This window comes from uncultured Parolsenella sp., from assembly GCF_958346945.1.
Taxonomy (GTDB): Bacteria; Actinomycetota; Coriobacteriia; order Coriobacteriales; family Atopobiaceae; genus Parolsenella.
Window position 1 is genome coordinate 57672 of the sequence record NZ_CATVTL010000002.1, and the last position, 115343, is coordinate 173014.

Consider the following 115343-nt stretch of genomic DNA (forward strand, 5'->3'; position numbering starts at 1 on the left):
ACACGCGTCCCGCCAACTACGAGGGGCGCCCCGTGCCCGACGTGCTGCTCTCCGGCGACCACGCAGCGGTCGACGCCTGGCGCCGCAGGAACGCCATCGAGCGCACGGCGCGCCTGCGCCCCGACCTGCTCGACGACGCCGACCTCACGACCGACGAGCGCGCCTTCGCCCGCCAGGTCATGGCAGGCGGGTTCGATGAGGCAGCCGAAGGTGAGGCATAGGTGGCGCGCGCAGAACACGGTAAGCACAGCATGCTGATGGACGCGCTCGAGGTCATCTGCCTGGGCGCGATCGCCCTCGTGGTGGCACTGCTCGTACGCGCCTTCGTGGCCGAGCCGTTCATCATCCCCTCGGCCTCGATGAGCGACACGCTCAAGGTGGGCGACCGCCTTGTGGGCGAGAAGATCACGTACCGCACGAACGAACCGGTCGTGGGCGACATCGTGACCTTCACGGACCCCGAGCGCGCGGACGTCACCCTCATCAAGCGCGTCATCGCCGTGGGCGGCCAGACGGTCGACCTTCACGACGGCGTCGTCTACGTCGACGGCGTGGCACTTGACGAGCCCTACACCGACGGCAAGCCCAGCTACGAGTTGCCCACCCACTCGTCTCTTCTGGCCGATGGGGTACAGTACCCATTTACGGTGCCCGAGGGCTACCTGTGGGTCATGGGCGACAACCGCACCAACTCGCAGGACTCGCGCTACTTCGGAGCCATCCCCGTCTCGAGCGTGACCTCGAAGGCGCTCTTCGTCTTCTGGCCGCTCGAGGACGTCGGCTCCATCTAGGCACCTTGGCACCAATTTGCATTGCACGCAGGGGTTTCGCCCCTTGGAAGGAAGGTAGGAGAGCATGAAGGAAAACGCCCTCACGTTCCAAGACATGATTCTTGCCCTCGAGCACTACTGGGCATCCCATGGCTGCACCGTCATGCAGCCGTATGACTCCGAGGTTGGCGCCGGCACGTTCCACACCGCCACGCTCCTTCGCTCGCTTGGCCCCAAGCCCTGGCGCACCTGCTACCCGCAGCCCTGCCGCCGCCCGGCCGACGGCCGCTATGGCGAGAACCCCAACCGCCTGCAGCACTACTACCAGTTCCAGGTCCTCATCAAGCCGAGCCCCGAGAACTCCCAGGAGCTCTACCTGGGCTCGCTTGCCGCCATCGGACTCGATCCCGCCGAGCACGACGTACGCTTCGTCGAGGACGACTGGGAGAGCCCCACACTGGGCGCCTGGGGCCTTGGCTGGGAGGTCTGGCTCGACGGCATGGAGGTCACGCAGTTCACCTACTTCCAGCAGGTGGGCGGCATCGAGGTCGACCCGGTGCCCGTCGAGATTACCTACGGACTCGAGCGCATCGCCATGTACGCGCAGGGCGTCACGAGCGTCTATGACCTCGTGTGGAGCTACCTGCCCGACGGCACGCCCATGACCTATGGCGACGTCTTCCTCGAGAACGAGCGCGAGTTCTCCGCCTACAACTTCGAGGTAGCCAACGTTGAGATGATGCGCCAGAAGTTCGACGACTACGAGGCCGAGTGCCACTCCTGCCTCGAGCGCAACCTACCGCTGCCCGCCTACGACTGCGTCATGAAGTGCAGCCACGCGTTCAACCTGCTCGACTCGCGCGGAGCCCTCTCCGCCACCGAGCGCGCCCACTACATCCTGCGCGTCCGCACGGTCGCCAAGGCCGCCTGCGAGAGCTACCTCGCAAACGTTGCCGGTGATGCCGACGCCAACGCCAACGCCAACGACAAGAAGGGGGAGGTGGCCTAGATGGCTTCTGCCAAGGACTTCCTGTTCGAGATCGGCACCGAGGAGATGCCCTCAGCGCCGCTCAACAACGCCGTCTCTCAGCTCGGCAAGCTCGTCGAGGCCGGCCTCAAGGACGCTGGCCTCGCCCACGGCCCCGTCGAGGTCATCAGCTCGCCGAGGCGCCTTGCCGTCCTCGTGAGCGACGTCGCGACCGCCACCGAGGAGGTCAACGACGTCAAGCGCGGCCCCGCCGCCAACATCGCCTTCGACGCCGACGGCAACCCCACCAAGGCCGCCCAGGGCTTTGCCCGCAAGTGCGGCGTCGATGCCGCCTCGCTCGTGCGCCGTGTTGACACCGACGGCCGCGAGTACGTCTTCGCCGAGCAGCACATCCCCTCGACCGACGCCATGCCGCTGCTCTCGAGCCTGTGCGAGTCGATCATCGGCAACCTCCAGTGGCCCAACTACCGCAGCCAGCGCTGGGGCTCCGAGCACGCCACCTTCGTGCGCCCCGTGCGCTGGATCTGCTGCCTGCTCGGCTCCGACGTCGTGCCGGTGACCTACGCTGACGTCACGAGCGGCAACACCACCCGCGGCCATCGCGTGCTGGGTGCCGGCGAGCACATCGTCGACGAGCCCGCCCACTATCTGCAGGTCCTCGAGGCCGCCTACGTGCTCGACGCCAAGCGCCGCGAGCAGGTCATCCGCGAGGGCATCGCTAAGGTCGAGGCCGAGCTGGGTGTCAGCGTCGACACCCCCAAGAAGGTCTTCGACGAGGTCGTGAACCTCTGCGAGTGGCCCACGGTGCTCATCGGCCACTTCGACGAGGAGTTCCTCGCCGTGCCTCACGAGATCATCTGCGAGTCGATGCTCTCCAACCAGCGCTACTTCCCGACCTACGACAAGGATGGCAAGCTCACGCGCGCCTTCGTCGTGGTCTCCAACGCCGACCCCGCCGCGAGCGCCACGGTCGTCGACGGCAACGAGCGCGTCGTTCGCGCCCGCCTCGACGACGCCAAGTTCTTCTACGAGGAGGACCTCAAGGTCTCGCTCGACACCTTCCGCGAGCGCCTCGTGAGCGTCGGCTTCCAGCAGAAGCTTGGCAACGTGCTGCAGAAGTCTGAGCGCATCGAGAGCCTGGCCCTCGCGATCACCCACGAGGCCCGCATCGGCGCCAAGCTCGCCGCCGCCTCGGCGCGTGCCGCGCACCTCTGCAAGACCGATCTCGTCTCGAGCGCCGTCGTCGAGTTCACCAACCAGCAGGGCGTCATGGGCGGCTACTACGCCCTGGCCGCCGGCGAGGGAGAGGACGTGGCCGAGGGCATCCGCGACCACTACCGCCCGCGCTTTGCCGGAGACGAGCTGCCCGAGGGCACCTGCGGCTGCGTCGTGGCCGTCGCCGACAAGCTCGACACGATCGCTGGCATGTTCGCCATCGGCGAGCCTCCCACCGGCTCCAAGGACCCCTACGCGCTGCGCCGCGCCGCCATCGGCGTCGTGACGATTCTGCGCGACCGCCTGCACGTTGGCTACGAGTCGCTCGTGGCAGAGGCCCTGAGCTCGCTTGCCGACCAGGGCATCGAGTTCGACGCTGAGAAGGTCGCCGCAGACGTCAACGCCTTCATCCTCGGCCGCATGCAGCAGATGGCCCGCGAGGACGGCATCTCGGCCGACACCGTGGCCGCCGTGAGCGCCGGCTCCGTGACCGCCCCCGACGACTTCTTTGCCCTGGCCCACGCTCTCGAGGACGCGCGCGCCAATGACCCCGAGACGTTCGAGAACCTCGCGATCGCCTATGCCCGCGCCGCCCATCTCGCCGACGCGACGCTCGGCTGCGAGCTCGACGACGCGCTCATGGGCGACGCCGAGCGCACGCTCGCCCGCGCTGTCGAGGCTGCCCGCGGCGACATCGCGAGCTCGCTCGAGGACAAGGACCTCGCGGCCGTCATCGCGGCGCTGGCCGCCCTGCGCGAGCCTATCGACGCCTTCTTCGCCGACGTCATGGTCATGGACGAAGACGAGGCCCTGCGCGTGAACCGCCTGCGCCTGCTCAACAACCTCGTGGAGGTCTTCTCGGGCGTCGCCAACATCGGCGAGCTTGCCCGCAAGAAGTAGCCGCAGGTCGGCTACGATGTCTGCAAGGGACTTGGATTCTCGCGTCTGGAGGTTCTCATGAAGGTTACGTTCGATCAGCTGGGCGACGGCGCGCGCGAGGACGCAGCGCTCGTCTACGTCGTCTCCGACTCGCTGGGCGACTCCGCCCACAACGTCGTGCTCTCCGCCGCCGCCCAGTTCAGCGACGGCGCCGTGCGCGTCGTGCGCCTCTCCCAGATCGAGAGCGCCGAGGAGGTCGCGGCCTACTTCGACGAGCACGAGGAGGACTTCGTCTCCACGGCCGTGTTCCACTCGATCGTCGACCCCACGCTGCGCAAGAAGGTTCGTAGCGACCTCAACAACCGCGGCATCCTGTCGGTCGATATCCTCGGCCCGGTCGTGCAGCTGCTCGCCGGCCTCACGGGCGAGCGCCCCAAGAACCAGGCGCGCGCCCACCACATGGTCGACTCGCGCTACATGCGCCGCGTGAGCTCGATGGAGTTCTTCGCGGATCACGACGACGGCAAGAACCCGCAGGACCTGCCCGGCGCAGACGTCGTGCTCGTGGGCCTCTCCGGCTCCGCCAAGACGCCGCTTGCCATGTACCTGTCGTTCCTCGGCTATAAGGTCGCGAGCGTCTCGCTCGACCCGGGCTGCGAGGTTCCCGAGCAGCTTGCCCAGGTCGACAAGGGCCGCCTCTTCGCCCTCGAGAACAAGACGCGCGCCCTGTCGAACGTGACGATGCTCGCGGGCGACGCCGGCGCCACGTCCGTCGAGATGCTCGCCCAGGCCGAGGACGCCATCGACCACGCCTCCAAGGTCATCGACGAGCTGGGCTGCACCAGGCTCTCGACCGACGAGAAGACGGTCGAGGAGCTTTCGGCCGACGTCATCGCCCAGATCGAGCAGGCCTAGCCCATGGGCGCCTCGCTGCCCATCATGAGAAGGACAGACGTCGAGCGGCGGGAGCACGAGTTGCTCTCGCCGCTCGCGGCGTTTTCCGACGCCTCCTCGGGCCGTCTCGTTCCCGAGGAGCCCGACGAGCTACGCACCTGCTACCAGCGCGACCGCGACCGCATCGTGCACTGCAAGGCCTTCAGGCGCCTCTCGCACAAGACGCAGGTGTTTCTCGCCCCCGAGGGGGACCACTACCGCACCCGCCTCACGCACACGCTCGAAGTGTCGCAGATCGCCCGCAGCGTCGCGCGGCCGCTGCGCCTGAACGAGGACCTCACCGAGGCCATCGCCCTCGGGCATGACCTGGGCCACACGCCCTTTGGCCACACGGGCGAGGGCGCCCTCTCCCGGGCCATCGCCCGCTGGCGCGGCATCGACCCGGCCTCGGAAGAGGGCAGACGGCTCTTTCGACACAACGAGCAGAGCGCCCGCGTCGTCGACCTGCTCGAGAAGGGCGGCCGCGGCCTCAACCTGTCGCGCGAGGTGGTCGACGGAATCGTCTGCCACACGGGCACCCAGCGAGCCGCCACGCTCGAGGGCCGCATCGTGGCCGTCGCCGACCGCGTGGCCTACGTGACCCACGACATCCAGGATGCCGAGCGCGCGGGCATCATCTGCGAGGACGACCTGCCGCGCGTCGTGGTCGAGCGCCTGGGTGCGTCGTCTGCTGACCGCATCGCCACGATGGCGTCCGACCTCGTCTCGACCAGCTCCGAGCGCGGCGACATCGCGATGAGTGAGCCCATCTGGGAGGCCATGATGGACTTGCGCTCCTGGCTCTTCCACAACGTCTACACCCAAAGCGACGCCAAGGTCGAGGAGCCCAAGGCAAACCAGCTGGTCGAGAGTCTGTTCATGCACTACATGGGACATCTCGACGAGGTGCCGGGGGAGTATCGCGTCCACGACTGCGACGCCCCCGAGGTCCAGGTGGCAGACTACATATCGGGCATGACCGACCGCTACGCCATCCGTGACTACGAGCGCCTGTATTTGCCGCGCGCGTGGAGACGCTGAGGTGGAGGAGGGCATTTTGCCTTCTCGTTGCGCCGACCGGGTTGCTTAGGTATACTTCTCGCTTGTGTGTAAACCCCACGTACCGCTGATGCGTCAGACGGTACCTCTGGGCAAGAGAGACAAGGAAAGAACATGGACTACATTCGCGCCATCGAGCGTCAGCAGATTCGCGAGGACATCCCCACGGTCATCCCTGGCGATCACGTCAAGGTTCACTACCGCATCAAGGAGGGTGACCGCGAGCGCATCCAGGTGTTCGAGGGCGACGTCATCCGCATGAGCGGTGGCTCCTCCCGTGAGACCTTCACCGTCCGCAAGATCTCCTTCGGTGTTGGCGTCGAGCGCACCTTCCCGCTTCACTCGCCCAAGATCGGCAAGCTCGAGGTTGTCCGTCACGGTGACGTGCACCGCGCCAAGCTGTTCTACATCCGCGAGCGCGTGGGCAAGGCTGCTCGCATTCGCGAGAAGCGCTAGTCGCAGATCTTTGCATTGTCTGGGAGCCGTCCTGCTCGCGCGGGGCGGCTCCCTTTTGTATCGAGGAGATCGCATGCCCAACCGTCCCCATCCCGCAACCGCCGCAGAGATTGCGGCAACGCTTGCCGAGGCACTGCCCGAGGAGCTTGACGCCCTGCTCGCGCGCTACGCGGATGACCCGCGAGCGCAGGTGCGCCGCGCCTGCGCGAGTGCCGTGAGGCGTGCCCAGAAGCAGCAGGCCGAGCGCGAGCGCGTCGAGGGCATGTACTCGCTCATGCGCGAGCTGGGCGGCGAGGGCATCGTCCTGGGCCTCGATGAGGTGGGGCGTGGCTCGGTCGCGGGCCCCGTCACGGTGTGTGCCGTGGCCCTGCCCGACGACCCCAAGGTATGGGGCGTCAACGACTCCAAGCAGCTCACCCCGCGCCGCCGCGAGGAGCTGGCGGCAAAGATCCGCGAGGTGGCTACGGCGATTGGCATCTGCCACATTCCGCCCGCGCGCATCGACGAGGCGGGCATGGCACGCGCGCTGCGCGAGGCCATGCTCGGCGCCATTGCGGACGCCGCGGTCGAGCCCGACTGCGTGCTCATCGACGGCAACCCGCTACACATACACCCCAAGGAGAAGACACTCGTCAAGGGCGACGCCCGCGTCGCCTGCATCGCCGCTGCGAGCATCGTCGCGAAGGTGACTCGTGATGAACTTATGGTGGAACTCGGCGATCAGTACCCGGGCTACCACCTCGCCGAGTCCAAGGGCTACGCATCGCCCGAGCATATCGCCGCAATTCGCGAGAGGGGCCTCACGCCCATCCATCGCGCGAGCTTCTGCCAAAACTTTCTTTCGACGGCGCGCCTCTTCTAGCTGCGGTGCCAGTTTTGTGTTAGACCGCTCACGGGTTTGTGTTAGACCCGTCTGCCACCCTCTTCGGCAAGGTCACCTGGTCGAGAGGAGCTGGCATGAACGCATGCGAGATGGGCGACAGGCCCATAGGGGAGCTGACTCCCCATGAGGTCGGGGCGATTGGCGAGCAGATTGCCGCCACGTTCGTCGAGAGGACCCTCGGGTTTAAAGTCATCGAGAGAAACTGGCATAGCGCCTACGGGGAGGCTGACGTCATCGCCACCGATGACTCGACGCTCTACTTCGTGGAGGTCAAGACGCGGGTCTGGTCGGGCGAGCGCGAGCTCATCTACCCCGAGATAGCGGTGGACGAGGCAAAGCTCAAGCGCTACGAGAACATCATTGCCGCCTACCTGCAGCGCTACGTCAATCCCCCGCGCGCGCAGTTCGACGTTGCGGCCGTCGTCATCGACCGGCCGCACCATGCCGCGCTCCACTACAAGCCAAACGTCTCGCTGCGAGATGAGCTGTAATGGGCTGCCAGGCAATACATGCGGCGACCCTGCGCGGGGTCGAGGCGACCCACGTGACGGTAGAGGTAGCGCTCTCCTCGGGCCTTCCCAGCATCACGATCGTGGGCATGCCGTCCACGGCGGTCCTCGAGTCGCGCAACCGCATTCGCTGCGCCATCGCGCAGTGCGGCTTCGAGGTTCCTCGCATGGGCGTCACGGTCAACCTCGCGCCCAGCGACGTCAAGAAGGCGGGCACGGGCCTCGACCTTCCCATGGCCATCGCCATCCTCGCGGCCAGCGGCCAGATTCCCACGACGGGCCTCGACGGCTGCCTCTTCGTGGGCGAGCTTGGGCTAGGAGGTGCGGTGAGCGAGGTGCGCGGGGCCATCGCCTACGCCCTGCTCGCACGCGACCTTGGGCTCTCGCTCGCGGGCGCCACACGGCTCGTGCGCGGCGCCGGTGGCGCCGGCGCCCTTCGCGAGCCCCTCGCCATCGACAACATCTCGTGGCTCAAGCGCGGAGTGGCATCTCTCTCTGGTGTCGGGGCCATAGGCCCCGAGCCTTCCGGCGCTGCCTCGGCTGGCCTCGACTTTGCCGACGTTGTCGACCAGGAGACGGCCAAGCGCGCCCTCGTGATCGCCGCCTGCGGCGGACACGGCGCCCTCATGTGCGGTCCTCCCGGCTCGGGCAAGACCATGCTCGCGAAGCGCATGCCTACGATTCTGCCGCCCCTGAGCGAGGCGGAGGTGCTCGAGGCCATGCTCGTCCATTCGGTCTGCGGCCTTCCCATCGATGACATCCGCGCCGGAAGGCGGCCCTTTCGCGCGCCGCATCACTCGGTGACGCGCGCGGGCCTCGTGGGCGGCGGCTCCCCGATCACGCCCGGCGAGGCTTCGCTCGCGCACCGAGGCGTGCTCTTCCTCGACGAGCTTCCCGAGTTCTCGCCCTCGGTGCTGCAGGCACTGCGCCAGCCCATGGAGGATGGCGAGATTCGCCTCGTCCGCGCCGACGGCGTCTGCACCTTTCCCTCGGTGTTCCAGCTCATCGCCGCGGCGAACCCCTGCCCCTGCGGGCATGCGGGCGACCGCGGGCACGTCTGCCGCTGCACGCCGGCGCAGATCGCGCGCTACCAGTCGCGCGTGGGAGGCGCGCTCATGGACCGCATCGACGTCTTCGTTGACGTCGCGCGCCCGGCCGCCGCGAGCGTCATCAAAGGTGGCGTGGGGCTGAGCTCCCAGGCCATGGCACACCAGGTGAGCGTTGGCCGCGACTTTGGCTCGTGGAGGCAGGCGCGCGGCAGCAACGGCATGCCGGGCTCAGTCGAGAGCTGCGACCTCTCGCCCAAGGCCCAGTCGCTGCTCGAGCTCATGGCTGAGCGCCTGAGCCTGGGTGGTAGGGCCATCGCACGCACAGCCCGCGTCGCGCGTACCATCGCGGACCTCGCCGAGCGAGAGCGCGTCGATACGGACGACGTCGCGGAGGCGTGTGCATTCAGAAGCCGCTATGCGTTGGGAGATGAGAGCAGTGGGGGAGCATGAGAGGGCTGGCGTCGCGCTCGGTGCCGGAAGCTATGCATGCACGGTGGCCGGGCTCGAGCGGTGGGAGCTTTGCCGAGGCGACCCCGGCTACCCGCCAGCCCTTCTCGACCTCGAAGGGGAGACGCCGGTGCTGCGCGGCTACGGGGACCCTACGGTGCTGCTCGAGGACTGCGTCTCCGTCATCGGCGCGCGCAGGGCAAACCCCTATGGGATCACCTGCGCGCGCATGGCGGGCAGGGTGGCCGCCGAGTGCGGGGTGGTCGTCGTGTCGGGCGGCGCCGTTGGCTGCGACCAGACCGCCGGCACCGCCGCGCTCGATGCGGGCGGAAAGACGGTCGTCATACCGGGCTGCGGGGCAGACGTCGTATACCCCGCCTCGAGCGAGGAGCTCTACTGTCGCGCTGTGCGCGAGGGAGGGTGCGTCCTGTCGATAGAGCGCTGGGGCACGCGCCCCGCCCGCTACACCTTCGTGCGGAGAAACCGCGTCATCGCCGCCCTTTCGGCCTCACTCATCGTATGCGAGGCGGGGCGCCCCTCGGGCACCTTCAGCACGGCCACGACGGCGGCGGAGCTGGGACGGCGCGTGTATGCGGTGCCGGGCTCGATCTTCTCGGCAAACTCGCAGGGCACCAACTGGCTCATCGAGAACGGCGCCTCCATCGTCACCGACGAGGCGGCGCTCGAGAGCCTCATCGCGCTCGACTACGGGAGGCTCCGCCTCGCGAGCGACGTTCGCAGCGAGTCGCGCGGCGAACTGCTCGACGCGCTCGTCGCGAGCCCCATGACGGTCGACGAGATAGCGCTCTTCCTTAGGGTCGAGCTGCCCCAGGCGCTGGTGCTGCTTGCCGAGCAGGAGGCGCTGGGACTTGTGTGCCGTCTGCCAGATGCGCGATTCGCACCCACCCAGCAGGCCCTGCTGGGGCAAAATGAAACACTAGGAAAACAAGCGCGAAGATAACAGACATGCAGATAGGGGAGACATGGCACAGCTCGATACGGTTACGGTCGTTGGCGCGGGCCTCGCGGGAAGCGAGTGCGCGCTTCAGCTCGCGAGGCGCGGCGTTCCCGTGAGGCTCGTCGAACAGCGCCCCACCAAGAGCTCGCCTGCCCACCACACCGACTGCTTCGCCGAGCTCGTCTGCTCCAACTCCCTCAAGTCGATGCGTCCCGACTCCGCGGCCGGCCTGCTCAAGGCCGAGCTCGAGCGCATGGGAAGCGAGCTCCTCGCCTGCGCGAGGCAGGCCGCGGTGCCCGCCGGCGGCGCCCTCGCGGTGGACCGAACGAGGTTCTCGCAGCTGGTGGGGGAGCGCATCGAGGCCAGCCCGCTCATTGAGGTCGTGAGGCGCGAGGCTACGCAGGTTCCCGAAGGCCGCTGCGTCATCGCCGCGGGGCCCCTGTGCTCGGACGCCCTCGCAAAGAGCGTGGGCGACCTTGTGGGCGCCGAGTCGCTGTCGTTCTTCGACGCGGCGGCTCCCATCGTCGACGCCGAGACCATCGACCGCAGCATCGTCTTCTCGCAGTCGCGCTACGAGGAGAACGGCGTGGGCGACTACCTCAACTGCCCCATGGACAAGCAGGAGTACGAGGCGTTCATGGAGGCCCTGCTCGGGGCCGAGAGGGTGGTGACCAAGGACTTTGAGCAAAGCGACCTGTTCTGCGCCTGCCAGCCGGTCGAGGAGGTAGCGCGCACGGGCATCGACGCCGCCCGCTACGGCGCCATGAAGCCCGTGGGCCTCACCGACCCCCGCACGGGCAGGCGTCCCTGGGCGGTCGTGCAGCTGCGTCCCGAGAACGCCGAGCTCACGTCCTATAACCTTGTGGGCTTCCAGACGAATCTCACCTGGCCAGAGCAGCGCCGTGTCTTCCGCATGATTCCCGGCCTCGAAAACGCCGAGTTCTTCCGCTATGGCGTCATGCACCGCAACTCGTTCGTCGATGCCCCGCGCGTGCTCGACCACACCTTCGCCGTTCCGGGCACAACAGTTCGCCTCGCAGGCCAGATCTGTGGCACCGAGGGGTACACCGAGGCCATCGCCTCGGGCCTGCTCGCCGCGCTCAACACCTATGCCGACCTGCACGGCCTGGCCCAGGTCGAGCTTCCGCGAACGGGTGCCTTGGGATCGCTCGTGGCCTACGCGACCAATCCCGCCACGAGCCCCTACCAGCCCATGCACGTGAACTTTGGCATCGTGCCCCCGCTTGAGGGGCCGCGTCTCAAGAAGCGCGATCGCTACGCGCGCTACTCCCAACGCGCCCTCGCTGACCTCGACGCCTACCTCGCGACGCGCCATGACCTGTTCGCCTAGCGAGCTCGTCGAGCGCGCCCAGGACGAGTTCGAGGTGCAGATGGCCGCCTTCTGCACCTATCTCAGGGACGTGCGCAACCTCTCGCCCAACACGACCCGCGCTTACGAGACGGACCTGCAGGCCTACGTCGACTGGTGCCGCCGCGAGGGCATCGACCCCCTGCGCATCACCCATCCCGAGGTTCGCTCCTGGCTCGCCGAGCTGCAGGACGCAGGCTACGCGACCACTACGCAGAACCGCCACCTTTCCGCCGTGCGCTCGCTCTACAACTGGCTCGTGAGCCGCGGCGTCACCACGCAGGACAACGTCGAGGCGGTGGCGAGCCCCAAGTTGTCACGCCGCCTGCCCAAGACGCTCTCGCCTGACGAGGTCGTTCGGCTCCTCGATGCCTGCGAGGAAGACACCTGCGGCATCCGCGACAGGGCCATGGTCGAGCTGCTCTACGCCTCGGGCGCGCGCATATCCGAGGTCTCGGGTCTCAACGTGGCTGACGTCGACCTGCGTGGGCGGCAGGTGCGCCTCTTCGGCAAGGGCAGCAAGGAGCGGCTCGTACCGCTCTACCCCAAGGCCTGCGAGGCATGTGGGCGCTACATCCGCGAGGCACGCCCCGAACTGGCGGCCGCGTCCCGCGCGGCCCAGAACGCCCTCTTCCTCTCGGTGCGGGGGCGACGAATGAGCGCGGCGGCGCTTCGCCTCGCGTTCGAGGCGCTCGTCGGCAAGGCGGGGCTCGACCCCTCGATTACGCCTCACGCCATGCGCCACACCTTCGCCACCCAGCTGCTCAACGGCGGGGCAGACCTGCGCAGCGTCCAGGAGCTTCTGGGCCACGAGAGCCTCTCGACCACGCAGATCTACACGCACGTCTCCATCGAGCGACTCAAGGCTGCCGCGCTCCAGGCACACCCCCGGTCGGAGGAGTAGCGTGGTCGCATGGGGCTCGTATCCCCGCTTATGTGCGGGTCGTGGATGCCTTTGTCGCCCGTGAGGGTAACCACTTGCGCGGGCGAGAGGCCGCTGTTAGACTATCAATTCGCTGTGCATACGCCAGCACCACATCACACGCGTCGCGACCCTGCGGCCACGGTGCCCGCTAATCGGGTGGCCAAGGGGGATGACCGGCGCGGAGGGCCAACCAAAGAAAGGTAGCACCATGGCAGTGAAGATTAACCTCAACACCCTGCTCGAGGCCGGTTGCCACTACGGCCACCAGACCCGTCGCTGGAACCCCAAGATGAAGCCGTACATCTTCGGCGAGCGCAACGGCATCTACATCCTCGACCTCAAGCAGACGATCCTCGACGCCGACCGCGCCTACACCTTCCTCAAGGAGACCGCGGCCAAGGGCGGCCAGATCCTGTTCGTCGGCACCAAGAAGCAGGCCCAGGAGCCCGTCGCTACGCAGGCTGCCCGCTGCGGCATGCCCTTCATCAACCAGCGTTGGCTTGGCGGCGTGCTCACCAACTTCGTGACCATGCGCTCCCGCATCAACCGCCTGGAGGAGCTCGAGACCATGGTCGAGGACGGCTCCATGGCCGCTCGCGGCAAGAAGGAGCAGTCCGTGCTCACCAAGGAGCTCGAGAAGCTCCAGCGCAACCTCGGTGGCGTCCGCGACATGCGCCAGCTCCCGGCTGCCCTGTTTGTCATCGACTCCAAGCGTGAGGAGCTCGCCATCCGCGAGGCCAACCGCCTGCACATCCCGGTCGTTGCCCTGCTCGACACTAACTCCGACCCCGACGTCGTCGACTACGGCATCCCCGCGAACGACGATGCCATCCGCTCCGTCGCCCTCATGACCGAGCTCGTCGCCGACGCCGTCCTGGCTGGCACCGGCAAGGAGCAGATCACCGCTGAGGAGATGGCCGCCGGCGAGACCACCCCGGCCGTCGAGGCGCCTGCTGCCGAGTAGACCCACGGGCCCTCGCAGCAAATTCATGACTGAGGGGCGCCGTCCAAACATGGGCGGCGCCCGCATGTAAAGGTATTGCGTGCGCACGCACGCACAGACACGAGAGAGAGGCACTCATGGCTCAGATCACCGCCGCGCTCGTCAAGCAGCTCCGCGAGATGACCGACTCCCCGATGATGGAGTGCAAGAAGGCGCTCGTCGAGGCCGATGGCGACATCGAGAAGGCCGTCGACGTCCTTCGCAAGATGGGCATGGCCAAGGCCGTCAAGAAGGCCGGCCGCGAGACCAACGAGGGCACCGTCGCCGCCTACGTCTGCGACTGCGGCAAGGCTGCCGCCCTCGTCGAGGTCACCTGTGAGACCGACTTCGTCGGTGGCAACCCCAAGTTCACCGGCTTCGCCAAGAATGTGGCCGCCGTCGTCGCCAAGGCCAATCCGGCCGACGTCGACGCCCTCAAGGCCGCCGAGTTCTCCGAGAACGAGACGGTTGACGCTGCCCTCACCGAGATGATTCACACCATGGGCGAGAACATGAAGATCGCCCGTTTCGCCCGTCGCGAGGTCGAGAACGGCGCCTTCGGCTCCTACGTCCACGCCAACGGCAAGCTCGGCACCATCGTCGAGTTCTCCTTCGCCAAGCCCGAGACCGCTGAGGCCGAGTCCTTCAAGACCTTCGCCCACGACGTCGCCATGCAGGCTGCCGCCGCCGGCGCCATCTCCGCTCGTCGCGAGGACGTTCCCGCCGAGATCGTCGAGCACGAGATGAGCATCTACAAGGCTCAGGCTGCCGAGTCCGGCAAGCCCGAGGCCATTCAGACCAAGATCGCCGAGGGTCGCCTCAACAAGTTCTTCGGCGAGTCCGTCCTCTCCGAGCAGGCCTTCATCAAGGATGGCAACATCACCATCCGCCAGTACGCCGAGAAGGTCGGCAAGGAGCTCGGCGACAACATCGAGATCGTCGCCTTCGACCGCTTCACCTTCGGCGAGTAGCCCAAGGCATCAGCGCAAACTGGTCGCATGAGGCCCGGCACCCTATGGTGTCGGGCCTTTTCTTATGCGCATCCAGTCCAATTCGCGAGCCCTGCCATGCCTTTTGCTAGAATTCTTCTGATACGGCAACGAGTGAAGGGAAGTCCCCCTTGTCGGACTACAAGTACAAGCGCGTCCTGCTCAAGCTCTCCGGTGAGGCCCTCATGGGCGAGGGCGGCTATGGCATCGATCCCAAGGTCGTCGACCACCTGGCCAAGGAGATTAAGGTCATACACGACGACGGCATCGAGGTTGGCGTGGTCGTCGGTGGCGGCAACATCTTCCGTGGCGTCGCCGGTGCCGCAGGTGGCATGGACCGCGCCCAGGCAGACTACATGGGCATGCTCGCCACGGTCATGAACGCCCTGGCTCTCCAGGACGGCTTCGAGCGCAACGGCATGACCGCCCGCGTCATGAGCGCCATCAAGATGGACGAGGTCTGCGAGCCCTACATCCGTCGTCGAGCCATCAAGCACCTTGAGAAGGGCTATGTCGCGATCTTCGCCGCCGGCTCGGGCAACCCCTACTTCACGACCGACACCGCCGCGGCCCTGCGCGCCTGCGAGATCGACGCCGACTGCCTTATGAAGGCCACCAAGGTCGACGGCATCTACGACGCAGACCCCATGAAGAACCCGGACGCCAAGCGCTTCGACACCATCACCTACCGCGAGGTCCTCACGCGCGACCTCAAGGTCATGGATGCCACGGCCACCGCGCTGTGCTCAGACAACAACATGTCCATGATCGTGTTCAACATCGACCAGCCGCACGTCTTCGCAGACGCGCTCAAGGGAATGCCGGTTGGCACCACCGTCGTTGGGGAGGAGACCCACTAATGAGTGAGATTACCGATACCGCCCGTTCGCGTATGGACAAGTGCCTCGAGGCGCTCAAGACCAACTTCGGCAAGGTCCGCACCGGCCGCGCCAACCCGCACGTGCTCGACTCGATCATGGTCGACTACTATGGCCAGTCCACGCCCATCACGCAGCTCGCCGGTGTCAAGGTTCCCGAGGCCAGTATGCTCGTCGTCGAGCCGTGGGACAAGACGAGCCTGAACGCCATCGAGAAGGCCATCTCTCAGTCCGACCTTGGCATCACGCCCTCCAACGACGGCCAGGTCATTCGCCTGCCGTTCCCCAAGCCCACCGGCGAGCGCCGCAAGGAGCTCGCGAAGGAGTGCCGCACGCTCGCCGAGGAGGCCCGCGTGGCCATCCGCAACGTCCGCCGCGAGGCCAACGCTAAGCTCGAGCGCGACGAGGAGCTCTCCGAGGACGACGTCCGTCGCGAGCAGACCAAGGTCCAGAAGCTCACCGACGAGTTCGTGAAGAAGATTGACGAGGCAACCAAGGCCAAAGAGGCCGAGGTCATGGAGATCTAGAAAGGTCGTGTGCCCGTGCAGCGTGACGAGCAGGAGCTGACAACCTACTTTGCTGACGCCCCCGAGGACGTGTCGCTTGCCGACGTAGACCTCGAGCGCCTGCCGTCTCACATCTCGGTGATCATGGACGGCAACGGCCGCTGGGCCACCCGCCAGGGCATGGAGCGCGGCCAGGGTCACATCGCCGGCATCGCGAGCCTGCGCGAGACCATCACTGCGTGCGTTCGCCTTGGCGTCGACGTGCTCAGCGCCTATGCCTTCTCCACCGAGAACTGGAAGCGCCCGCAGCAGGAAGTCGACCTGCTCATGCACCTGTTTGCCACGACGCTCGTCAAGGAGCTGCCGCTCTTCCACCAGGAGAACGTGCGTCTCGAGTTCCTCGGCGACATCGAGGCCCTGCCCCAAAAGACCCGCGAGGTCTTTGAGGAGGGCCTCTCCGAGACGGCCGACCACACGGGCATGACGCTTGCGCTCGCGGTGAACTACGGCGCCCGCGCCGAGCTCGCCCGCGCGGCGCGCCTGATCGCCTCCGAGGTAAAGGAGGGCACCCTGTCCGTCGACGACGTCGACGCCGCCTGCGTCTCCTCCCACCTCTACACGGCCGACCTGCCTGACCCCGAGCTGCTCATTCGCACCTCGGGCGAGCTGAGGCTCTCCAACTACCTGCTGTGGCAGCTTGCCTACAGCGAGTTCTACATCACCGACACGCTCTGGCCTGACTTCGACCGCTGGGAGCTGCTGCGCGCCATCCGCGCCTTCCAGGGCCGTGACCGTCGCTTTGGCGGGGTGAAGGCTTAGTGGCCAATTCCCCCAACACCGATGCGCGCTCCCGCAAGCCCACGCCCAAGACCATCGACGCCGCCTCCGACAGCATTGAGCGTCACCGCGAGGCCCACGAGGACGAGCGCGTGGCGGGCACGCTCAAGAGTCAGCGCGCCCGCAGTTGGACCGAGAAGCTCCTGACGAGAACCACCTCGGGCCTCGTCTACGCCCTCGTGATCCTCGCGTGCCTCTTCTGGGGCCGCATCCCTACCACGCTGCTCGTCTCCGCGATGGCATGGCTGTGTGGCTCCGAGTTCTTCCGCATGGTGAGGCTCGCCGGCCGCATGCCCAACGAGTTCATCGGCCTGTTCGCTATCATCCTGTACCCGCTGGGCGCCCTCGCCAGGCCCGAGGCCGAGACGGGTATCACGCTGCTGCTCATGCTCGCCGTGGGCGTCTGGTACGTGCTCACGCCGCGCGCGAGCGTCGCGGACGCCGCCATCACGGTCTTTGGCGCAGCCTACACGGGTCTGCTCTTCTCGTCCGTCGTGACGATTAGGGCCTGTGACCCCGGCCTCGAGGGCGCCCTGCTCACGCTGGGCACCATGGGCTCGGTCTGGGTCAACGACGCCTTCGCCTACCTCGTGGGCTCGCGCTTCGGTCGCCACAAGCTGGCACCGCGCATCTCACCCAACAAGAGCGTCGAGGGGCTCGTTGGTGGCCTCGTTGGCTCCTGCATCGTCTGGGCCATCGTGTGGGGCCTTGGCGTTCGGTTCATCCCGCTGCCGCTCGCTCTGCTCGCCGGAGTCGCGAGCGGCCTTGCGGGCGTCATCGGCGACCTGTTCGAGAGTCGTCTCAAGCGCTCGGTTGGCGTCAAGGACTCGGGCAACCTCATCCCGGGTCACGGCGGCTTGCTCGACCGCTCGGACTCCATGCTCTTTGCCTGCATGACCACCTACTTCATCTTGCACTTCGGGGGGATTCTGTGAACATCTTCGAGGACACCTCGAGCTCGACCGTGAGGGAGCGCCCGCTTCGCGTGGCGCTCCTTGGCTGTTCTGGCTCGATTGGCACCCAGACGCTCGACGTCATCCGCATGCACCCTGACAAGCTCGCGCTCACCGCCGTGGCCGTCAACTCGTTGGCTACCAAGCTCGTCTCCGTCGCGCGCGAGTTTGGCGTGGCCCATGCCGCTATTGCCGACGAGGCCCGTCGCAACGACCCCGCGCTCGCCGAGTTGCCGCAAGGCTGTGAGCTTGACTTTGGCGAGGATGCCGTGACGCGCCTCGCCACCTTGCCCGATGTCGACTGCGTGCTCGTTGCCGTGGTGGGGGAGGCCGGCATCTGGGCGAGCCACGCGGCACTTGCCGCCGGCAAGATCTGGGCCCCCGCCAACAAGGAGGCCCTCGTCATCGGCGGCGGGCTGCTCATGCCGCTCGCCAAGCCCGGACGAGTGCTGCCCGTCGACTCCGAGCACAACGCCATCTACCAGTGCCTCGTTGGCGAGCGCCGCCGTGACCTACGCAAGATATGGCTCACGTGCTCGGGAGGCCCGTTCTTTGGCCGAACCCGCGAGCAGCTCGAGGGCGTGACGGCCGCCGAGGCGCTGGCCCACCCCACCTGGAAGATGGGTGCCAAGATCACGATCGACTGTGCGACTCTCATGAACAAGGGCCTCGAGGTTATCGAGGCGCACCACCTGTTCGACGTCGCCATCGACGACGTCGAGGTGCTCGTGCACCGCCAGAGCAAGATCCACTCCGCCGTCGAGTTTGCAGACGGCTCGGTCAAGGCCCAGCTCGGCCCTTCCGACATGCGCGTCGCCATCCAGTACGCCCTCAGCTATCCCGAGCGTTGGGACTCGCCCGCGACGCATGTCGACTGGCGCTCGAGCGAGCCGCTCACCTTCGCCGCGCCCGACCGCGGCGCCTTCCGCTGCCTTGACCTCGCCCTCGAGGCCGGCCGCACCGGCGGTACCCTGCCGTGCGCGATGAACGCGGCCAACGAGGTCGCCAACGAGGCGTTCCGCCAGGACCGCTGCGGCTTCTGCGACATCGACCGCATCGTCGAGCGCGTCATGGACGCCACGAGCGTGGAGAGTCTCACGAGTCTCGAGCAGATCGCCGAGGTCGACGCGCTCGCCCGCGAGCGTGCCCGCGGGTTCGTCTCGGAGCTTGCATGAGCGCGCTCGTAGGGGCGCTGTCGGCCATCTTTTGGGGCGCCCTCATGCTGAGCGCCCTTGTCTTCCTGCACGAGGGCGGCCACTACGTCGCCGCACGCGCGTTTGGCATGCGCGTCACCGAGTTCTTCCTCGGCATGCCCTGCCGCTGGAGGCTATCCCACAAGAGCGCCGACCATGGCACCGAGGTGGGCGTCACGCCCATACTGCTAGGTGGCTACAACCGCATCTGCGGTATGGAGGGCGCAACCTCAGATCTCGCCACGCGCGCGCTGGCCGCGATCGCCGCGCACGGGCGCGTGCGGATTGACGACCTCGCCTCTGAGCTTGGCTGCAATGTCGAGGAGCTCTGCGCCCAGCTCCAGGTCCTGTGCGACTGGGCAAGCGTCGAGCCGTACTTCGATGAGGCGGCTGGGGAGCGTCCCAGCCAGAAGGACTGGCCCGCGTCCGTACAGACCGTCGAGCGCGACATCAACCTGCTCACGGCCTTCGACTCGGGGCACGACTTCTCCCTGCCCGGCTCAACCAAGGCGGGTGAGCCCCACGCGTTGCCCCAAGGTGGCGCCGAGGCGCTGCTCGAGGCCGAGCGCTCCCACACCTACCAGGGAAAGGGGTTTCTCGCGCGCGTGGTCACGCTCGTCGCGGGTCCCCTCGTGAACCTCATCGTGGGCATGGCGCTCATCGTGGGCGTCTTCTCCGTCGGCGGCATCGCGGTGGCTCAGAACGTCCCGATCATTGGTGGCGTCGAGCAGGGCTCGCTCGCCGAGGCCTCAGGCGTCCAGGAGCAAGACACGATCGTCTCGGTTGCGGGCAAGGAGGTCTCCACCTGGGAGGACATGGGAGACGAGCTGCACGCGCAGATGCAGGCCGGCGCGGCCTTTAACATCGTCGTCGAGCGTGGGGGAGAGCGCCTCGACCTCACCGTCGACCCTGCCGACGCCGCTGGCGCCCAGGCCTTTGGCGTCACCGCCAGCACCGAGGTTGTCCACCCCTCTCCCGTGCAGTCGCTCGGCATCGGGTGGAGTTATCTCACGCAGACCGTCGGCTTCGTGGCCCAACTCTTTCAGCCAGCGCACACCGCTGAGGTCGTCTCGCAGTCGACCTCTATCGTGGGCATCTCGGTCATGGCCTCGCAGGCCGCCGAGTCTGGCGCCCAGAGCTTCCTGTTCCTCATGGCGGGCATCTCGATGTCGCTCGGCATCATGAACCTCATCCCCATCCCCCCGCTCGACGGAGGAAAGCTCCTCATCGAGGTCATTGGCCTCGTCATTCGCAGGCCCGTTCCGCAGAGGGCCCAGAATTTCCTGTCCTACCTCGGGCTCGTTCTGGCGCTCATGCTCTTCGTGGCGGTTCTTCGCCAAGACATCGTTCGCTTTGTCATGGGAGGCTAGCGACACATGATCGACCTTCGTCCCAACTCGCGCAGCACGTCCGAGAAGCCCCTGCCGCGCGAGCTCACCCACCAGGTGCACGTGGGCAGCGTCGCCGTTGGTGGCGGCGCCCCCGTCTCGGTGCAGTCCATGTGCACCACCAAGACCACCGAACCCGCCTCGACGCTCGCCCAGATTCATGACCTCGAGGCCCTTGGCTGCGAGATCGTGCGCGTCGCGATTCCCCAAGCGGATGCCCTCGACGGCTTTGGCGAGATCTGCGCCAGCTCGCCCCTGCCCGTCGTGGCAGACATCCACTTCGACCACCGCCTTGCCATCGAGGCCGCCCGCCGCGGCGCCTCCGGGCTGCGCATCAATCCCGGCAACATCGGCTCGTTCGACAAGGTCGACGCCGTCATCGACGCCGCGGGCGAGGCGGGCATCCCCATACGCATCGGCGTGAACGCGGGCTCGCTCGACAAGGCGATTGACGTGCGCGAGGACCTTACGCAGCCACAGAAGCTGGTCCAGAGCGCCGTGTCGTTCGTGCGCCACTTCGAGGAGCGCGGCTTTGGCGACATCGTGCTTTCCGCCAAGGTCCACGACGTCCCGGCGACCATCCTCACCAACCGCGAGCTCTCGCGCGAGCTGCCGCACGTGCCGCTGCACCTGGGCGTCACCGAGGCGGGCACCGTGCGCCAGGGCACGGTCAAGAACGTGAGCGCCCTTGCGGTGCTGCTCTCCGAGGGCATCGGCGACACGATGCGCCTCTCGCTCACCGCGCCTCCCACCGAGGAGGTGCCCGTTGCATGGGAACTGCTCCAGTCTCTGGGGATGCGCCGCCGCACGCCGGAGCTCGTGAGCTGCCCCACCTGCGGACGCTGCCAGGTCAATCTCATCGAGATCGCGGGAGAGGTCGAGCGCAGGCTCCAGGCCGTGCGTGCCCCCATCTCCGTCGCCGTGATGGGCTGCGTCGTGAACGGCCCGGGCGAGGCGCGCGGCGCAGACATCGGTGTCGCCTGCGGCCAGGGGACGGGCCTGCTCATCGCGGGTGGCGAAACCCTTCGCAAGGTGCCCGAGGACCGCATCGTCGACGAGCTCTTCGCAGAGATCGAGGCACGCTTCGAGTAGCCCAGGCGGCAGGGAACGCCCAGCCGGGCACCCGATGCTTGGCCGGTGCGCATTCGCGCTAAGATGAATTAGTTGCATCGTGGCGGCCGCGCGGCCGCCCCTAAGGAAGGAACCACATGAAGCCCATGATGATGAGCCGCCTCTACGCCCCCACGCTCAAGGAGGACCCGGCGGAGGCCGAGCTCGCGAGCCACCGCCTGCTGCTTCGCGCCGGCATGATCCGCAAGGAGGCCGCGGGCCTCTACACCTACCTGCCGCTCGCCTGGCGCTCCATCCGCAAGATCGAGGATATCGTCCGCGACGAGATGGACGCCGCCGGCGCCCAGGAGCTCATGATGCCGATCATGGTCGACGCCGACCTCTGGCGCCAGAGCGGCCGCATCGACGCCTATGGCAAGGAACTCATCCGCTTCAACGACCGCCACGAGCGCGAGTTCGTCCTGGGCCCCACCCACGAGGAGACCATCACGGCCCTCGTGCGCAACGAGCTGCGCAGCTACAAGCAGCTGCCGGTCAACCTCTACCACATCCAGGACAAATTCCGCGACGAGTTCCGTCCCCGCTACGGCCTCATGCGCGGCCGCGAGTTCATCATGAAGGACGCCTACAGCTTCTCCGCCACGCAGGAGAGCCTGCAGGAGGAGTACGACAAGATGAAGGCCGCCTACGCCAACATCTGCGTGCGCTGCGGCCTCAAGGCCCTTCCTGTCGTCGCCGACTGCGGCGAGATTGGCGGCGACACCTCCGTCGAGTACATGGCCCTCGCCGACGCGGGCGAGGCCAGCCTCGTCTACTGCGACGACTGCGGCTTCGCGGCTGACGACGAGGCCGCCTCGACCACCGTCGCCGTCATCGACGGCCCGGGCGACGGCAGCCTCGTCAAGGTCGCCACGCCCGGCTGCGGCACCATCGATGAGGTCGCGGCCTTCTTTGGCGTTCCCGCGAAGGCCACCGTCAAGTCCCTGTGCCTCGTCGATGGGGAGGGCACCCCGACGCTCGTCCTCGTTCCCGGCGATCACGAGCTCAACGACGTTAAGGCCGAGCACGCCTTTGGCGAGTACCACCTCATGGACGAAGACGAGCTCATCAAGTTTGGCCTGCGCAAGGGCTTCATCGGCCCCGTCAACCTGCCCGAGGGCATCCGCGTGGTCTGCGACGAAAGCCTCAAGCAGGCTCACCGGTGGCTCTGCGGCGCCAACGAGGAGGGCTTCCACCTCACCGGCATCGAGGAGGGCCGCGACTTTGCGGCCGACGCCTGGGCCGACCTCGTGACCGTCGTCGCCGGCGACCCCTGCCCGCACTGCGGCAAGCCCCTCTCGGCCGCCCGCGGCATCGAGGTCTCGCAGGTCTTCCAGCTGGGCACGAAGTACTCCGAGGCCATGGGCGCCACCTTCATGGACGAGGACGGCAAGGAGAAGCCGCTCATCATGGGCTGCTACGGCGTGGGCGTCTCGCGCACGCTAGCCGCCATCGTCGAGCAGCACAATGACGAGAACGGCATCAGCTGGCCCGTCTCCGTGGCTCCCTACGAAGTCGCCGTCGTTCCGCTCGACGTCAACGACGAGCTCGTGTGGCCCGCCGCCCAGAAGGTCGCCGAGCAGCTTGCCGCCGAGGGCCTCGAGGTCGTCGTCGACGACCGTAAGGAGCGCGCCGGCGTCAAGTTTGCCGATGCCGACCTTATGGGCTTCCCCTACCAGCTGGTCTTTGGCAAGCGCGCCGTCAAGGGCGGCAACTGCGAACTCAAGGTCCGTGCCACGAGCGAGCGCACCGAGGTGTCGCTCGATGAGGTCGCCGCGCAGCTTGCCGCTCGCGTTTTCGCCGAGCGCGCCTAGGGCATGCGCATGGCGCTCGCAACCAACCAGGACCTGGCGGGTCTCGCGACGAGCGGGATCCGCCGGTTCACGGCCCTCGCCAACCAGACTCCCGGCTGTGTCAAGCTCACGCTGGGCGAGCCCGAATTCGACACGCCCGCTCCCATACGCGCGGCCGTGAGCGATTCGCTCGTGCGTGGCCTCACGCACTATCCGCCCAACAACGGCAGGCCAGAGCTGCTCTGCGCCCTCAGTGCCTACATGGGGCGTCAGGGCCTCTCCTACGAGCCTGGCGAGCTCATCGTCACATGTGGCGCCACCGAGGCGCTTGCAGCCACGCTCATGTCACTACTCGACCCGGGCGACGAGGTCATCGTGCCCACGCCGGCCTTTGGCCTCTACGAGACCATCGTCCGTGCCGCACATGGCACCGTTCGCTCGCTCGACACGAGTGCCAGCGGCTTTCAGATTGCGGCAGACGCCCTCGAGGCCGCCATCGGCCCGCGCACCAAGGCGATCGTCATCACCTCGCCCAACAACCCCACCGGCTGCGTCTACGACCGGTCGTCGCTCGACGCGGTTGCCGGGGCGCAGGCGCGCCACGGCCTCTTCGTGGTGTGCGACGACGTCTACAACCGCCTCGCCTACACCCGGGGCTACGAGCGGTTTGCGCAGGTGCACCCCGAGAGCCGCGACCACACCGTCGTGGTCGACTCGTTCTCCAAGCCCTGGGCCATGACCGGCTGGCGCCTCGGGTGGCTCGCCGCAGACACGCCGCTCAAGACCCAGATCGAGAAGATGCACCAGTACCTCGTCTCGAGCGTCCCCGCCTTCGTGCAGGACGCGGCGGTCGTGGCGCTTTCGTGCGACGTCGAGCCCATGCGGCAGACCTACGAGCGCAGGCGCGAGCAAGTTTGCGCGGCACTCGTCGACATGGGGCTTCCGCTCGTGAGGCCAGCGGGCGCCTTCTATGCGTTTCCCAGCATCGAGGGTCTTGGCGTTGGCAGCGAGGAGTTCTGCGAGCGGGCTATCCGCGAGGGGGGAGTGGCGCTCGTGCCGGGCACCTGCTTTGGCGCGGAGGGCTACGTGCGCCTCTCGTACTGCGTCTCCGACGAAGACCTCACGCTTGGCCTCGATCGGCTGGCGAGGTTCATTCGAGGCATTAGTGACCGATAACCGTTGATCTCGCGAAATAACGAGCGCGTTGCGTTTCCTCTGGTGTGGAATCGTGCAGGATTTGGGCTTCACGCAAAACGATTCAGATTTTTTCGAAAATCTCGGTTGACGGGGCGTGCGTCTTTGGTAATATTCTCTTCGCACCAATTCGGGGATATAGCTCAGTTGGGAGAGCGCGTGACTGGCAGTCACGAGGTCAGGGGTTCGAACCCCCTTATCTCCACCACATGTGATGGGCGGCGGCATTTGTCGCCGCCTTTTTTCATATCCGGGCCTATGGCGCAACGGTTAGCGCAGGGGACTCATAATCCCTGGGTTGCAGGTTCGAATCCTGCTGGGCCCACCAAAACTATGCGGGCCGGGGCTCACCTCGGCCCGCTTTCGTTTGCTTCTGCTTCAAAATGGGAACATGAAGTAATGTGAATGGGCACAAGCGAATCTAAGAGCGTAAGGAGCCGCATGGCACAGTCCCAAGACAAGAGGCCCGGGACGCTTCGCACGCTGGGCATCGCCTACCTCGTGTGGACCTGCGTGTCGGCCCTCGCCGTCATCGTCATCCTTCTGTTCACCACTCTTGCCTACTGTGGCGTCTATCCGGTCAAGGGAGAGCTCTCGCAGACCGTCACCGTTCTTGGCGTCTCCGTCTCTGTATGGGTCCTCCTCGCGCTTTCGTGGCTCTTCGTCGTTATGGGCTCGCTTGCCGCCCTGGGCTTTGGCGCCTCGTGCCTCGCCTGCGAGAAGAGGCCCTCTACGCTTCGTCCCGCGATCATCCTGGGCAGGGTCGCCTTCGTCCTTGCCCTCATCGATCTGCTCTTCTGCGTCGTCCAGGCAGACGGCGTCTCGTTCGTCTGCAGCCTGATCTCGCTCGTGCTCACCGGAGCGCTCGCGCTCGAGGTGCGCAAGGTCCCCGACGCCGGCGAGGCGCTGCCCCACAGGTCGTTCGTGGTCGAGAGCGCACAAAACTCGCAGGCGCGAGAGGAGCGCCTCGAGGGAGAGACGCGCGGTCTGCACGCCTCCTGTTCCGGATACGCCACGATCATGCTCGCCTGGGGAGGGCTTCGCATCCTCTACGGACTGGCGCTGCTGTTCTCGATGCCGCTCGGCCTTGCGCAGGACCACTCCGCTTTTGCCATCGCATCGTCGCTCGTGATCGTGGCCGTGGGCGCCTACCTCATCGCGACGGGCCGCTCTGGCAAGCGCGCCCTCGACAGCGACGGCAGGCTCGCCGCCTTCGTGAGGTTCTGCCAGCTTGGCGTCATCGTGAGCGGGGCCACCTGCGCCCTGTTCGCCGTGCTCATGCTCAATGACATCATGCCAACCTCAGGCGAGGTGTTCTGCGCTGTCGTTGACCTCGCGCTGTGCCTTGGCGGCTTCGTCAACGCGCGCAAGCTGTCCACGGTCATCGCCTAGTTAGGATTTCTCAACTTTCTCGGTTGACGGGGCGCGCGTCTTTGGTAATATTCTCTTCGCACCAATTCGGGGATATAGCTCAGTTGGGAGAGCGCGTGACTGGCAGTCACGAGGTCAGGGGTTCGAACCCCCTTATCTCCACCACATCTTAGGAGCGACGACTTCGGTCGTCGCTTTTTTGTTAGCCAAGCCATGTCCTGGACGCCGAAATCAAAACCAAGTCATGCCCTGGTCGTCAGAATCAATAATTCTCAAAAATGTTCTTGACGGCCTTTGAATCGCCATGCTATCTTAATCATCGCTGCGCACGACGGCAGCTCGAAGTGGGCGATTGGCTCAGGGGTAGAGCACATCCTTCACACGGATGGGGTCGCTGGTTCGAATCCAGCATCGCCCACCACTTCGGGGATATAGCTCAGTTGGGAGAGCGCGTGACTGGCAGTCACGAGGTCAGGGGTTCGAACCCCCTTATCTCCACCATAATCGAGGAGGCCGGGGCATTTGTCCCGGCCTTTTTTGTATCGCACGACGGCACGGAAGTACCAACAAGGTAACCAGGAGGGCGTCATGAGCGACACCATCACCAACCCCGTTGAGGCCTTTGGCCTGCACGTTGCCCATGTGGGCATCAACGCTGCGAGCGCCGAGGAGGCCTCTCAGATCGCCGGGCTCTTCCAGACCCTCATGGGCCTTGAGCCCAACCCCACGCCCGTCTCCGTCTTCGCCGACACGCTCGTCGAGGTCATGAGCGGATGCGGCAGGGGAGAGAAGGGCCACATCGGCTTTGGCGTCAACGACATCGTCGCCGCGGAAGAGTGGTTCGAAGGCCGTGGCTTCACCATCAACGAGTCCTCTCGCGCCCTCAACCCCGATGGTTCCACCAAGCTCGTCTATTTCAACGACCAGATCGCGGGATTCGCCATCCACCTCTGCCAGGACTAGCCACGCCACGCCCTTCTCGACCCAAAAGGGAGCTCCCTTGATTCTTCTTGCCGACAAGGTATCCAAATCATTCGGCGGCCGCACCCTTTACGAGGGCGCCACGCTGCAGCTCAACGCCGGCCAGCGCTGGGCCCTCGTGGGCCCCAACGGCGCTGGCAAGACCACGCTGCTCAAGATCATCATGGGCGTCGAGACCCCCGACGAGGGAACGGTGAGCTTCCAGAAGGGCACCTCGGTTGGTTACCTCGAGCAGGAGGCCAAGCTCGCCGGCCATGCCACCGCCCTCGAGGAGGTCATGGCCTCCGCCACCGAGATCCGCCATCTGGGAGAGCGCATCTCCGAGCTCGAGGCTGCCATCGCCAACGCCGGCGAGGGCGACGGCCTCGACGTACTTCTCGAGGAGTACGGCCACGCCCAGGATCGCTTCGAGCGCCTGGGCGGCTACGAGCTCGAGAGCCGCGCCCGCGCCATCCTGTGTGGCCTCGGATTCCCCGTCGACGACCTCGACAAACCCGCGGAGGACTTCTCGGGCGGCTGGCAGATGCGCATAGCCCTCTCCAAGCTCCTCCTGCGCCACCCCGACCTGCTGCTGCTCGACGAGCCCACGAACCACCTTGACCTCGAGAGCGTTAAGTGGCTCGAGCAGTTCCTCTCTGGCTACGACGGGGCCGTGCTGCTCGTGAGCCACGACCGCGCCTTCATGGACGCCTGCGTGAGCCACGTCGCAGCCCTTGAGAACCGCCGCCTCACCACCTACACGGGCAACTACTCCGCCTACCTGCGCCAGCGCGAGGACAACCTCGAGCAGCTCCGCGCCAAGCGCGCCGCCCAGGAGCGCGAGATCGCCCACATGCAGGTCTTCGTAGACAAGTTCCGCTACAAGCCCACCAAGGCCGCCCAGGCCCAGGAGCGCATGAAGCGCATCGAGCAGATCAAGAGCGAGCTCGTGGTGCTTCCCGAGAGCTCGCGCAAGGTGAGCTTCAGCTTCCCCGAGCCCCCGCGCACGGGCGACATGGTGGTCTCGCTCGAGCACATCCGCAAGGCCTTTGGCGACAACCTCGTCTACGCCGACGCAAACGCCACCTTCTACCGCGGCGACCACGTGGCCCTCGTGGGCCCCAACGGCGCCGGCAAATCGACCCTCATGAAGCTCGCCCTCGGCTTCGAGAAGCCCGACGCGGGCACGGTCGAGATGGGCCAGAACGTCACGAGCGCCTACTACGCCCAGCACCAGCTCGAGACCCTCACCGAGTCCAACACGGTCATGGCCGAGATGGACGAGGCGGCTCCCGGCTGGACGAGCTCCGAGGAGCGCCGCCTGCTCGGCGCCTTCCTCTTCTCGGGCGACGACGTCGAGAAGCGCGTGGGCGTGCTGTCGGGAGGCGAGCGGGCACGTCTGGCCCTCGCCAAGATGCTCGTGGCCCCCGACCCGCTCCTGTGCCTCGACGAGCCCACGAACCACCTCGACATCGACTCGGTCGACGTCCTCGAGAAGGCGCTCGTGGACTTCAAGGGCACCATCCTGCTCATCAGCCACGACGAGCACCTCGTGCGCGCGGTGGCGAACAAGGTCGTCGACGTGCGCGACGGGCAGGTCACGATCTATGACGGCGACTACGACTACTACCTGTTCAAGCGCGCCGAGCTCGAGGCTGCCGCCCAGGCGGGCGAGCAGGCCGGCTCCACCAAGGCCGCCCAGCCCGAGAAGACCCAGACAGCGGCTGCGCCCGCGCAGACCGGCCGCAACGTCAAGACCAAGGAGCAGCGCCGCGCCGAGGCCGAGGCGAGAAATGCCCTCTCCAAGTCGCTGCGCTCCACCAAGAAGCGCCTCAAGGAGGTCGAGGACGCCCTCGAGCCCGCCCACAAGCGCTATGACGAGCTGATGGAGCTCATGGCCTCAGAGGAGCTCTACGCCGACCAGAAGCGCTTTGACGAGTGCCTTGCCGAGTACAACGCGCTCAAGAAGAAGATTCCCGCGCTCGAGGAGGAGTGGCTGGAGCTCTCGACCAAGCTCGAGGAGGCCCAGAATGCCTAGCCGCATGGCCGAGAGGGTCTCCTTGGCCCTCAGGGTGTGCGCATGCGTCCTTCTTGGCCTCGCGGTCTTCATGCTTGTGCCGCTGCCCCAGCTCCGGGGCGCGCAGATCGACCTGGCGCTCGCCGTCACCTCGCTCGAGCCGGACGCCCTCGCGGGCCTTCTCGTGGTGGCAACGCCGCTCGGCACGGCATTTCGCGGCGACTTTGTGCTGTGCGCCGCTGCCCTTTATCTCATAGACTGGTGTGTTGGACGCGCCTGCACCCCAAGCCGCATGCGCTAGCTGCAAGAGGGAGGCGCCATTGCTGTCGCTCGAACACATCGCCCTGACCGCCTTGTCGGTCGTCCTGCTCGTCTTCTCGGCCATCGTCCACGAGGCCGCTCACGGCTACGTCGCGCACCTGTGCGGCGACGACACGGCCAAGGAGGCGGGTCGACTCACGCTCAACCCCGCCAGGCACCTCGACCCCTTTGGCTCAATCGTGCTGCCCATCGTCATGGGCATCATGGGCGGCTTCGTGTTCAGCTACGCAAAGCCGGTGCCCTACAACCCCTACCGCCTCAAGAATCGCAGGCGCGACGAGGTGCTCGTGGCGCTTGCCGGGCCTGCCTCGAACCTTCTGCAGGCACTCGTGGGTGCCGCGGCCTTCAACGGCCTGTGGGCGCTCGTCGAGGCAAACTCGCAGCTCTACTTCTTCGGCCCGCTGGTGCTGGGTATGAGTGCCATGGAGCTTTTGCTCACGGTCTTCTCGAGCTACGTGTGGGTAAACCTCATGCTCGCCTTCTTCAACCTCATCCCGCTGCCGCCACTCGATGGCTCCAAGGTCGTCTGCTACTTCCTCAAGGGCGAGGCCCTCGAGCGCTACTACCAGGTTCAGCGCTACGCCATGCCTATCCTCATTTTCGTCCTCTACATCTTGCCGCGCCTGGGATTTGACCCGCTGGGCGTCTACCTCAACGCCTGCGTGGGTAACCTCTACAACCTGCTGCTGGGGATGTGATCAGGTGAGCTATCGCGTACAGACCCAGGCCTACTCGGGACCGTTCGACCTGCTCCTGCAGCTCGTGAGCCGCCAGCGCGTCGACATCGGCGCCATATCGGTCTCTGAGGTCGCAGACCAGTACCTCGCCGAGGTGGAGCGCATGGGCGAGCTCGACCTCGACGTCGCGAGCGACTTTGTCCTCGTGGCCTCGACGCTGCTCGACATCAAGGCAGCCTCGCTCGTGCCCCAGGACGCGCCCGCGGCCGCAGACGATGACGAGGACGACGAGTTCTCCGACCTCTCGCCCGACGAGGCGCGCGAGGTGCTCATCGCCCGGCTCATCGCCTATAAGCAGTTCAGGAACGCCGCGGCAGCGCTGGGGGCCCGCATGGAGGCCCAGGCGCGCATGCACCCCAGGACGGCCGGCCCCGGCCCGGAGTTTCTCAACACCATGCCCGACTACCTCGAGGGCATCACGCTGCGAGGGCTTGCCGTCATCTGCGCCGACCTCGACAGCCGGCGCGAGGGATTCCTGCTCGAGGCCGAGCACATCGCGCCAAAGCGCCTGCCCGTGGCCCTCACCGTAGCGAGCGTAGACCGCGTGACGCGCGCGAAGCCCCACCTCACGTTCTCGGAGCTGCTCGACGGCGACTCGACGCCCGAGCAGGTTGTCGTGACCTTCCTCGCGATTCTGCAGCTTTACAAGCTGGGCAGCGTGAGGCTCACGCAGGACGAGAACTTCGCCGACATCGACATCGACCGCATCGAGGGGGCGCCGGCCTACGAGGTCGACGCGACCACGCTGGCCGAGCTGGAGGGAGGGTACTGATGAGAGAGCTCGACAAGCTCGAGTCGCAGGACATGAGGGGCGCACTCGAGGCGATGCTCCTCGCGTCGAGCGACCCGGTGAGCGCAACCGACCTCGCGAAGGTCTTGGGAGCCGCCCCCGGCGAGGTCTCCGCCCAGCTCGCCGACCTCGCCGCCGAGTACGCCGACGCAAACCGCGGCTTTCAGCTGCGCGAGGTGGCGGGCGGCTGGAGGCTGTTTACCCACCCCGCCTACCACGACCAGGTCGAGGCGCTCGTCATGAGCTGGGACACGAGGCGCCTGTCGCAGGCGGCCCTCGAAACGCTCGCCGTAATCGCCTACCACCAACCGGTCACGCGCGAGGGCGTCAAGGCCATCCGCGGCGTCAACTCCGACGGCGTCATCTCCTCGCTCGTCGACAAGGGGCTCGTGCGCGAGGCCGGCCGCGACCCTCAGCGCACTCAGGCCATCCGCTACGCAACCACGCAGGCCTTCCTCGAGCGCTTTGGCCTCAAGTCACTGCGCGAGCTGCCCGACCTGGAGCAGTTTGCCCCCGACGAGGAGTCGCGCAAGTTCATCCGCGAGCGCCTCTCGGGCCGCTCGATCGAGTCGACCCTCGAGGAGGCCGCAGCAGACTTTGACGAGGAGCGCGAGCTCATAGGCACTGACGGAGTGGAGGAGAGCGATGACGAATAGCGAGCAGACCTCGCAGGGGGAGCGGATCGTCCCCATGCGGCTGCAGAAGTTCCTCGCGCGCGCCGGCGTCGCGAGCCGCCGCGGCTCCGAGAACCTGATGACCGCCGGGCGCGTCCGCGTGAACGGCGCGGTCACGACCGAGCTCGGCAGCAAGGTCGACCCGCTCGTCGACGTGGTGACGGTCGACGGCCGCGAGGTGCGCCTGGCCGACGGCTCGGTCTACCTTATGCTCTACAAGCCCGCGGGATACGTCACCACGATGCGCGACCCCGGCGGCCGCCGCTGCGTGGCGAGCCTCGTTCCCAGCGACCGCTACCCCGGGCTCTTCCCCGTGGGCAGGCTCGACCGCGACACGACGGGCCTTCTGCTCTTCACGACCGACGGCGAGGCGGCCCAGGCGCTGCTCCACCCCTCGTTCGAAAAGAAGAAGCACTACCTGGCGCTCGTGCACGGCTGGCTCACCCACGCTGAGGCCAAGGCGCTCGAGGACGGCATCGAACTCGATGACGGCCCCTGCGCCCCGGCGCGCGTCGAGGCCTTGCGGATGGGAGACCCCCGCGCCGCCATCTTTGCCGACGCGCCCAAGGGCACCTCGGTCGTGGGCCTCACGATTCACGAGGGCAGAAAACACCAGGTGAAGCGTATGCTCGAGGCCGTCGGCCATGAGGTCGTGCGCCTGCACCGCGACACCTTTGGGCCGCTGCGCCTCACTGGCATCGAGCCTGGCCAGTGGCGTATGCTCACGGACGGCGAGCGGGCACGCCTGCTCGAGGCGACGAGGGGAGAGCGCTAGATGGCGGAGTTTGGACGCGTGCTGTTCATGCGACACCCGCAGACGGAGTTCAACAACACGGGGCGTCTCTCGGGGCGCATCGACGTCGGCCTGTCCGAGCACGGCCGCGAGCAGGCCTGCCGCGCCGCCGCGGCCCTCGTTGCCTGGCGGCCCGATCGCATCATCACCTCGCCGCTTGCCCGTTGCCACGCCATCGCAGACGCCGCCGCCCGTGAGTTGGACATCGAACCCATCGAGGACGAGCGCGTCATCGAGATCGACTTTGGTGTGGCGGAGGGCATCGTAAAGGACCACCTCGCCGACATGGGGCTCGCGTTTCCCTGGGACATCGTCGACGGTCACTCGGTCGCGGCCCCGCGCGCCGAGACCTTCGAGGCCCTCATCGAGCGCGCCCGCGGCTTCGTCGACTACGTCGCGACCCTGCGTGGCAAGACGGTCGTCGTGACGCACGGCGGCTTCTCGCGCGCCGTGTTCGCGGCGGTCTACCGCGAGCCGGTCGAGCTCTTCTGGGACCGCGTTATTCCCAACGTCTCGTCCCAGGTGTTCGTCTCGAACGGCGCGAGGCTCGCGCTGCAGACGGCGGGGCTCACGCCCGAGGAACTGCACCGCCGCGCAGACGCCGGCTACGTGCCGCACGACTCCGTGAGCGCCGCGGCCGAGTGCATCGAGCTCGACGACCTGTCAGACAACTAGGGACCACACCCTCCAAGCGAAAGGACCCACCATGATCGTTGCCATCGACGGCCCCGCCGGGTCGGGCAAGTCAACCGTCGCGCGTGCCATGGCCGCGCGCGAGCACCTCACCTACCTCGACACGGGCGCGATGTATCGCTCCGTGACCGACGCCGCCCTCACCCGCGGCCTCGACCTCGACGACGCGCGGGCCGTGAGCGAGCTTGCCCGCGACCTCGACATCGTGCTCGACAACGGCGAGCAGGGTCCCGTCGTCATCGTCGACGGCCGGGACCGCACGGACGCCATCCGCATGCCCGAGGTCGATGCCAACGTCTCGAAGGTTGCTGCCATCCCCGCCGTGCGCGAGGCCATGGTGGCGCTGCAGCGCAAGGCCGCCGAGAGCACGAGCGTCGTGGCCGAGGGTCGCGACATCGGAACCGTCGTGTTCCCCGCAGCCGAGGTCAAGGTCTTCCTCACCGCAGATCCCAGCGCCCGCGCCCGTCGCCGCGCGGTCCAGCGCCAGGGAGGCAACACCGCGACCGACGCAAACGCCCAAGCAAACGCCGAGGAGCAGGCTAAGATCGAGGCCGAACTCATCGAGCGCGACCGCAAGGACTCCACCCGCGCCACCGCCCCCCTCAAGCCCGCCGAGGACGCCGTCCACATCGACTCGACCGAGCTTACGGTCGACGAGGTCTGCGACAAGATCTGCGAGCTCATGGAAAGGGCGCGCGCATGAGCGAGGCCAACGGCAACAAGCCCGTAAAGAAGCCACGCGAGCCCAAGAGGGCCAAGGACGGCTTTGACTTCATTCGTAACGGCATGGACGAGTATCCCGCGCCCACCCGTGCACTCTACAGGTTCGTCGCCTTCGTGTTGGGCGTGTTCAGCCGTATCGTGTGGCCCACGAGCTTCGAGGGGCTCGACGACTTCGTCGACCACGTGAGGGACCATGGCTCGGTGCTCGTGATGAATCACACCTCGATGGTCGAGCCGGTCGTGCTCATCTGCGAGCTGTGGCGCCGCGGCGTCCACGTGCGCCCCATCTACAAGGCCGAGTTCGAGAAGATCGGCCCCGCCAAGTGGCTTTTCCGCAGGGTTGGCGGCATCCCCGTCGACCGTGGCACCGCAGACCTCAAGGCCCTCAAGGCCGCCCGCGACGCGCTCATGCGCGGCGAGTCCGTGCTGATCTATCCCGAGGGCACGCGCATCAAGAACGACGAGCAACCCGTCGAGATCCACGGCGGCTTCGCGATGATCGCCCAGATGGGGAAGAGCGATGTCGTGCCCTCCGCCGTCGTGGGCGCTGCAGACCCCTACAAGACGCGTCCCACGCGCAGGCGCAAGCCGTTCGTGCGCTTCGGTGCCCCGCTCACCTTCGACGAGGTCGGAGGCTCCATGCGCAAGGAGAAGGTTGCCAACATGGAGAAGGCCGCTATGGAGCAGGTCTACGCCCTGCGTGACGCCCTGCGCGAGGAGCATCCCGGCCTCTGGTAGGCCACCACGCCACGATCAGCCCAAGACTAAGGAGCACCGACACGATGGCTCGCCCAACCATCACCATCGCAGACCACGCGGGAGCCTGCTACGGCGTCCAGCGCGCCCTCGACCTCGTCGAGCAGGTCGCGGCAGACGCCACGGGGCCCGTCCACACGCTGGGGCCGCTCATCCACAACCCGCAGGTCGTGGCCGGCCTTGAGGCCAAGGGCGTCACCGTCGTGAGCGAAGTTCCCGAGCCCACCGAGGAGGGCGGCGTCACCCTCGTGCTGCGCACCCACGGCGTCGTGCCGCAGGTCGAGCGGCTCGCGGCCCAGCGCGGCCTTGCCGTCGTCGACGCCACCTGCCCCTACGTCAAGCGCGTCCATCATGCGGTCGAGCGCCTGCAGGGTCAGGGGTACCAGATCCTCGTGGTGGGGGAGTCGGGCCACCCCGAGGTCGAGGCGATTCTGGGCCACGCCCCTGGGGCCATCGCCGTGGCAGACGCCGCCGCGCTCGACGACGTCCACGTCGAGCCTCGCGTGGGCGTCGTCGTGCAGACCACGCAGGCCAAGGCCACACTCGACGCCGTCGTGTCGAGCCTCACCGGGGTCGCCCGCGAGGTATGCGTCGTGAACACCATCTGCGCCGCCACGAGCGAGCGCCAGAAGGCCGCCCGCGAGCTTGCCGCGCGCTCGGACGTCATGGTGGTCATCGGTGGCCGCAATTCCGCCAACACGACGCGCCTCGCCACGATCTGCTCGGCATCGTGCGCGGCGACGCACCACATCGAGACGTGCGACGAGCTCGACGCCTCGTGGTTCGAAGGGGCCGCCACGATCGGCGTCACCGCGGGGGCGAGCACGCCCACGGCACAGATTGACGAGCTCGTCGAGGCCATCGGCCGTCTTGTGTGATTGCGGCGGCTTTGGCGCCCACCCGCGAACGCTCCGCGAGCCCCATGCTAGAATTTCTCGTTTAGTACACCCGAGCAAGGAGCACTAAATGGCCAAGCCCATCGTCGCCATCGTCGGCCGCCCGAACGTCGGCAAGTCCACGCTGGTGAACCGCATAGCACAGAAGAAGGAAGCCATCGTCCACGAGAGCCGCGGTGTCACGCGCGACCGCAGCTACCACGAGGCCGACTGGAACGGCGTCGACTTCACGCTCGTCGACACGGGCGGCATCGAGACCGGCCGCTCCGACGACGCCTTCGCCGGCCACATCCGCGAGCAGGCCGAGGCTGCCTGCCAGGAGGCCGACGTCATCGTGTTCGTCGTCGACGCCACCACGGGCGTCACCGAGGAGGACGAGACGGTCGCGCGCATCCTGCGTCGCGCCGGCAAGCCCGTTTTCCTCGTCGCCAACAAGCTCGACAACCCCGCCGACGAGAAGACCCTCTGGGACTTCTACGCCCTGGGCCTCGGGGAGCCGCGCCCCATCTCGGCCACCCACGGCCACGGCACCGGCGACCTGCTCGACGAGGTCGTGGCGGCGCTGCCCGAGCCCGCCGAGGAGCCCGAGTACCCAGCCGACGCCCTGCGCGTCGCCATCATCGGACGCCCGAACGTGGGCAAGTCCTCGATCACCAACCGCTTCGCGGGCAAGAACCGTTCGATCGTCTCCGACGTCGCCGGCACCACGCGCGACGCGCTTGACGTCGTGGTCGAGCGCGAGGGCAAGCGTTACCGCCTCGTCGACACGGCTGGCATGCGCAAGCGCAACCTCGTCCACGAGGACGTCGAGTACTACAGCCTCGTGCGCGGGTTGCGCGCCATCGACGAGGCCGACGTGTGTCTGCTCGTGGTCGACGCCTCCGAGGGCGTCACCGAGCAGGACCAGAAGGTCGCGGGCCTTGCCATCGAACGCGGCTGCGCCCTCATTATCCTGCTTAACAAATGGGACCTCGTCCGTACCGAGGAGCAGCGCGAGGACGTCATGATGAGCGTCGCCCGCCGCATGACGTTTGCCCCCTGGGCTCCCGTCATCCGCGTCTCGGCCCTTACCGGCCGCTCGCTCGACAAGGTCTGGCCCGTCGTCGACCGCGTGGGAGAGGCCCACTCCGGCAAGGTCCCCACGGGCACGCTCAACAACCTGCTCGCCCAGATGCGCGAGAGCGGTCACACCGTCTCCAAGGGCGCCAAGCGTCTGCGCATCCAGTACGCCAACCAATCCGGCAACTGCCCGCCGGCCATCACGTTCTTCTGCAACTTCCCCGAGCTCGTCGACGACAACTTCAAGCGCTATCTCGAGAACCGCCTGCGTGAGCAGTTCAACCTCGAAGGTACGCCGGTGAGGCTGCGCTTCCGCAAGAAGCAGAGCTCGTAGGTTCGCGCACACCCGACCGGAGGTTTTCAGGACATGCAGGTCAACGTGGCGGCCCTCGTCGCCTATCTCGTCGCGACGTTCTTCGTCTGCGGCATTCCGTTTGGCAAGATCATCGCGCGCGCCAAGGGCGTGGACATCCAGCGTGTGGGCTCGGGAAACATCGGCACCACCAACGTCGCCCGCGAGATCGGCAAGGGCGCCGCTGTCCTCACGCTGCTCTTTGACGCCGGCAAGGGCGCGCTTGTCACGGGTCTTGCCGGCGCGCTCTTCCCGCAGTGGGTCACGGGCGCCGGCGCCTGGTGCGTGGGCCTCGTGATGATGGCGGCCGTCTGCGGCCACATCTTCTCGCCGTTCCTGGGGTTCCACGGTGGCAAGGGCATCGCCGTAGGCGTGGGGTCGCTGCTGGGCTTCGCCTGGCCCGTAGGGCTCATCGAGCTTGGCATCTTCATCGCGATCGCCTACCTCACCAAGCGCGTCTCGGCAGGCTCCATCACGGTGGCCGGCATCGTCGGCCTCGTGCTCGCACTCTTCTACGGGCCCAACCTGCCCCAGGACCTCATCGTCGAGGCCGCGGGCCTCGTTGTGGTGTGGGCACACCGCTCCAACATCAGAAAGCTCGCCCGCGGCGAGGAGAGGCCCTTCTCGTTCCACAAGAAGGGCGACCCCGTTGCGCCCGACGACCCGTCCGTGGGGGCAGGCAAGTGACGCGCGCGGCCGTCGTTGGCGCGGGCTCGTGGGGCATCGCCTTCTCCGGCCTGCTCGCGCACAACGTAGACGAGGTCGCGCTGTGGTGCCACTCGCAGGCATCCGCGCGCGAGCTTGACGAGAATCGCCGCAGCTCGCGCTACCTGAGGGACTACGAGCTCGGCCCCAACGTGAGCGCCACCGCAGACCTCGCCGAGGCCGTGCGCGGCGCCGACGCCGTGGTGCTCGCCACGCCCTCGTCGTTTCTGCGCGGCGTGGCCCACGAGCTGTCCTTCCACCTGGGGGCAGACACCGCCGTCCTCGTGCTCACGAAGGGCATCGAGCCCCACTCGGGCCTGCTCATGAGCGAGGTCGCGGCAGACGAGCTGGGTCACCCCGAGCGTGTGGCGGCGCTCAGCGGCCCCAACCACGCCGAGGAGGTGAGCCGCCAGATGTTCTCCGCGGCCGTCCTGGCAGCCCCCTCGACCGACCTCGCGCAGCGTCTGCGCGGCATCGTGGCCACGCCGGCCTTCCGCGTCTACGTCTCGCAGGACCTGCGCGGCGTCGAGACGTGCGGCGCCGTCAAGAACGTCATCGCTATCGCCTGCGGCGCCTGCGCGGGCCTGGGGCTTGGCGACAACACGCTCGCCGCTGTCATGACCCGTGGCATCGCAGAGATCGGAAGGCTCGTCGCAGCCCTCGGAGGGGAGCCCATGACCTGCATGGGCCTCGCCGGCATGGGCGACCTCGTCGCCACCTGCACCTCACGGCACTCGAGGAACCGTCGCTTTGGCGAGGCCTTCGTGCGCGGCACCACGCTCGAGGAGTTCGAGGGCCGCTCGCACATGGTGGTAGAGGGCGCCCGCGCGGCAGAGAGCGTGCGCGAGCTCGCTCACGCCAGAGGAGTCGAGGTGCCCCTCGTCGACAGCGTGTGGGACCTCATCCACGGCGGCGTGGGCATCGAGAGCATCAGCGCCCAGCTCACGGGCCGCGCCCCCAACACCGAGTTCTACGGCATGGACCACAGCTAGCCCAGGTCGTTCGCACCATAGTCCGCAGCCTACGAAAGGAAGCACATGCTCGAAGACGTCATGATCGCCCCGTCGATCCTCTCCGCCGACATCGCCCACCTCGCCGCAGACCTCGAGGCCATCTCCACGGCCGACTACGTCCACGTCGACGTCATGGATGGCCACTTCGTGCCCAACCTCACGTTTGGTCCCAACGTCGTCAAGGCCGTCAAGGCCTGCACCGACGTCCCCGCCGACGTGCACCTCATGATCTCGAACCCCGACGAGATGGCCGTCGAGTACGCCCGCGCCGGCGCCGACCTTGTCTCCTTCCACGTCGAGGCCGCCACGCACGCCCACCGCATCGTTTCGGCCATCCACGAGGCGGGCGCCAAGGCCGGCATGGTCATCAACCCCGCCACGCCCGTGAGCTCGCTCGAGGCCATCATCGCCGACCTCGACCTCGTGCTTGTCATGTCGGTGAACCCCGGCTTTGGCGGCCAGAAGTTCATCCCCGGCTCGCTGCGCAAGGTGGCCCAGGTGCGCGCCCTCGCCAACGAGCAGGGTGTGAGCCCCATCATCGAGGTCGACGGCGGCTGCAGCGCCGCCAACGCCGCCGAGCTCGTCGAGGCCGGCGCCACGATGCTCGTTGCCGGCAGCGCCGTCTACGGCAAGTCCGACCGCGGCGCCGCGATTGCCGAGATCCGCGAGGCAGGACGTGCCGGCCTCGCTAAGAGGGCGTAGGTACATGGCCGAGAAGCACTACACCTACCTCGACTACGCGGCCTCGGCGCCCCTGCGCGACGTCGCCCGCGACGCCTGGCTCGCCTACCACGACAAGCCCTGGGGCGTCGCCAACGCCAACTCGCTGCACACGCTGGGACGCAGCGCCGCCCGCGACCTCGAGGCCGCCCATCGCATGCTCGCGCGCTGCATCGGCTGCGGCTTCAGGCCCAACGAGGTCATCCTCACGAGCGGCGGAACCGAGTCGAACAACCTTGCCGTGCTCGGCATGGCCGAGGGCGCGCGCCGCAAGAGCGCCAACAGGCGCAACCTCGTGGTTCTCTCCGCGATCGAGCACGACTCGGTACTCGACGTCGCGAGCATCTTGCGCGGGCGCGGCTTCGAGGTGGTCCTCGCCAGGTCCGGCCGCGACGGCGTCGTGAGCGCCGAGGAGGTCGCGAGCGTCATGGGCGACTCGTGCGCCCTCGTGAGCGTCATGGCCGCGAACAACGAGACGGGCGTCATCCAGCCCACGGCCAATATCGTCGAAGCGGCGCACGCGGGCGGCGCGCTCGCACACGTCGACGCCGTGCAGGCCTTTGGCCGCATCGACCTCGACTGCGCCAAGGCAGACGCGGTCTCGGTGGCCGCCCACAAGATCGGCGGCCCTCTCGGCGTGGGTGCGGTGGCCATGCGCATGCGCTGCCCCTTCGACGCCCAGTCGCTCGGCGGCGGGCAGGAGTTGGGCCGCAGGCCCGGCACACAGGACGTCGCCGGCGCCGTCGCCTTCGCCGCGGCAGCCGAGCTCGTCTGCCGCGAGCTTCCCAGCGTCCGTCCCGCGGTCGAGGCGCTCGCCAACCATGTCTACGAGCGCCTCTGCGCGCCGGGGACTGGGATTATCCCCACGACGGTGGCGCATGTCGACCACACGAGGCTGCCCGGCATGGTGAGCGTCATGGTGCCTTCGATGGACTCCGAGTCGCTCGTGCTCAAGCTCGACGACATGGGCTTCGAGGTCTCGGCGGGCTCCGCCTGCTCGAGCGGGTCGCTCGACCCCAGCCACGTGCTCTCCGCCATGGGCATCGCCCGAGACGAGGCGCTGGGGTCGCTACGCGTGAGCTTCGACGAGCGCGTCACGCTCGAGGAGCTCGACGCCTTCTGCGACGCCCTGCTCGGCATCGTCTCCGCCAAATAACATCAATTCCTGGGCCCGGTTCGTCCGGGCCCTTTTTCAAAGGGAGGCATCGTGAACGTCTCGGAACTTGAACAGCTCCTGCTCGCACGCTTTCCGGCCGAAGACGCCGAGAGCTGGGACCGCCCCGGCCTTCTCGTGGGTAACCCACGCGACGAGGTCTTGGCAGTCGCCTGCGCCCTCGACCCCACACCGCAGGCTATCCGCCGGGCGGCAGCAGCCGGAGCCAACGTGCTCGTGACCCACCACCCAGCCTTTCTCGACGCGCCCGCGCGCATGACGCCCGAGGCCACCACGAGCTCGCAGGCAGGTGCTGCCGTCTTCGAAGCGGCACGCCTGGGCGTCTCGCTTATCGCGATGCACACGAACCTCGACAGAAACGAAGCGGCGCTCGACCTGCAGGCAAGTCTCCTTTACCTTGTGCGCATGGGCCGCCTCGTGGAGCCAGACGGATACGGCGCCCTGCTTGACGCGGGCGGCATGACGCTCGACGAGCTCGCAAAGCGCGTGGCTGCGGCCTACGGCTGCACGCCCACGGTCTGGGGCGAAGATTCCCGCAAGCTAGGCGTCGTCGCCGTCTGCTCCGGCTCGCTGGGGTCGCTAGGTGAGGTCGCGCGCATGCGAGGCGTCGATTGCGTGATTGCTGGGGAGGCGGGATATCATCGCCTCCTCGAGCTCGGTTGCGCCGGAGTTGCCGCTATACTCGTGGGGCACGATGCCTCGGAGCGGCCCTACGCGGGCCTGCTCGCGGACACGATCCGCGCTGGGGCACCTGATACACGCATACAAATCCTGGACGAGGGCCTGCGCTGGCACGCGTTTGGCACGGGGAGTGAGTGACATGTCTGAGGCATCCAACCTACTGAGACTTCAGGAGATCGACCTGGAGCTCATGAAGTCGAAGAAGACGGCCGCGGCGCTTCCGCAGCGCGCCCGCGTAGAGGCGGCCCGCGCGGCCTCCAAGAAGGTCGCCGGCGAGCTCACCAAGATCGTGGGCCAGCGCAAGGACATCGAGATTGAGATCAACGACCTCGCCGAGTCCAAGGAGTTCTTCTCGCAGAAGATGACCGAGATCCAGACCGGCACCTACAACCAGGACTTCCGCAACGCCCAGGAGATGGAGTACAACCTCTCCCTGCTCGCCAAGAAGATCGAGAAGTGCGGCTTCGACACCGACAAGCTGCTGCCCCAGCTCGAGACCGTTGAGCGCGCCGAGGCCAACGCCCGCGCCCTCACCGACAAGCTCGAGCGCGAGGAGGCCGCCCAGCTCGACTCGTTCAAGCAGGCCATGGCCCAGATCACCGACAAGGTGAAGGCTCTCGCCGCCGAGCGCGAGCGCATCGTGGCCGCGCTGCCCGCCAAGATGGTCGCCGACTACGAGGCGGCCCGCGCGCGCTTTGGCGGCCTCGCCGTCGAGACGCTCGTGGGCAACCGCCCGTCGGCCTGCCGCGTGACGCTTCAGCCGAGCTCGTTCACCGACATCCGCAGGAGCGGCGCTGAGGTCACGACCTGCCCCTACTGCAAGCGCATCCTCGTGGTTTCCACGGAAGGGGAGGAGTAGCACCATGGCTGTTACGCTCGTCGATAGTCACGCGGCGCGCGTGGCCCTGTTCGTCACCGGCGGCATCGCGGCCTACAAGGCCTGCGAGGTCCTGCGCGGCCTTCAGAAGGAGGGCTGCGAGGTCCGCGTGGCGATGACCAGGAGCGCCTGCGAGCTCGTGGGCCCGCGCACCTTCGAGGCGCTCTCGGGCCACCACGTCACCCTCGACCTCTTCGATGATGAGACGAGCCCCATCCCGCACATCGATCTCGCCGAGTGGGCAGACCTCGCCCTTGTGGCCCCCGCCACCGCCAACGTCATCGCCAAGATGGCCCACGGCATCGCGGACGACGCGGTGAGCACCACGCTGCTCGCCTGCCCCTGCCCGGTCGTCGTGGCCCCCGCGATGAACGTCCACATGTGGCAGAACCTCGCCACCGTGGCCAACGTCGAGACGCTCAAGGCGCGCAACTACCTCATCGTAGGTCCCGAGAGCGGACGGCTCGCCTGCGGCGAGACCGGTGCCGGCAAGCTTGCCTCGCCCGAGCAGATAGTCTCCGCCGCCCTCTACCGCCTGCGCGCCCGCGGCGACCTCGCCGGCCGCAGGATCGTCATCACCGCCGGCCCCACGCACGAACCGGTCGACCCGGTGCGCTACCTCTCCAACGCCTCGAGCGGCAAGATGGGCTACGCCATCGCCGCGGCCGCTGCCGCCCACGGCGCGCACGTGACGCTTATCTCGGGCCCGGTTTCGCTGCCCGAGCCCGCGGGCGTGGGCGTCATCCACGTCACGACGGCCTCCGAGATGCTCGACGCCACGCAGGACGCCTTCGCCACGGCGGACGCCGCGATCCTCGCCGCCGCCGTGTCGGACTACCGCCCCGACAAGGCCGCGGACCACAAGCTCAAGAAGGCCGCGGAGCCGCTCGACAAGATCGAACTTGCCGAGAACCCCGACATCCTCGCCACGATCTCTGCCGACCGCGGCGACCGCATCGTCGTGGGCTTTGCCGCCGAGACCGACAACCTGCTGCAGAACGCCCGCGAGAAGCTCGCGCGAAAGGGCTGCGACCTCATCGTCGCCAACGACGTCTCGCGCGAGGACTCCACCTTTGGCGCCGACACCAACTGCGTGACGATCGTCTCGCCCCATGACGAGGAGACCCTCGACTGCATGCCCAAGGAGCAGGTCGCCGAGGCCATCATCGAGCGTGTGCACGACCTGCTCGAGCCCGATGACGACTACCTCGCCCCGAGCTCGCCCGACGCCACGCTGCTCATGCCCAAGGCGGGCGCATAGCCGTGCTGAGCGTAGGCTGCCACATCTCGAGCGCGGGAGGCTTCGAGGCCATGGGCGAGCGCGCCCTTGACCTCGGTGCCACGACGTTTGCCTACTTCACGCGCAACCCGCGCGGGGGCTCCGCCAAGAAGGCCGACCTCGAAGACGCAGGCAGGCTCGTCTCGCTCATGGCGGAGCACGGCTTTGGCAGGATCGTGGCGCACGCACCGTACACGATGAACCTCTGCTCGGCCAAGCCAGACGTGCGCGCCTTCGCGCGCGAGGCCATGGCGGCAGACCTGCGGACGATGGAGCTCGTGCCGGGCAACTACTACAACTTCCACCCCGGCTCCCACGTGGGTCAGGGCGCAGACATCGGCATCGAGCTCATCGCGCAGGGCCTCAACGAGGCGCTTGAGCCCGGCCAGCACACCACCGTGCTGCTCGAGACCATGGCCGGCAAGGGCACCGAGGTGGGCCGCAGCTTCGAGGAGCTCGCGCAGGTCCTCGAGCTCGTCGACCACGACGAGCTCATGGGCGTGTGCCTCGACACCTGCCACGTGAGCGATGCGGGCTACGACATCTCCGCAGACCTCGACGCGGTGCTCGACGAGTTCGACCGCGTGCTGGGCATCGAGCGCCTGCGGGCCCTGCACCTCAACGACTCCAAGAATCCGGTGGGCGCGCACAAGGACCGCCACGAGCGCCTGGGCCTGGGCCACCTGGGGCTTGGCTGCTTTGCGGCCATCGTCACCAACGAGCGCACCCGCGACCTGCCGCTCGTCCTCGAGACCCCCAACGAGGCGCCTGGGTATGCGGCAGAGATCGAGGCCCTGCGCCGCCTGGCCGCGGGCGAGGACGTGGCCGAGGTCGAGGCTAGGCTCACCAGCACGAGAGACACTGACAGGTAGGGAAGTACTTCGTGGGAATTCTTATAGGATGCGAGCACCTCAGCCACGAGTGGCCCGGCAAGCCCGTGCTCGACGACGTCACGATCGGTGTCAACGAGGGCGACCGCATTGGCATCGTGGGCAAGAACGGCGACGGCAAGTCGACGCTGCTGCAGCTCATCGGCCACAGGCTCGAGGTCGAGCAGGGGAGCGTCACCTGGCGCAGCAACATCTCGGTGGGCATGCTCGGCCAGTCCGACGACCTCGACGACGACCGCCCCGTGAGTTATGCCGTTGTGGGCGACACGCCCGAGTACGAGTGGGCCTCGAACCCCGAGACCCGCCGCATCATCGCCGAGCTCATCGGAGACGTCGACTGGAACGCCAACGTGGGCACGCTCTCGGGCGGCCAGCGTCGTCGCGTCGACCTCGCCCGCCTGCTCATCGGCACCTACGACGTGCTGCTGCTCGATGAGCCCACCAACCACCTCGACATGGGTGCCATCACCTGGCTCGCCGCCCACCTGCGCCACCGCTGGGCGACAGGGACGGGCGCCATGCTCGTCATCACCCACGACCGCTGGTTCCTCGACGAGACGTGCGAGAGCATGTGGGAGGTCCACGACCGCGTGGTCGAGCCTTTCGAGGGCGGCTACTCGGCCTACATCCAGCAGCGCGCCGAGCGTGAGCGCATGGCGCAGGCAAGCGAGGAGCGCAGGCAGAACATCCTGCGCAAGGAGCTCGCATGGCTGTCCCGCGGCGCCCAGGCACGCAGCAGCAAGCCGAAGTTTCGCATCGAGGCGGCCCGCGCCCTCGTGGCCGACGTCCCGCCCATGAGAAACCCGCTCGAGCTCAAGCGCCTCGCCGTGAGCCGCCTGGGCAAGCAGGTCTTCGAGCTCAAGCAGGCCACTGTGGCCTATGAAGGGCGCGTCGTGCTCGACCACCTCGACTGGCTCATCGGGCCAGGGGACCGTTACGGCATCCTGGGCGAGAACGGCGCCGGCAAGACGACGTTGCTGCGCCTGCTCGACGGCAAGCTCGCCCCCACGAGCGGCCGCGTGAAGATTGGCAAGTCGGTGAAGCTCGGCACCCTGTCGCAGCACATCGACCTGCTCGCCGACAAGCTCGACTGGCGCGTCCGCGAGCTTCTGGGCACCTACAGGCGCAGCTACATCATCGGCGGCAAGGAGTACACGCCCACCAAGCTCCTCGAGAACCTCGGGTTCGACAAGAACGAGCTCGACACGCCCATCGCGGATCTCTCGGGCGGCCAGTCGAGGCGCCTCGCGCTCATGTGCGTGCTGCTCGATGAGCCCAACGTCCTCATCCTCGACGAGCCCGGCAACGACCTCGACACCGACATGCTCGCCGTCATGGAGGACCTGCTCGACACCTGGCCGGGAACCCTGCTGCTCGTGAGCCACGACCGCTACCTCATGGAGCGCGTGACCGACGACCAGTACGCCCTCATCGACGGCCAGCTGCGCCACTGCCCGGGTGGCGTCGACGAGTACCTGCGCCTCATTGGAAGAAACCACGGTGACGGCCGCGTCAAGGGCAAGGGGCCCGCGCCCAAGGCTCCCATCACGGCCCCCGCTCAGGCAGGTCGGGAGGCACCAGCCGTGCAGGCGGTGAGCGGCCTGTCGAGCGCCGAGGAATGGCGCCTCAAGAAGCAGCTCGCAAGCATCGAGCGCAAGATGGAGACCCAGCGCGGCCGCATCGCGGAGCTCGAGGAGGCCATGGGGCAGGTCGATCAGACCGACTACGTGGCGCTCGAGAAGGCCCAGGCCAACGTCGACGCGGCAAAGGCCCAGCTCGACGAGCTCGAGGGCGAGTGGCTGGAGCTCGAGGAGACGCTCGAGGGCTAGCGCCGCGCTGCATCGAGCCCTCGGTTTCGGTAGAATTATGTAAACCTACGCTCACGCGCGCGCCCGTCAGGGCGGGAATGGAGAGACCATGGCCGCAACGTGCCAGATCATGTGCGACTCGACCTGCGACTTCACCGCCGAACAGGCCGAGCGCGAGAACATCCGCATCCTGCCGTTCCACTACGTCGAGGCGGGCAAGCCCGACGGGGGACTCTCGGGCGACGACGACCTCTTCCAGAGCCGCAGCGCCCACGAGTTCTACGACGCCATCCGCCGTGGCGCCATGCCCATGACGTCGCAGCCCTCGCAGCTCGAGTACGACGAGGCCTTCCAGGCCGCCTACGAGAGCGGCATGCCCACGGTCATGTTCTGCATCTCGAGCGGCCTCTCGGGCGGCTACCAGGGCGCCTGCGCCTCGCTCGAGCGCCTCAAGGAGGCGCACCCTAACGAGGAGGTGCGCATCTACGTCATCGACTCGCTGATCGCCTCGACCTCGCTCACGCTTCTTCTCGAGGAGGCCTGTCGCCAGCGCGACGCCGGTCTCAACGCCGAGCAGCTCGTGATGTGGGCCGAGGAGGCGCGCTACCACGTGCACACGATCTTCATGGTCGACAACCTTGACGCGCTGCATCGCGGCGGCAGGCTCCCCAAGGGCGTGGCCGTCATCGGAGACGCGCTCGACGTCAAGGCACTGCTGCACTTCAACCTCGACGGCACGCTGGGCATCCGCGGCGTGGCGCGCGGACGCAAGAAGGGCATTCGCAAGATCGTCGACTTCTTCGAGAAGACCCGCGAGCTCGAGCCCTATGGCCACGTCGTCGCCGTGGGCGACGCCGACGCGCCCGACGACGGCTATGCCGTAGCCTCCGTGCTGCGCGAGTTCGACTCCGAGCTCGCCGTCTCGCGCCCCACGATCGGCCCGACCATCGGCTCGCACGTGGGTCCCGGCATGGTCAGCTGCTGCTTCTGGGGCCACGACCGCAGGAGCGACAAGCAGATCTCGAAGGTGAAGGGTGTAACGCGGGGCTAGACTCGTCCTCTATGTCATGCGACCGCACGGTTTTCTTGCCTTCTAGCTCGCGTTTTGCACGCAATGCGAGATCAGGGGAGAAATTGATTCAAATTTCTTCTTGCACGAGCAGCTGAGAGCTGTTATTCTCTTCCTTGCTGCAAGCGAGCAGCACAGACGGGTGGTGGCGCAGTTTGGTAGCGCACTTGACTGGGGGTCAAGGGGTCGCTGGTTCGAATCCAGTCCACCCGACCAGAACTTGAGAGGCCAGGACTTCTGTCCTGGCCTTTTTTCGTAACTATGCACCTATGCTATTCTCGGGTGCGAAAATTACGATACGAGGGGCGAGCACATGCTCAAGCTCATCAGATACCTGCGCGGCTACGAGAGGCATTGCGTCCTCGCACCGCTCTTCAAGTGCCTCGAGGCGCTCTTCCAGATTCTCGTTCCCCTCGTCATGGCGAGCGTCGTCGACGAGGGCATAGCCAACCGAGACACCAACCACGTGCTCGTCTGCGCCGCCGTGCTGGTGGGCATGGGCGTCGTCGGCTGGGTCTGCGCCGTCGCGGCCCAGTACTTCTCGGCCCAGCTGGGGGCGGGCTTTGGCACCGCCCTGCGAGACGACCTGTTCGCCCACGTCTTGGGCCTGTCGCGCGCAGACGTCGACGAGCTCGGTGCCTCCACGCTCATCACGCGCCTCACCAACGACACGAACCAGGTCCAGGACGGCATGAACCTGTTCTTCCGCCTCGTGCTCCGCTGTCCCATCGCCATCTTTGGCTCCATCGGGTGTGCCTTCGTGGTCGACGGCCTCGAGGGCGTGCTCTTCTGCGGCATCTCGGCCCTCGTGTTTATCTTCGTATGGCTCGTCATGCGCGTCGCCGTGCGGGGCTACCGCGCGGTCCAGCAGAGCCTCGACGCCGTGACGCTCTCGACCACCGAGCAGCTCGAGGGCGTCCGCGTCCTGCGCGCCTTTGGCCGCGAGCGCGCCGAGGTCGCCGAGTTTGGTGACAAGCTCCAGCGCCTGTGGCGCGCGCAGGTGCGCGTGGGCGACGTCGCCGGCCTCATGAACCCGCTCACCTACGCCGCCGTGAATCTCGGCCTCGTCGTCGTGCTCTATGCTGGCGGCGTGAACATCGACGCCGGCACGCTCTCCCAAGGCGCTCTGGTGGCCCTCGTGAACTACATGAGCCAGATACTCGTCGAGTTGCTCAAGCTCGCGAACCTCGTGAACACCCTCTCCAAGTCCGAGGCCTGTGCCCGCCGCCTGAACGAGGTCTTCGCCCGCAGGCCCTCGATGGCAGACGGCGCGCTCGACGCCTCGGGTCTTCCCGGCTCCGTCGAGCTGCGCGACGTCACGTTCTCCTATCCCGGCGCCGCGGCGCCCGCGCTCTCCCACGTGAGCCTTGCGCTTGAGCCCGGCCAGGTCCTGGGCGTCATTGGCGGCACGGGTTCGGGCAAGTCGACGCTGGCGTCGCTGCTCATGCGCTTCTACGACCCCGACGAGGGCGCGGTGCTCGTGGGTGGCCACGACGTGCGCGAGCTCACCCTCACGAGCCTCCACCACCTTGTGTCGCTCGTCGACCAGCAGCCCCGCCTCTTCACGGGCACGATCGAGACCAACCTCAGGCTCGCCAACGAGCAGGCGGGCGAAAAGCAGCTGGCAGGCGCCATTAAGGCCGCCCAGGCCGCGGACGTCGTCGAGGCCAAGGGAGGCACCGACGGGGCCGTCGAGCAGCTGGGCCGTAACCTCTCGGGAGGCCAGCGCCAGCGCCTCTCGATCGCGCGCACCCTCACGCGCGCGCCCAAGGTGCTCGTGCTTGACGACGCGAGCTCGGCCCTCGACCTCGCCTGCGACGCCCGTCTGCGCCATGCGCTCGCCAGCGACTTCGTGGGCGTCACACAGGTCGTCATCTCGCAGCGCGTCTCGGCCATACGCCACGCGAGTCTCATCCTCGTGCTCGACAGGGGATGCCCCGTTGGGCTGGGCACGCATGAGGAGCTCCTGAGAACCTGTGAGGTCTACCAGCAGATCTGCGAGTCACAAAACGCCGGGGAGGTGGCACGATGAGCACAGGCGAGAAGAGTACTAGCACGGACGGTACCATCCGGCGCACCATCGCGCAGCTGCGCCCCCACATCCCCGGGCTCGTGGGCTCGCTCGCCCTGGCCGCCGCGGTCGTGGTCTCGACGCTGCTCGTGCCCGTGTACTCGGGCGACGCCGTCGACTGCGTGATGGGGGAGGGCTCCGTCGACATGACGGGGCTCGTCTCGGCCCTGCGCGGCCTTGCCGCGGCCGTCGTCGTGACGATGGCCTCCCAGTGGCTGCTCACCGCGCTCACGAACCGCATCGCGGCCTCGATCGTGCGCGACATGCGCCGCGACGCCTTCGCCAAGCTGCAGGTTCTGCCGCTCTCCTACATCGACTCGCACCGCCACGGCGACATCGTGAACCGCGTCGTCACCGATATCGACCAGTTCTCGAACGGCCTCACGCTCACCTTCCAGCAGCTCTTCTCGGGCGTGCTCACGATCGTGCTCACGCTCGTGTTTATGTTCAAGTTGAACCCGGCCGTTACCCTCGTGGTCATCTGCGTGACGCCGGTGTCGATCTTCACCGCAAAGTTCATCGCCACCCGCGGCTACGCCCACTTTCACGAGCAGTCGGTTCGTCGCGGTGAGCTCACGGGCGCGGTCGAGGAGTACGTAGGCGGCATCCCCGTGCTCGAGACCTTCGACGCCCAGGACGTCGCCTGCGGGCACTTCCGCGAGGTCGACGCGCGCCTCTCGCAGGCGAGCTTCAAGGCCGTCTTCTACTCCTCGCTCGTGAACCCCACCACGCGCTTCGTGAACGCCCTCGTTTACGCGGGCGTGGGCATCTTCGGCGCCTTCGCGGCCATCGCGGGGAGCCTCACCGTGGGCGGCCTCACGGCCTTCCTCAGCTACGCCAACCAATACACCAAGCCCTTCAACGACATCTCGGACGTCGTGACCGAGTTGCAGAACTCGTTTGCCTGCGCAGCGCGCCTCTACGCGCTGCTCGACGAACCCGAGCAGGCCCCCGACGCGCCAGGCGCCGTCGAGCTCTCGAACGTGCGCGGGCAGGTCGAGCTGCGCGACGTGGCCTTCTCCTACACGCCAGACCGTCCGCTCATCGAGCACTTCTCGCTCAGCGTGCGCCCCGGCATGCGCGTCGCCATCGTGGGTCCCACGGGCTGCGGCAAGTCGACGATGATCAACCTGCTCATGCGCTTCTACGACGTCGACGCGGGCCAGATCCTCGTCGACGGCCGCGACGTCCGCGACATCACGAGGGCAAGCCTGAGGGCGGCCTATGGCATGGTGCTGCAGGAGACCTGGGTCAAGAGCGCCACCGTGGCCGACAACCTGCGCCTGGGCGCGTCGGATGCCACCGACGAGGAGGTGCGCCAGGCCGCCAAGGCAGCCTTTGCCCACGACTTCATCATGCGGCTGCCGCACGGCTACGACACGGTCCTTGGCGGCGACCAGTCCTCGATCTCTGCGGGGCAGCGCCAGCTGCTGTGCATCGCGCGCGCCATGCTCGCGAACGCGCCGATGCTCATCCTCGACGAGGCCACGAGCAACATCGACACGCGCACCGAGATCCTCGTGCAGCGCGCCTTCGAGCGGCTTATGGAGGGTCGCACGAGCTTTGTGGTGGCCCACCGCCTCTCGACCATCGTGGGCGCCGACCTCATCGTCACCATGAGGGATGGCCGCATCGTCGAGACGGGCACCCACGAGCAGCTGCTCGCCGCCCACGGATTCTACGCAAGCCTCTACGAGAGCCAGTTCAGCTGACATAAATCGTGGAGGCCCGCCGAACGTTTTCGTCACTTCTTTGGCTACCAAGGGGCGGAGGGGTTGGGCCGGCCACGCGATGGGGTATCATCCCTTAAGCGCCGCACGGGGACGCGGCATCAGGACTACGAGGAGCAGCATTGACGTTCAACGAGTGGCTAGAGAAAAAGGTCAGTCAGGGTTTCGAGACTGACAACGAGGCGCCGCTGGGCAGCTCCGACAATCCCTCGAGCAAGATCCTCACGTGGGCCAACGCCTTCACCGTGATGAGGATGGTCCTCACCTGCGTGTTTCTCGGCCTGTTCGTGAACGACGTCAACCGCCCGGTCGCCGTCGCCATCTACGCCATCGCCGCCTGCACCGACTGGGCTGATGGCAAGATTGCCCGCGCCACGCAGACCGTAAGCTGGTTTGGCAAGCTGCTCGACCCCTTGTGCGACCGCTTCCTGCTGTTCACGGGCGTCCTTGGCCTCGTGATTCGCGAGGAGCTGCCTGCATGGGTGGCCGTGCTGGTCATTTGTCGTGACCTCTACCTCGGCGGGGGCGCCCTCATCGTGCGCCGCTTCCGCGAGCGCCCCGTCGACGTCGTCTACATCGGCAAGATCACGACGGCCCTGCTCATGTTCGGTTTCTGCGACCTGCTGCTGGGGCTTCCCGTCATCGACGGCCTGGGCCTCACGAGCGCCTCGTGGCTGCCCGGCCTCAACTCCGTCGCGGGGCCCGTTGGGCTGCTCTTCGTCTACGCGGGCTGCGTGTTCTCGATCATCACGGCCATCGTCTACACCACCGAGGGCGTGGCCATCGTCCGCGAGTCCATCAGGAGGGGGAGGAGCAAGTAGCATGAGTCACACGCACGCCTCAACGCTGCTCGTCCTCGCAACGCTCCTGCTCGCCCTCATCGCGCATCCCACCCTTGCCCATGCTGACACCTCCGAGCCCGGCCTCTCCGAGGCACAGGCCGCCATCGTCGTCGACCAAACGGGCAGGGTGCTCTACGAGAAGAACCCAGACGCTCAGATAAACATGGCCTCGATCACGAAGATCATGACGGCCGTGGTCGCGCTCGAGAGCGGCACGCCGCTTGACACCGTCTGCACCCTGAGCACCCCCGAGCTCGCAGAGAACGCCATGGTAGCGGGCTACACAGCGGGCAGTACCTCCACGCTCTACGACCTTATGCGCGTCATGCTCGTCTACTCGGCAAACGACGCCGCCTACGAGGTTGCCCAGTGCGTGGGTGGCTCCCAGGAGGCCTTCGTCGCGAAGATGAACGACAAGGCCAAGGAGCTGGGCATGGACGACACCCACTTCGAGAACCCCCACGGCCTCGACGCGGACGGCCACCACTCAACGGTGCACGACCTCGCGATCCTTGCCCGCTACGCCATGACGACACAGCCCTTCATCGCAGACACGGTGCGCCTGCCCGAGGTCACGGTCGAGGTGAACGGCGTGCAGCGCGAGTACCCGACGGTCGACCACCTGCTGGGCAGCTACCACGGCCTCATTGGCATCAAGACCGGCGCCGGCAACACCGTCACGGCCTTCATGGGCTGCGCCCGCAGGGGCGCCACCACGCTCTACACCGTCGTCTTGGGCTGTGCCACGGTGGACGGCCGCTTTGCCGACACGGAGTCGCTGCTTGACTGGGCCTATGGCACCTACCAGGGCCACGTGCTCGCAAACGCCTCCCTGACGCTCGGGGCGCGCCCCTTTGCCTACGACCTCGCCTACAGCCTGCCGGTGAGCGCCTCGGCCACCACGCTCGGCCTCGTCTGGCCGGGCGGAGGCGACACGACCTACGCGCGCAACGCCTGCCACACCGACAAGCTCTGCGTGCCCGGGCAGACCGTTGGCGTCTGCAGCTGGAGCCAGGACGGGCGCAACGTTGGAAACGCCACGTATGCGTGCCACAATGAGCTTGAGCCCGCCCGCAGCGGCCTTGGGCTCGTGGGGTACGTCTGCCCCGCCGTCTCGCCCGCAGCCTAGGCACGAAAGGCAGCCCATGTACGCCATCTCAACCGACAAGGCGCCGCGTACCTCACTTCCCTTCTCCGAGGGAACGAGCGCGGCACGCTTCGCGTTCGTCTCCGCCCAGCCGCCCGTTGACCCCGCCACCGGCAGGCTCGTCGAGGAAGGCCTCGGCGCCCAGGCCAACCAGTGCCTCGACAACGTCGAGGGCGTGCTCTCCGAGCTCGAGCTCACGTTTGCCGAGGTCACGAAGCTCACGATCTACCTTGCGGGAACGAGCGATTTCGCCTGCGTCGACCGCGTCTGCGCCCGTCGCCTCACGAAGCCGCTGCCCGCGGTGACCCGCCTCGAGGTTTGCTCGCTTCCCGGCGGCGTGCCCATCGCCATCGAGGCCATCGCCTGCCGCTAGGAGCGGCGCGGAGCGGTACAATCATGTTTCACGAACTCGCTATCAAGAGGAGCTAGCCATGCAGAACGACACCACCAAGAACGCAGCGGACGCAACCGCGATCTTCTGCATGCCCTCGGCAGACGCCACCGTACCCGACCTCATGGGAGGCTCGCGTCCCGAGTACCCCACGCTCTCGATCCTCAAGGGCCCGCAGACCGGCTCGACCTTCGTGCTTGACACGCCCGACATAACGATTGGCCGCGACCCCTCGTCCTCGGTCTTCCTCAACGACATGACGGTCTCGCGCCGCCACGCCGTGCTCCACATCGCCGGCGGCAGTGCCCGCATCGAGGACCTTGGCTCGCTCAACGGCACCTGGGTCGATGGCGCCATCGTCAAGACGTCGCCGCTCGTCGACGGCTCGACCATCCAGGTAGGCACGTTCCGCATGGTCTACCACACTACTCGCCCGTCTCGCATCGCCACGGGCGAGTAGGCCTCCACATGGCCGATGCCGGCTATCTCACCATAGGCAAGGTCGTTCGCAAGCTGCAGGAGCAGTATCCTGACCTGTCGGTGTCCAAGGTGCGCTACCTCGAGGACGAGGGGCTGCTCACGCCCTCGCGCACGCCGGGCGGCTACCGTCTCTACTCCTCGCGTGACATTCAACGCCTCGAGACCATCCTCTACCTGCAGAAGACGAAGTTTCTGCCGCTGAGCGTCATCAAGGACGAACTCGACGGCAAACCAGGCCGCAGCGAGGGCTACGAGGGCGCGGCCGAGAAGGACGAGCCGCTGACGGGGGAGCACATCACCCCCGAGCTCGAGCGCGAGCTGCACCCCATCGACCGCATGCCCGAGGTCGCCGGCGTCAACATCGCGCTCGTGCGCAAGCTCGCTGACTGCGGGCTCATTCGCCTCGTGCGCTCCCCAGCCGGCCGCGACCTCGTGCGCGGCAGCGACCTCAAGCTCATCTGCACGTGCGCCGAGCTCACCCGCTATGGCATCGAGCCCAAGAACCTGCGCCAGTACGTGGCCGCCGCGAACCGCGAGACGCCCATGTTCGAGCAGGCCCTGGCCTCGCTGTCACGCCACCAGGGCGAGAGCGAGAGCGAGCGCACGCTCAGGCGCGAGATGACTCTCGACCGCATGATCGCGCTCACTGGCTCGGTGAGAAGCACGCTCATCAAGCGTGAGCTCACGGGAGACTCGCCCAACGCGCAGGGATAACCACCTCGCACAAGGGGAACAAGCACGATAGGCGCCTGACGTATTATGTCAGGTTGGCAAGCAAACAAGAGGAAGGTGGGGGCCACCATGACCGACAGCAACGAGAGGCCGTTCCGATACGAGAGCCTGATCGTCGACATTCCCGACTATCCGGAGCCCGGTGTCGTCTTCAAGGACATCACGCCGCTCATCTCCGACCCCAAGGGCTTCTCGGCCTGCGTCGACGCCATGGCCGAGCACTTCCTGGGCGAGGGCATCACCAAGGTCGTGGGCTCCGAGGCCCGCGGCTTCCTCATTGGCACGCCCGTGGCCTATCGCCTGGGCGCGGGCTTCGTGCCCGCCCGCAAGCCCGGCAAGCTGCCTCGCGACGTCTACTCCCAGAGCTATGCGCTCGAGTACGGCACCGACGAGCTGCAGATCCACAAGGACGCGCTCACGCCCGACGACCGTGTGGTCATCGTCGACGACCTCGTGGCCACGGCCGGCACCGCGCTTGCCACCGCCAAGCTCGTCGAGCAGACGGGCGCAAAGATCGTGGGCTTCTCGTTCATCCTCGAGCTCGCGTTCCTCAACCCCCGCGAGGCCATTGGCAAGGAGTTCCCCCAGGACATCTTCTCGCTCATCAAGGTCGACTAGGACTTATGGCCGGGGTGGTGGGCGCACGCTCGACCCCAGTTGGCCCCACGGCTTGTTAGATGGCGTATGATTTTGCCGGTCAGGGTGCGGCTCAGCCCACCTGGCCGGCTTTTTCTTGCAATCGAGAGACGAGGAGCTAGCGTGCAGGTGTTCGAGAATCCCATCAGGCGCAGGCTCTCGCGCAGGTTCCAGGTGAGCCTCGTGTGGGAGGGCGCCCTCGTGGGCCTCTTTGCCGGCGCCCTCGTGACGCTCTACCGCCTTGCCCTCACACAGGGCGAGCGCATCCTGCGCGCCATCGTAGCGAGCTGGGCGAACAACCCCGTCATGGCGGTCGCATGGTTCGTCGCCCTGGCCGTCATGGCGGTCGTGGTGGCGCTTCTCGTGAGGTGGGAGCCCGCCACCTCGGGCTCGGGCATCCCGCAGGTCGACGCCGAGGTCATGGGCGCCATGGACGCGCCCTGGTACCGCGTCATCGCCGCCAAGTTCGCCGAAGGTACGATTGGCGCCCTCGGCGGCCTGTCCCTCGGCCGCGAGGGCCCGTCGGTGCAGCTTGGCGGCATGGCCGGCAAGGGCGTCTCGCGCATCCTCAAGCGCGGGAGGGGAGAGGAGCGTCTGCTCGTCACCTGCGGCGCGGGCGCAGGCATGGCCGCGGCGTTCCACGCGCCCCTCACCGGCGTGATGTTTGCCCTCGAGGAGATTCACAAGACGTTCAACGCGCCCCTGATTATCTCGGTGATGATGAGCGCCGTCATGAGCGACTACGTGACGAGCCAAGTGCTGGGCCTTCAGCCGGTCATCAGCTTCAGGCTGAGCGAGATCATCCCTCACGAGGCCTATGCGCTGCTCATCGTCTTTGGCCTCATCATGGGCGTCGTGGGCGCGGCCCACAACATCGGCATGTTTGCGCTGCAGAACCTGCTGTCGCGCATCCGCTACCGCCATGCCTGGCTACGCTACCTCATACCGTTCATGGTCGCGGGCGGGGTGGCCCTTCTGTCGCCCGAGCTCATGTGTGGCGGCGACGCGATTCTCGAGATGCTCATGAGCCCCCAGGGGCTCTCGATTGGCACGCTGGCACTCATCCTGCTGGGCAAGTATCTCTTCACGGGCGTCTGCTTTGGCGCGGGAACGCCAGGCGGCACGCTCTTTCCGCTGGTCATCATGGGCACGCTCGCCGGCGCCATCTTTGGCATGGGCGCCACGCGCGTCCTGGGCATGAGCGACGCCTTCGTGATGAACTTCATGGTGCTCGGTATCGCCGGAATGTTCGCGGGTGCCATTCGAGCGCCGGTCACGGCCGTCGTGCTCGCCTTTGAGCTCACGGGGAGCCTGGAGCAGCTGCTGTCGCTTGCGATTGTGAGCGTCTTCGCTTACGTGACCGCCAACCTGCTGCAGGTCGACGCCTACTACGAGCACCTGCTGGCACGCCTCCTTGGCACCACGACCGACGAGGCGCACGAGCACTGGGGGTCGCACGGCCGCCAGCTCCACTCATACGTGGTCGAGGCGGGATGCCCTGCGGCCGACAAGCTCATCTCGCAGATCGACTGGCCCGAACGCACGCTCGTCGTTTCGGTGCGGCGCTGCGGACGCGAGATCGTGCCGCGCGGGTCGCTCAGGCTCCTCGAGGGCGACCGCATCCTCGTCTTGCTCGACGAACACGATGGAGACAACAACGAGCGCTTCGTGCGCCACGTCTGCCACGGCACCTTCGCGCCACTCGATGTCGTGGAGTAGGCAGCAAGCAGCGACGAAAAGCTGACTTGAAACAGCTCTACTTTACATAAGATATATTATCGCTATTTTATGTATATCAGCCGGAACAGGGGAGTCACTAACTAGGAGAATTACGCTAATCGCCAAGAACCCCCACGTACCTTGCCGCGCTCGTGGCGGCAATCGCTCCGTCAGAGGCCGCGGTGATCGCTTGGCGAAGCGGCGTTGCCCGCACGTCTCCCGCACAGAAGAGTCCAGGCGTTGCCACAGACATGTCAGGGCGCGTCACGACATACCCCTGGTCATCCAACTCGGCGAGCCTGCAGACAGGCGCTGACTGAGGCACCTGGCCAACCGAGACGAAGACGCCAACACCGCCTGGCGCGAAGGAAAGCTCCTCGCGGGTTGGGACGCCCAAGGCGTCTACGGATGCCAGCACGACCCTCTCGATAAGAGATTCCCCTTCCACGCCCTCAATTCTAGTAAGGTACCTAACTTTAATCATGGGCGAGGAGAGAACGGCATCCCGCAGGCTCCTCATCGCCCGGAGGTGGTCCTTGCGCACGACGAGTGTCACCGAGGAGGCGACCTTCGCAAGGTAGAGCGCCTCCTCGCAGGCCGTGTTACCACCGCCCACCACAAAGACTTCCTTGCCACGATAGAACATGCCATCGCAGGTGGCGCAGTACGAGACGCCCCTGCCACCAAAGCGATTCTCGCCCGCAAAGCCAGCCTTGCGCGGCGAGGCCCCCGCGGCATAGATGACGCTGCGCGCCCTAAGCGAGCCTCCCTCGCAGACGACCTCGAAGAGGCTCCCGCCCTCGCGCCTGTCGATGGAGACGACCTGGTCGAACTCGAACTCCGCACCAAGGTGCTCGGCATGGTCCCAGAGACGCTGCCCGAGCTCGGCACCCGTTATGTCCTCGATGCCCGGATAGTTGTCCACGAGGTCGGTCGTGGCAATCTGGCCGCCAGCGGCGCTGCTCGATATGACGAGGGGCCTGAGACCCGCCCTCGTTGCATAGATGGCGGCGCTCAGACCCGCAGGACCGGAACCCACGATGATGACGTCTCTCACATTCAAATCGGTCATGTAAGGCTCCCCAATCTAAGATTCTCGCGCGCGACTAGTTGACGCCGCTCGAGCCAAAGCCGCCCGCACCACGGTCGGTCTCGTCGAGCTCCGACACCTCGTGCAGACGCACGACGGGCACCTTTTGGATGACGAGCTGGGCGATGCGCTCGCCGCGCTCGATGTGAATGGTCTTCTCGTTGTCTAGGTTGACGGTGCAGACCTTGAGCTCACCGCGGTAGTGGGCATCGATGAGGCCGGGCGTGTTGGCCATCGACAGTCCCTCGCGCAGAGCAAGTCCGCTCCTGGGCTGCACAAAGCCCGCGTAGCCATCGGGAATGGCGATGGCCAGGCCCGTCGAGACGAGTCTGCGCTCGTGCGGCGCCAGGTCAACGTCCTCGTTTGAGCGCAGGTCGAGGCCGGCGTCTCCCTCGTAGGCGTAGGACGGGAGCTCGACGGACGGGTCAAGGCGCTTGATGGGAAGGTCAATCACGTCGTTACTCACCAGAGAGCCTCCTCAGCTCGTCAGAGAATTCTTCGATGTCCTTGAAGTCGCGATAGACGGACGCAAAGCGGACGTAGGCGACCTTGTCGATGTCAATGAGGCGGTGAAGCACCATCTCGCCCAGGTCGCTCGAGTCGACCTCGGTAGTGCCGTGGTCCCTCAGCTCGCTCTCGATGCTCGCAATGAGGGCGTCGAGCGCATCGATGGGGATGTCGCGCTTAACCGTTGCGCGCACGAGGCCGCGCATGAGCTTCTCGCGATCGAAAGGCTCCTTGGAACCATCGTGCTTGAGCACGATGAGCGGCAGCTCCTCCTTACGCTCGTAGGTGGTGAAGCGAAAACCGCAAGCCTCGCACTCGCGGCGACGCCTGATCGAGTCGTTGCTCTCCGCAGGGCGGGAGTCGACGACCTTGGACTCCTCGCATCCGCACTTGGGACAGCGCATGGTATCCTCCCTAGCCGGGTTCACTGCAATAGATACCTTACGCTGCGAAAATAGATTCGTCTAGCTGCTGACAGAAATCTCCGGACGCCGGGTCCTAGAGAAGGGCCCCCAGCAGCACCATGCCCGCGATGGCGAAGAAGACGAGACAGGCCCCGAGGCGCTCGCGGTCCCCGATGACGGGCGCGGAGCAAACGGGGGCGTCGGCCGAGACGTACCAGTCGTAGGCACGACGCGCCTGCTCCCTCACGGAGCACTGGCGGCGAGCGTCGTGGCGGCCACCTTCCACGACGGAAAGGCTCGCGGCAGCGTGACGAGGCTTGAGGGCGGAAGAACCAATGGTGTCATAGTTGTAATCAAAGTTGTTCATGGTGCGTTCCTCTCAATCTCGTTTTGTACTGGTACCTTTATACAAACCGTTGCGGACAATATCTTGTAATGCATACTATCAAACATTTGTTCCCTATGTCTAGTATCTAAGTACGAATGTTCGTGTCAAGCAAAAATAGAACAAATGTTTGCGAAAGGAAGCGAACGCGTGTATGATGGTCTCAACGAAAAGGAGGAACCACCATGTCTGAGGTAAAGCTTTCCGCACGGCAGCAGCAGGTATATGACTTCATCTGCGCATCTGCCGCAGAGCACGGCTATCCGCCCTCGGTCAGGGAGATCGGCGCGGGCGTTGGCCTCTCTTCCCCATCCACGGTTCACTCCCACCTCAACAGGCTCGAGAAGGCCGGCTACATCCGCCGCGACCCCAAGAAGCCCCGCACCATCGAGATCTGCGGGCCCGGCAGCGAGAGCCTCTACCAGCAAGACGTCAAGCTTGCCGAGGTCACCCAGGACGTTGATGCCAGCACGATCACCCTACCGGTCGTTGGCAGGGTCGCGGCAGGCACGCCCATCCTCGCCGAGCAGAACGTCGAGGAGGTCATGACCCTCCCCACGAGCGTCATCAACGATGCGAGCTCGTTCATCCTGCGTGTCCGCGGCGAGTCGATGATCAACGTCGGCATCCTCGATGGGGACTACATCGTCGTGAAGGAGCAGCACACCGCCCACAACGGCGAGATCGTCGTCGCCCTCATCGATGACTCGGCCACCGTCAAGACCTTCTACCGCGAGAAGGACCGCATCCGCCTTCAGCCCGAGAACGATTCGATGGAGCCCATCTACGCAGACAACCCGACCATCCTCGGCAGGGTCACGGGTCTGCTTCGCTCGCTCTAGATTCCATGGAGCAGAAGCGGCGCTCGGAGAGGATTCACGGCTACGACGTCATCAGGGGTTTCTCTGTCATATCGATGGTGCTCTTTCACCTTTGCTATGACCTGGTCTATCTCTATGGCGTAGGCCTGGGCTGGTTCGCCTCTCCCCTACAAGATGTCTGGCGCGCCTCCATCTCATGGACGTTCTTGCTGGTGGCAGGCATCATGTGCTCCTACTCGAGCAGCAACGTCAGGAGGGCGGCAAAGTATCTTGCCGTGGCGGGCGTCGTATTCGTTGCCACAACGGTGGCTGCCGTCGACACGCCCGTGAACTTCGGCATCATCTACTGCATGGGCTTCAGCACGCTCGTGGGCCACCTCTACCTCAAACTCGCCTCACGAGCGGGCGTGCGCGTAAACGTCGCGCTCGCCTTGGCGCTCGCGCTTTTCTTCGTCATCTGTCTCGATGTTCCAACGGGAACCTTTGGTCTCGCGACCTTTGGCGGCCCCTACTTCAAGGTGCCGGCGGCACCCTATGCCTACGGGTGGCTCAGCTGGCTCGGCTTTCCCGGACCCCATTTTGCGTCGGGAGACTACTACCCGCCCCTCCCCTTTTCGCTGCTCTTTCTCGCGGGAACCAGCCTGGGCGTCGTCATCAAGGCAAAGGGCGCGCCCAGAGCACTCCAGAGCCTTCGGTGCCAACCCCTTGAGTACGTGGGAAGGCACGCCCTCCCCATCTACGTGATTCACCAACCGCTCATTCTTGGCGTGCTCAAGCTCGTCTATGGGTATTAGCGAAGAGCTCCATTTCGCCTAAGCGGTGAAATCACGAGGCGAGGAAGTATGTCTCTGCCTAAAGCCATAGGTAGACACGCGAGAAGCCCAGAAGCCCAAGTTGGCGAAAACCGCTTCCAAAAGAACCCGACACATTCAGAGCTCGCAGGAAGTGCCCAATAACGCACCCACGCCTCACGAAGCAGCGAACAACATCCGCGAGCAGAGACACATTGGACGCAGCGGCGCAGGCCTACTCCTCCACCTCATAGGGCTTGAGGGTGGCGGCCATGCGAGCGCCCGCCTTGGCGGTAACGAGCAGGCCGCCCTCGACGTACTGCTCGCGAATGATCTGGCAACGCTCGTGGACGAGCTTCATGAGCATGCCCTTCTCGTAGGGCACGAGCGCCGTGAGCGTCACGTCACCGTCGCTCGCCTCCTGCGCGATGCGGTGCAGCAGCCCGGCAAGGCCCCAACCCTCGCCGGCGGACACGAAGACGGCCCGGGGATTCGCAGCTTTGAGCCCCGCAAGGGCCTCGTCATCGAGCAGGTCGCATTTGTTGAAGACGAGCACGCGCCGAATCTCGTTGGCATCGATCTGGGCAAGGATCTCCTCGACGGCCCTGACCTTCTTCTCCCAGTTCTCGTCGTTGGCATCGACAACCTCGAGCACGAGGTCTGCTGCCCTGACCTCGGCGAGCGTCGACTTAAAGCTCTCGACGAGCGTGGTGGGGAGCTTCTGGATGAAGCCAACGGTGTCCGTCAGGGTGATCTTACGCCCCTCGGCAAGGTCAATGGAGCGGGTCGTGGGGTCGAGCGTGGCAAACAGCTCGTCCTTGGCGTAGACGTCGGAATTGGTGAGGGCGTTCAGCAGCGTCGACTTGCCCGCGTTGGTATAGCCGGCGAGCGCTACGCGATAGACGCCCGAGTCCCAGCGAGCCTTGCTCTGCGTGGCGCGACGCGTCTCGAGGCGTGCGAGCTCGCGGCGAAGCGAGGCGATGCGGTCGCGCACGAGGCGCCTGTCGACCTCGAGCTGGCTCTCGCCCTGGCCAAACCTGCTGCCGATGCCGCCGCGCGTCTGCTCGCCCATAAGGTGGCTCCACATGCCACGAAGACGCGGCAGCACGTACTGGAGCTGCGCGAGCTGCACCTGGAGGGTGCCCTCACGCGTCGTCGCATGGCGACCAAAGATGTCGAGGATAAGGGCCGTGCGGTCGATGACCTTGACCGGCTCGCCAAAGATCTGCTCGAGGTTGGCCTGCTGGGAAGGCGACAGCTGGTCGTCGAACGCAACGACGTCAACGTCCATGCGCTTGACCAGGGCCGCAAGCTCCTTGGCCTTCCCCGAGCCCACGAACGTCTTGGGGATGGGCGAGTCGAGCTTCTGCGTCTCGGTGGCAACCACAACCCTGCCCGCCGTCTCGACCAAGCGCGCAAGCTCGGCGAGCGATTCGCTCATCGGCCAGTCGGCACGCCCCGTGTCAACGCCCACGATGAGCGTTCGCTCGGGAACGGGAGCGGTGGACATCTGCTTGAATCGACCCGTGGTGCTCTCCCCCTCTTAGGGCTCCTGGGCGCGCTCGCCCAAGGCCCTCTCGTATTCGTCGACGATCATGGCGACGGCGTCGAGGTGGGCAAGCTCGTCCATGTCGAGCCAGCGAGTGCGGCCGTCGCGCCTGAGCCACGAGAGCTGGCGCTTTGCGTAGCGCCGAGAGCGGCGCTTGATGAGCTCGATAGCCTCGTCGAGCGTGCACGACCCATCGAGGTAGTCGAGGACCTCCTTGTAGCCGATGGCCTGGCGGGCCGTGAGGTCTGCGCCCATGCCAGCCTCGACAAGCCCCCGCACCTCGTCGACCAGGCCAGCCTCGACCATGAGTTCGACGCGCCGGTCTATGCGCTCGTAGAGTCGCGCACGGTCCATCGAAAGCCCCCAGATCTGGGCGCCGTAGTGCGCCTTGCGCTCGTGAAGGCCCGAAAGCTGCGCGGCATAGCTTGTGCCCTCGTCGAGCATCTCGAGGGCACGCGCGACGCGGCGGGAGTTGTTGGGGTGGATGGCAAGCGCGCTCGCCTCGTCGCGCTCGCGCAGGAGCTCCCAGAGGGCCTGCGCGCCCCGCTCGGCAAGGTAGTCTTCGTAGCGGCTGCGCGTGCCACCGTGGGTCTGACCCGCGGGAAAGTCCATCTCGTCAATGACGGCGTCGAGGTAGAGGCCGGTGCCCCCGCACAGGATGGCGGCGCGGCCGCAAGCGAGGCGTTCGTCAACGAGGGCGCGGGCGTCGCGCTGGAACATGGCCACGGAGTAGTCCTGCGAGATGTCGGCCACGTCGACCATCTGGAGCGGCACGAGGCGCTCCTCGACGGGCGTCTTGGCCGTGCCGATGTCCATGCCGCGGTAGACCTGCATCGAGTCGACCGAGATGACGTCGGTGCCAAGGCGCAGTGCCACCTCGTCGGCGAGCGCGCTCTTGCCCGAGGCCGTGGGACCGACGACGCAGATGACGGGACCGCCCGCGGCGGCACCCGTCACGAGGCTGTCACCGCCCGGCGTCACCGGGGCTCGCCCACCATGGGTCCGCGCAGGTACCACGTGCGCGCCTCGTCGACGCGAACGTCCACGAGCTTGCCCACGAGCTCCTGGGGGTCACGGCCCTCGGGAGCCTCAAAGTGAACGGTCTTGTTCTTGGGACTGTGGCCCACGAGCACACGCTCGTCGCGCTTGGAGGCTCCCTCGACGAGAGCCTCGACGGTACGTCCCAGCTCGACCTGGTTGGCATCGTGGGCAAGGTCTGCCACGAGGGCCGCCAGACGGTCGAAACGCTCCTGGATGACCTCACGCGGCGTGGGGTCATCGATCTTTGCGGCGGGCGTTCCAGGGCGCTTGGAGTAGATGAACGTGAACGCGGAGGCAAAGCCAACCTCGCGCACGAGGCTCAGGGTCTGCTCGAAGTCCTCCTCAGTCTCGCCAGGGAAGCCAACGATGATGTCGGAGGACAGGGCGATGCCGGAAATGGCCTCCTTGATGGAGTTAGCGAGCGCGATGTAGTCCTCGCGCGTGTAGCGCCTGTTCATGGCCTTGAGCACGCGGGTGGAGCCGCTCTGCACGGCAAGGTGCAGCTGCGGCATGACGGCGGGCGTCTCGGCCATCGCGGCGATCGTCGCAGGCGACAGGTCCTTGGGGTGCGAGCTCGTGAAGCGGATGCGCTCGATGCCCGTCTCGCCCACCGCGCGCAGAAGCTCCGCGAAGCGCGGGGAGCCGTAGCGCTGGCGGCCAAACGAGTTGACGTTCTGGCCGAGCAGGCACACCTCGCGCACGCCGTCGGCATGGAGGCGGCGCACCTCGTCGACGATGTCGTCGAAGGCACGGTCGCGCTCACGCCCACGGACGTAGGGCACGATGCAGTAGCTGCAGAAGTTGTTGCAGCCGGTCATGATGGGCACCCAGGCGTGCCAAGCGTCCTCGCGGCGGCTCGGCAGGTCGCTCGAGAAGCCCTGCGAGTCCTCGCTCGTGTCGGCAAAGACGGTCTTGCCGTTGCCGGAGCGAGCCTCGTCGATGAGTTCGGGAAGCGAGGAGATGGCGCGTGTGCCAAAGACGACGTCGACGTTTCTCATGTGCTCGCGGATCGAGGCACCGTCGCGTTGAGCGATGCAGCCGCCGATGCAGACGACCCTGCGGCCGCTCGGCGGCTCAGGCGCGCTCACCATGGCGGAGACCTGACCATACAGGTGCGTGTCGGCCTTCTCGCGCACGCAGCACGTCATGAAGACGACGATGTCGGCCTCCTCGGGAGTGGCCACCTCGAGACAGCCGCACGTCCCAAGCAGGCCCGAGACGCGCTCGGCGTCATGCAGGTTCATCTGGCAGCCGAAGGTCTTGACATGGTAGGTAAGACCGGCGAGGGAGTTGTTAGCTTGCACTAGATTGCCACCTTTCCGGCACCCTGCTCGAGGGTCTGCGCGTCTGTCGGGGCGAGCCTGTGCACGTAGACCGCAATGCGGATGGCCGTGCGGCTCTGCCCGTCGATGTCGATGTCAGAGAACGTGGGTGCGCACGAGATGTCGATACCCACCGGGATGAGAAAGCCGCGCGCGATGGCAACGGCCTTGATGGCCTGGTTCACGGCACCGGCGCCGACCGACTGGATGTTGACCGGTACGCCGTCCTTGACCATGCCTGCGATGGCTCCGGCCACCGACGCAGGTGAGGACTTGCTCGAGACCTTCAGGTAGTCCATGGATGTTACTCCTAGCAGCGGTTCTACGTGTGAGTGATGCGTTTTGGTGGCGTTTGGACCAGCGGCCGCGGGCCTACTAGTCTTCCTTCTCGAGGTCAAATGTAACGGTTATCTTGTCGCGCGTCACGTTGATGCGCGGCTCACTGGAGAGTCCCACGTAATAGCGCTCGGCGATGAGGTCGAAGGCGCGCTCCATGACGCGGGAGAACTCGTCGACGTCGTCGGGCGAGAGCTTAAGACCGCGACGGTCGCGCGTGAGGTCGACCTCCTGCTGGCCCGGTGTGCCGCCGTGGTGCAGCAGGCGCGAGGCAACCGGACGCAGGGGCTTGATCTGGCCGGCGAGGATGCGGTGCGCGGTGCGCTCCGAGATGGGCAGACCCAGGGAGGCGGCGACCTCGGCGAGCTCGCGGGCGTCCGCGGCGAGCGCGGGCCGTTCGATGACGCTCACCTCGTTGGGGTCGTCGACGAACAGCAGGCGCGAGCGGTTGGGCGACGCGTCAGCAAGCGCGCGGGCCGTGGCGATGACGTCTGCGGCAGAGCCAAGGAAGACCTCACAGTCGGGGCGTTCCTCGAGCGCGAACTCGCAGCACGTCCTGATGATGTTGTGCGGGCCCTTGAGCTGCTGCTGACCCTCGTCGCCTCTACCAACCGTGGGCCAGGTGCTCTGGTCCTTGCGCTCGGCAAGCTTGGTGGCGTCGGCCTCGACGCGGATGGACGAGCCAAGGCCCATGCCCGTGGCCATGACGTGGGCGCTCCGCGTGTTCTCGCGAATGGAGAAGAGCGCCATACCACGACCATGCACGCCCCAGCGGTCCATGTGGACCGTGTCGAGCTTAGAAGTGACGCGGGCGTCGAAGATGCGCTCGCGCATGGAGTCGGGCACGCCCGAGCCGTCGTCGAGCACGACGAGGCTGCGTAGGTCGGACTCACGGCTCGTAGCGACGAGGATCCTGTGGGCGCCGGCGTCACGCGAGTTTCGCAGCATCTCGATGACGACGTCCTCGATGCAGCGGATGTCGTGCTTTGCCTGGCGGCGCTCCGCCTCCCCCACGCGCAGGCGAACGAAGCCGTTGCCCAGCGACTCCTCGACCCTCACCGCGGTGTCGCCGGACACCTGGGCAACGAAGTCAACGAGCGAAGGTGCCCCCGAAGGGACTCCCCCGCTCTCGGAAATGTCGTGCAAGTCAGCCATGGTGTTCGAGGCGAGCCGCTACTTGGCGACGTCGACGGCGCGCGACTCGCGGATGACAACGACGCGCACCTGGCCGGGATACTCCATCTCGTCCTCGATCTGCTTGGCGATGTCGTGAGCGAGCACCGTGGCCTCGGCATCGGAGATCTTCTCGGGCTGGACCATGACGTGCAGCTCGCGTCCGGCCTGCATGGCGTAGGTGCGCTCGACGCCGTCATGGGCGTTCGAGATCTCCTCGAGCTTCTGGAGGCGCTTGATGTAAGTCTCGGCGCTCTCGCGGCGGGCACCGGGGCGCGCCGCGGAGATGGCGTCGGCGGCCATGACGAGCTGGTCGAGAATCGTGTTGGGCTCGACGTCGGCGTGGTGGGCCTCAATGGCGTGGACGATCTCGGGACGCTCGCCATAGCGACGGGCAAGGTCGGCGCCGATCACGGCATGCGGACCCTCGACCGTGTGGTCGATGGCCTTGCCAAGGTCGTGGAGAAGGCCGGCGCGCTTGGCGGCCGTGGGGTCGAGGCCAAGCTCGGAGGCCATGATGCCGCACAGCTCGGAGACCTGCTTGGAGTGCTGCAGGACGTTCTGACCAAAAGAGGTGCGGTAGCGCAGGGCGCCGAGGGTCTTGATGATCTCGGGGTGCAGGTCGTGGATGCCGGCGTCGAACGAGGCCTGCTCGCCGGCCTCCTGGACGCGTTGGTTCACGAGGGTCTCGGCCTTCTTGTACATCTCCTCGATGCGGGCGGGGTGGATGCGGCCGTCTGCGATGAGATTCTCGAGGGCAACGCGGGCGGTCTCGCGACGGACCGGCTCAAAGCTCGAGAGCATGACGGTCTCAGGGGTGTCGTCAATGACGAGGGACACGCCGGAAACCTGCTCGAAGGTGCGGATGTTGCGACCCTCACGGCCGATGATGCGGCCCTTGAGGTCGTCGGAGGGGATGTGGACGGTGGTGACGGTGACCTCGCCGGCCTGGTCGGCGGCGCAGCGCTGGATGGCAGTGGTCACGATCTCGCGGGCGGTCTTGTCGGCCTGGGCGCGGGTGCGCTGCTCGCTCTCGCGCAGGATCTGAGCCTCCTCGCGCACGGTGTCCTTGCGCACGCGGTCGAGAAGCTCCTTGTGGGCCTCGTCGGTCGAGAGGGAGGCGATGCGCTCGAGCTCGGAGGTCTGCTTCTTCACGAGGCCCTCGAGGTCGCTCTGGCGGCGGTCGAGCTGGCCGGCCTGGCTGGAGAGCTGGTGCTCGCGACGGTCAAGCGCGTCGTTGCGGCGGTCGAGCGACTCCTCGCGCTGCATGATGCGGCTCTCGAGGGAGCGAAGCTCGCTCTTGCGCTGCTTCTCCTCGGCCTCGGCTGCCTGGCGATGCTTGAGAATGTCCTCCTTGGCGGCCAGGACCGCCTCCTTCTTGGTGGTCTCGGCCTGACGCTGCGCGTCGGAGCGAATCTGCTCGGCCTGGCGCTCGGCATCGGCAACCTGCTGGTTGGCCTGTTGGACCTTGGCGGAGTTCTGGTTATTGACGACGAAATGCGAGATGCCAAAACCAATAAACAGTGCAGCGATAGCTGCGAAGAAGACTTCGATACCCATTAAGACTCCTAGAATCACAAAACTTTGGCGTGGGGGTTCAGGAGACTGCCCCAGGGGCAGAACCCACCATCCGAGTGGCTCTCGGCGTCTATGCGCGTAAGAAATCGCAGCTCAACGAACAAAAAGTAACGTCAGCCGTGCAGGTCACAACCGACGAGAGATACCCAAATGGTTTCTACATTTTAAGGTGAGCGTTAGGTAATAGTCAACGCGCTTGGGGCACTGACAAAAATCGAGCACAAGATATGGCCCAGCGCTTATCCCCATTGCCATGGCCGCAGGCCTGGCATTCGGAGCCCTCGACGCAATAAACTTGCCTAGCACTCGCCCTCGTCGCCATGAATGCGGTCGAGCGCCGCCTCCTTGGCAATGGCCATGGGATAGCCGCGCGAGACGAGGAATCGCACGAACTTGGCATAGGCATTCTTCTCTGGAACCGCCTTGCGGGCAAGCAGCTCGCTGGCGCGCTCCGAGACGTCATCCTGTTCAAGAAAGGCCTCGGGCCAGCCGGCGACCTCGGAGGCCTCGATGCCGCGTCGCGAGAGCTCGCGCTCGATGCGCACGGGACCCCACCCCGCCGCGACCTTGGCCCGAATGAAGTACTCGGCAAAGCGCGCGTCGCTCATGATCTTGAGCTCGCAGGCATACTCGACGCGCCCCTCGGCACGCGCACGCGAGTAGCCCTCGCGCACGAGCCGAGACGCCATCTCGGAGGTGGAGTAGTCCCTGCGCGACACAAGGTCGACGAGCTTCTCCCAGCAGCAGGCGTCTGAGACCTCGCCCACATGGTAGAGCAGCTCGGCGCGGCTGCCCCACGCCACGTCGTCCATGGCATCGAGGCGGCGCGCAACGGCGACGGGAACCTGCAGACCCTCGCCCTCGCTCACGACGATGCGGGCGAGCGGCTTGCGCGCGCCCATGGGGGCCGAGGCGCGCTCGGGAAGCTCCACGTGCCAGGTAAAGCCAGAGGGACCCTCGTGGATGCGGGGGTCCCGCCTCTTGGCAGCCTGGCCGCTACGCCTACTCGGCATCCTCGGCACTCACGGCACCGGCCTCGTCCTCGACGGGCTCGTGGCCCTCGAGGGGCGGCAGGCCCACCTCGACGCGAACGCGCGACTCGATCTCGTCGCGCAGGTCGGGGTGCTCGCGCAGGAACGTCTTGGCGGCCTCCCTGCCCTGGCCCAGGCGCTCGCCCTCGTAGGTGTACCAGGCACCGGCCTTGTTGACGATCTCGCTCTCGACGCCCAGGTCGAGGATCGAGCCCTCCTTGGAGATGCCCGTGCCGTACATGATGTCGAACTCGGCGGTCTTGAACGGAGGCGCGACCTTGTTCTTGACGACCTTGACGCGCACGCGGCTGCCCACGATCTCGCTGCCCTGCTTGATCGTGTCGATGCGGCGGATGTCCATGCGCACCGACGAGAAGAACTTGAGGGCGCGGCCGCCCGGCGTGGTCTCGGGATTGCCGAACATGATGCCGATCTTCTCGCGCAGCTGGTTGATGAAGATGCACGTGGTATTCGACTTGGAAAGCGAGCCGGCAAGCTTGCGCAGGGCCTGACTCATGAGGCGCGCCTGCAGGCCCACCGTGGTGTCGCCAATCTCGCCCTCGATCTCTGCGCGGGGGACGAGCGCAGCAACCGAGTCGATGACGACGACATCGATGGCGCCGGAGCGCACGAGCATGTCGCAGATCTCGAGCGCCTGCTCGCCGGTGTCTGGCTGCGAGATGAGCACCTCGTCGATGTCAACGCCGATGCGGGCGGCATAGCCCGGGTCGAGCGCGTGCTCGGCATCGATGAAGGCGACGACGCCGCCCATGGCCTGCGCCTCGGCGAGGATCTCGAGCGAGAGCGTGGTCTTGCCCGAGGATTCGGGGCCATAGATCTCGACGATGCGGCCGCGCGGCACGCCGCCGATGCCCAGCGCAGCGTCGAGCGCGATGGAGCCCGTGGGGATTGCCTCGACGTGCAGGTCTGGGCCATCCTCGCCATACTTCATGATCGAGCCCTTGCCAAACTTCTTCTCGATCTCGGCCTTGGTCGACTCGATCATCTTGGTGCGCTCCTCACCGGTGGTGGGGGCGTGGATCTCTCTCGAAACCGCGTTGGACTTAGCCATCTCGTTCCCTTCCATTGCTTCCTCCCGACATAATACGCGAACAGTCGTTCGTGGTCAAACCGTTGGGAGAAGCATACGAAAGTTGGGGCCAAAAAAATCTAACAGGCATCTAACAGGGGTCTAACACCCGAGCTAAATGCCTGAAAATGCTAAGAAAAATGGGAGGGCTCAAAACGGGCGAGCGGCATAAATCCGAAGGCGAGCGGTGCGGGCGCCACAGAGAGCAAGCACGTTCGCCCAAGCGCTATCCCTCAAGCGCGCCCTTGAGCATGCCAAGCGCGTGCATGACCGAGCGCAGGCGCACCTCGGCGCGGTCACCCGGGAAAACGACAGACTCGGTGCGCGTCTGACCGGCGACGCTCACACCAAACCACACGAGTCCAACGGGCTTGCCGGGGGTGGCGCCACCGGGGCCCGCGATGCCCGTGACGCTCACGGACGCCTCGCAGCCGAGAGCCCCGAGCGCGCCCTCGGCCATCTGCTGGGCGCACTCGCTCGAGACGGCGCCAACAGACGCCAGAGTGTCACCGGAGACACCGAGGATGGCTTGCTTGACCGAACAGGCGTAGGAGCCCACGGCGCCCATCACGACATCGGACGAGCCGGGAACGGCGGTCAGGGCCGCTTCGACAAGGCCGCCCGTGCAGCTCTCCGCCGTGCCAACGTGAATGCCGCGCTTGCGGGCGGCCTCGAGCACCTCGAAGGCGAGCGCCACGGCGTCGTCCCAGGTGGGCGCGGCATCAGACGCATCAGAGCCAGAAGCGTCACTCGCGCCGGCATCCTCGGGCTCGTCGTCTGCGAGCGCGCCCCAGGACTTCACGAAGTAGTCGACGCCGCTCCAGATGGTGAGGACGACGGCCACGGCAAGCAGCGCGTAGGAGAGCGTCTGGAGCGGGCCGGCAACGGCGGGCGTGTTGGCGAGCGCCATCGCGAGCAGGCTGCCGCAGATCGAGACCATCGTCGTGGCGGTCTTCCACTTGCCGAGGTTGCCCGCGGCGATGACGATGCCCTTGGTTGCCACGACCATGCGCAGACCGCTCACGAGAAACTCGCGCGCCACGATGACGAGCAGCGCCCAAGAGACGGGGGCGCCGCATTCGAGCAGGTAGCACAGGGCCACGATGACCACGAGCTTGTCGGCGATAGGGTCGAGGAACTTGCCGAACGTCGTGACCTCGTTGCGGCTGCGCGCGAGGTAACCGTCGAGCTTGTCGGTGAGCGACAGCAGGCAGAACGCAACGAAGACGGCGATGCCGCCCGCGCCGGGCCCGCCCAGGACCTCGGCCATGAGCAGCCACACCGGAACGAACACGACGCGCGCGCAGGTCACGATGTTGGCCGGCGTCCACATGCTGGACTTCTTTGCCACTTCCCTATTCCTCCCCCTCGACGATCTCACCCTCGAGCTCGTAGCAGAAAGAGTCGACGAGGCGCACGCGCACGACGTCACCCACGGCGGCCTCGCCCTCGGCGATGTGCACGGCGCCGTCGCAGTCGGGGGCCTGGAACCAGGCGTGGCCGATGAGCTCAGGCACGTCGCCGTCGGTGTCGATGCCGTCGATCACGACGTCGACGACCTCGCCCACGTGCTTTGCCGTGGCGGAGAAGCCCAGCTCCTCGGCCACGTCGGTGAGCGCCTGGGCACGGTCGAGCTTAACGTCCTCGTCAACCTGGTTGTCCATCTCGGCGCCGCGGGTGCCCTCCTCGCGCGAGTAGGAGAAGACGCTCGTGTAGTCGAACTCCTGCTCCTGCACGAAGTCGAGCAGCTCCTCGAACTGCTCCTCGGTCTCGCCGGGGAAGCCCACGAGGCCCGTGGTGCGCAGCACCATGCCGGGGATCTCGCGGCGCAGGCGGTCGAACAGCGCGCGGAACTCGTCGGCGCTGCCCGTGCGGTTCATGCTCTTGAGCACGGCGACGTTGCAGTGCTGGATGGGGATGTCGATGTAGGGCAGCACCTCGGGCGTGTCGCGGATGGCGGCGACGAGCTCGTCGGTCATTCCCTCGGGCTGCAGGTAGAGCACGCGCAGCCACGCACCGTAGGGGCGCACGATCATCGCGAGGCGCACGAGCAGGCTCGCGAGCGTGTCGCCCTCACCCAGGTCCCTGCCCCAGATGCCCGTGTCCTGGCCGATGAGCACGAACTCGCGCACGCCCTGCTCGGCAAGCGCGCGGACCTCGCCCGCGATCTCGGCGAACGGGCGCGAGGCGTAGCGGCCGCGGATGTAGGGGATGGCGCAGAAGGAGCAGAAGCGGTCGCAGCCGTCGGAGATCTTGACGTAGGCGCTCGCGCCCTCGACGGTGCGCAGCGGCTCCGCAAGCGGGCCCGCGCTCGCGCCCTCGGCGGCGGGCACAACCGACTCGTGGCCAAGGACCTCGTCCATGACGCCCACGATGCCGTCCTCGGCGTCGGCGCGCACGAAGGCCGCGACCTCGGGGAGCTGGTCGGGGAGCTCGTCGCCGTAGCGCGAGGGCACGCAGCCGCACATAACGATGGGCAGGCCGCGCACGCCCTCTTGGGCAGCCTCGGCAAGCTCGAGCGTGCGCTCGATGCTCTCGGAGGTGGCGCTGGCAAGGAAGGAGCAGGTGTTGACGATGACGGCGTCGGCCTCGTCGACCTCGGCGGCCTCGGAGTAGCCGGCGCGCAGCAGCAGGCTGCGCATGCGGTCGGTGTCGACCTCGTTCTTGGCGCACCCGAGGGTGACGAACAGGACGGCAGGCGACGTCGCGGTGGTGTCAAGCGACATGGGTAGACCTTTCAGTACGTGATTAAAAGCATGACGCGCCCCCGGCTCCAACGCACGAGACGGGGGCGAGACGCTAGCGGTAGTTGGTGAACTGCAGCGGAATGCCGTAGTCCTGAGACTTGAGGTGGGAAATGACCTGCTGCAAGGTGTCCTTAGAAGCACTCGTGACGCGAAGCTTGTCGTCGTCGATCTGAGCCTTGACCTTGAGCTTGAGGTCGCGAATGTCCTTAGAGATCTTCTTGGCGCACTCCTTGTCGATGCCCTGGACCACGCAGCCAATCACGCGCACCGTGTCGCCCGAGGCGGCGACGGGCTTGTCCCAGCTCACGCTCTTGAGGTCGACCGAACGCTTCACGAGCCTGCCGTTGAGGATGTCGATGACCTGGTTGGCGACGAACTCGGCGGGGGCGTAGACGGTGACGGTGCCCTCGGCCTTGGAGAGCTCGATGCTGGAGCCCGAGCCCTTGAGGTCGTAGCGCTGGGAGAGCTCGCGCGCCGTCTGCTGCACGGCGTTGTCGACCTCCTGCATGTCAACCGTGGAGACGACGTCGAAGCTCGAGTCCTTGGCCATGTGCTGTCCTTTCCGGGCCTGCGCCCTGCTTGGGATGGTGAGTGCGAGTGTCTACTCGGAGGAGGTGTCACCGGAGTCGCCCGAGGCATCGGCGGCGGCCGTGGTCGAGGCGGTCGCGGCGGCCGCGGGGTCGGTGCCCTCAATCGTGAGCGAGGCCGTACCGGCAGACTTGCCCGAGAAGGTCTGGCGCTCGCCGTTCTTCTCGACCGTCACGACGCTCGGGTCTCCCACGCGAATCTCGAGCGACTTCTTGGGCGTGTACTCCTGCGACCAGGCGCCCGTGACCGACTCGGCGACCATCTGCTCGCCGTCGCACGTGATCTCGACCCAGGTGGTCGAACCCTCGGCGACCGTGACAGTGACCTTGGTCTCCTGCGCCTGGGCGGCGGCTTGCGAGGCGGCCTTCTTGGCGGCGGCCTCCGAGAGCGCCTGCTGCTCGGCCGCGCTCGTCGTGGTGGCGGAGGTCGAGGCGGCCTCGCTCGACACGGCGGTCACGACGTTGACCTTGCTGTTGTCCGACTTGGACGAGGCGCACGAGCGCACACTGAAGACGATGATGACCACGAGCAGTATCGCCACGAGGACAAACATCAGCGTGATGGCGCGGCGGGAATCGGCGTTCAGACGGTCGATGACGCCAGCGAAGCCCTTGCGGGGCGGCTGAGGCCTGCGACCGCGGTTGCGCGGGTCTCGATTGCGGTCGGGCGACTGCCTGCGCACATTGGGACGCACGGGGGCGCCGCCGGGACGCGAGCCAGCGCGGCCCGCGCGCGTCGAGGACGGGCGATAGGGCCTGGCGTCGGAGCCAAAGCGCAGGTCGTCGTGGTACTGGCCAGAGTCGATGCGACGCGTCTGGATGTCGCCGTCGTAGCCGGCGGCGTCACGGGGCGCGCGCCCGCGCTGGGCGGAGCCGCCACGTGCGTCGGAGCGATCACGGCGCTCGTCACCGTAGGCGTCATAAGACCTGCGGACGCGGCCGGCCTGCTGCTGGCGCCTCTCGCGCTCCTCGTCGGAATTGGGGTTACGCGTGGTGTAGCGGCGGTCGGAGTAGCTCGAGCCGTAGCCGCCCGAGGAGTAGTTGGTGCCGTAGGAGCCGCGCGGGTTGTAGACGCCCTGCGTGCCCTCACGGGGCTGGCCGTAGGAGCCGGCCGACGCGGAAGGCCCATAGCCCGAGCCGGAGCCGCGCGTGGGGGCAAGACCCGTGGAGGTGGAGCGGGCGGCTCCGGTGGCCGAGGTGGGGCCGTCGATGCTCGGCTCGTCGGCAAGCCTCGCCAAGCCGCTCGGCTCGCGGCCGGTGACGCCCGTGACGTACTCGGCGTGCTCGCGCTCGTAGAGCTCGGTGATGTGCCTGGGATCGAGGCCCAGGTAACGGGCATAGCTCGCCACCATGCCCTGGGCGTACCCCAGGGCGGGCAGATGGTCGAAGTCGCCCATCTCGAAGGCCTCGAGCACGCTCTCGCGCATCCTGAGGACGCGGGCGGCCTGGGGGATGGAGAGCCTCAGCTGACGACGCCTATCCGCGAGAATCTGCGCAAACTGCGCACGCTGCATGATGCCTACACCTCCCTGTACGCGGCCTCAGCCGCACGAAGCTCCTCGAGCCCATCGGCGTCGAGGAGAACCTCCCTGGGCTTGGAGCCGTCGGGGGGACCCACGACGCCCTTGCGCTCCAGGTTATCCATGATTCGACCTGCCCTAGCGTACCCCACCTTGAGTCGGCGCTGCAGCCCCGAGGTGGAACCTAGCTGAGAGTCCACAACCACCTGTGCGGCCTCCCACACGAGAGGGTCGTCCTCGTCCATGTCGTCGGCCGTGGCAGCGCTGCCCTGCTGGGCCGGGGCCACCGCCGAGAGGATCTCGTCGTGGTAGTCGGGCTCGCGCTGGTCGCGGATGAACGAAACGACGCTCTCGATCTCGTCGTCGCTCGCGTAGGCGCCCAGCACGCGGCGCAGTACGCCGCCGGCCTTGCGGAAGAGCATGTCTCCCCTGCCCATGAGGCGCTCGGCGCCGGTCTGGTCGAGAATGACGCGCGAGTCGATGGAGCTCGAGACCTTGAGGGCTACGCGGGTGTCGACGTTGGACTTGATGAGGCCCGTGACGACGTCTGCCGAGGGGCGCTGCGTGGCGAGCACGAGGTGGATGCCGGCGGCACGGGCGAGCTGGGCGATGCGCACGATCGAGGCCTCGACGTCCTTGCCGGCGACCATCATAAGGTCGGAGAGCTCGTCGATGACGATGACGAGGTAGGGCATGGGCTTGGGCGGGTTCTCCCTGTCGGCGAACTTGCCGTCCTCGACCATGCGGTTGTAGACCTTGACATCGCGGGCGCTGGCGCGCTCGAAGACCTTGAGGCGGCGGTCCATCTCGGTGACCGCCCACTGCAGCGCGCTCGCAGCCTGGCGCGGCTCGGTCACGACCGGCACGTAGAGGTGCGGCAGGCCCGCGTAGCAGGAGAACTCGACGCGCTTGGGGTCGACGAGGATGAGGCGCACCTGCTCGGGCGTCGTGCGCATGATGAGCGACATGATGATGGCGTTAATAAGCACCGACTTGCCCGAGCCGGTGGTACCGGCGACGAGCATGTGGGGCATGCGCGCGAGGTCCGCGACGACCGGGGATCCTTCCGAGTCTCGGCCGATGGCGAACTCGAGCGGGCCACCCTGCGCGTAGGGCAGGACGTCGCCCAGGCACACGTTCTGGCGCTTCTTGTTGGGGATTTCGATGCCCACGAGTGACGTACCCGGGATGGGCGCGAAGATGCGCACCGACTCGGAGGCGAGCGAGAGCTGGATGTCATCCTGCAGGTTCGTGATCTTGTTGACGCGCTCGCCCTCGCCCATCTCGATCTTGAAGGTCGTGACGAGCGGACCCGCGGTCCAGCCGGAGACGCGGCTCGTGAGGCCAAACTCCTGCAGGGTCGACTGCAGGCGCTGGGCGGTGCGCTCGAGCTCGGAGTCGGTGCTGGCGGAGCTCGCCGAGTTGGGGTTGCTGTTGAGCAACGACATAGGCGGCAGGGTGAAGTCGTCGGAAGTATCGCCGGGACGCGTGGGGCTTGCGGGGGCGGCGGCCTGGGCCTTGCGCGAGCCACGGCTCGGATGGGGCTTCTCGCCATCGGCGGCAGCCGAAGTGGCGACAGCGGCGGCCGCACTCGCGCTCTTGCCGGCGGCGTTGCGCAGGAAGTCTGGCACGGCGGGGTCCGCGGGCTTCTCGGCCTCGGCCTTGGCGGAGGCGGGCTCGGCGGGCTCGGAGTCAGTCGTAGCCGCAGCTTCCTTGGGCGCGCCCTTGCGCGCCCTCTTGGAGGGGGCCTCGGGCATCTCGAAGGGCGTCTCCCACAGGGAGGGATCCTCGTTGGCGGCATCGAGCGTTGCCCGGGCGTCGAGCACGGGCAACTCCTCGGCGGGCTTGGCGTCCTTGATGTCGAGCTTGGGGTGGCGCTTGCGGCCCAGGAAGCTCGTCTTGGCCTGCTCGGCGGGCGCGTCGTCGATGTCAAACGAGCGGGTGCCTGTCTGGTGGTCCATGCGCGTGGTCTTGGAGCCACGACGCAACACGCTCGTGCGGCGCGCACCCACGAAGCTCGTCTCGGGCTCGTCGAGCACGGCCGTCTCGTTCTCGGGGGCGTCCATCATCGCGGCCTCGGCGGCCGCGTCAGCGCGCTCGCGGCGACGGGTGTCGTGCGTCTCGCGCGCCTCGGCGATGCGCTCGGCGGCAAGGCCCATCGAGCGACGGATGCGCTCGACGAGGTTGGAGATGGAGAAACCGCAGACCACGCAGCCGCAGACGATGCAGCCGATGAGGATGACGATACCCACGGGCTGTCCCAGGTAGGTAAGCAGCACCCAGGCCACGCCGGAGCCGACGTAGCCCCCGGCGCCCGCGGCCTTCTCGGCGGCTATCACGAGGTCGGGGGCGGCGTCTGCCCCAGGAATGAGTATGGAAAGCATCGAGAGCGCCGCCACGACGATGAGCGCAAGGCCGCCTGCCACGCGGCCGACGAGGGCCGCGTCGCAGGGCAGGAACATCGTGATGGCAAACAGGATCATGGCCACCGGCACGAGGATCGCTCCCTCGCCAAAGCCCAGCCGCAGCCCCTGGCCCACGGCGTGGGTCACGACGGCGGTCGAGGGCGAGACGAGCGAGACGATCATCGCGATGGCGACGAATATGATGAGCACGCCGACGAGGTCGTTGGCGATGCCCGCCGACTCGGGGCTGGGAGCCTTCTTGTGTGCGTTTGAGCTGCGTTTGGCTGGCACGAGCCTAGACCTCCATGACGACCGGGATGATCATGGGACGGGTGTGAGTCTTGCTCCACAGGTAGTTGGACAGGGAGTTGCGGACGGCCTTGCGCAGCACGTCGACCGACGGGCTGCCCTGGCTGTTCTTGGCGATGGTGGTGCGGCAGGTGTCCTCGATGCCGGCGAGCAGCTCGTCGTCGCTCGCGAAGGAGACGCCGCGACTCGACACGTCGACGTCGGCCACCTTGCAGGAGCGGCTCTTGAGCGTCACAACGCAGGTGACGATGCCGTCCTGGGCGAGCTTCTGACGGTCGCGCAGGACCACGGGGTCCGTGTCGCCGATGCGCAGCCCGTCGACGTAGATGATGCCCGAGTCATAGCTGGGGCCAAGCGAGACCTTGCCGTCCCTCATCTGCAGCGAGTCGCCGTTGTCGAGGATGAAGATGTGGTCGCGGGAGAGACCCATGCCCTCGGCAAGCTTCGCATGGGCGCGCAGGTGGACGGCCTCGCCGTGGACCGGCATGAAGTTCTTGGGGTGCACCATGGCGAGCATCAGCTTGAGCTCCTCCTGGCGGCCGTGGCCCGAGACGTGCACGGTGGCGTTGGACTTGTCATAGACCTCGCAGCCGATCTTGGACAGCGAGTTGATGATGCCCTGGACGCTCTTCTCGTTGCCGGGCACGGGCGTGGCCGAGATGATGACCGTGTCGTCGGGACCAATCGAGAGGCTCTTGTGCTCGCCGTTCGCCATGCGCGCGAGCGCCGAGAGCGGCTCGCCCTGCGAACCCGTGCACAGCACGACGATCTTGTCATCGGGGATGTCCTTGAGCTCGAAGGCGTCGAGGATGTCTTCCTCGGCGATCTTGAGGTAGCCAAGCTCGCGGGCGACCTTGGTGTTGGTGATCATCGAGCGGCCGGTCACGACGACCTTGCGGCCCACGGCCGTAGCGGCGTCGCAAACCTGCTGCAGGCGATGGATGTGGCTCGAGAAGCTCGCGACGAACACGCGGCCCGGGGCGTTCTTGATGATGTGGCGAAGCGAGGCGCCCACCGTGGCCTCGCTCGGCGTGAAGCCGGGTATGTTGGCGTTGGTGGAGTCGGAGAGCAGCAGGTCGACGCCCTGGCGGCCAAAGCGGTTGATGGCGTTGTAGTTGGGGCGTACGCCGTCGATGGGCGTCTGGTCGAGCTTGAAGTCACCGGTGTGGAGCACGGTGCCCGCCGGGGTCTTGAGGAAGATGCCCAAGGCGCCCGGGATAGAGTGCGTCATCGCGAAGAACTGCAGGGAGAAGCAGCCGAGGTTAACGCTGCTGCCGTCGGTGACCTCACGGAACTTGGGCGACTTGATGTTGTGCTCGGCGAGCTTGCCCTCGATCATGCCCAGGGTGAGCTTGCTCGAGAAGATGGGCACCTTGTGGGTGAGGTCCATGAGCAGGTACGGGAGGGCGCCGGTGTGGTCCTCGTGGCCGTGGGTGATCACGATGCCGCGGAGCTTCTCCTCGTTCTCGAGGACGTAGGTGTAGTCGGGCAGCACCAGGTCGATGCCGGGCTGGTCGTCGTCGGGAAACATCAGGCCGGCGTCGACGAGCACCATGTCGTCGCCGCACTCGAAGGCAGTCATGTTCTTGCCGATGCCGTCGAGGCCGCCAAGCGGGATGATTCTCAGAGTTGGGGTCTTTGCCATGTGTGCGCAGAACCTCCTTGTGTCGTTGTCTGCAATGCAAGCGGAACTTCGTCCGCGTCTTGACCAAAGGCGAGCTGGCAGAAGCCGTGCCCACGCGAGGGCGTCCCGGGTCGGGGCGCCCTCGCGTGGGCTCTGCCAAGAAGCGAATTCGCCAACAAGTAATTATGCAGCATGGGGAGGGCTCCGTGGAGCCCTCCCCTGCTGCGTTCAAGCTAAAACCTCAGGTGCGCCTAGGCACGCTCGGAGTCAGAGCGCTCGCCTAGCCCTCGTGGTGACGGCGCGGGGCGCGGCCGGAGCCGGCGTTGCCGTTGTCACCGGGGTGACGACGCGGCTTGCCCTGCCCGCGGCGCTCGCCGCGAGGCTCGTGGTGGTCGCCGTGGCCGCCCTTGGAGCCACCGGGAACCTCGGGCTTGTCGAGGCGATCGAGCGAAATCTTGCCCTTCTCGTCGACCTCGAGGACCTTGACCTTGACCTCGTCGCCGATGGAGAGGACGTCCTCGACCTTGTCGACGCGACCCTGGGCGACGCGGGAGATGTGGAGCAGACCGTCCTTGCCGGGCAGCAGCTCGACGAAGGCGCCGAAGGGCTGGATGCCCACGACGCGACCGGTGTACTCCTCGCCCACCTCGGGCACCTTGACGATGGCCTTGATGCGGACCGCGGCGTCCTGGGCAGCGCCGTCAGTGCCGGCAATGAAGACGTTACCGTCCTCCTGGATGTCGATCGTGGCGCCCGTGTCGTCCTGGATGCCGCGGATGACCTTGCCGCCCGAGCCGATGACGTCACGAATCTTGTCGGTCGGGATCTGGATCGTGATGATCTGCGGCGCGGTGTCCTTGGGAGTCTCGCGCGGGGCGGGGATGGCGTCGAGCATCGTCTGCAGGATGAAGGCGCGACCCTCGTGGGCCTGGTGCAGCGCCTGCGAGAGGATCTCGGGCGTGAGGCCGGTGGCCTTGTTGTCCATCTGCATGGCGGTGATGCCGCGCTCGGTGCCCGTCACCTTGAAGTCCATGTCGCCGAGGAAGTCCTCGAGGCCCTGGATGTCGGACAGGACGACGGTCTTGCCCTCCTCCTGGATGAGGCCCATGGCGATGCCGGAGACGGGGCGCTTCAGGGGCACGCCGGCGTCCATGAGGGCGAGCGTGGAGCCGCAGGTCGAGGCCATCGAGGAGGAGCCGTTGGACTCCATGACCTCGGAGACGACGCGGATCGTGTAGGGGAACTCCTCCTCGGAGGGGATCACCGGCAGAAGGGCGCGCTCGGCGAGGTTGCCGTGGCCGATCTCGCGGCGCTTGGGGCTGCCCATGCGGCCGGTCTCGCCGGTGCAGAAGGGCGGGAAGTTGTAGTGGTGGATGTAGCGCTTGCCGTCGACGGGCTCGATGGTGTCGAGGCGCTGCCACTCGTTGAGCATGCCCAGGGTGCAGACGGACAGCACCTGGGTCTGGCCGCGCTGGAAGAGGCCGGAGCCGTGGACGAGGGGCAGGTAGTCGGGCTTGACCATGAGCGGGCGGATCTCGTCGGCGGCACGGCCGTCAACGCGCTCGCCGGTCTCGACGACCATGCAGCGCATGGCGTGCTTCTCGAGGCTCTTGAGCTCGACGGGGATCTCGCGGCTGTACTGGGCCTGCTCCTCCTCGGTGAACTCGGCCTTGATGGCGGCCTTGAGCAACTCGACCTTGCCGATGCGCGAGAGCTTGTCGGCGTCCTTGAGGGCGGCGCTCATCTCGTCGTAGTGGGCGAAGACCTTGTCGTGGACGTAGGGCACGGGCTCGTCGTAGACGTACTCGCGCTGCTGGATCGGGCCGTTGACCTGCTCGACCTTCTCGAAGAACTTCTTCTGCTCGGCGCAGAAGGCAGCGATGGCCTCCTGGCCAAAGGCCATGGCGGCGAGCATGTCCTCCTCGCTGATCTCGTCAGCGGAGGCCTCGAGCATCGAGATGAACGAGTCGGAGCCAGCGAGCTCGAGGTCGAGGTCGGAGGCGTCGCGCTCCTCGTAGGTGGGGTTCACGATAAAGTCGCCGGTCTCGGGGTCGCGGCCGATGCGCACGCAGGCCAGCGGGCCCTCGAAGGGCACGCCGCCCACGGTGAAGGCGGCGCTGGCGGCCATCACGCAGATGGTGTCAACGGGGTTTACCTGGTCGGCCACGAGAGAGGTGGCGACGACCTGGACCTCGTTGCGGAAGCCGGCCGGGAAGCTCGGGCGCAGCGGGCGGTCGATCATGCGGGCGGTGAGCGTGGCCTTCTCGGACGGACGGGCCTCACGCTTGAGGTAGCCGCCGGGGATGCGGCCCACGGCGTACATCTTCTCGATGAAGTCGACCGTCAGCGGGAAGAAGTCGTAGTCCTTGCGCTCCTTCGAGACAACCGCGGTAACGAGGACCGTGGAGTCGCCCTGCTTGACGAGGACTGCGCCGGTGGCCTGCTTGGCAAGCTCGCCGGTCTCGAGCACGTAGTGCTTGCCGTAGAGGTCGAACTCGTGTGTAACCTTTGCCATTTCTTTCCCTTATCTCCGCCTGCCACGTTGCAGACGGGCCGTCTGCGGGCTCCGACACCCGCGGCGTGCGGATGCGCTTGGTCTGGCCCCTTGGGGCAAGCCCGCTGTGCCCAGACCCTTGGGCACGCGTTATGAAAAGGGGCGCCGAAGCGCCCCGTAGGTCCAGATTTACTGGATGTTGTCGCGGATGCCGAGCTTGGCGATGAGCTCACGGTACTCGTTGATGTCGTTGCTCTTGATGTAGGAGAGCAGACGACGACGCTTACCAACGAGCATGAGCAGGCCACGACGGGTGTGGAAGTCCTTCTTGTGGGACTTCATGTGCTCGGTGAGCTCCTTGATGCGGTCGGTGAGGATGGCGACCTGGACGGGGGCAGAGCCGGAGTCGTGCTCGTTCTTGCCGTAGGTCTTGATGAGCTCGGCCTTGCGCTCCTTGGAGATGGTCATGATGACACCTTTCTCTACGTTCGCCCCAGACTGGGAGCGCCGCCGGTGTGAGCAGCCGTCCAAGTGAGGGGTACCTACAAACCTTGTAGATAGTAGCACACGCCCCGGACGCGGCGGTTAACAACACAAGACCGCCATGTAGGTACGCCGACGCGACGAGGGGTATCGTAGCAGATGAAAGTTACAGACTACGGAGGCCCCATGCGATCGCTCGCGCCACGCACCATAGCGCTCTACAACGCAGACAAGACGGGAAGCGCGCTGCCAGGACTTCTGCTCGAGGACTTTTCCGACGCACTCACCGCCTACTCGAAGCTGGGCGGCACGAAGGCGCCCCAAATCATCGACGACCCTTCCGCGGCAGACGCCACGGTCAGTACCTGGTACTGGAACGGCCAGGCCACTCCCCTGCCCAGTCTGAGCGGCAGACTCGACTACGCCATCGTGTGCTGCGACGGCACGGACGCAGACACAGCGCAGCTCGCTTACAGCTTCTCGGAAAACGACATAGCCCTAACAGGCAGTCTCTGGGCGGGAACCCTCGTCATCATGGGAGCCGAGAAGCTCGCGGAGCACATGGGCCGACCCCGCATGGGGCGTTCGCGCCGCTATGCCTCAGAGGCCATCGACGACCTCGTGCTGGCCCTGCGCTGCGGCAGCGAGTACCCCAGCGCGGTCGCAAGCCCGCGCCGCCCCATCAGGCTCGAGCGCTAGAACCCAATCGCCAGCATGACGAGGCCCGCGCCCACGCCCAGCGCATACATGAGCGCGGCGATGGCGACGTTCTCCCTGGCGCTCGCGTTGGTGCGGAAGAGCACCAGGTAGGCCGCCCCTCCCGCGACGAGCACGCCCGCCATCATCGGCGCAAAGCCCAGCGCCCCGTCGAGGTAGAGCTGCGTGATGACCACGCTCGCGGCGCAGTTGGGGATGAGGCCGAAAAGGCCCGAGGCAAACGTCGCCACGATGGCATTGCTTGAGAAGAACGACGCGATGGCGTCAATGCCCACAAGCTCGATGGCAGCGCCCAGCACGAGCGTCACGGCAAAGATGAAGACCGTGACCTGCGCGGTCTTGTAGGCCGAATTCACGGCGATCCAACGCGCGACCTCGCCGCGGGTCATGGGCTCCTCGCAGCCGCAGTCGCAGGAGTACTCGCTCACGTCGTACTCGCCCAGCTCGCTCGTCTCATCGCCATCCTGCTGGCCCTTGCCCTGCTCGGGAAGCGCGAGGAGAGACGTGCGGTGGAGCGTGGCGCGCAGCACGAGGTCGACGGCGAAGCCCAGCACGACGCCGAGCACGGCCTTGGTGGCGAGGATCTTGAAGAGCAGCCCCGCGTCGAGGCGCTCGGCCACGAGCAGCGGCAACATCTCGTCTGAAGTCGACAGCACAACGGCCACCAAAGTGCCAAGCGTCACGATGCGGTCCGCATAGAGCATGGCGCCCATGGCCGAGAAACCGCACTGCGGCACAAGACCCAGCAGGCCGCCAAAGAGCGGGCCCGCGTGGCCCGCGCGCTGGATGACGTCGCCGGCGCGCCCAGAGGCAAAGAGCTCGAGCAGGCTCACGGCGACGTAGGTCACAAAGAGAAACGGCACGAGCTCGGCCGTGTCGATGAGGGCGTCCTTGAGGACGTCGATAACAAGATCCATGTGGTGGTACTCCCCCTGAGAATGTTTGTCGGCGATGCATCATAGCCAAGCCGAAGTCTGAATGACTGCTCACATTCTCAGGGTGGAGGGGGCTTCACAACTTGAGCCGCGACGGCGAGACAAGCCGGCCGCCAGCCCGCCAACCTGCGAAACGGGAAGACGAGGGCCAGCCCTACACGCTCAGGGCAAACTCGAACGCGCGCAGCCGCGCGTCAAGGTGGGTGGCCGCCCAGACGTGCACGAGCGCGAGCAGCTCGGCCGCCATGTGCTCCTCGACCCGCGCCGCGAGCAACTCGTCGAAGGTGGAGCCAACGAGCGCCGCAAGCCACGCGAGGGTGGCGGCGTCGACGGGCTCGGCGCCCTCGACGCCTCTGGCGCAGCTCTCGCACAGGGCCCCGCCCGCCAGGGCCGAGAAGCGCGTGGGTGCGGGATCGGCGCAGGCGACGCACTCGGAGAGGACGGGGCGCCAGCCCTGGTGCGAGAGGACCTTGAGCACGTATGCCGCCACGACGACGTCAAGGTGGGGCTGGTCGGCCGCCTGCTCGCAGGCGAGCAGGGCCCGTGAGCAGATGGGGGCAAGGAACGGGTCGGGCGCCTCGGGAAAGCTCGTGAGGCGGGCCACCTCGCAGACGACGCTCGCCGCGCTCACGCGCGCGAGGTCGCCGCGCAGCGCCGCGTGGGGGCACTCGAGCTGGGCCTCGGCCACCACGTCGAGGCTCCTTCCCTGGGCCAGCAGCAGGTCGAGCTCGCAGAAGAGCTGGACGCGCGCCGCGAGCTTGCCGCCCGGCTTGCGCGCGCCCTTGGCAACGGCCCGGGCCTGGCAGCCACACGCCTCGAGGATTGTGAGGATGAGGTCGCTCTCGCCCAGCTTGGTGCGGTCTATGACGATGCCCGCGGTGTGGCGGGCGCGCCCGCGCGCCAAGGCCTAGCTCTCCGCCTCGTAGCCCAGGCGGCGGATCTCGTTCTGGTCGCGGCGCCACTGCGGGCGCACCTGAACGCGCAGCTCGAGGAACACCTTGGCGCCAAGCAGGCGCTCGATGTCGGGACGAGCGGCAGAGCCGATCTTCTTGATCATAGAGCCACCGCGGCCCACGATGATACCCTTCTGGCCATCGCGCTCGACAAGGATCGTGGCGCTCACGCTCGCGTGGCCGTCCTTCTTCCAGACGATGTCGTTGCAGACGACGGCCACCGAGTGCGGCACCTCGTCACGGCAGTTGAGCAGGACCTTCTCGCGCACGAACTCGCTCACGAGGTCCTCCTCGGTGGCATCGGAGCCCATGTCGTCGGGGAACCACTTGGGGCCCTCGGGCAGCTTCTCGTTCACGAGCGAGAGGAACGCGTCGACGTTGAAGCCCTCGGTGGCGCTCGTGACGATGACGTCGTCGAAGTGGGCGAGCTTCTGGGCGGCCTCGAGCTGGGCGGCCATCTGGTCGGGCTTGGCGAGGTCGGCCTTGGTGAGCACGAGGATCTTGGGTGCGCGGGCGTGGTCGACGTGACCCGCGACCCACTCGTCGCCCGTGCCCACGGGCTTAGTGGCGTCGACGAGCATGGCCACGACGTCGACGTCGGCAAGCTCGCCCAGGGCGGCACGGTTGAGCTCCTTGCCAAGGGCGTCCTTAGGCTTGTGCAGGCCCGGCGTGTCGACGATGACGATCTGGCTCTCGGGTGTGTTCACCACGGCGCGTAGGCGCTTGCGCGTGGTCTGGGCCACGGGGCTCGTGATGGCGATGCGCTGCCCGCAGCAGGCGTTGAGCAGGGTTGACTTGCCGGCGTTGGGGCGGCCGACGAGGGCGACGAAGCCACTCTTGAAGGGGGTGTCAGACATGGGGCCTCCTAGCCCTAGAGGAACTTCTCGATGGCGGCGGAGCCGATGACGATGATGCCGGCGAAGGCGACGAAGGCGCACAGCACCCAGGTGGCGGCCGCGGCGATGTCCTTGGCCCGCCCCGCGAGGGGGTGGTACTCGGGCGAGACGAGATCGACGATCGTCTCGATCGAGGTGTTGATGAGCTCGGCGGAGAGCACGACGCCACAGCACAGCAAGACGACGCCCCAGCGGGCCGCGTCGAGCCCGACGACGAGACCCGCGACGACGGCGAGTACGAAGCCGCCGAGCATCACCTTGATGTTGCGCTCGCTCGTGACGGCGAAGCGAAAGCCCTGGATGGCAAAGCCGAAGCTCTTGCGAAACGAGGGGTGGTTCTCCTTGGAGCCCGGTATCACGGCCGCTCACCCGCCTTTGGAAGAGGGGTGTCGTCCGCATGGCGCGTCGTGGCGACGTGGCCGAGGTCGCGCCCGCAGGCAAGGGCCAGGAGCTCGTCCTCGCGCGCCTCCATGACGGCGGCGTCGGCCTCCTCGATGTGATCGTAGCCCAGCAGGTGCAGCAGTGAGTGGATTGCCATGAGGCGCGTCTCGTCCTCGGGCGTGGTGCCAAAGCGGGCGGACTGCGCGGCGAGCACCGAGGGTGCCATCGCGATGTCCCCGAGCTCGCAGGGCTCGTCCGGGCCCAGGTCGGGGTCGTCGGGGCGTTCGCACTCGAGCGAGATCACGTCGGTGGGGGCCTCGACGCCACGCCACTCGGCGTTGAGCGCCTGCATGGAGGACTCGCCAAGCACGCTCACCGACACGCAGCAGGCGCGCTCGACGCCCTCCTCGGCAAGCACGAGGTCAAAGACGCGGGCGAGCTCAGCCTCGTCGATGGCGAGGCTCGCGCCCTCCTCGCAGAACAACTCGATCTCAGCGCTCATGGGACGCTCCCCTCTCATGGTCGTGCCGCTCGGTGCGCTCGTAAGCCTCGACGATGCGCGCCACGAGCGGGTGGCGCACGATGTCGGCGCGGCCCAGGTCGACGAACGCGATGTCGTCGGTGCCCTCGAGCGCGCGGCGGGCCGTCGTGAGGCCGCTCGTCCCCGCGAGGTCGCGCTGGGAGGCGTCGCCCGTCACGACGAAGCGGCTGCGGAACCCCAGCCTCGTGAGAAACATCTTCATCTGCTCGGGAGTGGTGTTCTGTGCCTCGTCGAGGATGACGAAGGCGTCGTTGAGGGTGCGGCCGCGCATGTAGGCGAGCGGGGCGATCTCGATGATGCCCTGCTCGATCATGGCGTTGCCCTTCTCCATGTCGGTCATGTCGAAGAGGGCGTCGTAGAGCGGGCGCACGTAGGGGTCGAGCTTCTCCTGGAGGGTGCCGGGCAGGTATCCCAACGACTCCCCCGCCTCCACGACGGGGCGGCACAGGACGATGCGGCCCACCTCGTGGCGCTTGAGCGCCGCCACGGCCATCGCCATGGCGAGGTAGGTCTTGCCCGTGCCGGCGGGCCCCAGCGCAAAGGTGAGGGTGTGGGTGCGCACGGCCTCGACGTAGCGGCGCTGGCCGGCCGTCTTGGGCCGCAGGGCACGGCCGCGATAGGTGAGCAGGATGTCGTCGCCAAGCGAGGCGTGGGCAACGCCTGCCTCGCCAGAGCTCGCGAGCAGCAGGTCAACGTCTCCCGTGGTGGGCACGTCTCCCCTGCTCACGAGGTTGATTAGGCTCGAGAACACGCCCACGATGCGGTTGGCCTCGACCGGGTCCCCCGCGACGCTCACCTGGTTGCCCCGCACGGTGACCGAGGCGTCCGTCGCGGCCTCGATGCGGCGCAGCAGCGAGTCTGCGGGGCCCATGAGGCGCGTGAGGTCGAGGGAATCGGGAATCGTGAGGCGAACCTGGGCGGGCTCCATGCTCCTCCAAAGTCTGGGTGCGAGAACATCTCGATGATACGACACGCGCCCCAGCCGCGCAGCCCGCGCAAGGGGCCACGAGGCTAGGGCGCGCGTAGGGGCAGCGGCTACTTCTTGCGCTTGCCCTTGCCGCTCGGGCGGGCGGAGGCGGCGCGGCGCACGTGCCCGAAGAGGCCCTCGCCCTCGCGGGCGTCGGACCCGACGACGTTGCCGACGCGCTCGCCGCGCTTCTCGGCGATGGAGCGCAACGTCTCGAGGTCGTCTGCCGACAGGTCACCCGGCACCACGACGTTCACCACGACGACGAGCTTGCCGCGGGCCGCAGATCCCTGTCGGGGCATGCCATAGCCCTCGACTTCGACGTGCTGGCCGGGCTGGCAGCCGGCCGGGACCCTCACGCTCACGCACTCGTCGGCGAGCACGCCCTCGACGTCAAGCGTGCAGCCGCACATGGCCTCGAGCGCCGTGACGTCCTCGACGCAGAACAGGTCGTCGCCCTGGCGCTGGAAGCGGTCGCCCTCGACGACCTCGATGCGCACGATGAGGTCGCCCGAGGTGTCGCCGCGCACGCCGGCCTCGCCGTAGCCCTCGACGCGCAGGCTCTGGCCTGAGTGGACGCCCGCGGGAACGTCGATCTTGACCGTCTCGTGGTTGGGTGTGCGGCCCTGGCCGCCGCAGGTCTCGCAGGGGTGGTCGATGGTGTGGCCGGTGCCATGGCAGGCGGGGCACTCGGACTGGGTCTGCATCTGCCCCAAGATCGTGCGCTGGACCGTCACCACGCGGCCCGTGCCGTGGCAGCGCGAGCACGTCGTGACGTGGCCGTCCTCGGCGCAGCCCGAGCCGTTGCAGTCATCGCAGGGGGCGAGGCGGTCGTAGGCGACCGTCTTGGTGCACCCGCTCGCAGCCTCGGCGAGCGAGACGCGCAGCGTGATGCCCATGTCGCGGCCGGCCGTACGCGCGGCGCGGCCACCCGAGGCGCCGCCGCCAAAGAACGACGAGAAGATGTCGTCCATGCCAAAGCCGCCAAAGATGTCGGACACGTCGACGCCGCCGGCGCCAAAGCCCGCGGGGCCGTTGGGGTCGCCGTAGCGGTCGTAGTTGGCGCGCTTCTGCTCGTCGGAGAGGACGGAGTAGGCCTCGTTGACCTCCTTGAACTTCTCCTCGGCGTCGGGCGCCTTGTTGACGTCCGGATGAAGGGTGCGGGCCTTTTTGAGGAAGGCGCGCTTGATGGTCCTTGCGTCGGCGTCGTGGTCGACGCCAAGCACCTCGTAATAGTCGACCTTGGATTCCACGCTCGTAGTTCTCGCTTCCCTAATTGCTGATGACGTTCGTGAGAGCGGGCGCGAGGGCCCGCGAAGAGGCTAGTAGAAGCCGCGCGCCCCGTAGCCGCGGGTGCCCAGGCCCGACATGCACGAGACCATGAGGGCCATGAAGACGGCGATCGTGGCGCCGTTCATGGCACCGTTGACGAAGTAGCGCCAGGCGTTGCTCCACCAGCTCTTGGGCTTGTGGAGCAGGCCCCCGTTGCCGAGGATGAACCACACGCCCATGAGCGCGGGCACGGCAACGACGAGGCCAAGCTGTGCCAGGCTCTGGAGCAGAAGGCCCAGGATGAGGAACGGCGCGGCGAAGCCCAGGAGCTGGAAGCCCTGGGCGGCCCTGGGCGAGAGGCGTTCGCTGGGAACGCCCACGCGACAGACGAAGTCGCCGGTGGTCGAGCCGTTGGTGCCGGCGTTGCCCATGCCGCTCACGCGCACGGTGTCGCCGTCGTGGCTGCCCGCCGGGATGTCGACGACGACCTCACTCGCCGAGAGCACGCGCCCGGTGCCGCCGCAGGTGTCGCACGGGTCGGCGACGACGCGGCCGCTGCCCTCGCACTCAGGGCAGACCATGTTCATGACGCCCAGGCCCAGAAGGCTCGCGAGGTCGACCGAGATATGGCCGGTGCCGCCGCAGGTGGGGCAGGTGCGCGCATGGTCGGCGTGGACCGAGCCCGCACCGTGACAGACGTCGCAGGCGACGTAGCGCTGGTAGGTGATGCCGCGGCGGCAGCCCTTCTTGGCCTGCTCGTCGTCGAGGTCGAGCTGATAGACGACGTCACCGCCCGCCTGCGGGTTGTAGGCGCGGCTGCGCGTGCGCGAGCGGGAGCGGCCTCCCATGTCGGAGAAGGGAAAGCCCCAGAAGCCGCCCATGCCCGCGAACGGGTCTCCCTGGGAGGGGGCGCCACCGCCCCCATAAGGAGAGCCGCCCGCGAAGGGGTTGCCCGACGACATGGTGTCGTAGCGGCGGCGCTTGTCGGGGTCCGAGAGCACGGCGTAGGCCTCGGAGATCTCCTTGAACTTCTCCTCAGCGCCAGGCTCCTTGTTGATGTCGGGGTGGTACTTGCGCGCCAGCTTCTGGAACGCCTTGCGAATCTGCGCGTCGTCCGCATCGTGCTCGACGCCGAGGATCGCGTAGTAGTCCTTGTCGTTCATGGATGCCATGCCTGCGTGGGCTCCCGTCTGTTGCGCGCCTTAGCGCCCCGGGGCCATGCCCGAGGCGCACGTATGCTCGACATTCTACCCAATAGTGGGCGCAACTCGACATCTAACATGCACCCATCTGATACGCTTGGGTGTCACGGCAGGCGAGGCGGGCCGCAGACGAGTCGCCGCGCACGCCGCAGGAAACGTGGGACGAGAGCGCCGCGGACGCCGCCGTCCCAGTGACCCCTACCAGGAGGTACGGATGGCAGAGTTCATCTACCAGATGTTCGAGGCGCGCAAGAGCCATGGCGACAAGGTCATCCTCGATGACGTGACCCTGAGCTTCTTCCCGGGCGCCAAGATTGGCGTCGTGGGCCCCAACGGCATGGGCAAGTCGACGCTGCTCAAGATCATGGCCGGCAAGGAGGAGGTCACCAACGGCGACGCCCGCCTCACCCCCGGCTACACCGTGGGCCTGCTCGAGCAGGAGCCGCCGCTCGACGACGACAAGACCGTCATCGAGAACGTGCGTATGGCCTTTGGCGACTTGCTCGCTAAGATCGACCGCTTCAACCAGATCGGCAACGAGATGGCCGACCCCGACGCTGACTTCGACGCCCTCATGGCCGAGATGGGCAAGCTCCAGGACGAGATTGACGCCGCAAACGGCTGGGACCTCGACTCGCAGCTCACCCAAGCCATGGACGCCCTGCAGTGCCCCGACCCCGACATGCCAGTGAACGTGCTGTCGGGCGGCGAGCGCAGGCGCGTGGCCCTGTGCCGTCTGCTGCTCGAGGCGCCCGACTTGCTGCTGCTTGACGAGCCCACCAACCACCTCGACGCCGAGAGCGTGCTGTGGCTCGAGCAGTTCCTCCACAACTACCCCGGCGCCGTGCTCGCCGTGACCCACGACCGCTACTTCCTCGACAACGTCGCCGAGTGGATCTGCGAGGTCGACCGCGGCCACCTCTACCCCTACAAGGGCAACTACTCCACCTACCTCGAGACCAAGGCCGCCCGCCTCGAGGCCCAGGGCCAGAAGGAGGCCAAGCTCGCCACGCGCCTCAAGAACGAACTCGAGTGGGTGCGCAGCTCCCCCAAGGCCCGCCAGGCCAAGAACAAGGCGCGCCTCGAGCGCTACGAGCAGATGGAGGCCGAGGCCGCCGCGGGCCGCATCGTGAGCGTCACCGACATCCGCATTCCCGTGGGCCCGCGCCTGGGCACGAAGGTGCTGGTGGCTGAGCACCTCTCCAAGAGCTTTGGCGACCGCGTCCTGATCGACGACCTGTCCTTCGAGCTGCCGCGCAACGGCATCGTGGGCGTGATCGGCCCCAACGGCGTGGGCAAGTCGACGCTGTTCAAGATGATCGTGGGCGCCGCCGTGGCCGCGGGCGACACGACGCTCGCCGAGTCCAAGACCGAGCAGCCCACGAGTGGCTCGATCGAGCTGGGCGAGACCGTCAAGCTCTCCTACGTCGACCAGATGCGTGCGGGCATCGATGCCGAGAAGAACGTCTGGGAGGTCGTCTCGGATGGCAACGACTTCATCGTCGTGGGCAAAGACGAGATCAACTCCCGCGCCTACGTGAGCGCCTTCGGCTTCAAGGGCACCGACCAGCAGAAGCCCGCTGGCGTGCTGTCGGGCGGCGAGCGCAACCGACTGAACCTCGCCCTCACGCTCAAGCAGGGCGGCAACCTGCTGCTGCTCGACGAGCCCACCAATGACCTCGACACCGAGACGCTCGAGAGCCTCGAGGAGGCCCTGCTGGCCTTCCCGGGCTGCTCGGTCATTACCTCGCACGACCGCTGGTTCCTCGACCGCGTGGCCACCCACATCCTTGCCTGGGAGGGCACCGACGAGGAGCCGGGCCGCTGGCATTGGTTCGAGGGCAACTTCGACGACTACCAGCGCGACCGCGTGAGGCGCCTGGGCGAGGAGGCCGCCAAGCCCCACCGCATCCACCGCAAGCTCAGGAGGGGCTAGCCCGAGATGGCGCTCACCGAAAACAACGCGACGTCGCACGGGGAAATGAGGAGCCGGTCCTTTGGCTGGCTCCTCGCCCTTGGCTGTGCGCTCGTCGCCACAATCTGTGGCCTTCTTGCGGTTGCTTCCTTCTTCGTGACGGCCACAGGAGCCTTGGGAGCGGGCTTCAGCGAGTACGTCTCCTTCCATCTGCCCACCACCCCCAAGTGGGTCCTCGAGTTTGCCGCAGCGTTTGTTGTTATGGCTCTCTACCTCCTTGTTGTCGTGAGGCTGGTGCGACATGCGGACCGGGTCCGCGAGGGCAGGTTCGTTGCCATCCTTACCGCCCTCGCCCTGCTGTTCTGCACCTGGTGGATCCTCGACAACGCAACCGCCTACAACGGCTTTGCCGACTCGCGCCAGCTCACGCAGTATGCCCAGGAGCTCGCCCGGGACGACTACTCGTCATTCCTGCCCCGAGCGGATGCATTCGCGAGCCGCCTACCCGGCGACATGTACCTGTCGAACTATCCCTTCCAGGCGGGCATCCTCCTTGTCTTCGAGGGGTACTTCAGGCTCTTTGGCACCCATGCCGTCATGCTCTACCAGTTCACGAACGCGCTTGCCTCGGTTGGCTCCGGACTTGCGCTCGTTGGCATGGCACGCCTCACGGGGGCACCAAAGCGCGAGCGTCTCGTGGCGGAGCTGCTCGCGCTCACCTTTGTGCCACCGCTCGTGTTCTGCATATTCCCTTATGGCAATGCGTTGGGGCTCGCTCTTTGCCTCTTCGCGATGCTTGCCTGGATGAAATCGCAGGCGATTGAGGGCACAAGGGCTCTTCCTCTCATCCTGTTTGGAGCCATCCTGCTGTTCTTCGGCTTTGTCGCAAAGTCGACTTACGTGGTCATGGCCATTGGCTTTGTGCTGGTACTTGCCATCGACAGCGTCAGGAAGTTGTCTTGGTGGCGCGCGCCCCTCATGGTCGCCCTGCTCGTTATATCCTCAAAGGCTGCCGGGGCACTCCCCACCTCTTACATGGAGGCACGCTTGGGAGTCGAGTTTCCCGATAACCAGCCAAAGTCCATGTGGATTGCCATGGGACTCAACACGGGAGACGTGTTTGGCGAGTCGATGCCCGGCTGGTGGAGTGGCTTTGCCCTCGAGAGCCAGATAAGGAACGAGGGCGACGTTGCAGCTCAGGCCGAGGAGGCAAAGGGTGCCATTGGGCAGGCAGCCACACGCTTTGCGAGCGACCCCGCATACGCCGCTTGGTTCTTCTCCAAGAAGCTCGGCACCGAGTGGCTCGACCCAACGTTTCAGTCACTCTACATCGCCTCGATTGGCATCATGACGCCCGAGGGGGCGGCGGGCACCAACGCGCCAGACGGTCGCTACGATGCATGGGACACGAGCTTTATTCATGGGTGGGTAAGCAGGGCCCTCTTTGCCGTGATGGATGGCATGCAGACGGTCATCTACGCAGGAGCAACAATTGGGGCGGTCGAGCTGTTCAGACAGGTTGGAGACAAGTCGAAGACGCTCGCCTACTGCCTGCCCTGCGCCTTCTTTATGGGCTTTGTCGTCTACGTCCTCTGGGAGGCAAAGGGTATGTACGCCATGCCGTTCTTCTTCTGCCTCATTCCCGTTGCGGCCCAAGGCCTCACCAAATTGGCACGGCACAAGCGGGGTCACCAGCCAACGTGATGGCCCGCGCTAAAGCATGGCAATGGCCGCGCCGAATCTGACTGTCTTCAGACTCGGCGCGGCCATTTTGCTCGTCAAAGCTGTCGTCGCGAGGCTCTGACCCTGACCTACTCCCCCATCTTGAGCTTAGGCAGCATGACGTCGTCGGCGAGCAGCTCGGCGCGCTCGGCGCGGGCGGCCTCGACGCCGGCCTCGTCGCCCTCGCGGGCGGCCTGTGCCTCGAGCACGAGGCCCAGCACGTAGCGGCCGGCCCTCTCGGCGCCCTGGCCCGGGAAGTACTGCATCTCGTCGCGCGCGGCCTCGAGCCTCTCGCGCCACTCCCCGGGGTTGGCGACCATCTCGGCCACCACGCCCGTGAGCTCGGAGAGCTCCGACACCGCCAGCGAGCGCCCCACGCGGTTGCGCAGCGCGATGTCGGTGGGCTCGATGCCCAGGTCGCGCCAGTTGGGGTTCGTCTCCTTCATGGGGGTGTCGACGAACACGCAGGGCTTGAAGGCCACGAGGGCCAGCTCGCAGAACACGCTCGACCAGTCGGTCACGAGCACGTCGGCGTCGAGGATCGAGTCGGAGCTCGAGAAGTCCTGCTCGAACCACAGGTCCTCGGCCGGCACGTCGGCGTAGCGGGCCTGCAGCGACTCCCAGCGGGCGCGGTAGCGCTTGGTGTACTCGGGGTGCGGGCGCACCACGACCCTCCAGCCCCGGCCCAGCAGCGGGCGGATGACCTCGTCGGCGCACAGGTCGAGGATGTTGTCGGGCTGCCAGGACGGGGCGATGAGCACGCAGGGGCGGCCTGCGGAGGCGTGGGCGCGGGCGAGGTAGTCGGCCCTCTCCCGGTCGAGCAGGTCGTAGCCGCAGGCACAGAGCTCCCTGGGGGCGAGCCCGGCCTGGGCCTCGCGGGCGCGGGCCTCGCGCACCTGGTGGGGCCCCACGCACAGCATCGCGTCGTAGTGGTCGAAGGCCTCCTCGTGGCTCACGAGGTGCAGGCTCGTGGGATGGTGGAAGGCGTAGACGTAGCGCGTCGAGGGGCTCACGTAGGAGCGCTTGACGTAGAAGTTGTCGAGGTCGTCGAGGGTCATGACCACGACGTCGGCGTCCATCTTCATCATGAGGGTGATGAGGCGTTTGTCGCCCACGTAGTAGGGCATGACGCGCGGGTGGTCCTGGGCGAAGGCGAAGACCTGGTCGTCGGGGTCGCCGGTGACGTAGTGGACCACGGCATCGGAGTTCTCGAGCAGCCACCCCACCATGCCGCGGAAGTACTTCCAGAAGCCGGAGCGCTCGGAGTAGACCACGAGGTGCTTGCCCACGACCGAGAAGAAGCGGCGGACGTCGGCGCGCTCGCGGCGGGCGAGCGGATCGGGGCGCCACCACGGCCCCTTCTTCGCGCTGAGGCTGTTGAGCTCGTCAAGCTCGGCCTTGGAGGCCGCGAGGTCCTCGTAGTCGACGTACCTGGCCGGGCTGATGATAAGGTTGCACAGGGCCTGGACCGCGACGGACAGCAGGTTGGAGCACACCCAGTAGAACGCCATGCCGCACGAGACGTAGACGCCCAGGAACAGCGACAGCGCGATGGACAGGCCGTTCGTGGAGTTCTTCTCGGCACGGGATTGCTCGCGCTGCAGCGGGTTGATGACGTTGGAGGCGCAGCCCATGACCACGGCGGAGAGGGCCGCGGCGATGGGCATCGCCCAGGAGGCGCCGCCGTCCTCGGCCGGCACCAGGCCCAGGAACTCGGTGCCCGCGGCGCCCGAGTCGGCGATGGCGTGGATGACGTCGACTAGGCCGAACAGGATCACGACCTGCACCGCCAGCGGGACGAGCGACAGCAGCGGGTGGTAGTGGTACTCGCGGTTGAGCTCGCTCTGGCGCTCGCCGATGCGCTCCTGGTCGCCGAAGTACTTGACCTTGACGCGGTTGAGGGCGGGCATCATGCGAACCATGACGATGGAGTTCCACTGGCACCACAGCGACAGCGGCATGAGCACGAGCTTGGCGATGACGGTGAACAGCAGGATGGTGAGCCACCAGTTGCCCGTGAGCGCATAGCAGGGGCGCATGATGGCCATGAAGACGTCGGTGATCCAGGAAAACACGGTGCGGCTCCAGGCGGTTGTGGTTGGTTCAGCATTTGTTAAGAGTACCACCGCGGCCTGAACGTCCCCGCGGCGGTGCTCATGGCGGCGGCAATCGGCCGGCCTAGCCCTGCGAGGGGTCGCCCGCGAGGTCCCAGAGGGCCCCGTAGAGTTCGTTTCCCAAAAGCCAGCCGTCGTGCGTGGGCACAAGCGAGCCCACGCTCCCCCGCTCGAGCAGGCCGCGCCGCACGAGGTTGGCAAGGGCGTCGTCGACACGAGCGGAGCCCAGGGTTGTACGGGCATGCTCGATGAGGGGCGTGGGCAGCCCGTCGGTCATGCGCGCGGCGAGCATGAGATCCTCGGCCACGGCCTCGCGCTCACTCAGCTGCTCGACCTCAAACGAGAGGGACGCGAGCGAGGTGGCGCATACAAGCTCGTCTGTCGTGGAGCAGATCGTGAGCCTAAAGCGCACGGCGTCGTCGATTGGCGCAGCGAGCGCGGGCACCGCCTCGCGAAGGCGCAGGTAAGAAGCGCGACTGAGCATGCTCGCGGCTGCCGCGCCAAGGCCCAGGTACTCGACGCCCGTCCAGTAGCGAACGTTGTGGGCGCACCGTTTGCCAGGCCTGGCATAGCTTGCGACCTCGTAGCGCGAGAAGCCCGCCTGTCCCAGCACCTCGAGCGCGGCCTCCATGTCGTCCGCCTCGGTGTCGTCCGAGGGCCAGGGCAGCTGGCCGGACTCGCACATGCGCTCGAGCGGGGTGCCCGGCTCGATCATGAGGGGATAGCAGCTCACGTGGCCCACGCCCAGCTCAACGGCCTGAACAAGCGAGGAGCGCCAGCTTTCGAGCGTCTGGAAGGGAATGCCGCACATGAGGTCGAGCGACACGTCGAACCCCGAGTCCACGGCAGCGGCAACGCGATCTCGCGCGAGGAGGGCGTCATGCACGCGGCCCAGGCCACGCAGCTCGCGATCATCGAAGCTCTGTACGCCAACGGAGACGCGCGTGGCGCCCGCCTCGCGCGCGCGGGCGAGCAGCTCGTCGGAGAGCGACTCGGGGTTTGCCTCGAAGGAGAGCTCGTCCACGGGGCCCGCGGCGCAGATGGCCGAGACGAGCGAGGGCAGCCCCTCGGCGCCCAGCATCGTGGGCGTGCCGCCGCCAACGTAGGCGCTCCCAGGACGGCCAAGAAGCCCGATTTCACGCGCCTGCCCCACGAGCCGCTCGAGCGAGCGCTCGTAGGCAAGCATGCGGGCGTCGTCGTGGTGCGTGGCCGCCGTGGCGAAGTCGCAGTAGCGGCAGCGCCTCACGCAAAAGGGAACGTGCAGGTAGAGAGCCTCGACGCCTTCGCTCACAGTGTTGCCTCGAGCTCGTCTGCGAGCGCCAGGTAGTCTTCGAGCCCCACGCAGTGCATGGCCCGCTCGCGCCAGGCGGCGGCCTCGGGAATCCCGCGCAGGTACCAGCCCGCGAGGCTGCGCGCGCGGGCGATGTGGGCACCCGTGGCGCCGAGCAGCCTCACGTGCAGGCGAAACGCGGCAAGGCGCATGGCGGGCGTCACCTCGACGGGGACCTTGCCCTCGCGAAGGCGGCGGGCGTTCTCGAACACCCACGGGTCGCCGTAGGAGCCGCGGGCGATGAAGCAGGCAGCGGCGCCCGTGCGGTCCAGCAGCGCGGCCGCGCGCTCGGCGTCGAGGGCGTCTCCCGAGGCGATGACCGGCACGCTCAGCGCGCGCACCACCTCGGCCACGCCCTCCGCGCTCGACTGGCCGCGATACATCTGAGAGGCCACGCGTCCGTGTACCGCGATGGCGGCGGCGCCCGCGGCCTCCATGGCGCGGGCGAAGTCGGCTCCCACGAGCGCATCGGGCCTGCGGCCCAAGCGAATCTTGACCGTGACGGGAACGTCGAGCTCCTCGCGCAGGGCCTCGACGATGCGCGCCGCGAGCGCGGGGTCATCGAGCAGGGCAGACCCCGCCCCGCCCTTGGTGACCTTGGGTACGGGGCAGGCCATGTTGACGTCGACGAGGGCGAGCTTGCTCCCCACGTGCTCGCCCAGTTGGGCGGCCGCCTCGCGGAAGTGCTCGGGATCGGCGCCAAAGAGCTGCACGGCAAGGTCGGGCTCGCCAGCATTGGGCTCGACGAGCGACCAGGTCTTGTCGCTTGCGTAGTGGATACCCGTGACGCTCACCATCTCGGTGTAGGCGAGCGCGGCGCCACCCGCGCGCATCACCATGCGGTAGGCCGCGTCGGTGACGCTTGCCATGGGCGCCATGAGGAAGGGTGAGGCGGCGAGGCGCTCGCGCAGCGTGCCAACCTCGGAAAAAGACACGGGCGGCCAGGCGAGGCCGGCCGCGGCGGCGCCCTCCTCCATCACGGAGCGGGCGGCATCGGTTTGGGAGAGCTCGTGCTGCGCGGCCACGTACGTGGCGGAGCGCCTCACTAGTCGTCCACCTTGAGGATCGCCATGAAGGCCTCCTGCGGCACGTCGACCGAGCCGATGGCCTTCATGCGCTTCTTGCCCTCCTTCTGCTTCTCGAGCAGCTTGCGCTTGCGCGAGATGTCGCCGCCGTAGCACTTGGCGAGCACGTCCTTGCGCATGGCCTTGACCGTGGAGCGGGCGATGATCTTGTTGCCGATGGCACCCTGGATGGGCACCTCGAACTGCTGGCGCGGGATGATCTCCTTGAGCTTGTCGCACAGGCCGCGGGCAAGCGTGTAGGCCTTGTCCTTGTGGACGATGAACGACAGGGCGTCGACCTCGTCGCCGGACAGCAGGATGTCGAGCTTCACGAGCTCGCTCGTGCGGTACTCGGAGAACTCGTAGTCGAGCGAGGCGTAGCCCTTGGTGCGGCTCTTGAGCTGGTCGAAGAAGTCAAGAATGAGCTCGGCAAGTGGCATGTCGAAGCGCAGCTCAACCGACTTCTGGGTGAGGTGAATCATGTCGGTGGTGACGCCACGATGCTCGATGGCAAGCTGCATGACCGCGCCGGTGAACTCGGGCGGGCAGATGATCTTGGCCTTGAGGTAGGGCTCCTCGATGTGGTCGATGCACGTGACGTCGGGCAGGTCCTGCGGGCTGCGCACGCCAACCATCTCGCCGTCGGTCTTGTAGACGTGGTAGTCGACCGAGGGAGACGTGGCGATGAGGTCGAGGTTGAACTCGCGTTCGAGACGCTCCTTGACGACCTCCATGTGGAGAAGGCCGAGGAAGCCCACGCGGAAGCCAAAGCCCAGCGCCACCGAGGTCTCGGGGGACCACGTGAGCGAGGGGTCGTTCACGTGGAGCTTCTCGAGGGCGTCACGCAGGTTCTCGTACTCCTTGTTGTCGACCGGGAAGAGGCCCGTGTAGACCATGGGCTTGGCCTCGCGATAGCCCGGCAGCGGCTCGGAGGTGGGGTTGTCGGCATAGGTGAGGGTGTCGCCCACGCGCACGGCCTCGGGATCCTTGAGACCCGTGACGACGAAGCCGACCTCGCCCACGCCCAGCTCGTCCATGAGGACCTCGGCGGGACGCTTGACGCCCACGCCGTCGACGAGGAAGTCCTCGCCGCCCTGCATCATGCGCAGAGTGTCGCCCTTGGCGATGTGGCCATCGAACACGCGCACCGTGGCCACCACGCCGCGGTACTCGTCGAAGTAGGAGTCGAGGATGAGGGCCTTGAGCGGGGCGTCGTAGTCGCCGGTGGGCGGCGAGATGAGGAAGACGATGGACTCGAGCAGGTCGTGGATGCCCTCGCCCGTCTTGCCCGAGACGCACACGGCGTCGTCGGCGGGAATCGCGAGGTCCTCCTCGATTTCTTCCTTCACCTCGTCGGGATGGGCGCTCGGCAGGTCAATCTTGTTGATGGCCGGCACGATGTCGAGGTTGGCGTTCATCGCAAGGCTCGCGTTTGAAACCGTCTGCGCCTCGACGCCCTGGGTGGAGTCAACGACGAGCACGGCACCCTCGCACGCGGCAAGAGAGCGCGAGACCTCGTAGGTGAAGTCGACGTGGCCCGGCGTGTCGATGAGGTTGAACTGGTAGGTCTGGCCATCATCGGCGTCGTACATCACGCGCACGGCGTTGCTCTTGATCGTGATGCCACGCTCGCGCTCGATGTCCATCGTGTCGAGGAGCTGCGACTCCATGTCGCGCTCGTCGACCGTTCGGGTGAGCTCGAGGATGCGGTCGGAGATGGTGGACTTGCCATGGTCGATGTGAGCGACGATGGAGAAGTTCCTGATGTGTGAGGTATCGTGAGTATTCATGTGGTCGATTCTAGCGTATTTCTTCGATGCACCTGCGAGTTCTTTGCATTTGTGGTGCAGACGCCATGACCATCTGCTATACTCGCGAAGTTGACTGCCGTGTCGGGCAACGGGAACCCCACTCCCCAGCCCAACAGAGGCCTCAAAGAGAAGTAATTGAAAGGATCTGTACGTGGCTAACATCAAGTCGCAGAAGAAGCGCATCCTCACCGCCGAGAAGGCTCGCATGCGCAACAAGGCCGTCCGTTCCGAGCTGAAGACCGCCGTCAAGCGCGTCCGCGCCGCCGTCGAGGCCAAGGACGCCGAGCTCGCTCAGACCGAGGCCAACAAGGCCGGCCGTCTGCTCGACAAGGCTGCCTCCAAGGGCATCATTCACAAGAACCAGGCTGCCCAGCGCAAGTCTGGCGTCCAGAAGCTCGTGAACACCATCAAGTAGCTTCTCGCATACAGCGAATCTTTGAACCCCCGCTGGCGTGCTGGCCAGCGGGGGTTCTTTTGTGACCAGACTGCACCTGTGGCACACGGCGAGAGGGTCGCAGACACACAAACTCGTGTGCATGCCTAATGCGCGCGAGGGGTGCAGATGGCGAGGACAAAGCGGACGAAGGCGGTCTCGGAGTCGGGGCTGCCCTTGAGGGCGCGCTCGCACACGGCCGCCTCGCGCAGCAGGACCACGAGCTCGCCCCTGCCAAAGCGGCGGGCCCAGCGGGCGTGGTTCTTGACCTGCCACTGCTGGCGCCCCAGCTCGTGGGCAACCTGGGAGGAGGCGCCACGGGCATCGAGCGACTGGGCGCAGATGAGCTCGCGAAGCCTGCCCAGGAGCACCGAGTGGAGAAAGACGTACGCGGGGCTGCGCATCGCGCCAAGCATAACGAGCGCACGGGCCGCGTCGCGCTCGCAGACGGCGTCGGCAAATGCCCAGGGGCTCACCTCGGCGACCTGGGCCACGTTAGCCTCGACGTCGGCGCGAGTGATGCGTCGCGCGCCGAGCTGCTCGGCCAGGCTCTTGAGCTGGTTGTCGAGCGCCACGGTCGACTCGCCCACGCGGTTCACGAGCTCGTCGGCCGCGTCGACGTCCATGGTGAGCCCGTGGCCCGCGGCAAGCTTCACCACATAGGGCGGCAGGTTCCAGCGCTTGAGCGGCGTGCAGTCGATGATGGCCTTGGCCCCCACCTTGGCGACCGCCTTGTAGAGACGCGTGTTCTTGGCGAGCTTCTCGGCCACGAGGCACAGGACGCACTGGGGGTTGGGGTCTGCAAGGTAGGAGACGAGTGCCTCGGAGACGGGCTTGGGCAGGGCGTCGGCCGCCTCGACGATCACGAGGCGGAAGTCGGCGCAGAACGGCAGCATCTGGGCCGATGAGACGATCTGGTCAGGATCCTCGACCGCATGTCCGTCAATCTGGTCGAGGTTGAAGTCCGCGAGGTCTGCGGGGACCTTGGCACGCAGGCGCTTCACGGCCGATGAGCGCTTGAGCTCGTCGGTACCAACGACCAAATATGCGGGCAAGAGCTCTGCCATGGGACCTCCCTTGGAGTTGCATTGCATTCGATTGTATCGCCCCGCGTGCCCGTACGCCCCACGGGCCCGCGGCTTCGAGGCGATTCGCGGCCTCGGGCGCAGGGAAGACGAGTCAACCAAGGCGATACCCGAATACATGCGCACCGTCCGCAAACCCTAGCGCTGAGAAGTCACGCGCACGCCCATCGGATCCGGCTCGAGCGTAACGTCCCCGCGCTCGATGGTGCACAGAAACGTCGAGCCCGCACCCTCCAGCACCTCCCGGCACTCTGGCGTGGGATGCCCATAGGAGTTGCCCTCCCCCGCACTCGCCACGGCGACCTCGGGCGCAAGCTCGGCGGCCTCCTCCGTGGTGATGGACACGCGCGAGCCGTGATGGCCCACCTTGAGGGCATCGACGTCGCCGGCCCGAGGGGCCACCGCCTGCAGGACGTTGGACTCGGCGTCTCCCGTGAGAAGCACGGACATCTCGCCCCGAAGGCCTTCGTACTCCACCAGGAGGCAGACGGAGTCCTCGTTCTCGGAGCCGTCGGTGGGCTCATCAGGCCACAGGCACGTTATCTTGAAGCCGCCAACGCGCAGGGAGTCTCCCACACCGAGCTCCTCGACGCCATTGCGCGCAAGGCGCCCGACGTCATCCTCGAGGGAGCCCAGATTGGCCCCGACTCCCCTACCAACGAGTACATCGCCGCAGCTCACTAGCCCCGCGAGCTCATCGATGCCACCGGTGTGGTCATCATGCAGATGGGTAACGACCACGGCGTCGAGCCACGCCACGTGATGGCGCGCCAGCGCGGGCGTGATGGTGCCGGCGGGACCCGTGTCGACGAGCACCACGTGGGGGCCATCTCGGATGAGGATGGCATCCCCCTGGCCAACGTCGAGCACCGTGACGCTTGGGGGCACGAGCACATAGAGGCGCAGGGCGAGCGCGACAAGGGGCACGAACAGTGCCGCGCACCCCATGCGTAGCGCACGCGGCGAAGGCCTGGGCCAGGTGGAGAGCAGCACGGACCCCACAACGAGGGGCACGAGCGCGGCCCAGCCAGGGGCCGTTGCCGCGACGCTCGCAAGCGGAAGCGAGGCAAGCCAGCCAACGACCTCCACCACAGCACCGGCAAAGAGCCGCGCCGCGCAAAGTGCCACCGGCCCAACGACCGGCATCCAGCAAACGGTAAGAGCAGCGAGCGCCACGCAGAGCAAGGGCGCAAAAGCAGGTCCCACGACGAGGTTCGAGAGCACCGACACGAGGCTCACCCTCCCAAACGAAGCAACGACCAGCGGAAGCGTCGCGGCCTGGCACACGAGCGAGGAGCAGACCGACGAGAGGACGTACCTACCGAGCTTTGATAAGGGACCGCGCAGCATCCGAGGCAGGCGTGAGCGCCATGTGGACCTGTGGCCTCCCAGCACGTTCGCCGCTGCGGCCTCGAACCAGCCCGAGAAGAGCACGAGGGACGCCACCGAGAGAACCGAGAGCTGAAACCCAAGGTCACAGGCACAATGCGGATTTGCGAGACACATGGCGAGGCCCGCCAGGGCAAGCCCCGAGGGAGCATGGCCCCTTCTGCCCACGAGACGCGCCGAGCGCGACGCCGCGAGCATGACCCAGGCCCGCAGCGCCGACGCAGGTGCCCCGCACAGCGCCACGAACGCGGCACAGAGGCCAAGGCCCGCCACGACCCTCGACCCGCTCGAGACGCCAAGGGCGACGAGGGCAGCCTCAACGACCGAGGAGAACACCGCAAGGTGAGAGCCAGACACCGCCACGAGGTGCGCAAGGCCGGCAGCCGCAAACTCGTCCGAGATGCCCCGCGCCTTGAGCTCGGTGCGCTCCCCAGCGACAAGTCCGGCGAGTAGCGCGGCACCAGGCCCGCTCGAAGGGTCGATCGCGCCAAGCACGCACTCGCGAAGGCCACCCAAAGCCGCATGCACCCCCTCGGGCGGCGCCTCCTCCAACACGCGCACGACCTTGACGCGACCGGCGAGCCCAGCCGCTCTGCTCGAGAGGCCCCACTCGTCGTCCCCATTGGCCGAGAACCGCCCAACGGCGCGGAGTCGCTCGCCCACGGGGAGGCGCTCGCTGCACGCAAGCCAAACGTGGCCGACGGCGCCGCTTGGCAGCGAGCAGTCGGCACGGCACAGCCATCCCGACTGCGTCTGCGAGGGCTCGCTCGCAACGACCATCTCGAGCCTCGACACCGGCGTGGAGCCAAGCTCGAGAGCAGCGGCATCGAGCCGCGAAAGCGCCGGCACGCACCAGGCGCACGAGAGCACGATGGCCATGCCGCAAGCAAGCACGTGCCAAGAGGCAGTCCCACGCCCCCTCAGCCTAAGTACTGCTCCGCAAATTGGCGCGAGCACTGCGCCCGCCAGCAGAGGCATAGCGTCCACGACGCCCCTGAGAAGCAGGTTGTCGCCCAAAACAAGCACGGTCAGAGAGCTAAGCAGGGGCGGCACGTACGGCTTGCCCGGATACGTGGCGGCGTCACCCGCAGAAGTCTCGGGGGCAACGCGCCCTTCGCTACACACAGACGTGGTCCTTGAGCTTGGCAAACTTCTTCTCGCCAATGCCGCTCACGCGCATGAGGTCATCGGCGGACGAGAAGGGGCCGTTCGCCTCGCGCTCCTCGACGATCGCCGCAGCCGTCGAAGGCCCTACTCCCGGGAGGGCGTCCAGCTCCTCGGCACTCGCCGTGTTGATGTTCACGAGCCCGGACGGCATAGCCGAAGCTCCTGAACTTGAGGCATCACCTGAACCCTGCGAGGAAGACGCATTGGTTGCTACCTGCTCCCCCTCGCGCGGAATGTAGACCTTCTGCCCGTCTGTGACCTGACCCGCCAGGTTCACGCTGGCCGTGTCGGCGCCATCGACGAGTCCTCCCGCCGCGGCGACCGCATCGGTCACGCGCGCATGGCCCTCCCCAAGCTCGTACACGCCCGGTGCCGCGACCGCGCCATCCACGTGCACGACGATAACCTGCGGAGGCGTTACCGCACCCGCAGTGGCCGCTGGCACGTCGCTCGTCGTTGCCTCCGTCGTCGCGGCCGCATCACGTTCGATCACCACGCCGCCACGCGCCGGCAGCACGAGCGCGGCAACCACCGCAAGCGCAACGGCCACGACGAGGCCAGCGACAACGATCATAGCCTTGCCGTTCACACGCCCATTCCTTCTCATCTGCACCATAGCACCACCTCCTGGCGCCATGGTGCCAAAGCAGGAGGCCACCCATGCGCCCGGGCGCAAGAAAGTCCCGGGCGGACAGACACGAACCTGTCCAAAAGCTGACAGAATCGGGCCGAATCGGTACAAAAAAGCGCCCGACCCCGTGTTGAAAACGGAGCCGGGCGCGTAAGAAGCAGCAGCTAGAGGGCAGCAGGACGAGTTATCAACTAGCCCTGCAAAACCTCAGTGTTGACATCGTCGTCGGCAACGGGCCACTCGGCAGGAGCAAGCTCGCGGTGACGGGCCTTGAGCTCGCGCGGCGGCCGGTACGACGGGCAGGAATTGAAGTCGATATACTCGACCGTCTCCATGAGGTGCTTGACCATGGCGTCGTGGCCGAACGTCTCCCAGGCACGGCGCACGGCGTCGAGGTGGGCGTGCGTCTCGGGGCGCCTCGGCATGAACAGCGTGCAACAATCCGGAGCCGTCTGCGCACTGATGTCGTAGGTGCCAATCTGCTGCGCACGCTCGATGATCTCGATCTTGTCGGTGCCGATAAGCGGGCGGAAGACCGGGATGCGGGCGACGTCGTTGGTGGCCGTAATGTTGTCGAGCGTCTGCGAGGCAACCTGACCCAGCGACTCGCCGGTGACGAGTGCCTTGGCGCCCTCGAGCTCGGCGATGGCCTGGGCAACCTCGAACATGAGTCGACGGTACATGATCACGCGCAGCGACTGGGGCGCCTTGAGCGAGATCTCGCGCTGGCACTCGCCAAACGGCACGACGTAGAGGCGGCCGATGATGCCGGCGGGCTCGAGCGCGCGCACGATGTCCTGTGTGAGCCACTCGGAGGCGTCGCTCGTCATGGGCCTGCCCGAAAAGTGCACGGGCACGCAGGTGGCGCCGCGGCGCCCAACCATCCAGGTGGCGACCGGGGAGTCGAAGCCGCTCGAAAGCAGCGTCACGACCTTGCCGGCGGTGCCCACGGGAAGGCCGCCGGCACCACGCATCGAGGCGGCATCGGCATAGACGTAGACGTCTGCCTGCACGACATGCACGTTGACCGTGACGTCGGGATGGTGCATCTGGACCTTCTTCTCAGGGAAGGCCTCGCACAGCACCGCGCCCACCTGGCGGTTGAGCTCGATACTGTGGATGGGATAGTCGGTGTTGGAGCGACGACCATGAACCTTGAACGAAGTGAAGTCGCCACAGGCCCTGAGGCTCTCGATGGCGGCCTCGTTGTACTGCTCGGGGACACGCTCGCAGCGCCAGGCAACCGAGACGCGGGCCACGCCAGGGACACGGGCGATGATGCCGGGCACGTCCTCGGAGACCTGGCCATCGTCAAAGTGGACGCGCACGTAGCCACTCAGGCGCTCGACGTGGGCCGAGCGTCCCTTGAGGGCTCGCTTGAGGTTGGTTATGAGCTGACGCTCGAAGGTCGAGCGGTTCTTGCCCTTCAGGCCAATCTCGTGATAGTGGACGAGGCAGACGTGAGACGACACGGGCTACTCGCCAATCCTGGTGTTGGTGTCCTTAATGGCCTCGTCGAAGTCCTCCTTGACGTAGCCAAGCGTGCCGTTGGCGATCTCCTCCATGGCGATGGTGGTGGTGTCCTGGCCGGAGACGACGGTGGTGATGTCATCGACGTCCTGGATGGCCGTCACGCGGAGGTGCTGGCCGCGCAGCATGTTGTTGATGTCGCACGCGCGCTTGGAGGCGACGGAGCACAGCAGGAACGGGTTGTGCTCGGTCTTCTCCAGCAGGTCGTCAATCTCGGGCTTGATAACAGACATTACTTGGTACCTCAATTCATCTCATGAGAGTCCAGGACGCGCATGAGCTGCGCGGCAGCCTGGTGAAGGTCATCGTTGACAACGCGCTCGTCGTACTCGCAGGCCTTCTCCATCTCTCCGGCGGCGTCGGCCATGCGGAGGCGAACGGTCTGCTCGTCCTCGGTGCCACGACCGCGCAGGCGCTCCTCGAGCACCTCCATGGAGGGCGGCTCGATGAAGACCAGGACCGCGTCGGGATAGGACTTGCGCACGTTGAGGGCACCCTGTACGTCGATCTCGAGGATGACGGAGTGGCCGTCCGCAAGGTTGCGGTCGACCTCGCTCTTGAGGGTGCCGTAGCAGTTGCCGTGGACGTGGGCCCACTCGAGGAACTCGCCGCGCTCGACGCGAGCGGAGAACTCCTCATTGGTTAGGAAGTGGTACGAGACGCCGTCCACCTCTCCGGGGCGTGGCTGCCTCGTTGTGGCCGAAACCGTCAGGCCGAGGTCGGGGCGCTGCTCCCTCACCAGGGAGACCAGCGTGCCCTTCCCCGCGCCCGACGGCCCGGAAACAACGAACAGTCTTGGTGTGCGCGGCACTACTTCGAGAGAATCTCGAGGAGGGCCTCACGCTGGCGCAGGCCGAGACCCTGGACGCGGCGCTTCGGGGAAATCTCGAGCTCGTCCATGATCTTGGCGGCCTTGGCCTTGCCGTAGCCCGGCAGGGACTCGATGAGGGCGCGGACCGGCATGCGGGTGGCGGCGGGGTCATCGGAGTCGAGGACGTACTTGAGGTCGACCTGGCCGGTCTTGATCTTCTCGCGAAGCTCGGCACGGGCGTGACGGGCCTCGGCGGCCTTCTTCAGGTTGGCAGCACGCTGCTCCTCGGAAAGCTGAGGGAGAGCCATTGTTTCCTCCAAACATTGCTGAACAAACAAAAACCGTAGAGGGGAAGCGCCCCTCTCGAATCGGCTGTAAGCAACTATGGCAATTTAGCAGCCGTTTTGCAAGAACTTCAAAAGAATTGCTCCCGCGTCTGTCCTTTTTGTGCCCTTTCGGTTGCGCAAAGGTGCACGGACGACGGCGCGGGAGCAAACGGCGTGCTCAGATGTGGTGCCAGGCGACTACTTGGCGGCCTCGAGCTCGGAGACAATCGCCTCGAAGGCGGCAACCGGGTCCTCGGCCTGGGTGATGGGGCGGCCCACCACGATGTGGCTGGCGCCTGCCTCGATCGCGGCCGCGGGCGTGGCCACGCGGCTCTGGTCGCCAAGGGCGGCGCCGGCTGGGCGCACGCCGGGCGTAACGATGAGGGCATCGGGGCCCAGAAGCTCACGCATCTCGCGGGCCTCCCTGGGCGAGCAGACGATGCCGTCGAGGCCGGAGTCGACCGCGAGCTTGGCGAGCGAGGCGGCCTGCTCGGGAATGGGGCGCGTGACGCCCACCTTGGCGAGCTCGTCGGCGTCCATGCTCGTGAGCACCGTGATCGCGATGACGTAGGGCTTGTGGCCAAACTCGGCCTGGGCCTGCTCGGCGCCCTCGTGACAGGCGCGAAGCATGGCCTCGGAGCCCGAGCCGTGAACGGTCACGAGGTCGGCGCCGCTGTGGGCGGCGCTGCGCACGGCACCGCGCACCTGGTGCGGGATGTCGTGGAACTTGGAGTCGACGAAGATCTTGAAGCCGCGCTGCTTGAGCTCGGAGACGAGCGGCAGGCCACCGTCGTAGATGAGCGTGATGCCTACCTTGAGCCACGTGGCATGGCCCTCGAGCTTGGCCGCCAGCTCGCGCGCCTCGTCGGGGCCGCAGTCGAGCGCGACCATGATGCGCTCGCGGGCGCTCAGGTTGTCAAACCTTCCCATGGCTCTCCCCTATCCCTCGAACGCGCCGATGAGCTCGGTCACGCTGGAGACGCCCTGGGAGGCGACCCACTCGGTGAGCTCGTCGAGGATGCGCGGGGCGGCCACCGGGTCGACGAGGTTGGCCATGCCAACCGAGACGCTCGTGGCGCCCGCGAGGATGAACTCGGCCGCGTCACGTCCGCTCATGACGCCGCCCACGCCAACGATCGGCAGGTCAACGGCGTTGTGGACCTCCCAGACCATGCGCACGGCAATGGGGTGGAGGGCAGGGCCGCTCATGCCACCGGTGGGGCGCGACAGACGGCTCTTGCGGGTGTTGACGTTGATCGACATGCCCGAGATGGAGTTGATGAGCGTGAGGACGTCGGCGCCCTCGGCCTCGAGCGCCTTGGCGACGTCGACGACGCGGGCGGGGGCCATCTTCACGAGCAGCGGGCGCTTCGTGCGCGGGCGGATGGCGCGGATGACCTCGGCGGCGCCCTCGGGAGTGGAGCCCATGGCGCAGCCGCCGGCCGCGATGTTGGGACAGCTGATGTTGATCTCGAGGCCGGCCGCGAAGGGGGCGAGCTCCTCGAAGAGCTCGACGGCCTCGACGTACTCGTCGACGGAGTGGCCGGCGACCTGGCAGATGACCTTGGTGCCCTTGTCAGACAGGCCCTGCAGGTAGTCGCCGTAGCCATCGACCAGGCCGCGGACGCCCGGGTTCTGCAGACCCACGGAGTTCATCATGCCGCTCGTGACCTCGGCCATGCGCGGCGAGGGGTTGCCCGGCCAGGGCTTTGCGGCACAGCCCTTGGTGGTGATGGCGCCAAGGCAGCTCACGTCGTAGAAGCCCTCGAACTGGGCACCGAAGCCGTAGGTGCCGCTCGCGGTGTTGATGGGGTTCTTCATCTCGATGCCGCCGAGGTTGACGGCCATGTTGGGGGTACTCACCAGACGACCCTCCTCGCGTCGAAGACCGGACCGTGCATGCAGGCGCCCACCATGCCGTCGACCGTCTCGACGTTGCAGGTGTTGCAGGCGCCAAAGCCGCAGGTCATCATGCGCTCGAGCGAAACCTGGCAGCGCGTCTCGGCGCCGCGGGCCTGGGCGGCCACGGCGCGCATCATGGGCTCGGGGCCGCAGGTGAGCACGGCGTCGTAGCCGCGGTCGAGCAGGGGCCCAACCTCGGCAGTGACGAAGCCCTTGGTGCCGGCCGTGCCGTCGTCGGTGGTGACGCGCACGTCGGCGCAGCCCAGGGCCTTGAGCTCGTCGATGCCGCAGAGCTTCGCGGCCGTGAGGGCTCCCACCACGGCGTCGACCTCGGCGCCCGCCTCGCGGGCCAGGCTGGCGGCGGCGATGATGGGCGTGATGCCGATGCCGCCGGCTACGACCAGCATGCGCTTGGCGCCGGCCGGGATGGTCCAGCCGTGGCCGCCGGGGCCGAGGACGGTGGAGGTGTCGCCGGGCTGCATGGCGGCGAGGCGGCGCGTGCCGTCGCCCACGACGGCGTAGAAGGTGGTGACGGTTCCGGCCTCGGCATCGGCACTGGCAAACGACAGCGGGATGCGGATGAGCTGGGTGGTGTCGCCGGGGACGGCGAAGCTCATGAACTGGCCGGGGCGGATGGCGGCCGCCAGGCGCGGGGCCTCGATGGTGAGGCGCATGACGCCCTCGGCCACGGGCACGTTCTCGCGAATGGCGAAGTCATGGATGCGCGCGGGCGATGGGGTGGGTGTTGCCATGTCTCTCCTTTCGTTTCCTGTGTGGGAAGGCCACCGCGGGTCCTGGCGGGCTGGCGGTGGCCAAAGGTGCCCGCGGGCCGCGAGGGCCAGCGGGCACCGGACAAGACGAAGAACTTAGGCGAGCTTGCCGTCGCGAAGGACGTGCTTGCCGGCAACGACCGTGTCGGCCGCGCGGCCCTTGAGCTTGGCGCCCATGAAGGCCGAGTTGTGCTGCTTGCCAGCGAACGTCTCGGGCGTGACCTCGAAGCTAGCGTCGGGATCGATGAGCGTGAGGTCGGCCACGGAGCCGGCCTCGACGCGCACGGGGGCGAGGCGCGCGACCTTGCGCGGGTTCACGCACATGACCTCGACGAGGCGCTGCCAGCTCATCTTGCCGGTGGCCACGAGGTTCGTGAGCATCAGCGGCAGGCTCGTCTCGAGGCCCACGACGCCGAACGGGGCGATCTCGAACTCGCACTCCTTCTCGTGGAGGGCGTGCGGGGCGTGATCGGTGACGACGCAGTCGATCGTGCCGTCGACGATGCCCTCGCGAAGGGCCGCGGCGTCGGTGGCGCGGCGCAAGGGCGGGTTCATCTTGAGGTTGGTGTCGTAGGTGTCGTCGAGCGCGGACTCGTCGAGGAAGAGGTGGTGCGGGCAGACCTCGGCGGTGACGGGAAGGCCCTCGGCCTTGGCGGAGCGAACGAGCTCCATGCCGTGGGCGGTCGAGATGTGGCAGATGTGCAGCGCGCAACCCGTGAGGCGGCACAGCTCGATGTCGCGGGCGATCTCGATCTCCTCGCCGGCGGCGGGCCAGCCGGCCAGGCCCAGGCGCGTGCTGGCGCGGCCCTCGTTGACCATGCCGTGCTCGGTGAGCGATCGGACCTCGCAGTGGCAAGCGACGGCGCGGTCGAACTGGCGCACGTAGTCCATCACGGTGCGCAGCATGCCGGCGCTCTGGACGCCGCGGCCGTCGTCGGAGAACATGCAGGCGCCCTCGGCGACCATGTCACCGATCTCGGCGAGCGCCTCGCCCTTCTCGCCGCGCGTGCAGGCGCCGATGGGACGGACGTGGACGAGGCCGGCGGCGTCGCCCTTGGCGATCTGGTAGCGGATGCCCTCGCCCGAGTCGACGACGGGGTCGGTGTTGGGCATCGTGGCGACGTCGGTGAAGCCACCGGTGGCAGCGGCGGCGGAGCCGGTCTCGATGGTCTCCTTGTACTCGTAGCCCGGGTCACGGAAGTGGACGTGGATGTCGGTCAGGCCGGGAACGAGGTACTTGCCGGCGGCGTCGATGACCTCGGCGCCCTCGGGGGTGCGGATCTGCTCGCCAACCCTGGCGATGCGCTCGCCCTCGACCAGCACGTCATAGACACCGTCGAGACCAACCTGGGGGTCAACGACGTGGGCGCCCTTAATCAGCAGCATTCTCTTCTCCTCCAAGCAGCAGGTACATTTCGGCCATGCGGGTGTAGAGGCCCGCGGCGACCTGGCGGGTCACGAACGAGTTCTCGGCGTCGGCGGGGATCGAGTCGATCTCCATGCCCCGGTTCATCGGGCCCGGGTGCATGACGAGCGCGCCCTCCTTCATGCGGGCGTGACGCTCGGCGTTGAGGCCCCAGAGGCGGTTGTACTCGCGCTTGGAGGGAATCGTGGCGCCCTCCATGCGCTCGAGCTGGACGCGCAGCATGTAGACGACGTCGGCATCCTCGATGACGGAGTCGAAGTCATAGGTCTCCTCGGCGCCGAAGACCTCGGGCTCGGGGAGCTGGAACGTGGGCGGGCCCACCAGGGTGACCTTGGCGCCCATGGTGCGCAGCGCGGGCGCGAGCGAGCCCACGACGCGGCTGTGCAGCAGGTCGCCCACGATGGCGACCTTGAGGCCGTCGAGCTTGCCGAAGTGCTCGCGCATCGTGTAGAGGTCGAGCAGGGCCTGCGTGGGGTGGGCGTGCTTGCCGTCGCCGGCGTTGATGACGCGGGCGTCGGTGTACTGGGTGATGCGCTCGGCGGTACCGGCGTTGCGGGCGCGGCAGACGAACATGTCGATGCCATAGGAGTCGAGCGTCTTGATGGTGTCCTCGAGGCACTCGCCCTTGGAGACCGAGGAGCTCGAGCCGGCGACGTTGAGCGAGTCGGCCGACAGGCGCTTCTCGGCGATCTCGAACGAGGAACGGGTGCGGGTCGAGGGCTCGAGGAAGAGGTTCACAATCGTGCGACCGCGCAGGGCCGGCACCTTCTTGATCGTGCGGTGGTTGATCTCCTCCATGGAGCGGGCGGTGTCGAGGATCTGCGTGATGTCGTCGGCCGTAAGGTCCGTCGTGTTGATGAGGTTGCGTACGGAGAGCATCTAGTCTCTGACCTCCTTGTTAGCGATGGCCTGCTTCTCGGCCTCGATGTCCCAGATCTCGACCGCGTCGCGACCGTCGAGGGACTCGACGAAAACGCGGACGTCCTCCTCGTGGGAGCTGGGGACGTTCTTGCCCACGTAGTCGGCGCTGATGGGCAGCTCGCGGTGGCCGCGGTCGACCATGACGGCGAGCTGGATGGTCGCGGGGCGGCCAAAGTCCATGAGCGCGTCAAGGGCCGAGCGGACCGTGCGGCCGCTGAACAGCACGTCGTCGACCAGGATGATGTCCTTGCCGTCGACGTCGAAGTTGATCTCGGTCTTGTGGATGACGGGGGCGACGCGACGCGTCACGTCGTCACGATAGAAGCTGATGTCGAGCTTGCCCACGGGCGGGCGGATGCCCTCGATCTTCTCGATCTCGTCGGCAATCTCGTTGGCAATGTTTGCGCCACGGCGCACGATGCCGACGATCGCAAGGTTCTCCGCCCCCTTGTTGCGCTCGATGACCTCGTGGGCGATGCGGGTGAGGGCTCGTGCCATCGCCGCGCCGTCCATGATGGTCGCCTTGGGTGCAATCTGTTCCATGTGGCTCCCTTCACACAAAAAAAGACGCCTGTACCTAATACGGCCCGGGACGTCTGCATAGGTGGTTCATGTGGGGAGCGCTCACGCTCCAAATCCTTGCCGGTGTCCCGCACCGTCTTAAAGGTCTTGACCACTATACTACTCAGGAACGCATTCAACGCCACGAATTGTGGCTCCATTCGGCCTACGCACGACGCACAGGAGTTACGGACATGATCGAGCACAAGCTAGCGAACATCCTTCTGAGGCCCGCCGAGCATCTCGCGGGCCACGACGAGCTCTACGCGTTTGCCGCGAAGCCCCTCGCCTTCGACGAGGCGGGCGCCCTCGAGGTGAGCGAGCCCACCGACTTCATGACTTTCCTCAACGCGTGCTCCGCCGCCAAGTGGCGCACCTACTGCAGCATCGGCGAGGTCGTCCTGCACCTCGCGCTTTCGGGCGACGCCTGCGAAGTCATCGTCAAGGGCATGCCCCAGGGCGCCAAGGCCGAGGCCCAGAACACCGTCGAGCTGTCGCGCATCACCGTCGAGCCCAACGAGGGCGAGGTGTCGGCCGTGAGTGCCACGGTCGACACCGCGGGCATGGACCTCGTGGCCTTCGAGCTGCTCCCCTGCGGCAGGACCCTGCTGCACGGCGGCCACTGGGCGGCCCAGGTGGACGAGGGGCGCGTGCGCCCCATTGAGCTCGCGCTCTCCACTACCACCTTCAAGAAGGAGCACTACATCGTCCCCAACATCGAACTCATGCGCTCGAGCATGGCGAGCGAGGCAGACCCCATCTTTGGCCACTTCCACATGTTCGTGGTCGACAACGGCCGCACGCTCGACGCCGACGCCCTCTCCGACGACCTCGTGACGGTCATCGGCAACGAGAACGTGGGCGGCGCCGGCGGCTTTGCCCGCGGTATGCTCGCCGCGCTCGACTCGGGCGAGGGCTTCACCCACGTGGTCCTCATGGACGACGACGTGCACGTCTTCCCCGAGAGCATCAAGCGCACCTACAACCTGCTGGCGCTCGCCAGCGACGCCTACAAGGATGCCTTCGTGAACGGCGCAATGCTCTCCGTCGAGCAGCCCTGCCGCCTGTTCGAGGACGTGAGCCACGTGCTTCGCAGCGGCGTCTACCGCAAGGTCAAGCCTGACCTCTACGTCGACCGCCTCGACCAGGTGGTCGAGAACGAGCGCCTGAATGTCGAGGTTGACAACGCCTACGGCGCCTGGTGGTTCTCGTGCATCCCGGTGGCCAACATCCGCGAGAAGGGTCTGCCCCTGCCGGTCTTCGTGCGCTGCGACGACGTCGAGTACGGCCTGCGCTCGAAGCCCACCTACATGACGATGAACGGCATCTGCGTGTGGCACGAGAGCTTCGAGGGGCGCCCGCGTGCCTCGGTCGACTGCTATCAGTACGTGCGCAACTTCCTCGTCATGGCCGCCTGCGATGGCTTCGTCAACACCGAGCTGTTCATGACGCGCGTCTGGCGCAACGTCATGCTGCGCCGCCGCGACCTCGAGTACGGCGCGGCCGAGCTGCTGCTGCAGGGCGTTGAGGACTACCTGCGAGGCCCCGAGTGGCTCATGGAGGCAGACGGCAGCGCCCTCATGCGCAAGAACGGCCAGCTCAACGACAAGTTCGTGCCCGTGAGCGAGCTCGACCCCGAGCTCGTCGCCGCCGCGCGCCTGAATGAGGTCGAGCCCACCCAGCACCGCAGGCTGGGCCTTGCCGGCAAGCTCGTGAAGTCCATCCCGGGCGACAAGCACCTGCTTCCCGACGTACTGCTGCGCAAGACCCCCGGCCACATGCAGCGTCTCACCGACGTGGACTATGACATCGACACCCGCGCGGCCCGCACGATTGTCGTGCTCGATGCCACGGGCGAGAAAGCCGCCGTCCGTGAGATGGACCGCGAGCGCAACCGCCGCATCATAGCACGCGAGCGATCTCTCAAGAAGCGCTGGCAGCTCGAGCACGAGCGCGTCGCGCAGGCCTACAGGGACGCCTTCCCCACGATGACGGGCGAGGCCTACTGGCGAAGCCACCTTGGCATGAAGTAGCGGGCTGTTGCCACGAAGACCTGGTATCGGGGGCTGGCTTTCCGCCTGGGGAAGCCAGCCCCTTGTCATACGTGAGACCATGACGCAGCTGCTGGTACGCAAATGCAAAGGGCCGGCTTCCCACGGGGGAAGCCAGCCCTCTCTTCATGTTTGTGCGAATTGGGTCCAAGTAGTTGCGCATCGGGACAATTGCCCGAAGAGCCAAGCCTCGGCTACTTCTCGGGACGCTTGACGTACTCGATCTGGGGATGGAAGCGCAGGCCCTCGAGGGTGCCGCCCACGACGGCCCGGGCGCGCTCGAGCTTGCGGCCCTTGGCCTCGAGCAGGATGCGCGCGAGGTGGTTGAGGTCGCGGGCGGCCACGTACGCATAGCCCGCGGCGCCCTCGCCACGGTAGAGCACGATGTCATTGCGGTAGGCCAGGCGAAAACGCGCGATGCGCTCGCCCGAGTCGAGCGCAATGTTGCCCGCACCGTTGGTCTTGCACTTGTGCGTGACGATGCTCGTGCCCACCACGTAGCAGGGATACCTGCGCGAGACGCGGCGCGTGAACTCCCAATCGTCGGTCCAGATGAAGAAATCTTTGATGGGGAGCCCCAGCTCGGCGATGACGTCGGCCGGGACGAACAGCGACACGAACGACGCGAGCGTGCAGGGCTGCAGCTCGGGCGAGAAATCCTCGATCGTGGTGTGCAGCGGGTGGCGCTGGCGGTTCATCGAGCAGGGCGTGCCGTCGGTCCAGAGGCACACGCTCGTGAGGTAGCCGTACTCCCCCTTCAGACCCTCGCCGGCAAGCAGCAGCTCACGCAGGGTGTCGGGGTGGGTCATGCAGTCGTCATCCATGACCCAGACGTAGTCGTGGCCGCGCTCGACCGCGACGCGC

Annotated in this window: 109 protein-coding genes and 6 tRNA genes (2 of these 115 cut by a window edge); 69 read left to right on the forward strand and 46 right to left on the reverse strand. The window is 66.9% G+C overall.

Annotated elements, in window-relative coordinates:
• From trmD to Q3866_RS02230, 62 genes are all read left to right on the forward strand, one after another.
• Positions 1-221, forward strand: partial view of a tRNA (guanosine(37)-N1)-methyltransferase TrmD gene (trmD, locus tag Q3866_RS01925; RefSeq protein WP_301829180.1) — the 3' end only. 538 nt of this gene lie to the left of the window's left edge; only the last 221 of its 759 coding nucleotides appear in the window; its start codon lies off the left edge, out of view; its stop codon occupies positions 219-221.
• Positions 222-791, forward strand: a complete 570-nt coding sequence (lepB, locus tag Q3866_RS01930; RefSeq protein WP_301829181.1) for a signal peptidase I — start codon at positions 222-224, stop codon at positions 789-791.
• Between the two features lie 64 nt (positions 792-855).
• Entirely contained in the window at positions 856-1779 is a 924-nt protein-coding gene (locus Q3866_RS01935) for a glycine--tRNA ligase subunit alpha (protein WP_301829183.1), read from the forward strand.
• On the forward strand, positions 1780-3873 hold the full coding sequence (gene glyS, locus Q3866_RS01940; protein ID WP_301829185.1) for a glycine--tRNA ligase subunit beta: 2094 nt from the start codon (positions 1780-1782) through the stop codon (positions 3871-3873).
• Between the two features lie 57 nt (positions 3874-3930).
• Complete coding sequence (locus Q3866_RS01945) at positions 3931-4767, forward strand: kinase/pyrophosphorylase (RefSeq protein ID WP_293672965.1); 837 nt, start codon at positions 3931-3933, stop codon at positions 4765-4767.
• A 24-nt stretch (positions 4768-4791) separates the two neighbouring features.
• Positions 4792-5826, forward strand: coding sequence for a deoxyguanosinetriphosphate triphosphohydrolase (locus Q3866_RS01950; RefSeq protein WP_301829186.1), 1035 nt, complete (start codon positions 4792-4794; stop codon positions 5824-5826).
• Positions 5827-5958: 132 nt separating this feature from the next.
• The gene (gene rplS / locus Q3866_RS01955; RefSeq protein ID WP_293672963.1) at positions 5959-6300 is read left to right on the forward strand and encodes a 50S ribosomal protein L19; all 342 of its coding nucleotides are present in this window, start codon (positions 5959-5961) and stop codon (positions 6298-6300) included.
• Between the two features lie 73 nt (positions 6301-6373).
• Entirely contained in the window at positions 6374-7162 is a 789-nt protein-coding gene (locus Q3866_RS01960; protein ID WP_301829187.1) for a ribonuclease HII, read from the forward strand.
• Between the two features lie 95 nt (positions 7163-7257).
• The gene (locus Q3866_RS01965) at positions 7258-7674 is read left to right on the forward strand and encodes a YraN family protein (protein WP_301829188.1); all 417 of its coding nucleotides are present in this window, start codon (positions 7258-7260) and stop codon (positions 7672-7674) included.
• Positions 7674-9191 carry a YifB family Mg chelatase-like AAA ATPase gene (locus Q3866_RS01970; RefSeq protein ID WP_301829189.1) on the forward strand — a complete coding sequence of 506 codons (1518 nt, stop codon included), beginning with the start codon at positions 7674-7676 and terminating at the stop codon, positions 9189-9191. Before Q3866_RS01965 ends, Q3866_RS01970 begins: the two co-directional genes overlap by 1 nt.
• Entirely contained in the window at positions 9178-10149 is a 972-nt protein-coding gene (locus tag Q3866_RS01975; protein WP_301829192.1) for a DNA-processing protein DprA, read from the forward strand. Before Q3866_RS01970 ends, Q3866_RS01975 begins: the two co-directional genes overlap by 14 nt.
• A 22-nt stretch (positions 10150-10171) precedes the next feature.
• Positions 10172-11497, forward strand: coding sequence for a methylenetetrahydrofolate--tRNA-(uracil(54)-C(5))-methyltransferase (FADH(2)-oxidizing) TrmFO (gene trmFO, locus Q3866_RS01980; RefSeq protein WP_293672958.1), 1326 nt, complete (start codon positions 10172-10174; stop codon positions 11495-11497).
• On the forward strand, positions 11481-12419 hold the full coding sequence (locus Q3866_RS01985) for a tyrosine recombinase XerC (protein WP_301829196.1): 939 nt from the start codon (positions 11481-11483) through the stop codon (positions 12417-12419). Before trmFO ends, Q3866_RS01985 begins: the two co-directional genes overlap by 17 nt.
• Before the next feature lie 229 nt (positions 12420-12648).
• The gene (gene rpsB / locus Q3866_RS01990) at positions 12649-13404 is read left to right on the forward strand and encodes a 30S ribosomal protein S2 (protein ID WP_301829197.1); all 756 of its coding nucleotides are present in this window, start codon (positions 12649-12651) and stop codon (positions 13402-13404) included.
• Positions 13405-13520: 116 nt separating this feature from the next.
• Positions 13521-14393 carry a translation elongation factor Ts gene (gene tsf / locus Q3866_RS01995; RefSeq protein WP_293826045.1) on the forward strand — a complete coding sequence of 291 codons (873 nt, stop codon included), beginning with the start codon at positions 13521-13523 and terminating at the stop codon, positions 14391-14393.
• Positions 14394-14542: 149 nt separating this feature from the next.
• Positions 14543-15271 carry a UMP kinase gene (pyrH, locus tag Q3866_RS02000; RefSeq protein WP_293672954.1) on the forward strand — a complete coding sequence of 243 codons (729 nt, stop codon included), beginning with the start codon at positions 14543-14545 and terminating at the stop codon, positions 15269-15271.
• Positions 15271-15816, forward strand: coding sequence for a ribosome recycling factor (gene frr / locus Q3866_RS02005; protein ID WP_301829202.1), 546 nt, complete (start codon positions 15271-15273; stop codon positions 15814-15816). The genes pyrH and frr overlap by 1 nt, the downstream gene beginning before the upstream one ends.
• Positions 15817-15831: 15 nt before the next feature.
• A complete protein-coding gene (locus Q3866_RS02010; protein ID WP_301829458.1) occupies positions 15832-16614 on the forward strand; it encodes an isoprenyl transferase in 783 nt (260 codons plus the stop codon).
• Positions 16614-17567, forward strand: a complete 954-nt coding sequence (locus Q3866_RS02015) for a phosphatidate cytidylyltransferase (protein WP_301829203.1) — start codon at positions 16614-16616, stop codon at positions 17565-17567. The genes Q3866_RS02010 and Q3866_RS02015 overlap by 1 nt, the downstream gene beginning before the upstream one ends.
• Positions 17564-18760: a 1-deoxy-D-xylulose-5-phosphate reductoisomerase gene (gene dxr, locus Q3866_RS02020; RefSeq protein ID WP_301829205.1), complete on the forward strand. Its 1197-nt coding sequence runs from the start codon at positions 17564-17566 to the stop codon at positions 18758-18760. Before Q3866_RS02015 ends, dxr begins: the two co-directional genes overlap by 4 nt.
• Positions 18757-20148 carry an RIP metalloprotease gene (locus Q3866_RS02025; RefSeq protein WP_301829206.1) on the forward strand — a complete coding sequence of 464 codons (1392 nt, stop codon included), beginning with the start codon at positions 18757-18759 and terminating at the stop codon, positions 20146-20148. Before dxr ends, Q3866_RS02025 begins: the two co-directional genes overlap by 4 nt.
• 6 nt (positions 20149-20154) lie before the next feature.
• Positions 20155-21258, forward strand: a complete 1104-nt coding sequence (gene ispG, locus Q3866_RS02030) for a flavodoxin-dependent (E)-4-hydroxy-3-methylbut-2-enyl-diphosphate synthase (protein WP_301829208.1) — start codon at positions 20155-20157, stop codon at positions 21256-21258.
• A 125-nt stretch (positions 21259-21383) separates the two neighbouring features.
• Positions 21384-23090 carry a proline--tRNA ligase gene (locus tag Q3866_RS02035; protein ID WP_301829461.1) on the forward strand — a complete coding sequence of 569 codons (1707 nt, stop codon included), beginning with the start codon at positions 21384-21386 and terminating at the stop codon, positions 23088-23090.
• A gap of 9 nt (positions 23091-23099) precedes the next feature.
• Positions 23100-24245: a pyridoxal phosphate-dependent aminotransferase gene (locus Q3866_RS02040; RefSeq protein WP_301829209.1), complete on the forward strand. Its 1146-nt coding sequence runs from the start codon at positions 23100-23102 to the stop codon at positions 24243-24245.
• A 150-nt stretch (positions 24246-24395) separates the two neighbouring features.
• Positions 24396-24471, forward strand: a tRNA-Ala gene (locus Q3866_RS02045).
• A gap of 44 nt (positions 24472-24515) precedes the next feature.
• Positions 24516-24591: transfer RNA gene (locus Q3866_RS02050), tRNA-Ile, on the forward strand.
• A 113-nt stretch (positions 24592-24704) separates the two neighbouring features.
• Positions 24705-25655, forward strand: coding sequence for a hypothetical protein (locus Q3866_RS02055; protein ID WP_301829211.1), 951 nt, complete (start codon positions 24705-24707; stop codon positions 25653-25655).
• A 68-nt stretch (positions 25656-25723) separates the two neighbouring features.
• Positions 25724-25799: transfer RNA gene (locus Q3866_RS02060), tRNA-Ala, on the forward strand.
• A gap of 181 nt (positions 25800-25980) precedes the next feature.
• A tRNA-Val gene (locus tag Q3866_RS02065) sits at positions 25981-26055 on the forward strand.
• A 4-nt stretch (positions 26056-26059) separates the two neighbouring features.
• Positions 26060-26135: transfer RNA gene (locus Q3866_RS02070), tRNA-Ala, on the forward strand.
• A gap of 87 nt (positions 26136-26222) precedes the next feature.
• Entirely contained in the window at positions 26223-26597 is a 375-nt protein-coding gene (locus tag Q3866_RS02075) for a VOC family protein (RefSeq protein WP_301829214.1), read from the forward strand.
• 37 nt (positions 26598-26634) lie between these two features.
• Positions 26635-28632 carry an ABC-F family ATP-binding cassette domain-containing protein gene (locus Q3866_RS02080; RefSeq protein WP_301829215.1) on the forward strand — a complete coding sequence of 666 codons (1998 nt, stop codon included), beginning with the start codon at positions 26635-26637 and terminating at the stop codon, positions 28630-28632.
• Positions 28625-28912, forward strand: coding sequence for a hypothetical protein (locus Q3866_RS02085; protein ID WP_301829216.1), 288 nt, complete (start codon positions 28625-28627; stop codon positions 28910-28912). Before Q3866_RS02080 ends, Q3866_RS02085 begins: the two co-directional genes overlap by 8 nt.
• Before the next feature lie 19 nt (positions 28913-28931).
• A complete protein-coding gene (locus tag Q3866_RS02090; protein ID WP_301829217.1) occupies positions 28932-29630 on the forward strand; it encodes a site-2 protease family protein in 699 nt (232 codons plus the stop codon).
• Positions 29631-29634: 4 nt separating this feature from the next.
• Positions 29635-30441 carry a ScpA family protein gene (locus Q3866_RS02095; protein ID WP_301829219.1) on the forward strand — a complete coding sequence of 269 codons (807 nt, stop codon included), beginning with the start codon at positions 29635-29637 and terminating at the stop codon, positions 30439-30441.
• Positions 30441-31115: an SMC-Scp complex subunit ScpB gene (gene scpB / locus Q3866_RS02100; protein ID WP_301829221.1), complete on the forward strand. Its 675-nt coding sequence runs from the start codon at positions 30441-30443 to the stop codon at positions 31113-31115. The genes Q3866_RS02095 and scpB overlap by 1 nt, the downstream gene beginning before the upstream one ends.
• Entirely contained in the window at positions 31105-31908 is an 804-nt protein-coding gene (locus Q3866_RS02105) for a pseudouridine synthase (protein WP_301829222.1), read from the forward strand. Before scpB ends, Q3866_RS02105 begins: the two co-directional genes overlap by 11 nt.
• Complete coding sequence (locus tag Q3866_RS02110) at positions 31909-32601, forward strand: histidine phosphatase family protein (protein WP_301829224.1); 693 nt, start codon at positions 31909-31911, stop codon at positions 32599-32601.
• Positions 32602-32632: 31 nt separating this feature from the next.
• The gene (gene cmk / locus Q3866_RS02115) at positions 32633-33322 is read left to right on the forward strand and encodes a (d)CMP kinase (RefSeq protein WP_293672937.1); all 690 of its coding nucleotides are present in this window, start codon (positions 32633-32635) and stop codon (positions 33320-33322) included.
• The gene (locus Q3866_RS02120; RefSeq protein WP_301829227.1) at positions 33319-34080 is read left to right on the forward strand and encodes a 1-acyl-sn-glycerol-3-phosphate acyltransferase; all 762 of its coding nucleotides are present in this window, start codon (positions 33319-33321) and stop codon (positions 34078-34080) included. Before cmk ends, Q3866_RS02120 begins: the two co-directional genes overlap by 4 nt.
• 44 nt (positions 34081-34124) lie before the next feature.
• Positions 34125-34976, forward strand: a complete 852-nt coding sequence (gene ispH / locus Q3866_RS02125; RefSeq protein ID WP_301829229.1) for a 4-hydroxy-3-methylbut-2-enyl diphosphate reductase — start codon at positions 34125-34127, stop codon at positions 34974-34976.
• Between the two features lie 88 nt (positions 34977-35064).
• Positions 35065-36387: a ribosome biogenesis GTPase Der gene (gene der, locus Q3866_RS02130; RefSeq protein ID WP_293672934.1), complete on the forward strand. Its 1323-nt coding sequence runs from the start codon at positions 35065-35067 to the stop codon at positions 36385-36387.
• 33 nt (positions 36388-36420) lie between these two features.
• The gene (locus tag Q3866_RS02135; RefSeq protein ID WP_301829231.1) at positions 36421-37092 is read left to right on the forward strand and encodes a glycerol-3-phosphate acyltransferase; all 672 of its coding nucleotides are present in this window, start codon (positions 36421-36423) and stop codon (positions 37090-37092) included.
• The gene (locus Q3866_RS02140; RefSeq protein WP_301829233.1) at positions 37089-38102 is read left to right on the forward strand and encodes an NAD(P)H-dependent glycerol-3-phosphate dehydrogenase; all 1014 of its coding nucleotides are present in this window, start codon (positions 37089-37091) and stop codon (positions 38100-38102) included. Before Q3866_RS02135 ends, Q3866_RS02140 begins: the two co-directional genes overlap by 4 nt.
• A gap of 45 nt (positions 38103-38147) precedes the next feature.
• The gene (gene rpe, locus Q3866_RS02145) at positions 38148-38825 is read left to right on the forward strand and encodes a ribulose-phosphate 3-epimerase (protein WP_301829235.1); all 678 of its coding nucleotides are present in this window, start codon (positions 38148-38150) and stop codon (positions 38823-38825) included.
• Between the two features lie 4 nt (positions 38826-38829).
• Positions 38830-39999 carry a cysteine desulfurase family protein gene (locus Q3866_RS02150; RefSeq protein WP_301829236.1) on the forward strand — a complete coding sequence of 390 codons (1170 nt, stop codon included), beginning with the start codon at positions 38830-38832 and terminating at the stop codon, positions 39997-39999.
• A gap of 51 nt (positions 40000-40050) precedes the next feature.
• A complete protein-coding gene (locus Q3866_RS02155; protein ID WP_301829238.1) occupies positions 40051-40836 on the forward strand; it encodes a Nif3-like dinuclear metal center hexameric protein in 786 nt (261 codons plus the stop codon).
• 1 nt (position 40837) lies between these two features.
• Positions 40838-41557, forward strand: coding sequence for a zinc ribbon domain-containing protein (locus tag Q3866_RS02160; RefSeq protein WP_301829240.1), 720 nt, complete (start codon positions 40838-40840; stop codon positions 41555-41557).
• 4 nt (positions 41558-41561) lie between these two features.
• Entirely contained in the window at positions 41562-42836 is a 1275-nt protein-coding gene (gene coaBC / locus Q3866_RS02165) for a bifunctional phosphopantothenoylcysteine decarboxylase/phosphopantothenate--cysteine ligase CoaBC (protein WP_301829242.1), read from the forward strand.
• Positions 42837-42838: 2 nt separating this feature from the next.
• Positions 42839-43726, forward strand: a complete 888-nt coding sequence (locus Q3866_RS02170; RefSeq protein WP_301829244.1) for a deoxyribonuclease IV — start codon at positions 42839-42841, stop codon at positions 43724-43726.
• An 11-nt stretch (positions 43727-43737) separates the two neighbouring features.
• Positions 43738-45573, forward strand: a complete 1836-nt coding sequence (locus Q3866_RS02175; RefSeq protein ID WP_301829245.1) for an ABC-F family ATP-binding cassette domain-containing protein — start codon at positions 43738-43740, stop codon at positions 45571-45573.
• A gap of 88 nt (positions 45574-45661) precedes the next feature.
• On the forward strand, positions 45662-46603 hold the full coding sequence (locus Q3866_RS02180; RefSeq protein ID WP_301829247.1) for a DegV family protein: 942 nt from the start codon (positions 45662-45664) through the stop codon (positions 46601-46603).
• A 157-nt stretch (positions 46604-46760) separates the two neighbouring features.
• Positions 46761-46837: transfer RNA gene (locus Q3866_RS02185), tRNA-Pro, on the forward strand.
• A 97-nt stretch (positions 46838-46934) separates the two neighbouring features.
• The gene (locus tag Q3866_RS02190; RefSeq protein WP_301829249.1) at positions 46935-48653 is read left to right on the forward strand and encodes an ABC transporter ATP-binding protein; all 1719 of its coding nucleotides are present in this window, start codon (positions 46935-46937) and stop codon (positions 48651-48653) included.
• Positions 48650-50404 (forward strand): ABC transporter ATP-binding protein, encoded by a 1755-nt coding sequence (locus Q3866_RS02195; protein ID WP_301829251.1) that lies wholly within the window; start codon positions 48650-48652, stop codon positions 50402-50404. Before Q3866_RS02190 ends, Q3866_RS02195 begins: the two co-directional genes overlap by 4 nt.
• A 140-nt stretch (positions 50405-50544) precedes the next feature.
• Entirely contained in the window at positions 50545-51243 is a 699-nt protein-coding gene (locus Q3866_RS02200; RefSeq protein ID WP_293672922.1) for a CDP-alcohol phosphatidyltransferase family protein, read from the forward strand.
• Position 51244: 1 nt separating this feature from the next.
• On the forward strand, positions 51245-52393 hold the full coding sequence (locus Q3866_RS02205) for a D-alanyl-D-alanine carboxypeptidase family protein (RefSeq protein ID WP_301829253.1): 1149 nt from the start codon (positions 51245-51247) through the stop codon (positions 52391-52393).
• A 16-nt stretch (positions 52394-52409) separates the two neighbouring features.
• Positions 52410-52784 carry a Rid family hydrolase gene (locus Q3866_RS02210; RefSeq protein WP_293825521.1) on the forward strand — a complete coding sequence of 125 codons (375 nt, stop codon included), beginning with the start codon at positions 52410-52412 and terminating at the stop codon, positions 52782-52784.
• A 58-nt stretch (positions 52785-52842) separates the two neighbouring features.
• Complete coding sequence (locus Q3866_RS02215; protein WP_293825520.1) at positions 52843-53262, forward strand: FHA domain-containing protein; 420 nt, start codon at positions 52843-52845, stop codon at positions 53260-53262.
• An 8-nt stretch (positions 53263-53270) separates the two neighbouring features.
• Positions 53271-53996, forward strand: a complete 726-nt coding sequence (locus Q3866_RS02220) for a MerR family transcriptional regulator (protein ID WP_293672918.1) — start codon at positions 53271-53273, stop codon at positions 53994-53996.
• A gap of 87 nt (positions 53997-54083) precedes the next feature.
• Positions 54084-54632, forward strand: coding sequence for an adenine phosphoribosyltransferase (locus Q3866_RS02225; RefSeq protein WP_293672917.1), 549 nt, complete (start codon positions 54084-54086; stop codon positions 54630-54632).
• Between the two features lie 141 nt (positions 54633-54773).
• Complete coding sequence (locus tag Q3866_RS02230) at positions 54774-56369, forward strand: ClC family H(+)/Cl(-) exchange transporter (protein WP_301829257.1); 1596 nt, start codon at positions 54774-54776, stop codon at positions 56367-56369.
• 115 nt (positions 56370-56484) lie between these two features.
• Here the strand turns inward: Q3866_RS02230 and Q3866_RS02235 are convergent, their stop codons facing one another.
• From Q3866_RS02235 to Q3866_RS02250, 4 genes are all read right to left on the reverse strand, one after another.
• Positions 56485-57441, reverse strand: a complete 957-nt coding sequence (locus Q3866_RS02235; protein WP_301829258.1) for an NAD(P)/FAD-dependent oxidoreductase — start codon at positions 57439-57441, stop codon at positions 56485-56487.
• 34 nt (positions 57442-57475) lie between these two features.
• On the reverse strand, positions 57476-57925 hold the full coding sequence (dut, locus tag Q3866_RS02240) for a dUTP diphosphatase (protein ID WP_301829260.1): 450 nt from the start codon (positions 57923-57925) through the stop codon (positions 57476-57478).
• A complete protein-coding gene (nrdR, locus tag Q3866_RS02245) occupies positions 57918-58370 on the reverse strand; it encodes a transcriptional regulator NrdR (RefSeq protein WP_293672913.1) in 453 nt (150 codons plus the stop codon). The genes dut and nrdR overlap by 8 nt, the downstream gene beginning before the upstream one ends.
• A gap of 94 nt (positions 58371-58464) precedes the next feature.
• Positions 58465-58737, reverse strand: a complete 273-nt coding sequence (locus Q3866_RS02250) for a hypothetical protein (protein ID WP_293672912.1) — start codon at positions 58735-58737, stop codon at positions 58465-58467.
• 203 nt (positions 58738-58940) lie between these two features.
• On the opposite strand from Q3866_RS02250, the gene lexA reads away from it, so the two are divergent.
• On the forward strand, positions 58941-59597 hold the full coding sequence (gene lexA / locus Q3866_RS02255; RefSeq protein WP_301829263.1) for a transcriptional repressor LexA: 657 nt from the start codon (positions 58941-58943) through the stop codon (positions 59595-59597).
• 5 nt (positions 59598-59602) lie between these two features.
• Positions 59603-60370, forward strand: a complete 768-nt coding sequence (locus Q3866_RS02260; protein WP_301829265.1) for a heparan-alpha-glucosaminide N-acetyltransferase — start codon at positions 59603-59605, stop codon at positions 60368-60370.
• Positions 60371-60602: 232 nt separating this feature from the next.
• Here the strand turns inward: Q3866_RS02260 and hflX are convergent, their stop codons facing one another.
• The 16 genes from hflX to rpsO form a co-directional block, all read right to left on the reverse strand.
• The gene (hflX, locus tag Q3866_RS02265; RefSeq protein ID WP_301829266.1) at positions 60603-61877 is read right to left on the reverse strand and encodes a GTPase HflX; all 1275 of its coding nucleotides are present in this window, start codon (positions 61875-61877) and stop codon (positions 60603-60605) included.
• 33 nt (positions 61878-61910) lie between these two features.
• Positions 61911-62897: a tRNA (adenosine(37)-N6)-dimethylallyltransferase MiaA gene (miaA, locus tag Q3866_RS02270; protein WP_301829267.1), complete on the reverse strand. Its 987-nt coding sequence runs from the start codon at positions 62895-62897 to the stop codon at positions 61911-61913.
• The gene (gene miaB / locus Q3866_RS02275) at positions 62894-64261 is read right to left on the reverse strand and encodes a tRNA (N6-isopentenyl adenosine(37)-C2)-methylthiotransferase MiaB (protein WP_367881359.1); all 1368 of its coding nucleotides are present in this window, start codon (positions 64259-64261) and stop codon (positions 62894-62896) included. Before miaB ends, miaA begins: the two co-directional genes overlap by 4 nt.
• On the reverse strand, positions 64261-64578 hold the full coding sequence (locus Q3866_RS02280; RefSeq protein ID WP_293672906.1) for a stage V sporulation protein S: 318 nt from the start codon (positions 64576-64578) through the stop codon (positions 64261-64263). Before Q3866_RS02280 ends, miaB begins: the two co-directional genes overlap by 1 nt.
• 76 nt (positions 64579-64654) lie before the next feature.
• Positions 64655-65770, reverse strand: coding sequence for an ATP-binding protein (locus Q3866_RS02285; protein WP_301829268.1), 1116 nt, complete (start codon positions 65768-65770; stop codon positions 64655-64657).
• A gap of 18 nt (positions 65771-65788) precedes the next feature.
• The gene (gene rny, locus Q3866_RS02290; protein WP_301829269.1) at positions 65789-67348 is read right to left on the reverse strand and encodes a ribonuclease Y; all 1560 of its coding nucleotides are present in this window, start codon (positions 67346-67348) and stop codon (positions 65789-65791) included.
• Between the two features lie 317 nt (positions 67349-67665).
• Complete coding sequence (locus Q3866_RS02295) at positions 67666-68379, reverse strand: regulatory protein RecX (protein WP_301829271.1); 714 nt, start codon at positions 68377-68379, stop codon at positions 67666-67668.
• Positions 68369-69469 (reverse strand): recombinase RecA, encoded by a 1101-nt coding sequence (gene recA, locus Q3866_RS02300; protein WP_301829273.1) that lies wholly within the window; start codon positions 69467-69469, stop codon positions 68369-68371. The genes Q3866_RS02295 and recA overlap by 11 nt, the downstream gene beginning before the upstream one ends.
• A gap of 244 nt (positions 69470-69713) precedes the next feature.
• Positions 69714-70838, reverse strand: coding sequence for a CDP-diacylglycerol--glycerol-3-phosphate 3-phosphatidyltransferase (gene pgsA / locus Q3866_RS07790; protein WP_367881360.1), 1125 nt, complete (start codon positions 70836-70838; stop codon positions 69714-69716).
• 4 nt (positions 70839-70842) lie between these two features.
• Complete coding sequence (rimO, locus tag Q3866_RS02315; protein ID WP_301829275.1) at positions 70843-72213, reverse strand: 30S ribosomal protein S12 methylthiotransferase RimO; 1371 nt, start codon at positions 72211-72213, stop codon at positions 70843-70845.
• A 73-nt stretch (positions 72214-72286) separates the two neighbouring features.
• The gene (locus Q3866_RS02320) at positions 72287-72784 is read right to left on the reverse strand and encodes a YajQ family cyclic di-GMP-binding protein (protein ID WP_301829276.1); all 498 of its coding nucleotides are present in this window, start codon (positions 72782-72784) and stop codon (positions 72287-72289) included.
• A gap of 51 nt (positions 72785-72835) precedes the next feature.
• Entirely contained in the window at positions 72836-74335 is a 1500-nt protein-coding gene (locus Q3866_RS02325) for a RodZ domain-containing protein (protein WP_301829278.1), read from the reverse strand.
• A gap of 5 nt (positions 74336-74340) precedes the next feature.
• The gene (locus Q3866_RS02330) at positions 74341-77037 is read right to left on the reverse strand and encodes a DNA translocase FtsK (protein ID WP_301829280.1); all 2697 of its coding nucleotides are present in this window, start codon (positions 77035-77037) and stop codon (positions 74341-74343) included.
• Positions 77038-77041: 4 nt separating this feature from the next.
• A complete protein-coding gene (locus Q3866_RS02335) occupies positions 77042-78700 on the reverse strand; it encodes a ribonuclease J (protein ID WP_301829282.1) in 1659 nt (552 codons plus the stop codon).
• Positions 78701-78959: 259 nt separating this feature from the next.
• On the reverse strand, positions 78960-81194 hold the full coding sequence (locus tag Q3866_RS02340) for a polyribonucleotide nucleotidyltransferase (protein WP_301829284.1): 2235 nt from the start codon (positions 81192-81194) through the stop codon (positions 78960-78962).
• 168 nt (positions 81195-81362) lie between these two features.
• Positions 81363-81641 (reverse strand): 30S ribosomal protein S15, encoded by a 279-nt coding sequence (gene rpsO, locus Q3866_RS02345; protein ID WP_293825492.1) that lies wholly within the window; start codon positions 81639-81641, stop codon positions 81363-81365.
• 174 nt (positions 81642-81815) lie between these two features.
• On the opposite strand from rpsO, the gene Q3866_RS02350 reads away from it, so the two are divergent.
• The gene (locus Q3866_RS02350; protein WP_301829287.1) at positions 81816-82355 is read left to right on the forward strand and encodes a hypothetical protein; all 540 of its coding nucleotides are present in this window, start codon (positions 81816-81818) and stop codon (positions 82353-82355) included.
• Here the strand turns inward: Q3866_RS02350 and Q3866_RS02355 are convergent.
• From Q3866_RS02355 to Q3866_RS02390, 8 genes are all read right to left on the reverse strand, one after another.
• Complete coding sequence (locus Q3866_RS02355) at positions 82352-83290, reverse strand: putative manganese transporter (RefSeq protein ID WP_301829289.1); 939 nt, start codon at positions 83288-83290, stop codon at positions 82352-82354. The two genes, Q3866_RS02350 and Q3866_RS02355, sit on opposite strands and share 4 nt — an antisense overlap.
• Positions 83291-83462: 172 nt before the next feature.
• A complete protein-coding gene (recO, locus tag Q3866_RS02360; protein WP_301829291.1) occupies positions 83463-84212 on the reverse strand; it encodes a DNA repair protein RecO in 750 nt (249 codons plus the stop codon).
• Between the two features lie 3 nt (positions 84213-84215).
• Entirely contained in the window at positions 84216-85118 is a 903-nt protein-coding gene (gene era / locus Q3866_RS02365) for a GTPase Era (protein WP_301829293.1), read from the reverse strand.
• Between the two features lie 14 nt (positions 85119-85132).
• On the reverse strand, positions 85133-85516 hold the full coding sequence (locus Q3866_RS02370; RefSeq protein ID WP_293672890.1) for a diacylglycerol kinase family protein: 384 nt from the start codon (positions 85514-85516) through the stop codon (positions 85133-85135).
• A complete protein-coding gene (gene ybeY / locus Q3866_RS02375; RefSeq protein ID WP_301829296.1) occupies positions 85513-86040 on the reverse strand; it encodes an rRNA maturation RNase YbeY in 528 nt (175 codons plus the stop codon). Before ybeY ends, Q3866_RS02370 begins: the two co-directional genes overlap by 4 nt.
• Positions 86030-87007 (reverse strand): PhoH family protein, encoded by a 978-nt coding sequence (locus Q3866_RS02380; RefSeq protein WP_301829297.1) that lies wholly within the window; start codon positions 87005-87007, stop codon positions 86030-86032. Before Q3866_RS02380 ends, ybeY begins: the two co-directional genes overlap by 11 nt.
• 107 nt (positions 87008-87114) lie before the next feature.
• The gene (locus Q3866_RS02385) at positions 87115-88299 is read right to left on the reverse strand and encodes a DnaJ C-terminal domain-containing protein (protein ID WP_301829299.1); all 1185 of its coding nucleotides are present in this window, start codon (positions 88297-88299) and stop codon (positions 87115-87117) included.
• Positions 88300-88368: 69 nt separating this feature from the next.
• Complete coding sequence (locus Q3866_RS02390; protein WP_367881361.1) at positions 88369-89490, reverse strand: DnaJ domain-containing protein; 1122 nt, start codon at positions 89488-89490, stop codon at positions 88369-88371.
• 244 nt (positions 89491-89734) lie between these two features.
• On the opposite strand from Q3866_RS02390, the gene ettA reads away from it, so the two are divergent.
• Positions 89735-91456, forward strand: coding sequence for an energy-dependent translational throttle protein EttA (ettA, locus tag Q3866_RS02395; protein WP_301829301.1), 1722 nt, complete (start codon positions 89735-89737; stop codon positions 91454-91456).
• Positions 91457-91501: 45 nt separating this feature from the next.
• Positions 91502-93139 carry a hypothetical protein gene (locus Q3866_RS02400; RefSeq protein WP_301829303.1) on the forward strand — a complete coding sequence of 546 codons (1638 nt, stop codon included), beginning with the start codon at positions 91502-91504 and terminating at the stop codon, positions 93137-93139.
• A gap of 107 nt (positions 93140-93246) precedes the next feature.
• On the opposite strand, the gene Q3866_RS02405 is transcribed toward Q3866_RS02400, so the two are convergent.
• From Q3866_RS02405 to lepA, 4 genes are all read right to left on the reverse strand, one after another.
• Positions 93247-95232 (reverse strand): YidC/Oxa1 family membrane protein insertase, encoded by a 1986-nt coding sequence (locus Q3866_RS02405; protein ID WP_301829305.1) that lies wholly within the window; start codon positions 95230-95232, stop codon positions 93247-93249.
• Positions 95233-95335: 103 nt separating this feature from the next.
• Positions 95336-96562 (reverse strand): coproporphyrinogen-III oxidase family protein, encoded by a 1227-nt coding sequence (locus Q3866_RS02410; RefSeq protein ID WP_301829308.1) that lies wholly within the window; start codon positions 96560-96562, stop codon positions 95336-95338.
• Positions 96559-97647: a tRNA-dihydrouridine synthase gene (locus Q3866_RS02415; protein WP_301829309.1), complete on the reverse strand. Its 1089-nt coding sequence runs from the start codon at positions 97645-97647 to the stop codon at positions 96559-96561. The genes Q3866_RS02410 and Q3866_RS02415 overlap by 4 nt, the downstream gene beginning before the upstream one ends.
• Entirely contained in the window at positions 97647-99455 is a 1809-nt protein-coding gene (gene lepA / locus Q3866_RS02420; protein ID WP_293825461.1) for a translation elongation factor 4, read from the reverse strand. The genes Q3866_RS02415 and lepA overlap by 1 nt, the downstream gene beginning before the upstream one ends.
• 172 nt (positions 99456-99627) lie before the next feature.
• Between lepA and rpsT the strand changes: the two genes are divergently transcribed.
• Positions 99628-99891, forward strand: coding sequence for a 30S ribosomal protein S20 (gene rpsT / locus Q3866_RS02425; protein WP_293672880.1), 264 nt, complete (start codon positions 99628-99630; stop codon positions 99889-99891).
• 125 nt (positions 99892-100016) lie between these two features.
• On the opposite strand, the gene holA is transcribed toward rpsT, so the two are convergent.
• From holA to pyrR, 13 genes are all read right to left on the reverse strand, one after another.
• Positions 100017-100976 carry a DNA polymerase III subunit delta gene (holA, locus tag Q3866_RS02430; RefSeq protein ID WP_301829312.1) on the reverse strand — a complete coding sequence of 320 codons (960 nt, stop codon included), beginning with the start codon at positions 100974-100976 and terminating at the stop codon, positions 100017-100019.
• Between the two features lie 156 nt (positions 100977-101132).
• Complete coding sequence (locus tag Q3866_RS02435; RefSeq protein ID WP_301829313.1) at positions 101133-103262, reverse strand: DNA internalization-related competence protein ComEC/Rec2; 2130 nt, start codon at positions 103260-103262, stop codon at positions 101133-101135.
• Between the two features lie 238 nt (positions 103263-103500).
• Entirely contained in the window at positions 103501-104139 is a 639-nt protein-coding gene (locus tag Q3866_RS02440) for a helix-hairpin-helix domain-containing protein (RefSeq protein WP_301829314.1), read from the reverse strand.
• Between the two features lie 233 nt (positions 104140-104372).
• Positions 104373-105653, reverse strand: coding sequence for a tRNA uracil 4-sulfurtransferase ThiI (thiI, locus tag Q3866_RS02445; protein ID WP_301829315.1), 1281 nt, complete (start codon positions 105651-105653; stop codon positions 104373-104375).
• Positions 105654-105656: 3 nt separating this feature from the next.
• Positions 105657-105944, reverse strand: coding sequence for a DNA-directed RNA polymerase subunit omega (locus Q3866_RS02450; RefSeq protein ID WP_293672876.1), 288 nt, complete (start codon positions 105942-105944; stop codon positions 105657-105659).
• 11 nt (positions 105945-105955) lie between these two features.
• Positions 105956-106522 carry a guanylate kinase gene (gmk, locus tag Q3866_RS02455; RefSeq protein ID WP_293672875.1) on the reverse strand — a complete coding sequence of 189 codons (567 nt, stop codon included), beginning with the start codon at positions 106520-106522 and terminating at the stop codon, positions 105956-105958.
• Entirely contained in the window at positions 106522-106830 is a 309-nt protein-coding gene (gene mihF, locus Q3866_RS02460) for an integration host factor, actinobacterial type (protein WP_293672874.1), read from the reverse strand. The genes gmk and mihF overlap by 1 nt, the downstream gene beginning before the upstream one ends.
• A gap of 216 nt (positions 106831-107046) precedes the next feature.
• The gene (gene pyrF / locus Q3866_RS02465; protein ID WP_301829319.1) at positions 107047-107778 is read right to left on the reverse strand and encodes an orotidine-5'-phosphate decarboxylase; all 732 of its coding nucleotides are present in this window, start codon (positions 107776-107778) and stop codon (positions 107047-107049) included.
• A gap of 9 nt (positions 107779-107787) precedes the next feature.
• Positions 107788-108714 (reverse strand): dihydroorotate dehydrogenase, encoded by a 927-nt coding sequence (locus tag Q3866_RS02470; protein WP_367881363.1) that lies wholly within the window; start codon positions 108712-108714, stop codon positions 107788-107790.
• Positions 108708-109502, reverse strand: a complete 795-nt coding sequence (locus Q3866_RS02475; protein WP_293672871.1) for a dihydroorotate dehydrogenase electron transfer subunit — start codon at positions 109500-109502, stop codon at positions 108708-108710. The genes Q3866_RS02470 and Q3866_RS02475 overlap by 7 nt, the downstream gene beginning before the upstream one ends.
• 114 nt (positions 109503-109616) lie before the next feature.
• Positions 109617-110906 (reverse strand): dihydroorotase, encoded by a 1290-nt coding sequence (locus Q3866_RS02480; protein ID WP_301829323.1) that lies wholly within the window; start codon positions 110904-110906, stop codon positions 109617-109619.
• Positions 110893-111825: an aspartate carbamoyltransferase catalytic subunit gene (locus tag Q3866_RS02485; protein ID WP_293825436.1), complete on the reverse strand. Its 933-nt coding sequence runs from the start codon at positions 111823-111825 to the stop codon at positions 110893-110895. Before Q3866_RS02485 ends, Q3866_RS02480 begins: the two co-directional genes overlap by 14 nt.
• A complete protein-coding gene (gene pyrR / locus Q3866_RS02490; protein ID WP_293672868.1) occupies positions 111826-112410 on the reverse strand; it encodes a bifunctional pyr operon transcriptional regulator/uracil phosphoribosyltransferase PyrR in 585 nt (194 codons plus the stop codon). It lies immediately after the preceding gene.
• A gap of 212 nt (positions 112411-112622) precedes the next feature.
• On the opposite strand from pyrR, the gene Q3866_RS02495 reads away from it, so the two are divergent.
• Entirely contained in the window at positions 112623-114461 is a 1839-nt protein-coding gene (locus Q3866_RS02495; protein WP_301829326.1) for a glycosyltransferase, read from the forward strand.
• Positions 114462-114673: 212 nt separating this feature from the next.
• On the opposite strand, the gene Q3866_RS02500 is transcribed toward Q3866_RS02495, so the two are convergent.
• Positions 114674-115343 carry the 3' portion of a glycosyltransferase gene (locus Q3866_RS02500; RefSeq protein ID WP_301829328.1) on the reverse strand. 338 nt of this gene lie beyond the right edge of the window, so 670 of the gene's 1008 nt are visible here — the last part of the coding sequence; its start codon lies off the right edge, out of view; its stop codon occupies positions 114674-114676.

Excerpts from the sequence above, each read along its gene's own strand:
- Q3866_RS01935 (WP_301829183.1), top strand. The coding sequence starts at position 856 with ATGAAGGAAAACGCCCTCACGTTCCAAGACATGATTCTTGCCCTCGAG.
- glyS (WP_301829185.1), top strand. The coding sequence starts at position 1,780 with ATGGCTTCTGCCAAGGACTTCCTGTTCGAGATCGGCACCGAGGAGATG.
- Q3866_RS01945 (WP_293672965.1), top strand. The coding sequence starts at position 3,931 with ATGAAGGTTACGTTCGATCAGCTGGGCGACGGCGCGCGCGAGGACGCA.
- Q3866_RS01950 (WP_301829186.1), top strand. The coding sequence starts at position 4,792 with ATGAGAAGGACAGACGTCGAGCGGCGGGAGCACGAGTTGCTCTCGCCG.
- rplS (WP_293672963.1), top strand. The coding sequence starts at position 5,959 with ATGGACTACATTCGCGCCATCGAGCGTCAGCAGATTCGCGAGGACATC.
- Q3866_RS01960 (WP_301829187.1), top strand. The coding sequence starts at position 6,374 with ATGCCCAACCGTCCCCATCCCGCAACCGCCGCAGAGATTGCGGCAACG.
- Q3866_RS01965 (WP_301829188.1), top strand. The coding sequence starts at position 7,258 with ATGAACGCATGCGAGATGGGCGACAGGCCCATAGGGGAGCTGACTCCC.
- Q3866_RS01970 (WP_301829189.1), top strand. The coding sequence starts at position 7,674 with ATGGGCTGCCAGGCAATACATGCGGCGACCCTGCGCGGGGTCGAGGCG.
- trmFO (WP_293672958.1), top strand. The coding sequence starts at position 10,172 with ATGGCACAGCTCGATACGGTTACGGTCGTTGGCGCGGGCCTCGCGGGA.
- Q3866_RS01985 (WP_301829196.1), top strand. The coding sequence starts at position 11,481 with ATGACCTGTTCGCCTAGCGAGCTCGTCGAGCGCGCCCAGGACGAGTTC.
- rpsB (WP_301829197.1), top strand. The coding sequence starts at position 12,649 with ATGGCAGTGAAGATTAACCTCAACACCCTGCTCGAGGCCGGTTGCCAC.
- tsf (WP_293826045.1), top strand. The coding sequence starts at position 13,521 with ATGGCTCAGATCACCGCCGCGCTCGTCAAGCAGCTCCGCGAGATGACC.
- frr (WP_301829202.1), top strand. The coding sequence starts at position 15,271 with ATGAGTGAGATTACCGATACCGCCCGTTCGCGTATGGACAAGTGCCTC.
- Q3866_RS02025 (WP_301829206.1), top strand. The coding sequence starts at position 18,757 with ATGAGCGCGCTCGTAGGGGCGCTGTCGGCCATCTTTTGGGGCGCCCTC.
- ispG (WP_301829208.1), top strand. The coding sequence starts at position 20,155 with ATGATCGACCTTCGTCCCAACTCGCGCAGCACGTCCGAGAAGCCCCTG.
- Q3866_RS02035 (WP_301829461.1), top strand. The coding sequence starts at position 21,384 with ATGATGATGAGCCGCCTCTACGCCCCCACGCTCAAGGAGGACCCGGCG.
- Q3866_RS02040 (WP_301829209.1), top strand. The coding sequence starts at position 23,100 with ATGGCGCTCGCAACCAACCAGGACCTGGCGGGTCTCGCGACGAGCGGG.
- Q3866_RS02055 (WP_301829211.1), top strand. The coding sequence starts at position 24,705 with ATGGCACAGTCCCAAGACAAGAGGCCCGGGACGCTTCGCACGCTGGGC.
- Q3866_RS02075 (WP_301829214.1), top strand. The coding sequence starts at position 26,223 with ATGAGCGACACCATCACCAACCCCGTTGAGGCCTTTGGCCTGCACGTT.
- Q3866_RS02085 (WP_301829216.1), top strand. The coding sequence starts at position 28,625 with ATGCCTAGCCGCATGGCCGAGAGGGTCTCCTTGGCCCTCAGGGTGTGC.
- scpB (WP_301829221.1), top strand. The coding sequence starts at position 30,441 with ATGAGAGAGCTCGACAAGCTCGAGTCGCAGGACATGAGGGGCGCACTC.
- Q3866_RS02105 (WP_301829222.1), top strand. The coding sequence starts at position 31,105 with ATGACGAATAGCGAGCAGACCTCGCAGGGGGAGCGGATCGTCCCCATG.
- Q3866_RS02110 (WP_301829224.1), top strand. The coding sequence starts at position 31,909 with ATGGCGGAGTTTGGACGCGTGCTGTTCATGCGACACCCGCAGACGGAG.
- cmk (WP_293672937.1), top strand. The coding sequence starts at position 32,633 with ATGATCGTTGCCATCGACGGCCCCGCCGGGTCGGGCAAGTCAACCGTC.
- Q3866_RS02120 (WP_301829227.1), top strand. The coding sequence starts at position 33,319 with ATGAGCGAGGCCAACGGCAACAAGCCCGTAAAGAAGCCACGCGAGCCC.
- ispH (WP_301829229.1), top strand. The coding sequence starts at position 34,125 with ATGGCTCGCCCAACCATCACCATCGCAGACCACGCGGGAGCCTGCTAC.
- der (WP_293672934.1), top strand. The coding sequence starts at position 35,065 with ATGGCCAAGCCCATCGTCGCCATCGTCGGCCGCCCGAACGTCGGCAAG.
- Q3866_RS02135 (WP_301829231.1), top strand. The coding sequence starts at position 36,421 with ATGCAGGTCAACGTGGCGGCCCTCGTCGCCTATCTCGTCGCGACGTTC.
- rpe (WP_301829235.1), top strand. The coding sequence starts at position 38,148 with ATGCTCGAAGACGTCATGATCGCCCCGTCGATCCTCTCCGCCGACATC.
- Q3866_RS02150 (WP_301829236.1), top strand. The coding sequence starts at position 38,830 with ATGGCCGAGAAGCACTACACCTACCTCGACTACGCGGCCTCGGCGCCC.
- Q3866_RS02160 (WP_301829240.1), top strand. The coding sequence starts at position 40,838 with ATGTCTGAGGCATCCAACCTACTGAGACTTCAGGAGATCGACCTGGAG.
- coaBC (WP_301829242.1), top strand. The coding sequence starts at position 41,562 with ATGGCTGTTACGCTCGTCGATAGTCACGCGGCGCGCGTGGCCCTGTTC.
- Q3866_RS02180 (WP_301829247.1), top strand. The coding sequence starts at position 45,662 with ATGGCCGCAACGTGCCAGATCATGTGCGACTCGACCTGCGACTTCACC.
- Q3866_RS02190 (WP_301829249.1), top strand. The coding sequence starts at position 46,935 with ATGCTCAAGCTCATCAGATACCTGCGCGGCTACGAGAGGCATTGCGTC.
- Q3866_RS02195 (WP_301829251.1), top strand. The coding sequence starts at position 48,650 with ATGAGCACAGGCGAGAAGAGTACTAGCACGGACGGTACCATCCGGCGC.
- Q3866_RS02205 (WP_301829253.1), top strand. The coding sequence starts at position 51,245 with ATGAGTCACACGCACGCCTCAACGCTGCTCGTCCTCGCAACGCTCCTG.
- Q3866_RS02210 (WP_293825521.1), top strand. The coding sequence starts at position 52,410 with ATGTACGCCATCTCAACCGACAAGGCGCCGCGTACCTCACTTCCCTTC.
- Q3866_RS02215 (WP_293825520.1), top strand. The coding sequence starts at position 52,843 with ATGCAGAACGACACCACCAAGAACGCAGCGGACGCAACCGCGATCTTC.
- Q3866_RS02220 (WP_293672918.1), top strand. The coding sequence starts at position 53,271 with ATGGCCGATGCCGGCTATCTCACCATAGGCAAGGTCGTTCGCAAGCTG.
- Q3866_RS02225 (WP_293672917.1), top strand. The coding sequence starts at position 54,084 with ATGACCGACAGCAACGAGAGGCCGTTCCGATACGAGAGCCTGATCGTC.
- Q3866_RS02235 (WP_301829258.1), bottom strand. The coding sequence starts at position 57,441 with ATGACCGATTTGAATGTGAGAGACGTCATCATCGTGGGTTCCGGTCCT.
- nrdR (WP_293672913.1), bottom strand. The coding sequence starts at position 58,370 with ATGCGCTGTCCCAAGTGCGGATGCGAGGAGTCCAAGGTCGTCGACTCC.
- Q3866_RS02250 (WP_293672912.1), bottom strand. The coding sequence starts at position 58,737 with ATGAACAACTTTGATTACAACTATGACACCATTGGTTCTTCCGCCCTC.
- lexA (WP_301829263.1), top strand. The coding sequence starts at position 58,941 with ATGTCTGAGGTAAAGCTTTCCGCACGGCAGCAGCAGGTATATGACTTC.
- Q3866_RS02260 (WP_301829265.1), top strand. The coding sequence starts at position 59,603 with ATGGAGCAGAAGCGGCGCTCGGAGAGGATTCACGGCTACGACGTCATC.
- hflX (WP_301829266.1), bottom strand. The coding sequence starts at position 61,877 with ATGTCCACCGCTCCCGTTCCCGAGCGAACGCTCATCGTGGGCGTTGAC.
- Q3866_RS02280 (WP_293672906.1), bottom strand. The coding sequence starts at position 64,578 with ATGGACTACCTGAAGGTCTCGAGCAAGTCCTCACCTGCGTCGGTGGCC.
- Q3866_RS02285 (WP_301829268.1), bottom strand. The coding sequence starts at position 65,770 with ATGGCTGACTTGCACGACATTTCCGAGAGCGGGGGAGTCCCTTCGGGG.
- rny (WP_301829269.1), bottom strand. The coding sequence starts at position 67,348 with ATGGGTATCGAAGTCTTCTTCGCAGCTATCGCTGCACTGTTTATTGGT.
- Q3866_RS02295 (WP_301829271.1), bottom strand. The coding sequence starts at position 68,379 with ATGCCGAGTAGGCGTAGCGGCCAGGCTGCCAAGAGGCGGGACCCCCGC.
- recA (WP_301829273.1), bottom strand. The coding sequence starts at position 69,469 with ATGGCTAAGTCCAACGCGGTTTCGAGAGAGATCCACGCCCCCACCACC.
- rimO (WP_301829275.1), bottom strand. The coding sequence starts at position 72,213 with ATGTCGCTTGACACCACCGCGACGTCGCCTGCCGTCCTGTTCGTCACC.
- Q3866_RS02320 (WP_301829276.1), bottom strand. The coding sequence starts at position 72,784 with ATGGCCAAGGACTCGAGCTTCGACGTCGTCTCCACGGTTGACATGCAG.
- Q3866_RS02325 (WP_301829278.1), bottom strand. The coding sequence starts at position 74,335 with ATGCAGCGTGCGCAGTTTGCGCAGATTCTCGCGGATAGGCGTCGTCAG.
- Q3866_RS02335 (WP_301829282.1), bottom strand. The coding sequence starts at position 78,700 with ATGGCAAAGACCCCAACTCTGAGAATCATCCCGCTTGGCGGCCTCGAC.
- Q3866_RS02340 (WP_301829284.1), bottom strand. The coding sequence starts at position 81,194 with ATGGCAAAGGTTACACACGAGTTCGACCTCTACGGCAAGCACTACGTG.
- rpsO (WP_293825492.1), bottom strand. The coding sequence starts at position 81,641 with ATGACCATCTCCAAGGAGCGCAAGGCCGAGCTCATCAAGACCTACGGC.
- Q3866_RS02350 (WP_301829287.1), top strand. The coding sequence starts at position 81,816 with ATGAAAGTTACAGACTACGGAGGCCCCATGCGATCGCTCGCGCCACGC.
- Q3866_RS02355 (WP_301829289.1), bottom strand. The coding sequence starts at position 83,290 with ATGGATCTTGTTATCGACGTCCTCAAGGACGCCCTCATCGACACGGCC.
- era (WP_301829293.1), bottom strand. The coding sequence starts at position 85,118 with ATGTCTGACACCCCCTTCAAGAGTGGCTTCGTCGCCCTCGTCGGCCGC.
- ybeY (WP_301829296.1), bottom strand. The coding sequence starts at position 86,040 with ATGAGCGCTGAGATCGAGTTGTTCTGCGAGGAGGGCGCGAGCCTCGCC.
- Q3866_RS02380 (WP_301829297.1), bottom strand. The coding sequence starts at position 87,007 with ATGGAGCCCGCCCAGGTTCGCCTCACGATTCCCGATTCCCTCGACCTC.
- Q3866_RS02390 (WP_367881361.1), bottom strand. The coding sequence starts at position 89,490 with ATGGCATCCATGAACGACAAGGACTACTACGCGATCCTCGGCGTCGAG.
- ettA (WP_301829301.1), top strand. The coding sequence starts at position 89,735 with ATGGCAGAGTTCATCTACCAGATGTTCGAGGCGCGCAAGAGCCATGGC.
- Q3866_RS02400 (WP_301829303.1), top strand. The coding sequence starts at position 91,502 with ATGAGGAGCCGGTCCTTTGGCTGGCTCCTCGCCCTTGGCTGTGCGCTC.
- lepA (WP_293825461.1), bottom strand. The coding sequence starts at position 99,455 with ATGAATACTCACGATACCTCACACATCAGGAACTTCTCCATCGTCGCT.
- holA (WP_301829312.1), bottom strand. The coding sequence starts at position 100,976 with ATGGCAGAGCTCTTGCCCGCATATTTGGTCGTTGGTACCGACGAGCTC.
- Q3866_RS02435 (WP_301829313.1), bottom strand. The coding sequence starts at position 103,262 with ATGGCCATCGTGCTCTCGTGCGCCTGGTGCGTGCCGGCGCTTTCGCGG.
- Q3866_RS02450 (WP_293672876.1), bottom strand. The coding sequence starts at position 105,944 with ATGTCTGTTATCAAGCCCGAGATTGACGACCTGCTGGAGAAGACCGAG.
- mihF (WP_293672874.1), bottom strand. The coding sequence starts at position 106,830 with ATGGCTCTCCCTCAGCTTTCCGAGGAGCAGCGTGCTGCCAACCTGAAG.
- pyrF (WP_301829319.1), bottom strand. The coding sequence starts at position 107,778 with ATGGGAAGGTTTGACAACCTGAGCGCCCGCGAGCGCATCATGGTCGCG.
- Q3866_RS02475 (WP_293672871.1), bottom strand. The coding sequence starts at position 109,502 with ATGGCAACACCCACCCCATCGCCCGCGCGCATCCATGACTTCGCCATT.
- Q3866_RS02480 (WP_301829323.1), bottom strand. The coding sequence starts at position 110,906 with ATGCTGCTGATTAAGGGCGCCCACGTCGTTGACCCCCAGGTTGGTCTC.
- Q3866_RS02485 (WP_293825436.1), bottom strand. The coding sequence starts at position 111,825 with ATGCTCTCCGTACGCAACCTCATCAACACGACGGACCTTACGGCCGAC.
- pyrR (WP_293672868.1), bottom strand. The coding sequence starts at position 112,410 with ATGGAACAGATTGCACCCAAGGCGACCATCATGGACGGCGCGGCGATG.
- Q3866_RS02495 (WP_301829326.1), top strand. The coding sequence starts at position 112,623 with ATGATCGAGCACAAGCTAGCGAACATCCTTCTGAGGCCCGCCGAGCAT.